The sequence below is a fragment of the Halomonas rhizosphaerae genome (assembly GCF_030012485.1).
GTDB classification, from domain to species: domain Bacteria; phylum Pseudomonadota; class Gammaproteobacteria; order Pseudomonadales; family Halomonadaceae; genus Halomonas; species Halomonas rhizosphaerae.
On the sequence record NZ_JASCQQ010000039.1, the window covers coordinates 228,900 to 327,687 of the forward strand.

General features: G+C 66.8%; 93 protein-coding genes, 1 pseudogene and 2 riboswitches. Of the genes and pseudogenes, 41 read left to right on the forward strand and 53 right to left on the reverse strand.

Going from position 1 to position 98,788, the window contains the following annotated elements; translation table 11 throughout:
* The first annotated feature begins 196 nt into the window (after window positions 1-196).
* Window positions 197-508, forward strand: a complete 312-nt coding sequence (locus tag QLQ86_RS19620; protein ID WP_282818118.1) for an NGG1p interacting factor NIF3 — start codon at window positions 197-199, stop codon at window positions 506-508.
* On the opposite strand, the gene QLQ86_RS19625 is transcribed toward QLQ86_RS19620, so the two are convergent.
* From QLQ86_RS19625 to QLQ86_RS19680, 12 genes are all read right to left on the reverse strand, one after another.
* Entirely contained in the window at window positions 463-1,980 is a 1,518-nt protein-coding gene (locus QLQ86_RS19625; RefSeq protein ID WP_282818119.1) for a mannitol dehydrogenase family protein, read from the reverse strand. The genes QLQ86_RS19620 and QLQ86_RS19625 overlap by 46 nt on opposite strands.
* Window positions 1,981-2,085: 105 nt before the next feature.
* Complete coding sequence (gene tal / locus QLQ86_RS19630) at window positions 2,086-3,036, reverse strand: transaldolase (RefSeq protein WP_282818120.1); 951 nt, start codon at window positions 3,034-3,036, stop codon at window positions 2,086-2,088.
* 50 nt (window positions 3,037-3,086) lie between these two features.
* Window positions 3,087-4,574 (reverse strand): xylulokinase, encoded by a 1,488-nt coding sequence (xylB, locus tag QLQ86_RS19635; protein WP_282818121.1) that lies wholly within the window; start codon window positions 4,572-4,574, stop codon window positions 3,087-3,089.
* Window positions 4,574-6,061 (reverse strand): mannitol dehydrogenase family protein, encoded by a 1,488-nt coding sequence (locus QLQ86_RS19640; protein ID WP_282818122.1) that lies wholly within the window; start codon window positions 6,059-6,061, stop codon window positions 4,574-4,576. Before QLQ86_RS19640 ends, xylB begins: the two co-directional genes overlap by 1 nt.
* Window positions 6,062-6,111: 50 nt before the next feature.
* The gene (locus tag QLQ86_RS19645) at window positions 6,112-6,747 is read right to left on the reverse strand and encodes a nucleoside/nucleotide kinase family protein (protein WP_282818123.1); all 636 of its coding nucleotides are present in this window, start codon (window positions 6,745-6,747) and stop codon (window positions 6,112-6,114) included.
* Between the two features lie 77 nt (window positions 6,748-6,824).
* A complete protein-coding gene (locus tag QLQ86_RS19650; protein WP_282818124.1) occupies window positions 6,825-7,613 on the reverse strand; it encodes an L-iditol 2-dehydrogenase in 789 nt (262 codons plus the stop codon).
* A 38-nt stretch (window positions 7,614-7,651) separates the two neighbouring features.
* The gene (locus QLQ86_RS19655) at window positions 7,652-8,338 is read right to left on the reverse strand and encodes an HAD family hydrolase (protein WP_282818125.1); all 687 of its coding nucleotides are present in this window, start codon (window positions 8,336-8,338) and stop codon (window positions 7,652-7,654) included.
* Window positions 8,339-8,349: 11 nt separating this feature from the next.
* Window positions 8,350-9,495, reverse strand: coding sequence for an ABC transporter ATP-binding protein (locus QLQ86_RS19660; protein WP_282818126.1), 1,146 nt, complete (start codon window positions 9,493-9,495; stop codon window positions 8,350-8,352).
* Window positions 9,496-9,507: 12 nt separating this feature from the next.
* Window positions 9,508-10,398, reverse strand: a complete 891-nt coding sequence (locus tag QLQ86_RS19665; protein WP_282818127.1) for a carbohydrate ABC transporter permease — start codon at window positions 10,396-10,398, stop codon at window positions 9,508-9,510.
* 17 nt (window positions 10,399-10,415) lie between these two features.
* Window positions 10,416-11,306 carry a carbohydrate ABC transporter permease gene (locus tag QLQ86_RS19670; RefSeq protein WP_282818128.1) on the reverse strand — a complete coding sequence of 297 codons (891 nt, stop codon included), beginning with the start codon at window positions 11,304-11,306 and terminating at the stop codon, window positions 10,416-10,418.
* A gap of 72 nt (window positions 11,307-11,378) precedes the next feature.
* Window positions 11,379-12,698: an ABC transporter substrate-binding protein gene (locus QLQ86_RS19675; RefSeq protein WP_282818129.1), complete on the reverse strand. Its 1,320-nt coding sequence runs from the start codon at window positions 12,696-12,698 to the stop codon at window positions 11,379-11,381.
* Between the two features lie 149 nt (window positions 12,699-12,847).
* Window positions 12,848-13,798, reverse strand: a complete 951-nt coding sequence (locus QLQ86_RS19680) for a sugar-binding transcriptional regulator (RefSeq protein WP_282818130.1) — start codon at window positions 13,796-13,798, stop codon at window positions 12,848-12,850.
* A 169-nt stretch (window positions 13,799-13,967) separates the two neighbouring features.
* On the opposite strand from QLQ86_RS19680, the gene QLQ86_RS19685 reads away from it, so the two are divergent.
* Window positions 13,968-14,723, forward strand: coding sequence for an SDR family NAD(P)-dependent oxidoreductase (locus QLQ86_RS19685; protein ID WP_282818131.1), 756 nt, complete (start codon window positions 13,968-13,970; stop codon window positions 14,721-14,723).
* 21 nt (window positions 14,724-14,744) lie between these two features.
* On the opposite strand, the gene QLQ86_RS19690 is transcribed toward QLQ86_RS19685, so the two are convergent.
* The gene (locus QLQ86_RS19690) at window positions 14,745-15,302 is read right to left on the reverse strand and encodes an NUDIX hydrolase (protein ID WP_282735560.1); all 558 of its coding nucleotides are present in this window, start codon (window positions 15,300-15,302) and stop codon (window positions 14,745-14,747) included.
* A 103-nt stretch (window positions 15,303-15,405) separates the two neighbouring features.
* Between QLQ86_RS19690 and QLQ86_RS19695 the strand changes: the two genes are divergently transcribed.
* The 5 genes from QLQ86_RS19695 (at window position 15,406) to QLQ86_RS19715 (ending at window position 20,087) form a co-directional block, all read left to right on the forward strand.
* Window positions 15,406-16,026 (forward strand): CoA pyrophosphatase, encoded by a 621-nt coding sequence (locus QLQ86_RS19695; protein WP_282818132.1) that lies wholly within the window; start codon window positions 15,406-15,408, stop codon window positions 16,024-16,026.
* Window positions 16,023-16,691, forward strand: a complete 669-nt coding sequence (locus tag QLQ86_RS19700; RefSeq protein WP_282818133.1) for a 2OG-Fe(II) oxygenase — start codon at window positions 16,023-16,025, stop codon at window positions 16,689-16,691. The genes QLQ86_RS19695 and QLQ86_RS19700 overlap by 4 nt, the downstream gene beginning before the upstream one ends.
* Window positions 16,691-18,259 carry a PAS domain-containing sensor histidine kinase gene (locus QLQ86_RS19705; protein WP_282818134.1) on the forward strand — a complete coding sequence of 523 codons (1,569 nt, stop codon included), beginning with the start codon at window positions 16,691-16,693 and terminating at the stop codon, window positions 18,257-18,259. Before QLQ86_RS19700 ends, QLQ86_RS19705 begins: the two co-directional genes overlap by 1 nt.
* Before the next feature lie 259 nt (window positions 18,260-18,518).
* The gene (locus QLQ86_RS19710; RefSeq protein WP_282818135.1) at window positions 18,519-19,559 is read left to right on the forward strand and encodes a fatty acid desaturase; all 1,041 of its coding nucleotides are present in this window, start codon (window positions 18,519-18,521) and stop codon (window positions 19,557-19,559) included.
* 189 nt (window positions 19,560-19,748) lie between these two features.
* A complete protein-coding gene (locus tag QLQ86_RS19715; RefSeq protein ID WP_282735565.1) occupies window positions 19,749-20,087 on the forward strand; it encodes a hypothetical protein in 339 nt (112 codons plus the stop codon).
* A gap of 97 nt (window positions 20,088-20,184) precedes the next feature.
* Here the strand turns inward: QLQ86_RS19715 and QLQ86_RS19720 are convergent, their stop codons facing one another.
* From QLQ86_RS19720 to QLQ86_RS19740, 5 genes are read right to left on the reverse strand one after another with little or no spacing between them, the layout of a single operon-like run.
* The gene (locus QLQ86_RS19720; RefSeq protein WP_282818136.1) at window positions 20,185-20,577 is read right to left on the reverse strand and encodes a hypothetical protein; all 393 of its coding nucleotides are present in this window, start codon (window positions 20,575-20,577) and stop codon (window positions 20,185-20,187) included.
* A gap of 26 nt (window positions 20,578-20,603) precedes the next feature.
* Window positions 20,604-22,157, reverse strand: coding sequence for a c-type cytochrome (locus tag QLQ86_RS19725; protein WP_282818137.1), 1,554 nt, complete (start codon window positions 22,155-22,157; stop codon window positions 20,604-20,606).
* A 7-nt stretch (window positions 22,158-22,164) separates the two neighbouring features.
* The gene (locus QLQ86_RS19730) at window positions 22,165-23,520 is read right to left on the reverse strand and encodes an NADH:flavin oxidoreductase (protein WP_282818138.1); all 1,356 of its coding nucleotides are present in this window, start codon (window positions 23,518-23,520) and stop codon (window positions 22,165-22,167) included.
* Window positions 23,517-24,425, reverse strand: a complete 909-nt coding sequence (locus QLQ86_RS19735) for a hypothetical protein (RefSeq protein ID WP_282818139.1) — start codon at window positions 24,423-24,425, stop codon at window positions 23,517-23,519. The genes QLQ86_RS19730 and QLQ86_RS19735 overlap by 4 nt, the downstream gene beginning before the upstream one ends.
* A gap of 9 nt (window positions 24,426-24,434) precedes the next feature.
* Window positions 24,435-26,243, reverse strand: a complete 1,809-nt coding sequence (locus tag QLQ86_RS19740) for a peroxidase family protein (RefSeq protein WP_282818140.1) — start codon at window positions 26,241-26,243, stop codon at window positions 24,435-24,437.
* A gap of 199 nt (window positions 26,244-26,442) precedes the next feature.
* On the opposite strand from QLQ86_RS19740, the gene QLQ86_RS19745 reads away from it, so the two are divergent.
* From QLQ86_RS19745 to QLQ86_RS19760, 4 genes are all read left to right on the forward strand, one after another.
* Window positions 26,443-26,814 (forward strand): hypothetical protein, encoded by a 372-nt coding sequence (locus QLQ86_RS19745; protein ID WP_282818141.1) that lies wholly within the window; start codon window positions 26,443-26,445, stop codon window positions 26,812-26,814.
* Between the two features lie 34 nt (window positions 26,815-26,848).
* Window positions 26,849-28,312 (forward strand): c-type cytochrome, encoded by a 1,464-nt coding sequence (locus QLQ86_RS19750; protein ID WP_282818142.1) that lies wholly within the window; start codon window positions 26,849-26,851, stop codon window positions 28,310-28,312.
* Window positions 28,313-28,443: 131 nt separating this feature from the next.
* The gene (locus tag QLQ86_RS19755; protein WP_282735573.1) at window positions 28,444-29,088 is read left to right on the forward strand and encodes a response regulator transcription factor; all 645 of its coding nucleotides are present in this window, start codon (window positions 28,444-28,446) and stop codon (window positions 29,086-29,088) included.
* A 112-nt stretch (window positions 29,089-29,200) separates the two neighbouring features.
* On the forward strand, window positions 29,201-30,016 hold the full coding sequence (locus tag QLQ86_RS19760; protein ID WP_282818143.1) for a M15 family metallopeptidase: 816 nt from the start codon (window positions 29,201-29,203) through the stop codon (window positions 30,014-30,016).
* A 12-nt stretch (window positions 30,017-30,028) separates the two neighbouring features.
* Here QLQ86_RS19760 and QLQ86_RS19765 read toward each other — a convergent pair whose 3' ends face one another.
* The 3 genes from QLQ86_RS19765 to QLQ86_RS19775 all read right to left on the reverse strand — a co-directional run bounded on the left by QLQ86_RS19765 (window position 30,029) and on the right by QLQ86_RS19775 (window position 31,963).
* A complete protein-coding gene (locus QLQ86_RS19765; protein ID WP_282818144.1) occupies window positions 30,029-31,003 on the reverse strand; it encodes an alpha/beta hydrolase in 975 nt (324 codons plus the stop codon).
* 119 nt (window positions 31,004-31,122) lie between these two features.
* Entirely contained in the window at window positions 31,123-31,473 is a 351-nt protein-coding gene (locus QLQ86_RS19770) for a DUF488 domain-containing protein (RefSeq protein WP_282818145.1), read from the reverse strand.
* Window positions 31,474-31,522: 49 nt separating this feature from the next.
* The gene (locus QLQ86_RS19775) at window positions 31,523-31,963 is read right to left on the reverse strand and encodes a YtoQ family protein (RefSeq protein ID WP_282735577.1); all 441 of its coding nucleotides are present in this window, start codon (window positions 31,961-31,963) and stop codon (window positions 31,523-31,525) included.
* A 179-nt stretch (window positions 31,964-32,142) separates the two neighbouring features.
* On the opposite strand from QLQ86_RS19775, the gene QLQ86_RS19780 reads away from it, so the two are divergent.
* Window positions 32,143-32,589 carry a YHS domain-containing (seleno)protein gene (locus QLQ86_RS19780; RefSeq protein WP_282818146.1) on the forward strand — a complete coding sequence of 149 codons (447 nt, stop codon included), beginning with the start codon at window positions 32,143-32,145 and terminating at the stop codon, window positions 32,587-32,589.
* 461 nt (window positions 32,590-33,050) lie between these two features.
* Here QLQ86_RS19780 and QLQ86_RS19785 read toward each other — a convergent pair whose 3' ends face one another.
* The 6 genes from QLQ86_RS19785 to QLQ86_RS19810 all read right to left on the reverse strand — a co-directional run bounded on the left by QLQ86_RS19785 (window position 33,051) and on the right by QLQ86_RS19810 (window position 37,770).
* Window positions 33,051-33,851 (reverse strand): ADP-ribosylglycohydrolase family protein, encoded by an 801-nt coding sequence (locus QLQ86_RS19785; protein ID WP_282818147.1) that lies wholly within the window; start codon window positions 33,849-33,851, stop codon window positions 33,051-33,053.
* 64 nt (window positions 33,852-33,915) lie between these two features.
* Complete coding sequence (locus tag QLQ86_RS19790; RefSeq protein ID WP_282818148.1) at window positions 33,916-34,719, reverse strand: methyltransferase domain-containing protein; 804 nt, start codon at window positions 34,717-34,719, stop codon at window positions 33,916-33,918.
* A 251-nt stretch (window positions 34,720-34,970) separates the two neighbouring features.
* Window positions 34,971-35,816, reverse strand: coding sequence for an MOSC domain-containing protein (locus QLQ86_RS19795; RefSeq protein WP_282818149.1), 846 nt, complete (start codon window positions 35,814-35,816; stop codon window positions 34,971-34,973).
* Window positions 35,817-35,846: 30 nt separating this feature from the next.
* Entirely contained in the window at window positions 35,847-36,056 is a 210-nt protein-coding gene (locus QLQ86_RS19800) for a GDCCVxC domain-containing (seleno)protein (protein WP_282818150.1), read from the reverse strand.
* A 57-nt stretch (window positions 36,057-36,113) separates the two neighbouring features.
* On the reverse strand, window positions 36,114-36,458 hold the full coding sequence (locus QLQ86_RS19805) for a hypothetical protein (protein ID WP_282818151.1): 345 nt from the start codon (window positions 36,456-36,458) through the stop codon (window positions 36,114-36,116).
* 232 nt (window positions 36,459-36,690) lie between these two features.
* The gene (locus tag QLQ86_RS19810; RefSeq protein ID WP_282735584.1) at window positions 36,691-37,770 is read right to left on the reverse strand and encodes an NAD(P)-dependent alcohol dehydrogenase; all 1,080 of its coding nucleotides are present in this window, start codon (window positions 37,768-37,770) and stop codon (window positions 36,691-36,693) included.
* 195 nt (window positions 37,771-37,965) lie between these two features.
* Here QLQ86_RS19810 and QLQ86_RS19815 point away from each other — a divergent pair, with 195 nt between their 5' ends.
* The 3 genes from QLQ86_RS19815 (at window position 37,966) to thpD (ending at window position 40,776) form a co-directional block, all read left to right on the forward strand.
* Window positions 37,966-38,847 (forward strand): DMT family transporter, encoded by an 882-nt coding sequence (locus QLQ86_RS19815; RefSeq protein ID WP_282735585.1) that lies wholly within the window; start codon window positions 37,966-37,968, stop codon window positions 38,845-38,847.
* Between the two features lie 34 nt (window positions 38,848-38,881).
* A complete protein-coding gene (locus QLQ86_RS19820; RefSeq protein ID WP_282818152.1) occupies window positions 38,882-39,634 on the forward strand; it encodes a Mut7-C RNAse domain-containing protein in 753 nt (250 codons plus the stop codon).
* Window positions 39,635-39,825: 191 nt separating this feature from the next.
* Complete coding sequence (gene thpD, locus QLQ86_RS19825) at window positions 39,826-40,776, forward strand: ectoine hydroxylase (RefSeq protein WP_282818153.1); 951 nt, start codon at window positions 39,826-39,828, stop codon at window positions 40,774-40,776.
* Window positions 40,777-40,867: 91 nt separating this feature from the next.
* On the opposite strand, the gene QLQ86_RS19830 is transcribed toward thpD, so the two are convergent.
* The 6 genes from QLQ86_RS19830 to QLQ86_RS19855 form a co-directional block, all read right to left on the reverse strand.
* Window positions 40,868-41,641 carry an enoyl-CoA hydratase-related protein gene (locus tag QLQ86_RS19830; protein ID WP_282735588.1) on the reverse strand — a complete coding sequence of 258 codons (774 nt, stop codon included), beginning with the start codon at window positions 41,639-41,641 and terminating at the stop codon, window positions 40,868-40,870.
* 87 nt (window positions 41,642-41,728) lie between these two features.
* The gene (locus QLQ86_RS19835; RefSeq protein ID WP_282818154.1) at window positions 41,729-42,577 is read right to left on the reverse strand and encodes a 3-hydroxybutyryl-CoA dehydrogenase; all 849 of its coding nucleotides are present in this window, start codon (window positions 42,575-42,577) and stop codon (window positions 41,729-41,731) included.
* A 200-nt stretch (window positions 42,578-42,777) separates the two neighbouring features.
* Window positions 42,778-44,409: an acyl-CoA synthetase gene (locus tag QLQ86_RS19840; RefSeq protein ID WP_282735590.1), complete on the reverse strand. Its 1,632-nt coding sequence runs from the start codon at window positions 44,407-44,409 to the stop codon at window positions 42,778-42,780.
* A 73-nt stretch (window positions 44,410-44,482) separates the two neighbouring features.
* On the reverse strand, window positions 44,483-46,282 hold the full coding sequence (locus QLQ86_RS19845; RefSeq protein WP_282818155.1) for an acyl-CoA dehydrogenase: 1,800 nt from the start codon (window positions 46,280-46,282) through the stop codon (window positions 44,483-44,485).
* Between the two features lie 126 nt (window positions 46,283-46,408).
* Entirely contained in the window at window positions 46,409-47,803 is a 1,395-nt protein-coding gene (locus tag QLQ86_RS19850) for an MFS transporter (RefSeq protein ID WP_282818156.1), read from the reverse strand.
* A gap of 209 nt (window positions 47,804-48,012) precedes the next feature.
* Window positions 48,013-48,651 (reverse strand): class I SAM-dependent methyltransferase, encoded by a 639-nt coding sequence (locus tag QLQ86_RS19855; RefSeq protein ID WP_282818157.1) that lies wholly within the window; start codon window positions 48,649-48,651, stop codon window positions 48,013-48,015.
* A gap of 72 nt (window positions 48,652-48,723) precedes the next feature.
* Between QLQ86_RS19855 and QLQ86_RS19860 the strand changes: the two genes are divergently transcribed.
* From QLQ86_RS19860 to QLQ86_RS19870, 3 genes are all read left to right on the forward strand, one after another.
* On the forward strand, window positions 48,724-49,113 hold the full coding sequence (locus tag QLQ86_RS19860) for a VOC family protein (protein WP_282818158.1): 390 nt from the start codon (window positions 48,724-48,726) through the stop codon (window positions 49,111-49,113).
* A gap of 68 nt (window positions 49,114-49,181) precedes the next feature.
* Entirely contained in the window at window positions 49,182-49,565 is a 384-nt protein-coding gene (locus QLQ86_RS19865; protein WP_282818159.1) for a DUF4870 family protein, read from the forward strand.
* Window positions 49,566-49,568: 3 nt separating this feature from the next.
* Window positions 49,569-50,498: a lysophospholipid acyltransferase family protein gene (locus QLQ86_RS19870; protein ID WP_282818160.1), complete on the forward strand. Its 930-nt coding sequence runs from the start codon at window positions 49,569-49,571 to the stop codon at window positions 50,496-50,498.
* Window positions 50,499-50,546: 48 nt separating this feature from the next.
* Here the strand turns inward: QLQ86_RS19870 and QLQ86_RS19875 are convergent, their stop codons facing one another.
* Window positions 50,547-51,485, reverse strand: a complete 939-nt coding sequence (locus QLQ86_RS19875; RefSeq protein WP_282818161.1) for a LysR substrate-binding domain-containing protein — start codon at window positions 51,483-51,485, stop codon at window positions 50,547-50,549.
* A 142-nt stretch (window positions 51,486-51,627) separates the two neighbouring features.
* Here QLQ86_RS19875 and QLQ86_RS19880 point away from each other — a divergent pair, with 142 nt between their 5' ends.
* The 7 genes from QLQ86_RS19880 (at window position 51,628) to QLQ86_RS19910 (ending at window position 57,831) form a co-directional block, all read left to right on the forward strand.
* Complete coding sequence (locus tag QLQ86_RS19880) at window positions 51,628-52,194, forward strand: TRAP transporter small permease (RefSeq protein WP_282818162.1); 567 nt, start codon at window positions 51,628-51,630, stop codon at window positions 52,192-52,194.
* A complete protein-coding gene (locus tag QLQ86_RS19885) occupies window positions 52,187-53,485 on the forward strand; it encodes a TRAP transporter large permease (RefSeq protein ID WP_282818163.1) in 1,299 nt (432 codons plus the stop codon). Before QLQ86_RS19880 ends, QLQ86_RS19885 begins: the two co-directional genes overlap by 8 nt.
* 51 nt (window positions 53,486-53,536) lie before the next feature.
* A complete protein-coding gene (gene dctP, locus QLQ86_RS19890) occupies window positions 53,537-54,535 on the forward strand; it encodes a TRAP transporter substrate-binding protein DctP (protein ID WP_282818164.1) in 999 nt (332 codons plus the stop codon).
* Between the two features lie 65 nt (window positions 54,536-54,600).
* Complete coding sequence (locus QLQ86_RS19895; protein ID WP_282818165.1) at window positions 54,601-55,725, forward strand: NAD(P)/FAD-dependent oxidoreductase; 1,125 nt, start codon at window positions 54,601-54,603, stop codon at window positions 55,723-55,725.
* Window positions 55,703-56,035, forward strand: a complete 333-nt coding sequence (locus QLQ86_RS19900) for a (2Fe-2S)-binding protein (RefSeq protein ID WP_282818166.1) — start codon at window positions 55,703-55,705, stop codon at window positions 56,033-56,035. The genes QLQ86_RS19895 and QLQ86_RS19900 overlap by 23 nt, the downstream gene beginning before the upstream one ends.
* Window positions 56,032-57,435 (forward strand): FAD/NAD(P)-dependent oxidoreductase, encoded by a 1,404-nt coding sequence (locus QLQ86_RS19905; protein ID WP_282818167.1) that lies wholly within the window; start codon window positions 56,032-56,034, stop codon window positions 57,433-57,435. Before QLQ86_RS19900 ends, QLQ86_RS19905 begins: the two co-directional genes overlap by 4 nt.
* Before the next feature lie 27 nt (window positions 57,436-57,462).
* A complete protein-coding gene (locus QLQ86_RS19910; RefSeq protein WP_282818168.1) occupies window positions 57,463-57,831 on the forward strand; it encodes a RidA family protein in 369 nt (122 codons plus the stop codon).
* 4 nt (window positions 57,832-57,835) lie between these two features.
* On the opposite strand, the gene QLQ86_RS19915 is transcribed toward QLQ86_RS19910, so the two are convergent.
* The 3 genes from QLQ86_RS19915 to QLQ86_RS19925 are packed head-to-tail and all read right to left on the reverse strand — an operon-like array spanning window position 57,836 to window position 61,538.
* Window positions 57,836-59,242 (reverse strand): mannose-1-phosphate guanylyltransferase/mannose-6-phosphate isomerase, encoded by a 1,407-nt coding sequence (locus tag QLQ86_RS19915; RefSeq protein ID WP_282818169.1) that lies wholly within the window; start codon window positions 59,240-59,242, stop codon window positions 57,836-57,838.
* A 20-nt stretch (window positions 59,243-59,262) separates the two neighbouring features.
* A complete protein-coding gene (locus QLQ86_RS19920) occupies window positions 59,263-59,853 on the reverse strand; it encodes a YceI family protein (RefSeq protein ID WP_282818170.1) in 591 nt (196 codons plus the stop codon).
* A 29-nt stretch (window positions 59,854-59,882) separates the two neighbouring features.
* A complete protein-coding gene (locus tag QLQ86_RS19925) occupies window positions 59,883-61,538 on the reverse strand; it encodes an alkaline phosphatase family protein (RefSeq protein WP_282818171.1) in 1,656 nt (551 codons plus the stop codon).
* Window positions 61,539-61,665: 127 nt separating this feature from the next.
* On the opposite strand from QLQ86_RS19925, the gene QLQ86_RS19930 reads away from it, so the two are divergent.
* Genes QLQ86_RS19930 through QLQ86_RS19945 form a run of 4 tightly spaced genes read left to right on the forward strand, consistent with a single transcriptional unit; the run spans window position 61,666 to window position 66,815 of the window.
* Window positions 61,666-63,216 carry a glucan biosynthesis protein gene (locus QLQ86_RS19930; protein ID WP_282818172.1) on the forward strand — a complete coding sequence of 517 codons (1,551 nt, stop codon included), beginning with the start codon at window positions 61,666-61,668 and terminating at the stop codon, window positions 63,214-63,216.
* A complete protein-coding gene (gene mdoH / locus QLQ86_RS19935; RefSeq protein WP_282818173.1) occupies window positions 63,203-65,182 on the forward strand; it encodes a glucans biosynthesis glucosyltransferase MdoH in 1,980 nt (659 codons plus the stop codon). The genes QLQ86_RS19930 and mdoH overlap by 14 nt, the downstream gene beginning before the upstream one ends.
* Window positions 65,179-66,003: an FkbM family methyltransferase gene (locus QLQ86_RS19940; RefSeq protein WP_282818174.1), complete on the forward strand. Its 825-nt coding sequence runs from the start codon at window positions 65,179-65,181 to the stop codon at window positions 66,001-66,003. Before mdoH ends, QLQ86_RS19940 begins: the two co-directional genes overlap by 4 nt.
* Complete coding sequence (locus QLQ86_RS19945; protein ID WP_282735603.1) at window positions 66,000-66,815, forward strand: creatininase family protein; 816 nt, start codon at window positions 66,000-66,002, stop codon at window positions 66,813-66,815. The genes QLQ86_RS19940 and QLQ86_RS19945 overlap by 4 nt, the downstream gene beginning before the upstream one ends.
* Window positions 66,816-66,825: 10 nt before the next feature.
* On the opposite strand, the gene QLQ86_RS19950 is transcribed toward QLQ86_RS19945, so the two are convergent.
* Window positions 66,826-67,968: a GTP cyclohydrolase II gene (locus tag QLQ86_RS19950; RefSeq protein WP_282818175.1), complete on the reverse strand. Its 1,143-nt coding sequence runs from the start codon at window positions 67,966-67,968 to the stop codon at window positions 66,826-66,828.
* Between the two features lie 274 nt (window positions 67,969-68,242).
* Here QLQ86_RS19950 and QLQ86_RS19955 point away from each other — a divergent pair, with 274 nt between their 5' ends.
* Window positions 68,243-68,896 (forward strand): RibD family protein, encoded by a 654-nt coding sequence (locus QLQ86_RS19955; RefSeq protein ID WP_282818206.1) that lies wholly within the window; start codon window positions 68,243-68,245, stop codon window positions 68,894-68,896.
* A 72-nt stretch (window positions 68,897-68,968) separates the two neighbouring features.
* Here QLQ86_RS19955 and QLQ86_RS19960 read toward each other — a convergent pair.
* The 5 genes and pseudogenes from QLQ86_RS19960 to QLQ86_RS19980 all read right to left on the reverse strand — a co-directional run.
* A pseudogene (locus tag QLQ86_RS19960) lies at window positions 68,969-69,844 on the reverse strand (lysylphosphatidylglycerol synthase transmembrane domain-containing protein); the annotation flags it as partial.
* Window positions 69,841-70,722: a class I SAM-dependent methyltransferase gene (locus QLQ86_RS19965; RefSeq protein WP_282818176.1), complete on the reverse strand. Its 882-nt coding sequence runs from the start codon at window positions 70,720-70,722 to the stop codon at window positions 69,841-69,843. The gene QLQ86_RS19965 and the pseudogene QLQ86_RS19960, both read right to left, overlap by 4 nt.
* Window positions 70,719-71,843 (reverse strand): glycosyltransferase family 4 protein, encoded by a 1,125-nt coding sequence (locus QLQ86_RS19970; RefSeq protein WP_282818177.1) that lies wholly within the window; start codon window positions 71,841-71,843, stop codon window positions 70,719-70,721. Before QLQ86_RS19970 ends, QLQ86_RS19965 begins: the two co-directional genes overlap by 4 nt.
* Window positions 71,843-72,241, reverse strand: coding sequence for a 6-pyruvoyl trahydropterin synthase family protein (locus tag QLQ86_RS19975; RefSeq protein ID WP_282735608.1), 399 nt, complete (start codon window positions 72,239-72,241; stop codon window positions 71,843-71,845). The genes QLQ86_RS19970 and QLQ86_RS19975 overlap by 1 nt, the downstream gene beginning before the upstream one ends.
* Window positions 72,242-72,271: 30 nt before the next feature.
* On the reverse strand, window positions 72,272-73,246 hold the full coding sequence (locus tag QLQ86_RS19980) for a zinc-dependent alcohol dehydrogenase (protein ID WP_282818178.1): 975 nt from the start codon (window positions 73,244-73,246) through the stop codon (window positions 72,272-72,274).
* Window positions 73,247-73,393: 147 nt separating this feature from the next.
* On the opposite strand from QLQ86_RS19980, the gene QLQ86_RS19985 reads away from it, so the two are divergent.
* The 4 genes from QLQ86_RS19985 (at window position 73,394) to thiC (ending at window position 77,918) form a co-directional block, all read left to right on the forward strand.
* Window positions 73,394-74,167, forward strand: a complete 774-nt coding sequence (locus QLQ86_RS19985) for a CDP-alcohol phosphatidyltransferase family protein (RefSeq protein ID WP_282818179.1) — start codon at window positions 73,394-73,396, stop codon at window positions 74,165-74,167.
* A gap of 17 nt (window positions 74,168-74,184) precedes the next feature.
* Window positions 74,185-74,805 (forward strand): YceI family protein, encoded by a 621-nt coding sequence (locus QLQ86_RS19990; RefSeq protein ID WP_282818180.1) that lies wholly within the window; start codon window positions 74,185-74,187, stop codon window positions 74,803-74,805.
* Window positions 74,806-74,861: 56 nt separating this feature from the next.
* Window positions 74,862-74,996, forward strand: a riboswitch (TPP riboswitch).
* A gap of 70 nt (window positions 74,997-75,066) precedes the next feature.
* Window positions 75,067-75,735 carry a thiaminase II gene (gene tenA / locus QLQ86_RS19995; RefSeq protein WP_282818181.1) on the forward strand — a complete coding sequence of 223 codons (669 nt, stop codon included), beginning with the start codon at window positions 75,067-75,069 and terminating at the stop codon, window positions 75,733-75,735.
* 98 nt (window positions 75,736-75,833) lie between these two features.
* Window positions 75,834-75,946: riboswitch (TPP riboswitch) on the forward strand.
* An 82-nt stretch (window positions 75,947-76,028) separates the two neighbouring features.
* Entirely contained in the window at window positions 76,029-77,918 is a 1,890-nt protein-coding gene (thiC, locus tag QLQ86_RS20000; RefSeq protein WP_282818182.1) for a phosphomethylpyrimidine synthase ThiC, read from the forward strand.
* Window positions 77,919-78,012: 94 nt separating this feature from the next.
* On the opposite strand, the gene QLQ86_RS20005 is transcribed toward thiC, so the two are convergent.
* Complete coding sequence (locus tag QLQ86_RS20005; protein ID WP_282818183.1) at window positions 78,013-78,516, reverse strand: porin family protein; 504 nt, start codon at window positions 78,514-78,516, stop codon at window positions 78,013-78,015.
* 242 nt (window positions 78,517-78,758) lie between these two features.
* Between QLQ86_RS20005 and QLQ86_RS20010 the strand changes: the two genes are divergently transcribed.
* On the forward strand, window positions 78,759-79,952 hold the full coding sequence (locus tag QLQ86_RS20010; protein WP_282818184.1) for an acetate/propionate family kinase: 1,194 nt from the start codon (window positions 78,759-78,761) through the stop codon (window positions 79,950-79,952).
* Window positions 79,939-82,155 (forward strand): phosphate acetyltransferase, encoded by a 2,217-nt coding sequence (gene pta, locus QLQ86_RS20015; RefSeq protein ID WP_282818185.1) that lies wholly within the window; start codon window positions 79,939-79,941, stop codon window positions 82,153-82,155. Before QLQ86_RS20010 ends, pta begins: the two co-directional genes overlap by 14 nt.
* A gap of 27 nt (window positions 82,156-82,182) precedes the next feature.
* Here the strand turns inward: pta and QLQ86_RS20020 are convergent, their stop codons facing one another.
* On the reverse strand, window positions 82,183-83,250 hold the full coding sequence (locus QLQ86_RS20020) for a YeiH family protein (protein WP_282818186.1): 1,068 nt from the start codon (window positions 83,248-83,250) through the stop codon (window positions 82,183-82,185).
* 237 nt (window positions 83,251-83,487) lie between these two features.
* The gene (locus QLQ86_RS20025; RefSeq protein ID WP_282818187.1) at window positions 83,488-85,119 is read right to left on the reverse strand and encodes a GMC family oxidoreductase; all 1,632 of its coding nucleotides are present in this window, start codon (window positions 85,117-85,119) and stop codon (window positions 83,488-83,490) included.
* Window positions 85,120-85,344: 225 nt separating this feature from the next.
* Between QLQ86_RS20025 and QLQ86_RS20030 the strand changes: the two genes are divergently transcribed.
* The 4 genes from QLQ86_RS20030 (at window position 85,345) to QLQ86_RS20045 (ending at window position 89,281) form a co-directional block, all read left to right on the forward strand.
* Window positions 85,345-86,571 carry a TRAP transporter substrate-binding protein gene (locus tag QLQ86_RS20030; protein ID WP_282818188.1) on the forward strand — a complete coding sequence of 409 codons (1,227 nt, stop codon included), beginning with the start codon at window positions 85,345-85,347 and terminating at the stop codon, window positions 86,569-86,571.
* 14 nt (window positions 86,572-86,585) lie between these two features.
* Window positions 86,586-87,146, forward strand: a complete 561-nt coding sequence (locus tag QLQ86_RS20035) for a TRAP transporter small permease (protein ID WP_282818189.1) — start codon at window positions 86,586-86,588, stop codon at window positions 87,144-87,146.
* An 11-nt stretch (window positions 87,147-87,157) separates the two neighbouring features.
* A complete protein-coding gene (locus tag QLQ86_RS20040; RefSeq protein ID WP_282818190.1) occupies window positions 87,158-88,435 on the forward strand; it encodes a TRAP transporter large permease in 1,278 nt (425 codons plus the stop codon).
* Between the two features lie 87 nt (window positions 88,436-88,522).
* Entirely contained in the window at window positions 88,523-89,281 is a 759-nt protein-coding gene (locus QLQ86_RS20045; protein ID WP_282818191.1) for an IclR family transcriptional regulator, read from the forward strand.
* On the opposite strand, the gene QLQ86_RS20050 is transcribed toward QLQ86_RS20045, so the two are convergent.
* From QLQ86_RS20050 to QLQ86_RS20065, 4 genes are all read right to left on the reverse strand, one after another.
* Entirely contained in the window at window positions 89,278-89,769 is a 492-nt protein-coding gene (locus QLQ86_RS20050) for a universal stress protein (RefSeq protein ID WP_282818192.1), read from the reverse strand. The genes QLQ86_RS20045 and QLQ86_RS20050 overlap by 4 nt on opposite strands.
* A 65-nt stretch (window positions 89,770-89,834) precedes the next feature.
* Window positions 89,835-91,175, reverse strand: coding sequence for a TRAP transporter large permease (locus QLQ86_RS20055; protein WP_282818193.1), 1,341 nt, complete (start codon window positions 91,173-91,175; stop codon window positions 89,835-89,837).
* 2 nt (window positions 91,176-91,177) lie between these two features.
* Window positions 91,178-91,741 (reverse strand): TRAP transporter small permease, encoded by a 564-nt coding sequence (locus tag QLQ86_RS20060; RefSeq protein ID WP_282818194.1) that lies wholly within the window; start codon window positions 91,739-91,741, stop codon window positions 91,178-91,180.
* A gap of 95 nt (window positions 91,742-91,836) precedes the next feature.
* The gene (locus QLQ86_RS20065; RefSeq protein WP_282818195.1) at window positions 91,837-92,850 is read right to left on the reverse strand and encodes a TRAP transporter substrate-binding protein; all 1,014 of its coding nucleotides are present in this window, start codon (window positions 92,848-92,850) and stop codon (window positions 91,837-91,839) included.
* A gap of 406 nt (window positions 92,851-93,256) precedes the next feature.
* On the opposite strand from QLQ86_RS20065, the gene pdxR reads away from it, so the two are divergent.
* The gene (gene pdxR / locus QLQ86_RS20070) at window positions 93,257-94,729 is read left to right on the forward strand and encodes a MocR-like pyridoxine biosynthesis transcription factor PdxR (protein WP_282818196.1); all 1,473 of its coding nucleotides are present in this window, start codon (window positions 93,257-93,259) and stop codon (window positions 94,727-94,729) included.
* 112 nt (window positions 94,730-94,841) lie between these two features.
* Here the strand turns inward: pdxR and QLQ86_RS20075 are convergent, their stop codons facing one another.
* The 3 genes from QLQ86_RS20075 to xsc all read right to left on the reverse strand — a co-directional run.
* Window positions 94,842-96,284, reverse strand: coding sequence for an NAD(P)/FAD-dependent oxidoreductase (locus QLQ86_RS20075; protein ID WP_282818197.1), 1,443 nt, complete (start codon window positions 96,282-96,284; stop codon window positions 94,842-94,844).
* A 36-nt stretch (window positions 96,285-96,320) separates the two neighbouring features.
* Window positions 96,321-96,704 (reverse strand): nuclear transport factor 2 family protein, encoded by a 384-nt coding sequence (locus tag QLQ86_RS20080; protein ID WP_282818198.1) that lies wholly within the window; start codon window positions 96,702-96,704, stop codon window positions 96,321-96,323.
* 341 nt (window positions 96,705-97,045) lie between these two features.
* On the reverse strand, window positions 97,046-98,788 hold a 1,743-nt coding region (gene xsc, locus QLQ86_RS20085; protein WP_282817709.1), incomplete at its 5' end, for a sulfoacetaldehyde acetyltransferase.

Below are 98,788 nucleotides of genomic sequence, written 5' to 3' on the forward strand. Positions count from 1 at the left end.
GGTCGGTGGCCATCCTCGGCTTCAACCTATACACAACTTAGTCACTGTATAGCTATTGGACAAGTATTATTTTTCCCATCGCCCCAGGGCAACCGACCTCCTGCTCGTGAGCAGGAAGAGGCGCGGCACGGCTGACGCCAGCGCCGTGATATGGCACAAAGGAAGGACATTCATCCAGGCCAGAGGAGTAGAGACCATGTACAAGTTGGCGTTCTTCGTGCCCGTCGCGGACGCCGAGGCTGTCAAGGAAGCCCTCTTCGCCACGGGGGCCGGGCGCATCGGCGACTACGAGGCCTGCTGCTTCCAGACGCAGGGCATGGGACAGTTCCGGCCGCTGGAGGGCGCCGACCCGCACATCGGGCGGGTCGGCGACCTGGAGCAGGTGGAGGAGCTGAAGGTGGAACTGGTCTGCGAGGATGCGCTGATCGGTGAGGCGGTGGCCGCCCTAACGGCAGCCCATCCCTACGAGGAGCCGGCCTTCGACGTCTGGCGGCTGGCGGACTTGTGATCGCCCCGGTCGATATAGCGCCGGATCGCCGCACGCGGCCCCCGGGCCTCGATCACTTCCAGCCAGACGGCGAAGGCCGTCCGCAGCCGGGGCGACTCGGCCAGGTCGTGGAACACCTCCCGGATCCCCAGGAAGGCCCAGGGCGACTTGGCGGATTCCCGTGCCCCCGCCCTCAGGCGTGACGACAGGGGGTCGGCGAGCGGCGACATTCCCGGGGTGTCGTCGGCCACTCGGCAATAGTGGCACCACAGCGACAGCTCGAGGGCCAGGCCCTCCACGGGCAGGCCACGGCCAAGAGCGTCGCGAAGCGCTGGCAGGATGAACTTGGGCTGTCGCGCCGAGCCGCTGGCACAGAGCCGCGAGATGGTGTCGCCAATCTCGGGATTGGCCAGGCGCTCCATGATCCGCGCGCGATAGGCATCATAGTCCAGGCCCTCGACCGGCCTGAGCACGGGCAGGATCTCGCGCTCCTGAAGCGCGCCCAGCCAGTCGCGGATGTCCGGGTCGCCCATGGCAGCGTGCACTTGTCGGTAGCCCAGCAGGGCCGCGACATAGGCGATGCTGGCGTGACCGGCGTTGAGGAGCCTCAGCTTCATCGTCTCGTGACCCGAGACCTCGTGGACGAACTCGACGCCGACTCGCTCCAGCGGTGGGCGACCGGCGCAGAACCGGTCCTCCACCACCCACTGGCGAAAGGGCTCGCATACCACCGGGGCGGCATCCTCGATGCCGAAGCGGCGGCTGACCAGCTCGCGCTCGCGGGCGGTGGTGCGCGGCGTGATGCAGTCGACCATGGCGTTGGGGAAGCTCACCTCGCGCCGAATCCAGGCGGCAAGGTCGCGGTCGACCCGCTCGGCGAGGCCGACCACAACGCTGCGCGTGACCGCGCCGTTGCCGGGCAGGTTGTCGCAGGAGAGCACCGTGAAGGGCCCAAGCCCCCTGGCCCGACGCTCGGCCAGCGCCTTGACCAGCATGCCGAAGAGGGTGCCGGGGCGTCGCAGGTCGGCGGCATCGGCGAGGACCCGCGGATGGGCCGCATCGAACCGCCCGGTGGCAGGATCGAGGAAGTAGCCGCCCTCGGTGATGGTCAGCGAGACGATGCGCACACCGGGGTCGACCAGGGCCCTGACGATGGCCGACGAGGCCACCGGCACGAAATCGACCATGGCGCCAACCACCCGGGCCGAGCTCCCCTCGGGGTCGAGGTCGACCACGGTGGAGAGCCAGTCCTGGGCGCGCAGGCGCCGGCGCATCCGCGCATCGGCCGGCATCACGCCGGCGCCGATCACCGCCCAGTCATGGGCCTCGCCCTGCGCGAAGAGGCGGTCCAGGTAGGTCGCCATGTGCGAGCGATGGAAGTTGCCCAGCCCGATGTGCAGGACCCCGGGGCGCAGTTGGCGACGGTCATAGCTCGGCACCCCGACGTCCTGGCCGAGGGCGGCAAGGGTCTGCTGCGAGAGTGGCAGCGCCATGGGATCTCCTCCTGACCCTGCGGGGGGCCGGGCGACGTCGGTCGCTGTCATTATCCGCATATCGGGCCGACGGCGCACCCCTGCTCGGCGCTTGCCCTTCCGCGCTCACCCGAGCCGGTCGGCGAGGCGCGCCTCCAGGGTGCGCTGGTCCTCGTCGAAGCGGCGGATGCCCTCGGCCAGCTTGTCGTTGGCCATGGCGTCCTGGTTATGGCCCCAGCGGAAGGCGGGCTCGTCGAGGGGCGCAGGTCGCTCGGCGGCGGCGGGGATCGTCACCGCCGGGGCCACCTCGCCCTCCTCCGCCGCCAGTTCCTCGAGCAGCGCGGGGGAGATGGTCAGCCGCGGGCAGCCGGCCAGCGCCAGCACCTGGCCGACGGTGCGGAAGCTCGCCCCCATCACCACGGTGTCATAGCCGCCGCGCCCGACGAGTTCGCAGACGCCGCGCACGAAGCGCACCCCGGGGTCCTCCTCCGGCGCGTACTCCTTGCCGGTCTCCTTCTTGTACCAGTCGGTGACCCGGCCGACGAAGGGCGAGACCAGGAAGACCCCGGCGTCGAAGCAGGCCCGGGCCTGGGCCTCGCTGAACAGCAGGGTCAGGTTGCACTGGATGCCCTCGCGCTCGAGTCGCTCGGCGGCGCGGATGCCCTCCCAGGTGGAGGCCAGCTTGATCAGCACGCGATCGCGGCCCACGCCGCGCCGGTCGTAGCGCTCGATCAGTTCATGGGCCTTGCGCACGCTGGCCTCCTCGTCGAAGGAGAGGCGCGCGGCCACCTCGGTGGAGATCCGCCCAGGGATGTGGCGGGCGATCTCGGCGCCCTTGGCCACGGCCAGACGATCCACCGCCTGCGCAAGGCGCGCCTCGGGGTCGGCGACCTCCGCCTTGACGGCGGCAAGCTCTTCGTCGATCAGGGCCTGGTAGCCCGGCAGGTCGAAGGCCTTGAGCAGCAACGAGGGATTGGTGGTGGCGTCGTGGGGCCGGTAGCGCTTGATGGCGTCCAGGTCGCCGGTGTCGGCAACCACCAGGGAGTGGGTCTTGAGGCTGTCGAGTCGGGTCATCATGGGGATCTCCTCGTATGCGGTAGGGGGAAGTGCGATGCGATGGGTGAGGCTCAGGTCACGGCGTGACGCTCGGCCAGGCACCGGCGATAGCGGGCATGGACCTCATCAAAGGCGGCGACATTCGCCGGGTCGGGCTCGGCCCGCGAGCTCTCGTCGAGATGCACCAGGCGCGTGCAGAGCTCGGACAGCTCGCCGTCCCCGGCCCCCGCACGATGACACCAGGCCGCCTGCAGGGCGGCGCCCAGGGCCGCGGCGTCGGTGACCTCGGGACACACCACCCGGCTGGCGGTGACGTCGGCCAGCATCTGACGCCACACCGGGCTGCGCGCCCCGCCGCCGATCAGGCGGATCTCGCTCACCCCCTCGGTGAGCCGGCCGAACTGCTCCAGACCGTAGCGAAGACCCAGGGTGGCGCCCTCCACCACTGCCCGGCAGAGGTTGGCCGGGGTGGTATTGACGCTGGTCAGGCCGTCCAGGCTGGCACTGGCCTCGGGCAGCATGGGCACCCGCTCGCCGTTGAAGAAGGGCAGCATCGTCACGCCCTCGGCGCCGATGGGCGCGGCCGCCACCCGCTCGCCGAAGGTGGCGAGATCCAGGCCAAACAGCTCGCGGATCCGCGTGGTGGCCGAGGTGACGTTCATGGTGCAGACCAGCGGCAGCCAGCCGCCATGGCTGGCACAGAAGTTGGCCACCAGGGGATTGTCCACCACCGGCTCCGGGGAATGGGCGCAGATGGTGCCCGAGGTGCCGAGGCTCAGGGTCACCAGCCCCGGGCGGATATTGCCCGTGCCGATGGCGCCGAGCATGTTGTCGCCGCCGCCGCTGGCCACCAGGACGTCGTCGGCCAGCCCCAGCTCGCGGGCCAGCGCGGGGCGCACGGTGCCGGCCGGCTCGCGGGAGCCGATCAGTCGCGGCAGCACCCGGCCCGGGTCGAGCTCCGGGGCGATCTCGGCGAGGACGTCGTGCCGCCAGCGCCGGGTGCGGGTATCGAAGTAGCCGGTGCCGGAGGCGTCGCCGGCCTCGGCCACCCGCTCGCCGGTGAGCCAGAAGTTGAGGTAGTCGTGTGGCAGCAGCAGGGTGGCGATGCGCGCATAGGCCTCGGGGTGCACCTCACGCAGCCAGGCGAGCTTGGAGGCGGTGTAGCCGGTCTGCAACACCAGGCCCAGCCTCTCCAGGCAGCCCGCCTCGCCGCCCAGACGCTCGACCAGGGCGGCGTTCCAGGCCGCAGTCTCGGTGTCGCACCACAGCTTGGCGGGGTGCACCGGCTCGCCGGCGGCGTCCAGTGCCACCAGCCCGTGCTGCTGGCCGGAGACGCCCAGGGCACGGATTGCCCGGGCGTCGACACCGGACCGCGCCACGGCCTCCCCGAACGCGCCGCAAAAGGCCGCGACCCAGTCGGCGGGCGCCTGCTCGCGTCGACCGCCCTCCCCCTCGTCCAGGCGGTGGGGACGACTCGCCTCGCCGAGGATCCGCTCGCCTTCGGGGTCCAGCACCACCACCTTGGTGCTCTGGGTCCCGCAGTCCACGCCGACGTACATCAGGACGCCCCTCCTGGCGCTGCCAGCCGTTCCAGGGTGGCACGTGCGCCCCTCTCGTGCAGCGAGGTGAGGACCGCGACGTAGGCCTCGCGGAAGCGCACCTCCTCGGCCAGGTCGCCGAAGAGCTCACGATTCTCGATGAAGGCCGTGGGCCGCTCGCGGTTGCGTGTCGCCAGCGCCATCAGCTCCTCCCTGAGGCGATCCACCACCTCGATGGGCTTGCCCTGCTCGTCGACGCCCTCGGCATAGCGCGCCCAGCTGGCCACCACCGCGGCGCTGCGATGCATCTCGCCGCCACGCGCGATCTGCTCGCGGATCACCGGCACCAGCCACTTGGGGATGCGATCCGAGCTCTCGGCACAGAGCCTGGCCAGGGTGTCTCGTACCTCGGGGTTGGCGAAGCGCTCGATCAGGGTCCGGCGGTACTCCTCGAGGTCGATGCCCGGCACCGAGGCCAGGGTCGGCGAGGCCTCGTGGCGCATGTAGCCGAGCAGGAAGTCGACGAACAGCGGGTCCTGGCACACCTCATGGGCATGGCGGTAGCCGGCGAGATAGCCGAAGTAGGCCAGCGCCTGGTGGCTGGCGTTGAGCAGGCGCAGCTTCATCATCTCGTAGGGCACCACGTCGTCCACCAGCTGCACGCCAACCCGCTCCAGCGGCGGGCGCCCGGCGACGAAGCGGTCCTCCAGCACCCACTGGGTGAAGGGCTCGCAGACCACCGGCCAGGCGTCCTCGATGCCGAAACGCTCGCGAAGCTCGGCGATATCGGCCGCGCTGGTGACCGGAGTGATGCGGTCCACCATGGCGTTGGGGAAGGCCACTTCAGCCTCGATCCACGCGGCCAGCGCCGGGTCCCGGGCACGGGCGTAGGCGGTGAAGGTCTCCTTCGCCACATCGCCGTTGCCCTGGATGTTGTCACAGGACATCAGCGTGAAGGGGGCGATGCCGCGCTCGCGGCGCCTCGCCAGGCCCTCGACCACCAGCCCGAAGGTGGTGCGCGGCGCCTCGGGGTGCGCCAGGTCGTGGCGGATGTCGGGGGCCTCCAGGTCGAACGCCCCGCTCACCGGGTGGAAGTTGTAACCCCCCTCGGTGACGGTCAGTGAGACGATGCGGATCGCCGGGTCGGCGAGGCGCTCCACCACCGCTGACGGGGCGTCGGGGGCGAAGAGGTAGTCGACCATGCTGGCGATGACCCGCGGCTCGCGGCGGCCGTCGGGATGCTTGACCACCAGGGTGTAGAGGTGGTCCTGGGCGGCCAGGGCGTCGCGCATGCGACGATCGCACGGCATCACGCCGACGCCGACGATGCCCCAGTCCAGGGCCTCGCCACGATTCATCAGCGCATCGAGGTACATGGCCTGATGGGCGCGATGGAAGCCACCGACGCCGAAGTGGACGATGCCGGCGGTGATGGCCTTGCGGTCCAGGCATGGCGCGGGGACCTCGGCGGGGAGCCTGGCGAGATTGTCGTTGTTGAGTCGGATCATGCGGGGTCTCCTGCCGAGTCATGCTCGGCGCGACCGACCACGGCACGGCGTCAGCGCCACACCAGGTCGGGCGGGATGGATGTGGTCTTGATCAGTCGGGCGTTGGGCATGTCCTTGTCCAGGGCCTTGCGACGGGCGGCATCGGCGTCGCGGCCCATGGCCAGCCAGCGCTCGATCAGGCGCTGCTCCAGGGTCGCGTCGTCCACCTCGAGCATCACGCTCAGGTCGAAGAGGCCATGCAGGGCGCGCCAGGGCCCCTGGTCGAGCAGCAGGTAGTTGCCCTCGACGATGACGATGCGGTGCTCGCGGGTGACCAGCCGGCCCCCGGCACGGGCCAGGTCCAGGGGCCGGTCGAACACCGGCACCGCCACCGCGGCATCCGCGCGGCGAATGCGTTCCAGGTCGACCCTCAGGCCTTCGGCGTCGAAGGTATGGGGCGCGCCCTTCACCGGCAGCTGCGCCTCGCCGAGCACCGCGTTGTCGAAGTGGTAGCCATCCATGGGGACCACCACCACCTGCCCCGGCAGGGCGTCGTCGATGGCCTGCAGGAGCTGCTCCGAGCGGTAGGACTTGCCGGCGCCGGGCGGCCCGGCCAGGGCCACCAGCAGGCGTTGGCGCCCCTCCGCCGCAGCAAGGATCCGCCGGGTTACCGGGTTGAGGGAGTCGGCGTGGGGAGTGGGTGTCATGGCATCAAACCTCGTCTGTCGCATCGGTCGCGCGGCTCGGCAGTGAACTCGTCGATGGTTGAGATATCGCACATGGCTCAGCTCATCCAGTTGCCGCCGTCGACGTTGAGGGTCTGGGCGACCACGTAGTCGCTGTCGTCGCTGGCCAGGAAGAGCGCGGCGCCGCCGTAGTCGTCGGGCCGACCCATGCGCCCGGCCGGCACCGCCTCGCCCACCAGGCGCTTCTTCTCGCCGAGGGGGCGCTTCTCGTAGCGTGCAAAGAGCGCATCCACCTCCTCCCACATCGGGGTATCCACCACCCCGGGGGCGATGCCGTTGACGTTGATGCCGTGCTCGATCAGCCCCAGCCCGCAGGACTGTGTCAGGCTGATCACCGCCGCCTTGCTGGCGCAGTAGGTGCTCACCAGTGCTTCGCCACGGCGCCCCGCCTGGGAGGCCATGTTGATGATCTTGCCCCCCTGGCCACGCGCCACCATCGCCCTGGCCACGGCCTGGAGGGTGAAGAACAGTCCCTTGACGTTGACGGCGAACTGGCGGTCGTAGCTCGCCTCGGTCACCTCCAGCACCGGCTCCATGCCGAAGACGGCGGCGTTGTTGACCAGGATGTCGATGCCGCCGAAACGGGCGCTGACGCCTTCCACCATGGCGTCGATGGCCTGGCGGTCGCAGACGTCGAGGCGCACGCCCATCAGCCGCTCGTCGCCGTGCCCCTCACCCTTCAACGTGGCCAGGGCCTCGTCGATGGCGGCCGGGTCGATATCGGCGACCACGACATTGGCGCCTTCGGCCAGGTAGCGCTGGGCGATGGCCAGGCCGATGCCTCGGGCCCCGCCGGTGATGACGCTGGTCTTGTTGTCGAGTTTCATCGTGTCGTCCTGTTGTTCTGTCCGTGGGGTCAGTCTTGTCATCGGGTCATGGCACGCAGGCGGCTCTGCCGCCAGTCGTCGACCAGGGACTCGAGCCCGTGCATGTGCTCGAGAATCCGCCAGGCACCCGCGGCCATCAGTCGGCGCTCCTGCCCCGGTTCGACATGACTGGCCCCGGTGAAGCCGATCACCGTCATGCCGGCGGCATGGGCGGCGGTAACGCCCGAGACGCTGTCCTCCACCACCAGGCAGTCCCCGGGGAGACGTGCCAGCTCACCGGCCGCCAGGTGGTAGAGGTCGGGGGCGGGCTTGGGATGGGCCACCTGGTCCGCCGTGAACACCGGCGACTCGCCCAGCAGCCGGTCCAGCCCGGTGGTCGCCAGGGATGCCAGCACCCGCTGCCGGCGGCTGTTGGAGACCACCGCCTTGGGCAGGTCGATGGCGGCGATCGCCTCGGCCACCCCCGGCATGGCCTGGAGCTGCCGAGCCAGCCGCGCCTCGATGGTCTCGTCCACCCGCGCGGTGGCCGCCGGCGGCAGGCGATGTACACTCAGGCCCTCCAGGTGGCGCAGGATATTGGCGGTCGTCATGCCCAGTGCCTGGCTGAGCACGGTGTCGGCGTCCAGGTCCGGCAGCCACTCGCCCAGCAGCTCCACCAGCGTCGCCTCGGCGATCGCCTCGCTGTCAACCAGCACGCCGTCACAGTCGAAGATCAGGGTGTCCATGAGCGCATCCGTCACAGGCTGTCGGCGTCGGAGGCAACGCGGTTGTCCCGGCGCGTCAGGCCTGCCAGGGGGTGCTGGTGCAGGCTGGGCAGGGCCAGTCCGCTGGCATCGAAGAGATGCGCCCGCCCCGGCTCGAAACCGAAGCGCACCGTCTCGTGGACGCAATGCACCACGTCGCCATCGGCCATGATGGTGACCAGCGTCTCGCCCATCTGGACGTAGAGCGAGGTCTGGCCACCCAGCCGCTCGAGGACCTGGATCTCCCCTTCCAGCGGTCCCTGGTCATCGAGCAGCAGGTGCTCGGGACGGATGCCGAGCTCCAGGCTTGAATCGACCGCCAGCTCGCTGCCATCCGCCGGCACGGTGCAGGTTCCGCCGCCGGGCAACCGGATGCCGACGCCCTCGGCATGCGCCCGCTCGAGCCCGACCTCCAGGAAGTTCATCTTCGGCGACCCGATGAAGCCTGCCACGAAGCGGTTGCGAGGGTGGTGATAGAGCTCCATGGGCGAGCCCACCTGCTCCACCTCGCCGTCATGCAGCACCACGATCTTGTCGGCCATGGTCATGGCCTCGATCTGGTCATGGGTGACGTAGATCATGGTGGCGTCGAGCTCCTCGTGGAGCCGCGCCAGCTCGATGCGCATCTGCACGCGCAGGGCCGCGTCGAGGTTGGAGAGCGGCTCGTCGAAGAGGAAGATGCTGGGATTGCGGACGATGGCCCGGCCGATGGCCACGCGCTGGCGCTGGCCACCGGAGAGTGCCTTGGGCTTGCGGTCCAGCAGGGGCTCGAGCTGCAGGATCCTGGCCGCCTCGAGGACCTTCTGGCGGCGCTGCTCCTTGGGCACCCTGGCCAGCCGCATGCTGAAGCCCATGTTGTCCTCGACGGTCATGTGCGGATAGAGCGCGTAGCTCTGGAACACCATGGCCAGCCCGCGATCGGCGGGCCCCACGTCGTTCATGCGCTGGCCATCGATGACGATGTCGCCCGAGGAGGCGCTCTCCAGGCCGGCGATCATGCGCATCAGGGTCGACTTGCCGCAGCCTGAGGGGCCGACGAAGACCACGAATTCCCGGTCGTTGACCTCCAGGTCCACGCCACGGATGACGTCGGTCTCGCCGAAGCGCTTGGTGATCTGCTTGAGTTGTAATGTTGACATCTGAGTATCCCTTTACTTGACGGCGCCGAAGGTCAGGCCGCGCACCATCTGCTTCTGGGTCATCCAACCGAGGACGAGAATCGGGGCAATGGCCATGGTCGAGGCCGCGGAGAGCTTGGCCCAGAACAGCCCCTCGGGGCTGGAGAAGGAGGCGATATAGGCGGTCAGCGGTGCCGCATTCGACGAGGTGAGGTTGAGGCTCCAGAAGGCCTCGTTCCAGCTCAGGATCACCGACAGCAGACCGGTGGAGGCAATGCCCGGCAGGGTCAGCGGCATCAGCAGGAAGAGCACTTCCTGCAGGGTGCTCGCCCCGTCCATGCGCCCCGCCTCGAGGATGTCCTTGGGCATGTCCTTGAAGAAGGTGTAGAGCATCCACACCACGATCGGCAGGTTCATCAGGGTGTAGACGATGATCAGGCCGGTGCGGGTATCGAGCAGGCCCACGTCGCGGAAGATCAGGTAGATCGGCACCAGCACCCCGACCGGCGGCAGCATCTTGGTGGAGAGCATCCACAGCAGGGTGCCCTTGGTGCGCCTGGTGGGCAGGAAGGCCATCGAGTAGGCGGAGGGGATGGCGATCAGCAGTGCCAGCAGGGTCGAGCCGAAAGCCACCACCACGCTGTTGATCGCGAATCGGGCATAGCCCGTCCGGTCATGGACCGCCTGGTAGCTCTCCAGGGTCGGCGAGAAGATCAGGCTGGGGTCGGCGATGGCCGCCGCCTCGGTCTTGAAGCCGGTCAGCACCATCCAGAAGATCGGGAAGAAGATCACGCAGGCGACGGTCCAGCCGAGCACGGCCAGGCCGAGCTTCCTGACGCCGGCCGAGGCCAGCAGGGAGGGCCGGGGCGCCAGCGGGATCGCGGCGCTCTGCGTCCCGAGTTGCTTGGTTCTTGCAGTGGTCATGAGGTGCTCCCGTTGCCCTAGTCTTCCAGGTTCCTGGCCACCATGCGGACCAGGAAGATGGCGACGATGTTGGCGAGGACGATGGCTACCACCCCGCCCGCGGAGGCCATGCCGACGTCGAAGTCGAGCAGGGCACGGATGTAGATCAGGTAGGCCAGGTTGGTGGTGGCGAGCCCCGGGCCTCCCGAGGTGGTGACGAAGATCTCGGCGAAGATGGTTAGCAGAAAGATCATCTCGATCATGATCACCACGCTGATCGCCCGCTTGAGGTGCGGCAGGGTGATGAAGAAGAAGATGGCGACCGGACCGGCACCATCCATGCGCGCCGCTTCCACCTGATCCTCGTCCAGCGACTGCATGGCGGTGAGCAGGATCAGCAGGGCGAAGGGCAGCCACTGCCAGGCCACGATGATGATGATCGAGGTCAGCGGCAGCGAGGAGAACCAGTCGACGGCCGTCAGGCCGAAGGACTCGGCAACCCAGGAGAGGACCCCGTTGGAGGGGTGCATCATCATGTTCTTCCACACCAGGGCGCTGACCGTGGGCATGACGAAGAACGGCGAGATGGCCAGCACCCGGGCGATGCCGCGTCCGGCGAACTCCTGCTGGAAGAGCACCGCCAGCAGGGTGCCGCCCACCACGGTGATCGCCAGCACCCAGCCGACCAGCAGCAGGGTCGTGCCCATGGCCGACCAGAGGGCGGGATCGGTGAACAGGTATTCGTAATTTTCCAGCCCCGCGAAGCCGGTCATGCCCGGCATCAGGAGGTTGTAGCGCTGGAAGGAGAACCAGATCGTCATCCCCAGGGGGACCAGCATCCACATCAAAAGCAGGGTGACGGCCGGCGCCTGCAGCGACAGGGTCCTGAGCCCCCCGACGGTGCGGCCGGAAGCGCGTGTCTTGTTCATGGGAGTACCCGCGAGACCAGGTAGGGAAATGGACCCGGCCGGGAAACCCCGGCCGGGAGCGGCTGGCATCGATCAGTCGAGGTAGCCAGCGCGCTGCATGGTGCGCTCCGTGGCGCGCTGGGCGCTCTGCAGCGCCTGTTCGACCGTCATGTCGCCGGTCAGGGCCGCAGCCACCGTCTGGCCCACCTGGGTGCCGATGGACTGGAACTCGGGAATGCCGACGAACTGCACGCCGGTGTAGGGGCTCGGTTCCAGCGTCGAATCGGTGGGGTCGGCACTCTGCATGGCCTCGAGGGCGAAGTTGGCGAAGGGCGCCGCTTGCTGGTAGTTCTCGTTGGCATAGGTGGACTCACGAGTCCCCGGCGGCACGCTGGTCCAGCCCTCGGTCTCGCCGACCAGTTCGATGTACTCCCGTGAGGTCGCCCAGGTGATGAACGCCCTGGCCGCCTCCTGCTTCTCCGAGGAGGTCGGGATGGCCAGCGCCCAGGACCACAGCCAGTGGGAACCCTTGGGTGTCTTCGCCACCGGCGCCTGGGCGAAGCCCAGACTGTCGGCCACCTGGGATTCCGACGGATTGTAGATGCGCCCCGCTGCCGAGGTCGCATCGACCCAGATGGCACACTTGCCGCTGGAGAACAGCGCCTGGTTCTCGTTGAAGCCGTTGGAACTGGCCCCGGGCGGCCCGTAGTCGTTCAGCAGGTCAACGTAGAAGCCGATCGCCTCCTGCCACTCGGGAGAGTCGAGCTCGGGGTTCCAGTCCATGTCGAACCAGCGCCCGCCGAAGGTATTCACCAGGGTCGAGACGAAGGCCATGTTCTCGCCCCAGCCCGGCTTGCCGCGCAGGCAGATCCCGGCGACTTCGTTGTCGGGGTCGTGGAGCTGGCCGGCCCACTCGCGCACCTGCTCCCAGCTCGGCTGCTCGGGCACCTCGATGCCCGCCTCCTCGAACAGGTCCGTGCGGTAATACATCATCGAACTTTCGCCATAGAACGGCAGCGCATGCAGGGTGCCCTCATGGGAGAGACCATCGCGTACCGTCTGCAGCAGGTCATCGACCTGATAGTCCTCGGGCAGGTCGTCGAGGGGCGTCAGCCAGCCCCGCTCGGCCCAGATGGGCACCTCGTAGGTGCCGATGGTCATGACGTCGAACTGGCCACCCTCGGTGGCGATATCGGTGGTCAGGCGCTGGCGCAGCACGTTCTCCTCGAGCACCACCCAGTCCAGTTCGATGTCGGGATGCGCCTGCTCGAAGGCGTCGGTCAGGCTCTGCATGATCACCATGTCGTTATTGTTGACCGTGGCGACGGTGATCTCGGTCTGCGCCTGGGCCTGGCCGGCGACGGCGATGGCTGCGGTCAAGGTCGTCAGGGGGAGATGGCGGATGACTCTCATAACGGGATCCTCTGGGGACATCTTGGCATTGTTATACTGATCATATTGATCAGACTACGAACAAATGATCGAACACGACGCCAGAAAACGCAAAGATTCGGCCTTAGACTTTGGCCCAATGAATCAGCGGTTACGGATGATGCACGGCGTCACGACGGCTCGATGATGCAGCGAGCGGCCGTCTCGTCGGTGACCAGGCCCTTCAGCCAGCCGCCCCGCAGCGCGGCGAGCAGCGCCGGGGCCTTCTCGCGGCCGCCGGCCAGGGCCACCAGGGGCTGGTCGCGCAGCATCTCCAGCGGCAGGCTGGTGACCCGACGGGTGATGGAGCAGTCGATGACCCGACCCTCGCGGTCCAGTGGCCAGCCCAGCAGCTCGCCGACGGCCTCGAGCCGCAGCAGCTCCTCGAGGTCGCTCTGATCGATGAAATGGTCCTGGAAGAGGGTCGCCTGACGGTCGATGCGCCCCACGCCGATGAAGGCCGCCTCCGCCTGCCTGGCGACCTCCGTGATGGCCTGGAAGAGCCGCTGGCCGAGCATGGCCTGCTTCTCCTCCACCGAGTCGGCCACCACCGGGGTCGGCAGCAGGAAGCGCTCGCCGCCGGTCTTGTCGGCCAGCACCACCACACCGTCATAACGGTTGGCGGAGCCGTCGCGAGCCACATTGCCGACCAGCGAGACGAAGCGGTGCTGCGGGCGGTCATGGCGGCTCATGGCCTCCACGGTGGCGCGCACCGAACGCCCGGTGCCCAGCGACAGGGTCAAGGGTTCGCTGCGTACCACCAGGCGGGAGATGCGCTCCGCACCGGCCGCCGCCAGGTAGTAGGCGGCGCCGTCGGGCGCGTCCGGCTCGGCCGGGACCACATCGCAGTAGTCGAGGCCATAGCGGTCACGGATCGCCGCGGCCAGGGCCATGCAGGCCGAAATCGGATGATCGATACGCACCTTGATCAGCCCCTCCTGGCGCGCCAGGGCAAGCAGGCGCTGGACCCCGGGGCGGGAGACACCCAGCTGCTGGGCGATCTCGTCCTGGGTGATGCCCCCCACATAGGACATCCAGGCGGCGCGTGCGGCCTGGTCCAGCTTGCGTTCGAACTTGTCCATGGCCTTGGTCTCCTGGTTCCGCCCGAGTCCGGCTTCCATGATACCGGGGCCGCCTCCCGGCACAATGCCAGGTGTCAGGTTATGCCCGGGGTGACCGACCACTGGAGACGCCTCGCTGCCCGGCCTATGATGCAGGGTTCGAGACACCATTCTTCGAGGAGGAGTCCCCATGCCCATCGCCATGATCACCGGTGCCACGTCCGGCTTCGGCCGCGCCGCCGCTCGCCGCTTCGCCGCCGCTGGCTGGTCGCTGATCCTCACCGGCCGCCGCAGCGAACGCCTGGCGGCACTCGAGCAAGAGCTCGAGGGAAAGGTCGAGGTGCTGACCCTCACCCTGGACGTGCGGGATGCCGAGGCGGTGGCCCGCGCGGTCGAGGGGCTGCCCGCCGAGTTTCGCGAGGTCACCTGCCTGGTCAATAACGCCGGCCTGGCGCTGGCCCCCCAGCCATCGCAGCAGGTCGACCTCGCCGACTGGCACACCATGATCGACACCAACGTCACCGGCCTGGTCAACGTCACCCATGCCATGCTGCCGCGGCTCATCGCCACCGGCGCCGGGGCGAGCATCATCAACATCGGCTCGGCGGCGGCCAAGTGGCCCTATGCCGGCGGCCACGTCTACGGCGCCACCAAGGCGTTCGTCGAGCAGTTCAGCTACAACCTGCGCTGCGACCTCAAGGGCACTGGCGTGCGGGTCACTGACATCGCCCCGGGCCTGGCCGAGACCGAGTTCACCCTGGTGCGCACCAAGGGCGACCAGGCCGCCTCAGAGGCGCTCTACCAGGACACCACGCCACTGCAGGCCGAGGACATCGCCGAGCAGATCTTCCACGTGGCGACGCTGCCGGACCACATCAATATCAACTTTATGGAGATCATGCCGACCCGGCAAAGTTGGTCGCCGACCCACGTCGAGCGCGACTGAGTCGCTCAGGCGCTGCCCCCGTCAGGCACTGCCAAAGTAGCGCTCGCGATCCTCGGCGGTGATGTCGCTGACATGCAGCGGGAAGGCGGCCTCCCGCCGATCGGCGTAGAAGTGGCGCAGGGTGCGCTCGATGGTGGGAAAGGCGAGCTCGTCCCAGGGGATCTCGTGCTCCTCGAACAGCGCCACCTCGAGACTCTCGGGCCCCGCCTCGAAGCCGCCGGCGAGATCGGCACGGAAGATCATGTAGACCTGGTCGATGTGTGGCAGGTTGATCAGGGTATAGAGCCCATGGATCTCGACCTCGGCACAGGCCTCCTCGCGGGTCTCGCGGGCGGCCGCCTCGACGGTGGTCTCGGCGTTCTCCATGAAGCCCGCCGGCAGGGTCCAGTAGCCCTTGCGCGGGGGAATGGCGCGGCGGCACAGCAGCACCCGGCTGCCGCTCACTGGCAGGGTGCCGGCAACGATGCGCGGGTTCTGGTAGTGGATGGTGCCGCATTCGTCGCAGAAGTAGCGCGGCCGGTCGTCCCCGTCGGGAATCGCGAAGCGCACGGTATGGCCACAGTGACTGCAGAAGTTCATGGCGCTCCCTGGCAGGCTGGCGGGCGGCATGACGGCCACCCGGTCAGGGCTTGACGCCGCTCATGGCGGCCGAGTAGAAGGAATCAAACCCGATGGAAACCCCATGTTAGAGAACCTTCGCGAACGCCTGCAAGCACACCGGCCACGCCGGGTCGGCCTGCGCCTGCCCGAAGCCGCGGTGCTGCTGCCCATCGTCGACCGCCCCGAGCCGACCCTGCTGTTCACCCGCCGCGCCGACCATCTCAATACCCATAGCGGCCAGGTAGCCTTCCCCGGGGGCAAGCGCGAACCACAGGATAGCAACCTGCTGGCCACCGCGCTGCGTGAGTCCTGGGAGGAGATCGCCCTGCCGCCGGAGCGCGTGGAGCTGCTCGGCCGGCTGTCGGACGTGGTCTCGCTGCATGGCCTGCGCGTCACCCCCTGGGTGGGGCTGATCGCGCCCGACCTGCCGCTCGTCCCTGACCCGGGCGAGCTCGACGCCATCTTCGAGGTGCCGCTATCGCACTTTCTCGAGGACCAGCGCACCCACACCGACGTGATCCGGGTGGATGGCCGCGACTACTACGTGCCCAGCTACCGCACCGATGGCCACGTGATCTGGGGGCTCTCCGCGATGATGCTGGTGGAACTGCTCGCCGAGGGCTTCGCCATGCCGATCAATCTCTTCGAGCGCCCGCCGGGCGAGCTGCTCTTCCGCCCCGAGCGCCGGGTCTCAAGCCCATGACGACGACCGTCATCCCCGCCTGCACCGCTCTGCCCCGCGAACGGCTGGCCGAGCTGGTCGACGCCCTGGTGGCGCAAGGCTGGTACGTCGGCGAGGCATTTATCCCCGCCGACCTGTGCGCCGAACTGTACCAGGAGCTCGGCGCCATGGCCGACCGGGAGGCCCTGGACGCCGCCGGCATCGGCCGCGGCCAGGAGCATGCCCTGCGCCGGGACATTCGCGGCGACGCCATCCGCTGGCTGGACCGCGAGAGCCGCGCCCGCCGCCGCTACCTGGAGGCCATGGGCGCGCTGCAGCAGGAGCTCAACCGGGCGCTGTTCCTGGGGCTCTTCGAGTACGAGGCCCACTTCGCCCACTATCCGTCCGGCGCCTTCTACCGGCGGCATCTCGACAGCTTCCGTGGCCGAGCCAACCGGGTGGTCTCCACGGTGGGCTACCTCAACCCCGACTGGCCCGCCGACGGCGGTGGCGAGATGGTGATCTTCGCCGCCGAGGACCCGGAGCGCGAGCTGGTCCGGGTCCGCCCCGAGGCCGGCACCTTCGCCTGTTTCCTCTCCGAGAGCGTGCCCCACGAGGTGCTGCCGACCCGCCTGCCGCGGGCCAGCATCGCCGGCTGGTTCCGGCGCAACGCCTCCCTGGGCGGCCTCGTGGACCCCGCGCGCTGATGACGGATGGGTCCGCGATGGGCGAGGCACAACGACTGCAGGCACGCCTCGCCGAGCTTGAGGCGCACAACGTGGCCCTCGAGGCCGAGAAGGCGCACTACCGCTGGCTCGCCGACAGCACCACCGACCTGATCTCCCGCCACGCCCGGGACGGCACCTTCCTCTACGCCTCCCAGGCGGCCCGGGACCTGCTCGGCTATGAGCCCGAGGCACTGATCGGGGTCTGCGCCTACGACCTCTTCCACCCCGCGGACCTCAGCGACCTGCTCAACAAGTCACCGCGGGTCTACTACCACGACGGCTTCTACCAGCAGACCTACCGCTTCCGCGCCCGGGATGGCCACTACGTCTGGTTCGAGACCACCAGCCGCACGCGCCGCGACCCGGCCACCGGCGAGCTGATCGATATCCTCTGTGTCTCACGGGACGTGAGTCGGCGCATCTGCATCGAGGCCCACCGCGAGCGCCTGGCCCGGGTCGTGGAGTCGACCACCGACTATGTGCTGTTCGTCGACGGCCACGAGCGCATCTTCTATTCCAACGAGGCCGCTCGCCGGCTGCTCTCCCGTCCGTCACGACGCTTCCGGGAAGACAGTGAGGCGCCCCTCGATCAGGCCTACACCCCTGACGCCCTGGCGATATTGCGCGAGATCGTGCTGCCCGCCGTGGCGCGCTACGGATCATGGAGCGGCGAGCTCGAGATGCGCGGCCCACACGGGCCCGTGCCGGTGCTCAGCGTAGTGATGGCCCACTCGGCGCTCGGCGCCGAGCCCGACCACCTCTCGCTGCTCAACCGCGATATCGGCCTGCGCAAGGCCGCCGAGGCCCAGGAGCGCCGCCATCAGGAGCAGATCGCCCATGCCAACCGTCTGGCCACCACCGGCGAGCTCGCCTCCAACATCGCCCACGAGCTGAACCAGCCGCTGGGCGCCATCGCCAACTACGCCAGCGGGGCCCTGATGCATCTCGCCGCCGACCCGCCCCGTTCCGTCGATGAGCTACGCCTGCCCCTCACGCGCATCAACGCGCAGGTCCAGCGCCTGGCCGAGCGGCTGCGCCATATCCGGACCTTCGTGCGCAAGGGGCAGACGCGCCCCCGGCCGGTGATGCTGCACGAGGTCATCGACGCCGCCTGCCGGCTCTGCGAGTGGCAGTACCAGCAGGCCGGCGTGGCGCTGGAGCACGACCTCCAGGACGGCCTGCCCCGGGTGCTGGCCGACCCGGTGGCCCTGGAGCAGGTGCTGGTCAACCTGCTGCTCAACGCCCTGGAGGCGAGCCGCGGCCGGCCCGACGCCGACCGGGTGGTGATCCGCGCCCGGCGCACGGGCCCTCGGGAGGTCGTCCTCACGGTCAGTGACCGCGGCCCCGGTGTACCGGCGTCTGTGCGAGAGCATATCTTCGCCCCCTTCCACACCAGCCGGCCCGAAGGACTGGGGATGGGCCTCGCCATCAGCCACTCGCTGATGGAGGCCATGGGCGGTGACCTGCAGTTGCTGCTCGACGACGGCGCCGACGGTGCCACCTTTGCCGGAACATTGCTCTGCGAACCCGGGACTTCGATACGCTGATGCTTGACGGGGCCATGGCCATGTCCGCGCTGAAGGCCGGTGGGCAAGAGGCGATCATGCGGGGCCATACCGACGAACGTCCCGATATGCGTGCGGTACCGTACAGAAAGCGTGCGTGATGGACGCCAACCTACAGCCTCAGGGCATGCAGATCCGTTGGCCAAGCGGGAGCGGGTCCGCAGCGCCCTTCCCCAAGCCCCGGACACGCGCCCCGCAGTGAGCCCAGAATGGCGTGTCGGGTCCGGTCAGGAGCCTGCACATGGATTCCCAAGCGCCGACTATCGACATCACCGCCGAGCCACGGGCATTGAAGCGCGCCCTGGGCGAGTACCGCACGCCACGCCTGGCGCGCAGCGTCCTGGAACTCACGGTCACGGTGATCCCCTTAGCCGCCCTCTGGCTACTGATGTGGGGCACCCTGAGCGCCGGCTACTGGCTTGGCCTGTTGTTCGCCGTGCCCGCCGCGGGGTTCCTCGTGCGCCTGTTCATGATCCAGCACGACTGCAGCCACGGGTCATTCTTTCGTTCCAGAACTGCCAATGACTGGGTCGGACGAGCCATCGGCGTCTTGACCCTGACGCCCTACGATCTCTGGCGACACAGCCATGCCCTCCATCATGCCAACTCCGGCAATCTCGATCGTCCGCGTGTCGGCGGCATCGACACCCTGACCGTGCGCGAGTTCCGAGGCTTGCCGCGAATGCAGCGGCTCCTCTATCGCTTGTATCGGCACCCGCTGGTGCTGTTCGGTGTCGGCCCGACGTACCTGTTCGTCCTGGACCATCGACTGCCAGTGGGTTTCATGCGCGCGGGCTGGATGCCCTGGCTGAGCACCATGAGCACCAATGCGGCGATCGCCCTGCTCGTCACCACCATGATCTGGCTGGTCGGCATGATCCCCTTCCTGCTCGTGCAACTGCCCATCACGCTGCTCGCCTCATCGATCGGCGTCTGGCTGTTCTATGTCCAGCACCAGTTCGAGGACACCCTGTGGGAGCACGACGACGACTGGACGTTCCACGAGGCGGCACTGCACGGCAGTTCCCACTATGACCTGCCGGCCCCCCTGCGCTGGTTCACGGCCAATATCGGGATCCACCATGTTCATCATCTCTGCAGCCGCATCCCCTCCTACCGGCTGTCCGAAGTGCTGCGCGACCATCCCGCACTCCGCCATATCGGCCGTGTCAGCCTGCGAGAAAGCCTGGCGTCGGTGCGGCTCGTGCTGTGGGACGAGGAGCAGCGTCGCCTGGTCTCCTTCGCCGAGACGCACAGGGCGGCCACCGACCGTTCCCGTTAGACCGTGACCTCGTCGAGGAAGCCGTAGTCACTGTCGACGGGCGGCTCTCGGGATCACGATCGCGGGGTGGAACGGATTTGAGGATGGCGTGTATTCTTCCATTGAGCTTGCCGTCCTGCCTGAGGCAGGATGGAGAACAGGGAAACAGGCCAGTAGGGATGAGCCACGGCATACCTCTGGAGGAGCCACATGCAACCGCTGAGCTACTACTACTACGACGTTCTGGAAGGCCTCGAGAAGCCGAGCGATGTCCCGAGGAGCCACCTGCAGGAGGGTTACGACATCCTGTATCGGCATGGCGGGCGCATCGAGATCGACCTGATGCGCAAGGCCGAGGACGGTAATGCTCAGGGCGAGCCCTTCCACTGGTACGAAGATCTCGATGACGAGCAGCGGGCAAAACTCCACAAGGCCCTGGATGGCAGTGACCCGGCGAAGATCCTCAAGATCATGCAGCGCAACGGCTATGCCGGCGTGCTCTACCACCATGCCTGGGAACACTTCCGGAATGGGGCCGGTGCCGAATAGCGACGCATCGCTCTGCGCCATTCTCCACACCGCCGCATATTGTCCAGGGGCCCGCGAGCCATCGCGGGCCCCGTCTTCCTGTCTGACCGGCAGACGCCTAAGGCTTGGCCATCAGGTCCGCTCGCCAGGCCCGCCAGAAGGTCACGCCCTGCAACACGGCCAGTAGCGCCTCGTAGAACGCCAGCAACCACAACGGCCCAGCCGCGAACAGGAAGAACAGTGCGAAGAGGCCCCGGAACAGGGTCGACAGCAGCGCCACCAGGCGGTTGTGCAGTGGCGCCAGGGCGGCCGGCAGGTAGAGCAGCCCCACCGCCAGCATGGCCAGGCCGGCGTAGCGTGGCCAGGTCAGGGGCGCCGCCAGGTCGGCCCCGATGATCTCGAGGAAACCGGCGGGCCACCACCATAGCCACAGGCCGAGCAGCACGTTAAGCGCAATGCCGGCGCGCATCACCCGTCGAAAGGTCCGGAATGCGTCCTGTGAGGTCTGCATAGCGAGGCTCCCTGGCCGGTCGGCCGCTAGAAGGTGAGCAGATAGTCGAGCAGGGCTGCCCGCTCCTCCGCCGCCAGCCCGGTGCCATAGCCATGGCCCTGATTGCCGTTGCCGGGCAGGCGGGTGTCGAAGCAGAAGCCCTCGTCCAGGGGCTCCCCCGGAGTGCAGTCGGGGGCCACAAAGCCGCCCTTGTCGCCGTCCAGCACGTCCAGGCCACGGACGAAGGCCGTGGGGCGCTCCTCCGGGGGCAGCAGCAGATCGTGCAGGGTCGGCACCGAGCCATTGTGCAGGTAGGGGGCGCGCAGCCAGAGCCCGTCGAGGGGTTGGCTGGCGTAACCGTGGGTCTTGCGGAAGTGGCGGAAGCGATAGCGCTCGTCATCGGCGAACAGGGTGAGCTGGTCGCGACGCAACCTCTCGGTGTAGCTGTCCAGGCGCGCCGGGTCGACATCGAGCGTGGCGTTGGGCACCACCTCGCCAAGCCGCCCACCCTCGAAGACGAAGCGCTCGCCCTCCTGGTAGCCATGGCAATCGGCACACTGGCGCATGAAGAGCGCCTTGCCGGCCGACACACTCTCGGCATCCGGGGCGTGGGGGCTCGGCGGCGGCTCGAGGTCGAGCAGCCAATCGGCCACTCGCTCGATGGCGGCGTGGTCGACGCTCTCCTCGGTGACCCCGGCGCCCAGGGCGGCGCTCAGGTTGCGCTCCTGCAGCGAGGCGTTGTTGCCGTCCCAGTGCAGGTCCATGCCCTGGCGGGGACGCTGCAGGAAGATCGACGGGAAGTCCGCGGTGCCGATCCGCTCGCCCGCCGTCAGGTCGTCGAGGGTCCGATCGAACTGGATCAGCTTGTAGGGGTTGAAGGTGTCGACCCGCCCCGGCCCCCAGGCCGGCTGCGCCGCCAGCAGCGGGGCGAGCCGCGCCCGGGTCGCGAGCAGCCCCTCGCGCACCCGGGGCAGCACCGCATGACGCCACACCAGCCGCTCGATCCACCCCAGATCCTGGCCCTGCTCTTCCATGGCGGCGAGCACGCTATCCGGCGCCAGCCGCGGGTCATCGGCGACCTCCAGCAGGAAGTCGATGAAGCCGTAGAGGTCCAGGTTGTTGGCGGGCATGCCCGAGAGCAGTCGCGGCTGCGCCTCGCGGGACTGGCGCACCGTGCCGGTGTGGCACACCGCACAGTTGAGCCAGCCCAGCTCCACGCCGCGCACCTCGCGGGTGCCCACGCCGATGGGGAGGTCGCCCGCCTCCAGGCTGTCGCCCGGGGCGTAGAGAAAGCCGAAGGCCGCATAGCCCTCCTCGCCCAGCGTCTCGGGGAAGAGCTCGGGCAACACTCGCCACAGGCGCACCGGCAGGCCGCTTTCCGGCTCGCTGCCGATGGAGCCGTGGCGGAAGTGCGCCTCCGGGTCGGCGTAGTGGCGCACCGACTCGCCACTGTAGCGCCACAGGGTGGGCACGCCGATCGCCAGGACCAGCACGCCGGCCACCACCACGCCCAGCACCAGCAGGGTCAACGGCAGGCGTCGCCGGCGACTACGGCTGGCCTCATGCTGCACGGCGGTGACGGGGGGCTCCTGGCGTCTCATGGCGGCCTCACGGGGTGTGGGACGTCGGCACCGGCGGCAACTGCAGCTCGGGGCGAGTCTCGTAGATGGCCATCAGGGACTCGAGCATGCGCTCGTGGTCGCCGCCGAAGCGCTCGAGTTCATAGCAGCCCAGGGGATTCTTGGGCGCATTGAGCAGGCACTTGTTGCAGAAGGTACAGGGGTTCTCCGGCGTGTCGTGGCCGGCCTGCCACTGGCGCGGCAGGTCGGGGTTGGCGATCAGCGCCCGGGCGCTGGAGACCGCGTCGCACGCGCCCGAGGCAATGGCCTCGCGCACCAGCGAGGCGCGCTGGTAGCCGCCGGTGCTGATCACCGGGATGGTCACCGCCGCACGGATGGCGCGCGCCTCGTCCAGGCCGATGCCCTCCACCTCGCGGCCGCGCCGTTGGCGGAACCACAGCCAGCGGAAGATCCAGCGCAGCGCCGGGTAGCGGAACAGCAGGTAGTTGCGGAAGGTGTCGACTCCGGAGGAGAGCATGGCATCGTAGGTGCTGGCGATGGTCTCGAAGGAGAAATCCCCGGGCGGGTTGAGAGGGTGGGGAAAGAGACTGCCCAGCGAGACGTGCAGGGCATCGGCGCCGGCGGTCTCGGCCCACCGGCACACCTGCAGGGTCTCCGCCAGGCTGTTGCCCTTGCCCTCCCAGGGCAGCACGTCGTTGTGGTCGACGGCACTGATCTTCACCTGCAGGTGGAAGTCCGGCCCCACCCGGTCGCGGATCGCCTCGATCACTTCCAGCAGGAAACGCGCCCGGTTCATCAGCGAGCCGCCGTAGCGGTCGCGGCGGTCGTTGATCGCCGAGCTCAGGAACTGGGTAAAGAGATAGCCGTTGGCGGCGTGCAGCTCCACGCCGTCGAGCCCCGCCTCTCGGGCGCGCCAGGCGCCGCGGGCGAAGGCCTCGACGGTGCGTTCGACCTCGTGGCCGGTCATCGCGCGACACAGGAAGCCGTGCAGCGACTCCTTGTGGTCGGTGGCGCTGGGGGCCCGCCGATGCTGGTTGTGCACTCCCGGCAGGTCCATCTGCCGGCCGGAGTGGCTGAGTTGCAGGATGTACTTGCAGTCAAAGCGGTGCACCGCCTCACCGAGACGCTGCCAGAGCGGGATGAAGTCGTCGCGGTGGATGGTGGCGTAGCCGGCGACGATGCGCCCCTCCATCTGCACCGGCACGAAGGAGGAGAGGATGGCCCCCACCCCACCGCGGGCGAAGCGGCACTCCCAGTTGATGCGGGTCTGGGTCAGGCTGCCGTCCTCGTTGTCGAAGCGCCCGGAAACGTTCGAACGCAGCAGGCGGTTCTTGATCTCGATGTTGCGCCACGTCAGCGGCGTGAAGATGACGTCCTCGCTCATGCGCCTCGCCCTCCTTGCCGCACCGCCATGGCCTGCTCCCAGACCGCCGCCAGCAGCGCCAGGATGAAGCCCTGGGCCGGGCAGCGCGCCCAGCTCTGACCCATGAAGGCCAGTTCACGATCACCACTCCCCCGGGCGGCCTGTGCCAGGCGCAGCACCACCAGGTCGCCGGGTTCCAGCCGGCGCGGCGCACAGGGCGTCGACAGCGGCGCCCGTACCCGGCGCAGCAACGTCTCCGGCGCCGCCAGGGTGCGGCCCAGCACCGCCGCCAGGGAGAGACCGTGAGCCTGGGGAGTCGCCGCCAGCTCGCGCATCGCCGTCAGCGACGCCACCAGGTTATGCACGGCGATGCCGGTGGCGTGCAGGGCCAGCGGCTCGCCCCGGGCGCGCGCGGCCAGCAGCCGCCGGGCGCGGCGCAGGCGCCCGGTGAGCCGTTGGCCCAGGGCGCGCAGGACGTTGCCGCGGGGATAGGCATCGAGCAGCCGGGCCGCCGCATAGCTCGCCTCGTCGGCACGATAATCGTCGCGGAACAACCGCCCCAGCAGCCCCTGGGCGGCGGGTCCCAGCGCCTCGGCCTCGGCCTGGCCGGCCACCGCCTCCACCAGGGTCTTGAAGGCTGGGTCCTGGCGCCAGGACGATACCTCGGTGCGCTCCTCAAGGCGCAAGCCCAGCTCGGCATGGCGAGACGCGCGCCCCTCCGCCTCGCGGGCCAGCAGGGCGGGCAGCGGCTCGCCGTCGAACACGAAAGCCTGGCGCAGGCGGGCCAGGCGCAGGCGATTGACCAGCCCGCCGGCGGGTGCCAGGTGGCGGTCGAGGTGCGGCTCGGCATCCAGCCGGCGAATCTCCCGGGCGTCGCTCACCTCCAGCAGGTTGACGAGACCGGGAATGCTCAGTCGCCTGGCCATGACTCCTCCCTATTGGCGAGACCACGGGAAGAAGACGTTGCGCACCCCTTCCATCCGCGGCAGCAGCTCGGGAAAGTGGCGACCGATCACCGTGCGCAGACCGTTGTCGTCGATCCACTGCATGCCCGCCCGGGTGTAGACCTCGGGGGTGTAGTCGTCGGTGAAGAAACGATCGCTCTTGAGGCGCCGGGAGGCCATCAGGATGAAGATGCGAAAGGCGGTGTCGCTGAAGGCGAAGCCGGGTGGCGGGGTCTCAGCGAGGCAGCCGGTGAGCAGGTCGACCTGCTCCACGTCGCCATAGACCGCCTCCAGTTCGCGCTGCCACTCGGGATTGTCGGTGAGCTCGGCGAAGCTCGCCGGCGCCGGCATGTCGATCAGCCTACGGAAGCGGCAGTAGCGCGGCACCCCGCGCTCGCGGTCGCGCAGCACGTCGATGGTAGCCAGGTCGATGGTGCGCTCGTGGGGGGCCTGCTTGTCATGCTGCTGCAGGTGGCGCGGGAAGTTGTGCAGCACCAGCGCCCCGGGATGGCTGGTGCCCAGCGAATAGAGCGCGTCAACCAGCGGCACCTCGTCGTAGAGCGACCGGGTACGCGAGCCGGCCACTTCGGTAAGGCCGCACGCCTTGAGCGGGCCGTCGTCGGCCAGTCGACGGAAATCGAAGTCGTCGGGGACCAGCGGATGCATGCGGTAGACGGCGCTGAACTCCTCGGTAATGGCGTAGGGCGCGGCGTGGTGATCCACCGGGGAACCGACGATGCCGCTGAACAGCTCACGGTCGCTGACCCGGCCCCGGCTGCGGTAGAAGTGCTCGTCGAGGATGCCCCACCAGTTGGCACGCATCCCCAGGCGCAGCTCCGGGGTATCGAGCAGGGCCGGCGTCCACTCCACGGTGTGGATCTTGGCGATAAGCGCGGTGTTGATCAGGCGCGCCTTCTGGAACAGCCATTCGCCGTCGGGGTCCGGGTGGTCGATGCGCAGCCGGTCGACGATGGCGTTGTGCTCGCGGGCGAAGAGGGTATGCATCAGCGACAGCCCCACCCACCAGTTGCCGTTGACCCCCGCCAGCTCGATGCCGTGCTCGTCTTGGGGCAGGTGTCCATCGGGGCGCAGGTAGAGCTTGCCGTCGGGCAGCAACTCGCCACTCTCCGGGTCGCTGCGCACCAGACGCTGGCGCTTGAGGCTACTGCCGTAGATCTGCGAGCCGTCCCACCACTGGGTCTCGGTGTTGAGGAAGGTCTCCGGGTAGCCCTCGTCGGCGGGGCCGCGCGTCGAGTCTCGGCGCGAGCGCAGCACCGTCATGCGCTCCCAGGGCCAGTCGTCGTCCTCGTCGAGAGGGATCTCGTGGGGTGTCGCCTCGGTGTCGTTGCTGCCGTGACTGAACCAGTCGTGGACCATGAACTGCAGCCAGGCGGGCACCAGAACGTTCAGCGTCGTGGCCGGGGTGAAGGTCTCGCGGGTCATCAGCCGGCGGCTTACCACCCGCGGGCTGGGCGTCATCAGCGCCTCGCCGGTCTCGCCGAAGGTCTCGGCGATGGGCACGTTGCGCCCGAAGCGGGTGTAGGCCTTGCCCATGCAGGGGGCCGCCAGATCGTTGTAGCTGCCGTCGGCGGTGCGGCAGTCGCGCACGTCGACGTCGCCCTTGTCGGGGGCCGGCGGTCGCTCGCGCTCGGTATCATGGAGGTTATGCCAGCGCAGGTTGCCACGGAGGGCGACGAGGTTGAGGACGGCAATCGGGAAGGGGAACCGGTACCACTGGCGGCGCCGGTTGATGCGCCGGAAGAGGCGACCGAGCAGACCGCTACCGCGTTGTCCGAACATGGGAATCCTCCCTGGTAGACGCCGTCGCTAAGATCAGGACACGGTCATCACCCCTTGCCGGCCTTTACCTCGTCGAGGCATGAGATACCTCACCCCTACAGGTTGAACGTGACCCTACTGCAAGTGACAACTAACCTTTAGCACATGGTTTCACCCCCCTCAATGTCGCGCCCCGCCTCACGGGGCCCAAGGAGGACGCTTGGCTACGGGTGGCTACGCGACGGCATTCCGTCTCATGGTATCGCTGGGTGTGGTGGCCAACCTGGTCCTGGCGGTACCCGCGGTCTTCGCCCCCAATGCGGTGATCGCCCTGGTGGGCGGGGCGCCGGTGGCCGAGACGGTGTGGCCCGCCTTTGCCGGCTGGCTACTGATCCTGCTCAGCCTGTTCTATCTTCCGGCGGCCGTCGACCCCATCCGCTACAGGATCATCGCCGAGCTGACGGTGCTGGCGCGCTTCGCCGGGGTCGCCTTCTTCACCCTGCTCTATCCACAATTTCTGCTGCTCGCCCTATTCGACCTGTTCTTCGGCGTCACTCAGGGCGCACTGCTGCTGGCGCTCGGCCGACGCTGAGCGGTGTCTTTGGCTCATTCGGGAGGAAGCGATCATGGCCCCCAGGGATCACGCCCACCCCAAGTCCCGCCGCTGGCTCGCCTGGCTGGCCCTGCTGCTGGCCCTGGGCGCCGCGGTGGCGGCGACCGGCTGGTACAAGCTGTTCCGCGAGGAGCCCCAGCACTTCGACAGCGTCGAGGCCTACTACCGCTACGGCTCCATCGGCACCGAGCCGGAGGAGGGCCTGCCCTACTGGGTCTGGCGTGTGCTGCCGGAACTGTTTCCGCAGCACTTTCCGGGCGATGGAGAAGAGACGGGCTATGCCGCACTGGGCGTGGTCTGGGAGGAAGGCGAACCCACGCCGGTGGGGTTCTCGCTGAAGACCATCGGCTTCCCGCGCATCGGCATCAACTGCGCCGCCTGCCATACCGCCACCTACCGCATGGAGCCGGACGGCGAACGCCGCATCGTGCCCGCCGGTCCCCACCAGACCTTCGACCCCCAGGCCTACCTGCGCTTTCTGGGCGACGCCGCCGCGGACCCGGACTTCACCGCCGACAACCTGCTGGCGGCCATCCGGGAAGAGACGGAGCTCTCCTGGCTCGACCGCCTGCTCTACCGCTTCCTGATCATCCCGCGCACTCGCGACGGGCTGCTGGAGCAGGCCGAACGCTTCAGCTGGACCGAGGACCGGCCACGCTGGGGACCGGGGCGCATCGACCCCTTCAACCCGGTGAAGTTCCACCCCGACCTGCTGGCCCTGGACCCCGCCGAGGACGACACCATCGGCAACTCCGACATCATGCCACTGTGGGCCATGGACGAGCAGGAGGGCTACGCCCTGCACTGGGACGGGCTCAACGACTCCCTGACCGAGGTAGTGCTCAGCGGCGCCATCGGCGACGGCGCCCGGCCCGACTCCCTGCCGGTGGAAAGGCTGGGCGAACTGGAAGCCTACCTGCGCGACCTGGCGCCGCCAGCCTACCCCTTCGACGCCCGGGACGACCAGATGGTCTCGCGGGGCGAGGTGCTGTTCGAGGAGACCTGCGCGAACTGCCACGGTCCCGAGGGGGCACGCACCGGCACGGTGATCCCGCAGACGGAGGTGGGCACCGACCGCCACCGCCTGGCAATGTGGACCGCCGAGTCCGTGGAGCGCTACAACGCCTATGCCGAGGACTACCCCTGGGACTTCGACGCCTTCGTCAAGACCGACGGCTACGTGGCCAAGCCGCTCACCGGCATCTGGTTGCGCGCGCCCTACCTGCACAATGGCTCGGTGCCCACCATAGAAGACCTGCTGCGCCCCGCCGAGGAGCGCCCCGAGGTGTTCCATCGTGGCTACGATGTCTATGACCCCGAACGCCTGGGCTTCATCCACGAGGGCGAGGCAGCCGAGCGGTACGGCTTTCGCTACGATACCCGTGACCCCGGAAACGGCAACACCGGCCACGAGTACGGCACCGAGCTGCCGGCAGAGGACCGCGATGCGCTGGTCGAATACCTCAAGACCCTCTAGCCAGGTTCGGCCAGGCCGGGCCGCGTCATCGAACCGGAAGCCGGTGACGGTTCCGACCGCACCACCTTTGCCGCTACACTGCGGGCAGAATCCACTTGGCCACCCCACTTCGGCCATACCCCGAGGCGCCCGTGACCGAGCCCCCCACCTCCTGCATCGCCATCGTCGACGACGACCAGGCCCTGCGCGATTCCCTGACCTGGCTGCTCGATTCCGTGGGCCTGACCACCCGCGCCTATGCCGACGGCGAGACCTTCCTCGCCGCCGACGCGGCGAGTCATGACGCGATCCTGCTCGACGTGCGCATGCCGGGGCTCTCGGGGCTACAGGTGCAGCAGCGCCTGATCGCGCGGGACGACGACACCCCGGTGATCTTCATGACCGGCCATGGTGACGTGCCCATGGCGGTCTCGGCGCTGAAGGCAGGCGCCTTCGACTTCATCGAGAAGCCCTTCAACCCCCAGCAGCTGATCGACACCATCCAGCAGGCCCTCGCCGAGCACCAGCGCCGCCGGGAGGCCAGGCAGCGCCTGGCCGGGTTGCAGGCACGCTACGCAGCCCTGCGCCCCAAGGAGCGGCGGATCCTGGTCCACGTGGCGGAAGGGATGACCAGTCGACAGATCGCCGAACAGCTGGGCATCAGCGCCAAGACGGTGGAGGTCTACCGGCTGCGTGCCATGAAGGCCCTGGGGGCCGCCAACCTCGCCGAACTGGTGCGGCTGTGCGTGGCGCTGGACCTGGTGGAGACGCTGCCCGATGGGCCCTCCCCAACCTGATCGTTGCCCGCCACCGGGCGCCTGGCAGTGACCTCCTGACCCTCTAGACTGCAGATGAGGGATGCGGCCGCGACGGCCGCCGGCCAGCAACCTGTCCAGGGGAGATCACGACATGAACAAGACCGCCGTCCGGACCCTCCAGCAGTTCCTTGCGGACAATGACAGCTACCGTGCCAGGGTCGACGGTATTCGCGGTCCGAAGACCCTCACCGCCGTGAATGCCACCCTCCAGACCCATGCCGGCCGGCTGCCGGATGGCGCCGACCGCTGGAGCGACCGACGGCGCGCCGTCGCCTGCCTGCAGATCGCCTGCCAGCAGCACAAGATCGAGGTCGGCCCCATCGACGGCCTGTGGGGCCCCCAGACCGAGCATGCGGCGGACATCCTGGCCACGTTCCAGGAGACCGGCAGCAAGCCTGCCCCCTGGCGCGATCAGCAACCGCTGGACGCGAACCCCAACGGCTGGTATCGGGAGGCAGAACTCGAACAGGCGCTGGGCTCACCGACCCGCAAGCCGCCGATGGTGGTGGTCCCCTGCCCCTGGAAGCTGGCGCTGGCCTGGGACCTCAACACCTGCCCCAGCGGCATCGGCTGCCATGAGCAGGTCGCCGACAGCCTGGCCCGCGTCCTGGACCGGGTGCATGGCCACTACGGGCCACAACGCCTCAGGGAACTGGGCCTTCACCGGTTCGGCGGCTGCTACAACAAGCGGCGCAAGCGTGGCGGCACCCGCTGGTCGACCCATGCATGGGGCCTGGCCGTCGATTGGGACCCGGCCCACAACAAGCTCAAGTGGGGGCGCGACCGGGCACGGCTGGCCCGGCCGGAATACGACACCTGGTGGCGTCTCTGGGAGGAGGAAGGATGGGTCAGCCTGGGGCGCACGCGAAACTTCGACTGGATGCACGTGCAGGCAGCCAAGCTCTGACGCCAGGCCATTTCAGTCACGCAGGATGGTCATGCGGCGCGTCTCGTCCTCGGGGAAGACGCGCCCGCTGCGCAGGGCGGCGAACAGGTGAAGGAACACCACGCCGGGCTCGCCGAAGATGTCGCCGGAGCGAAAATACGAGTGTCCCTTCGGGTAGTCATAGCGGGTGTTGACGTCGTCGCAGTCCACGGCGAAGACGTTGCGCGCCACTCGGCTCATGTCCTCCGGGCCGGAGTGACCGAGACGCCTCGAGGCGATGCGGTTCTTCAGGTTAGAGGCCTTGCTGGCGCGCAACGCCAGGTCATCCGAGGCGAAGTAGACCGTGACGTTGCGTGAGGCATGGACGATCAGCTCGCCGCTGTGCCCCTCTTCAAGCGACTCGTTGACGATGTCGGCGGCGATCAGGAAGGTATTGCGGAACAGCATCGGCACCCCGCCCGGCAGAGAGTACTTGCGCCACACGCGCAGCGTCTCGCGCAGCACCCGGTTGCCCATGGAGTGGGCCAGCACATTGATGCGCTTGAGGCAGGGTGTGGGGGCCTGCTCGAACTGATCCTTCTCTCGCCACTCCAGGAAGCGCTGCAGCACACGGGCGAAGGAGAAGGCACTGAGATCCGCCGACTCCTGGTCATCCCAGTAGTCCTTTACGATGCCCATGTCGTTGTCACAGGGCCAGACCAGGGGCACCACCAGCACCTCGCCGGGCTGGCCGGCATCGCAGAGCTCCTGGAACTCCCGCGCCGCCGAGAAGACGTCCGTCGGCAGGTTGGAGAAACCATGGATGTAGATCACCACCTGGTGAACATTGGACTCCTTCAGACGCCTCAGGAAGGCCGCGCTGCCGAGTTCCTGGTACTGCCCCGCCGCCACCTCCTCGCAGTAGAAGACCGAGTTGCTGGCGGCGTTGTTCTTGAGGTCGAAGTCGAAGGCTCGGTTCGCCCGGGTGCGGATGCTCTGGGTGGGGAACCGGTTGGTGATGAACAGCATGATGGGCCACCTCGAGGAGCGGACGGCAGGACACTGCCATTCCTCCTGAAGCTAGCACAGCCTCTACGGGCAGCCAGCACACGGCCGCACAGGCACCAGTGTGCAGGTCACCAGGCTCATTACCGCAGCCTCTCCAGGTACTGCCGGAGAACCACGGCATTGTTATGGCGTGGGTCCCTGGAGGCGAAGACCAGGGTGACAGTGTCGCTGCTGGCGCGCTCGGCCAGCGGGCGCAGCGTCTCGCGATGCGTCTTCAGCTCGGCCAGGTAACGGCGGCGAAACTCCCCCCAGCCGAGTTCTCCGTCATGGAACGCCTTGCGCAGGGCGTCGCTGGGGGCGACCTCCTTCGGCCACTCGTCGATGCGCGCATCGGCCTTCGCCACCCCGCGTGGCCAGAGGCGATCGACCAGCACGCGGTGGCCATCCCCGCGCTTCGGCGCCTCGAAGGCACGCTTCAGCTCGATGCTCATGGCAGACCTCCTGGCGGCGGATACGCCCCCAGTGTAGCCAAGCGCCGGCTCAGGCCTCGAGCACGTGGCGCAGGATCTCCACGACCTGATCGGTAGTCGTGCACCAGGCCTGGGCCTCGGCGTCGACCTCCTTGAGCGGGTGGACGATCTCCTCGCTGTGCAGGGTCACGTAGGGCGTGCCCAGGGCGGCACAGTAGCCAGCGTCGAAGGCGGCGTTCCACTGCTTGTACTTGTCGCCAAAGCGCACCACCACCAGATCGCTCTGCTCGATCAGGGTGCGGGTGCGGATGGCATTGATCTTCGAGGACTGGTGGTCGCGCCAGAACGGGCTGGGCGTCTCGCCCAGGTGGTCGCCGGCCGCGTCGCTGGCGGCGTGGTCGGTGACCGGCGCGGTGAAGACCACGTCGAGGCCGGCGGCCTCGGCGCCGCGCCGGATCTCGTCGCGCCAGTCGGTGTGGATCTCGCCGGAGAGGTAGACGGTAAAGCTCATGGAGGGCTCCAGGACAGGGAATCGAGCCACATGATAGCCTAGAAGGCCATTTATTGGAAATATATTCCATTTTGCATAGGCACCCTCTCGTGCCCCCGCGAGGACGGCCAGAGGCCTGTAAGGCCGGTGGCCGTTGCCCGACAGAGCCCTGTGACCGCAGAGTCGAATGGAGGCAGATCATGAAACGCGCGCATGGGTGGAGGGCTGCCGTCCTGGTGGCCGGTCTGGCCTGGTCGCTGGGGGCGGCGGCCGACGGGCGCATCTTCACGCGCGACGGCCTGGCCATCGGCGGCACGGACCCGGTGGCCTACTTCACCGAGGGCCGGCCGGTGACGGGCACGCCCGACTATCAACTGGAGTGGCACGAGGCCACCTGGCAGTTCGCCTCGGCCGAGCATCGCGACCGCTTCGAGGCCGACCCCGAGGCCTACGCCCCGCAGTACGGCGGCTGGTGCGCCTGGGCGGCGGCCCGCGGTGAGGCCGCCTCGACCGTGCCCGAGGCGTGGAAGATCGTCGACGACAAGCTCTACCTGAACTACAGCCGCTTCATCCAATGGCGCTGGGAGCGCGACATTCCCGGCTACATCAAGGCCGCCGATGCCCACTGGCCGAATATCTTCGAGTGACGACTCCGTCTGACGGAGCGCCATCATGCGGACGGCACTGAATAGGACGCTCACGCCAACCCAACGAAAAGGGCCCGCGAGAGATAGCGGGCCATGTTGTGTGTTGGAGGGTTCCTCGACTCGATGAGGTGGCGGGTAGCCCCATGATCGTCGGGCAACGTTCCAACATGTCGTTATCGAAGGAACGCAGATGTCGTCGTGGGGGGAGGACAGCAACCGCCCGGAAGGCGCGCAAGGGACTGCCATCCTGGCCGTTGCGGAATATCCGCGTCGCGATCCCTGCGAACATCGAATCACTTCACAGTAGCAAAGCATCCTTCGGGTTGTATCACCGGAGTCTGATGAAAAGGTCGTAGGATTCTGTTGCCAATGGATGGCCGGCCTAAGCCGCTGGCGGGGTCTCGATGCGAAGCCACAGAGGGCATGGGGAGATGGCCTGCTTCACGGCAGGCCCTTTGCGTCTATCGGCATCGGGGCCCGGGAAGGGTTCGGTCGAGGCCGTGGTGCGCCCGGAAGGCCTCGACGACGGTGCGCAGCTCGGGGGCTAGCCTGGCCAGGGCCTCCTCGGCGATCGGGGCCGGTACGCCGCCGTGGAAGGCTTCCGCCATGCCGCCCGCCATGCAAGCCAGGGTGTCGGCATCGCCGCCCAGGGAAACGGCATTGCGGATGGCCTCCTCGACGCCGTCCGCCTCCAGAAAGGCGATGATGGCCTGGGGCACCGAGCCCCGGCAGGTCACGTCGAAGCGATAGCCGGGACGGATATCGTCGAGGCGCGGCGCGAGGTCGTAATCGAAGCGCTCCTCGATCTCGGTGAGGATCTCGAGCCGCGAGGCGCCGTGTCGGGCCAGGAAGATGACGGCCGCCACGGCCTGGGCGCCGCGGATGCCCTCGGGGTGGTCGTGAGTAACCTCGGCGCTGCGTCGGGCCAGCGTCAGCGCCTCGTCCAGGGAGCCGGCCGCGAACCCCACCGGGCTGACCCGCATGGCCGAGCCATTGCCGAGGCTGTGATAGGGGCGACGGTCGCCGCTCATCGCCCACTGGCGGAAATGCGCACCGAAGCCAGCCTCCGGGTAGCGGTGGTAGTAGTCGTGGAAGGCCTCGGCGAAGTCGCCTCCCTCGAGCAACACCTCGGCCACCGCCACGCTCAGCACGGTATCGTCGGTGAAGGTGCTCCCGGGCGTGAACAGCGGGAAGTCGCGGGTCTTGGTCCCCGCTTGCTCGTGGACCGAGCCGATGATGTCGCCGGCGATGGCTCCCAGCATGCCTCACCTCCGTCGTCCAGTGCCTCCAATCCCCGGCGGGGGCGCGTCGTCCCGACGCGAGCCCTCAGCCGCGACGGCCGCTGACCAGGTGGACCGACACCTCGAACACCGCCCGGCCGCGCGGGTCGATGACGTCGGCCAGTTCCACCTGGGCCCGGGCGAGCACGTCCTGGATGGTGGCCTCGTCGAGGTTCACCCCCATGACCGGCAGCCAGCCGCGCAGGTCCGCCTCGAGCAGGTTGCCGATGCCGGGAAAGTCGGCCGTCCCCGTCAGCGTAGTCACCTCGACCGCCTCCATGCCTGCCTCACGGGTCATGCGCGCCAGCGCTTCCGCATCGCCGAGGACGAAGGGGGCCCTGAGCGCCTCCGCCGCGGCCTCGCCGGCGATTCGCGCCAGCAGGGCCACCTCGCGGGCGTAGGTGGGGTTGCGTTCCAGACCGTCGAACACCGCCACCGCCAGTCGCCCCGAAGGCACCAGCACGCGATGCATCTCGCGCAGCGCTCCCGGCTTGTCCGGGAAGAACATCAGGCCGAACTGGCTCACCACCACATCGAACGCCTGCGAATCGAAGGGCAAGTGCTGGGCGTCGCCCTGGCGCCAGACCACCGCCGGCGCGAGTTCCCGGGCCACCTCGAGCATGCCCGCCATCGCGTCCAGGCCGACCACCTGGCCGGCGGGCTGAACCCGGGGCAGCGCCTCGCGGGCGAGCACCCCCGTGCCGCAGGCCACGTCGAGCACTCGGTCCCCGGTCGCGACTTTCGCCTCGTCGAGCAACTGCGGCGCCCACTGCCGGAACAGCGATGGCACGAAGAGCGCCTCGTAGGCGCGGGCCGCCTCGACCTCCTGGACCATCCGATCGTCGTTCATCACACACCTCCCCTGCCGTCGACCCACCTCAGGCGACCCATGCGGTACGGCGACGACAATAGCGGCGGGGCATGGGGTGAGAGGGTTCACCCGAGGAGAGCAGGATGAGGCGGGCCATGGCGCTGAGGGGAGCGTGCGGGAGAGCGTGTCGACAGGTCAGCGCCCCCGTTTCCCGCCCTCTCCCGCAGTATAGTCCGGCACGGAGCCGGGGGCAGCATGCGGGGCGTGGCCGGAGCCGGAGAATCAGAGGATCAGCGCGGTCTCGGCGCCAGGGCCTCGCCGACGGCGATCGTCCGGCCCTCGCCCGCCAGCAGGATGGCGTTCTGGCCGAAGTAGCCGCCCGGCGCCAGGCGGGTGTTCATCTCCACCAGGGTGCGCAGTGGCTCGCCGGGGACGGCGATCTCGCCCGAGGCCTGGTCCACGGTGGTGATCTTGCAGCGCTGGCAGGGCTTGCGCAGCCCCAGCCGGATCGCGCCCCCGTGGAGGGAAAGCTCGCCCCAGCCGTTCTCGGCGAAGGGCTCAGCGGCGTCCACCACGATGCTGGGCCGGAAGCGCGCCATCGGCACCGGGGCGAGCCCCTTGGTCTCGAGCACCCGGTTGACCTCGGCCAGCGACGCCTCGGAGACCACCAGGAAAGGATAGCCATCGGCGAAGGCCGTGTGGGCCTGCTCGCCGGGCGCCAGGAAGTGGGGCTCGACGTTACGACGCTGGTCCGGTGCGAAGCGCACCAGCCGCAGGCCACTGCCCTTGAAGTCGCCCAGCGCGGCGCCGAGCCAGACGGCGGCGTCGGCCCCCTCGTCCAGTGCCTGGCACTGGTCGTCCCAGACATACACCGGCAGCCTGGGCTGGTCGTCACGTTCAAGCGGAATGCGCAGGGGGGCCGACTCTGGGTGCGCCAGCACCAGGGCCTCGTCGTCGAGGCGCACGGCGATCTGCGCCATGTGCGGCAGCTGGCGCTGGGTGATGAAGCGGCCGATGTCGTCGACCACCATCCATTGGCGGTCATGGGCCAGGCCGCGAACGCCCAGTTCGACCTGGTCGAGCGCGATGCCGCCCAGCGACTTCACCGGGTAGATGTTGAGCTGGGTGATCTTCAAGGGACTCTCCTGTCGTCGGCGCGGGTGGCCTCAGCCGCACCCCTGCCCCTGCTGGACCGGCGGGCAGGGCACGCTCCCGTACGAGCAGAACACGCAGCAGTCGCCGGGCCTGGGCTTGAGCAGGCGATGGCACGCCTCGCACTCGTGGAAGTACTGGCAGGCATCGGTGGGCATCGTCTCGGTCGTCATGTGCCCGCACTCGGGGCAGGTGAGGATCGATTCCCGGATGATCTCGGCCATCGTCTCTCTCCTCTCACTGGCCGCGGACCGACGGCCGGGGCGCGGACATGGGCAGTCTTACAGCCGGCGGGTCTCGACCACGTAGCCGATGATCGGATACCCCGCCTTGCGAGCGGCCTTCTCGGCTTCCAGCTGGGCCTCGACCTTGGAGATGCTGGAGGAGACGTGCTCGAAGACGCTATCCAACTCCAGCGGCTTGGTGCGCACCGCCAGCTTCACCAGGTGGCCGGTCTTCGGCGCGCCGGACGGCTTGCTGCGCTCGGCCTTGGGGGCAGGGGCCTCGTTGGCGGGCCATTCGGGAGGCGAAGTCGCCGCCTTGCGCCGGGTCTCCTGCTCATTATCCATGAAGGCGCTGATCTCGCGACGCATCTGCTGCTCGAATTCGCTCAGTTCCGTTTCCATCGTGTCTCCGTCAGCCAATGGGTCGAGCCGAGTGTACCAGAACTCTCACCGAGGCCATGCCTCCGCAAACACCCGCCCCATGGAGCATGCGGGGCTGGCAGCCCCTCGCCGGCAGGGCAGCAGTTCGCGCAGCAGGCGCAGTCGGCCTGCCTCCTCGTCATCGCGACTGGCGTTCAGGGCATGGGGCAGCAGCCGCCCACGGCGGCCAGCATCTACTCGCGGTCGGTGACCCTCACGAGACCTCGAGGGCGATCTTGAGCACGCCATCGCGCTGGTGAGAGAAGAGGTCGTAGGCATCGACGATCTTCTCCAGCGGGTAGCGGTGGGTGACCATGGGGCCGAGGTCCAGGCGGCCGCTGTCGATGATCTGCATCAGCCGGCGCATGCGCTCCTTGCCGCCGGGGCACAGCGAGGTGACGATGCGGTGGTCGCCCAGGCCCGCGCTGAAGGCGTCGAGCGGGATGGTGAGATTCTCGGAATAGACGCCGAGGCTCGACAGGGTACCGCCGGGCTTGATGACGCGCAGCGCCTGTTCGAAGGTCTGCTGCAGCCCCAACGCCTCGATGGAGGCATCCACGCCGCGCCCGCCGGTGAGCTTGAGGATCTCGGAGACCACGTCCACCTGACGGAAGTTGAGGGTCACGTCGGCGCCCATCTTGCGGGCCATCTCGAGGCGCTCGTCGACGCCGTCCACGGCGATGATCAGCCCGGCGCCGCGCAGCCGGGCGCCGGCGGTGGCGCACAGGCCGATGGGCCCCTGGGCGAATACCGCCACGCTGTCGCCGATCTTGATGTTGGCCGACTCGGCGCCGGCGAAGCCGGTGGACATGATATCCGGGCACATCAGCACCTGGTCGTCGGTGAGGCCGTCGGGCACCGGCGAGAGGTTGGCCTGGGCGTCCGGCACGCACAGGTACTCGGCCTGGGCGCCGTCGATGGTGTTGCCGAAGCGCCAGCCGCCCATGGGCTTGTAGCCGTGGGCATGGTGGCCACCATCCTGGGAGCTGCAGCCATCCTGGCAGGCGTAGGAGGTGAAGCTCGGGCAGATCGCCCCGGCGATCACCCGCTGCCCTTCACGATAGCCTTGCACGTTGGCGCCGAGCTTCTCGATCACCCCCACCGGCTCGTGGCCCACGATCAGCCCCTTCTCCACCGGGTACTCGCCCTTGAGGATATGCACGTCGGTGCCGCAGATGGTGGTGGTGGTCACCCGGAGCAGGGCATCGTTGGGGCCGATGTCGGGAATCGGGCGGTCGTCGATCTCGATGCGGCCGGGTTCGACGAAGACGGCGGCTTTCATCATGGCGGGCATGGCAGGCTCCTGGCGCGTGAAGGAAAAGTGCCCTTCAGCTATAGCAGGCATTGAGCGCTCCTGCCCTTGATGCACATCAATGTCTTGCTGCAGTGCCGCGAAAACTGACCCACCGCCACGCCACTTCCCAGCGCATCGCGACCGCCGTAACCTGGCGGCTCATTCACCATCGACTCGCCATCCAAAGGAACGGGAATGTCACCCGCCGATACTCTGCGCCTGCTGCTCCTCTCCTCGCTGTGGGGCCTGTCGTTCATCTTCATGCGGGTGGCCTCCCCCGAGTTCGGGCCGGTGCCGCTGGTCCTGGTGCGAATGGGCGTGGGCGCGCTCTTGCTGGTACCGCTGCTGCTCAGCGTTCGCTACCTCAGACTGGTGCGCGAGAATGCGGGCAGGCTCTTCGTGCTGGGGTTGATCAACCATGTGCTGCCCTTCTCGCTGTTGGCACTCGCCACCACCCGCCTGGAGGCGGGCTTCACCTCGCTGATCAACGCCACCACGCCGATCTTCACGGCATTGCTGGGGGCGCTGTTCTTCGCCACTCCTATCCAGCGCCAGCAGTACCTGGGACTGGCCCTGGCCCTGTTCGGGGTCTATGTGCTCTCGGCCGACCGGCTGGACTTCGCCCTGGGCGGCGATGGCTGGTTCATCCTCGCCGTGCTGGGGGCGACCTTCTGCTACGGGGTGGCGGGCAACTACTCGAAAACCTATCTCGCTCACCTGCCGGTTCGGGTGCTGGCCGCCGGCAGCACCGCCATGTCGGCGCTGATCCTGCTCGTCCCCGGGCTGATGCTCTGGCCCGCGGAGCCGATCAGTGGCCTGGCCTGGGCCAACGGCCTGGCGCTCGCGGTGCTCAGTACCACGGTGGCCTTCCTGCTCTACTTCGGGCTGATCGCCAGCGCCGGGGCCACGGCCACCTCCACGGTGACCTTCCTGGTGCCGGTCAGCGCCCTGCTGTGGGGCTACCTGCTGCTGGGCGAGCGCCTCAGCCTGCAGATACTGGCCGGGATGGCGATCACCCTGGCCGGCACCGCCATCGCCACCCGCATGATCCGGCTACGTCATGGCCGGGTAGCCTAGACTGATGCCGGCCATGCCCTCGAGGGGAAACGCCATGCCCCATGCCGACTTCCGATTCCATGACCGGCTGCACGACTTCCTGCCGCCGGCGTCCTGCGCCGGGAGCTTCTCGTGTGACGTGTCGCGCCGGGCCGCCATCAAGGACATGATCGAGTCGCTGGGGGTACCCCATACAGAGGTGGACGTCATCCTGGTCGACGGCGTCTCGGTGGGGTTCGGGCACATTCTTGCCGGCGGTGAGCAGGTGGAGATCTACCCCTGGACGACTGCCCCGAAGGTGGCCCGCCACCTGCGCCCTCGCCCGCCGTCCTGCCCGCGCTTCCTGCTGGATGCCCAACTGGGCCGGCTGGCCCGCTACCTGCGCCTGCTCGGCTTCGATTGCCACTACCGCAACGACATCGGCGATGCCGAGCTGGCTGCAAGGGCCGAGGAGACGCAACGCGTGGTACTGACCCGCGATCGCCTGCTGCTCAAGCGCAAGCGCATCCATCTCGCCCACTACGTGCGCGCCGACGAGCCGTGGAAGCAGGTCGAGGAGGTGTGCCGGGAATTCGACCTCGCCAAGGCCTTCGCGCCCTTCACCCGCTGCACGCACTGCAACGGCCGCCTGGCCGTCGTCGACAAGGCGTCGGTGATCGACCGGCTCGAGCCCCTGACGCGACAGTACGTGGACGACTTCCTGCAGTGCGAGGCCTGCGGCCAGCTCTACTGGCACGGCAGCCATGTCGCGCGAATGAAGGAACGGGTGGAGCGCCTTCGACAGACGCTGGTGCAGCCTCCGGGATAAGGCCGTCCCGCCCGGCCATTCGGGCATAGGGGTTGAACTCCGGCGGACTCGACCAAACGGTACTGGTTAGTGGAACGCATGCCGAGGGCCCTTCCCGCTGGTGATCCAGCGGACCGCCACGGCACTGTGCACCCCGTTTCCCCTTGGGACATTCGGGATTCGCGTTACCGGAATCACGAGGAGGTTTCCCCATGGTAGATCATCTCGACCCCTATCCCACTCGCCTGACCGAATACCGTGCGCCCCTGCAACGCAGGGATCCAGTGGTGCATGCCCGCAACCAGCGTCGCTGGGAGGGCCCGCTGGACGAGGTGGCCCTCTCGCGCTACGAGCGGGACGGCTTCCTGTGGTTCGACGGCTTCTTCTCCCGGGACCGCATCGAGCCGTTCTTCGAGGAGCTCAAGGAGATGGCCAACGACGAGTCGCTGATGCGCTCCGAGCAGGTCATCCAGGACCCCAACAGCGGCGCCATCCGTTCCGTGTTCGGCATGCACCAGCTCTCGGAGCACTTCGACCGCCTGACCCGCGACCCGCGCATCCTGGGCATGGTGCGGCAGCTGCTGGGCAGCGAGGTCTATATTCATCAGTCGCGCATCAACGACAAGTACGGCTTTCAGGGCAGCGGCTTCGACTGGCATTCCGACTTCGAGACCTGGCATGCCGAGGACGGCATGCCACGCATGCGGGCGGTGAGCGCCTCGCTGATGCTGACCGACAACAGCGAGTTCAATGGTCCGCTGATGCTGATCCCCGGCTCCCACCGCCAGTTCGTCCCCTGCATGGGCGAGACGCCCGAGGCGAACTGGCTGGAGTCGCTCAAGGCCCAGAAAGTAGGCGTGCCCGACCAACAGGCACTGGCCAGCCTGGCCGAGCACGGCGGCATCCAGGCGCCCAAGGGACCGGCGGGCTCGCTGCTGCTGTTCGAGTGCAACACGCTGCACGCCTCGAACGAGAACATGTCGCCCTGGCCGCGCTCCAACCTGTTCTTCGTCTACAACAGCGTGGACAACGCCCTGGAGGAGCCCTATGCGGCCCCATCGCGGCGTCCCGAGTTCCTGGCCACGCGCGGCGACATCGAGCCGCTGACGATGCATGACGACTTCCCGGAGCTCTCCGGCCAGGGTGTCGACCCGCTGCGCTGACTCGCGCCGGGCGTCATGCCCTTTCTCAAGCGCGCACGACAACGGCCGTGGCGTCACCGCCACGGCCGTTGTCACGGGTCTCCCGCCAGGATCAGAAGTCGGGCTTGCGCTTCTCGACGAAGGCGCTCATGCCCTCCGTCTGCTCGTCGCCGGCGAAACAGAACGCGAACAGGGCGTTCTCCAGCGCCAGGGCGCTGTCCAGCTCCTGGTCCATGCCATCGTGGATCGCCTGCTTGGCGGCACGCACCGACTGGGGGCCGTTGCCGCCGAGCTGCTTGGCCAGCTCCTCGACGTAGCCCTCGAGCTCGGCCTGGGGCATCACCCGGTTGACCAGGCCGATGCGCAGCGCCTCGCTGGCGTCGATCTTGCGCCCGGTGGTGCACAGGTCCAGGGCCATCGCCGGGCCGACCCGGCGCGGCAGGCGCTGGGTGCCACCGAAGCCGGGAATCACGCCGAGCAGTACCTCGGGCTGGCCGAAGATGGCGTTGTCGCTGGCCACCGCCCAGTCGCAGGCCAGCGCCAGCTCACAGCCGCCACCCAGACAGAAGCCGTTGACCAGCGCCACGGTGGGCACCGGCAGGGTCTCCAGGCGCTTGAAGGTCGCCAGCGCCTGTCTGGCGAAGTCGCGCGCCTCCTCCGGGGTCTTGTCGCGCATCTCGGCGATATCGGCGCCGGCCACGAAGGACTTCTCGCCGGCGCCGGTGATCAGCACCGCGCGCAGGTCGGCGCGGCCTTCCAGGCCGGCCAGCACGCGCTCCAGCTCCGCGAGTACGTCGCTGTTCAGGGCGTTCAGCGCCTTGGGACGGCTGATGGTCAGACGCACGATACCGGCGTTCTCGACCACCTCGATCAGGGTCTCGCTCATAGGGGGCTCCTGGTGTTGTTCTCGAAGGGCAGACCGCCCAACCCTAGCGAACGCTTGGTTGGGCGGCAATCCCCTCTTTTGTCGGGATCAGTTGTAGACGTGGAAACCGCGGCCACTCTTCCGTCCCAGGTAGCCGGCATCGACCATGCGCTTGAGCAGTGGGCAGGGGCGGTACTTGGGATCGCCGAAGCCCTCCTGCAGCACCTCCATGATCGCCAGGCAGACATCCAGGCCGATCAGGTCGGCCAGCGCCAGCGGGCCCATGGGATGAGCGGCGCCCAGCTTCATGGCCTCGTCTACCGCCTCGGGGGTGGCGGCGCCCTCCTGCACCAGGAAGGCCGCCTCGTTGATCATCGGCACCAGCAGGCGGTTGACCGCGAAGCCGGGCGAGTCGCCCACCGGCACGGCCGTCTTGCCGAGGTCGGCGGCCAGCTGCTCGATGCGCGCCACGGTGGCGTCACTGGTCTGCTCGGCACGGATCACTTCGACCAGCTTGAGCACCGGCACCGGGTTGAAGAAGTGCATGCCCACCACCCGCTCGGGGCGCTCGCAAACGGCGGCGAGCCGGGTCAGCGACAGCGAGGAGGTGTTGGAGGCCAGGATCGCCTCATGGGTCAGACGGCTCAGGTCGCGGAACAGCTTCTCCTTGAGCGCCGGCTGCTCGGGGGCGGCCTCGATGATCACCTCGCAGTCGCGCAGGGCGTCCAGCGCGGTGGTGGTATCCAGGCGCACCAGGGCCGCCTCCAGGTCGGCATCACTGAGCTTCTCCTTGGCCACCAGCTTGCCCAGGCCCTTGTCGATGGCCGCCCGGGCACGCCCGAGCTGTTCGTCGGCCACGTCATAGAGCTTGACGGCGAAGCCGCTGGTGGCCAGGACCTGGGCGATGCCCTGGCCCATGGTGCCGGCACCCACCACGCCGATCGGTTGCTCACTCATTGCACTCTCCTGATGATTTGTCTTGATCTGCCATGGACTGTCGCTCGAAGCTTTTTCCGACGACAAGTCTGCGGGGAGGCGCTGTGACCCCCTCCCTGGGCGCTACCGACGCCATCCCTGGCGTAGGACCTCCCCTTCGACTTGCCCCCGGACGCATCTCGCTTGAGTCACAGACGATTGGCTTTTGTGATCTGCTACTACTACTGCTTGCGCGCTTCTTCGCGCAGCACGAACTTCTGGATCTTGCCGGTGGAGGTCTTGGGCAGCTCGCTGAAGATCACCGTCTTCGGCGCCTTGAAGTGCGCCAGGTGCGCCCGGCAGTGGTCGATGATCTCCTGCTCGGTGACCTCGCCGTAGCCGACCTTGAGCTTGACGAAGGCGCAGGGGGTCTCGCCCCACTTCTCGTCGGGCTTGGCCACCACCGCGGCCTCCTCCACCGCCGGATGCGAATAGATGGCGTCTTCCACCTCGATGGTGGAGATGTTCTCGCCGCCGGAGATGATTATGTCCTTGGAGCGGTCCTTGATCTCGATGTAGCCGTCCGGATGCCACACGGCGAGGTCGCCGGTATGGTACCAGCCGCCCTCCAGGGCCTGCTCGGTGGCCGCCTCGTTCTTGAGGTAGCCCTTCATCACGTTGTTGCCGCGCATCAGGATCTCGCCGATGGTCTGGCCGTCCTTGGGTACCGGCTCCAGGGTGTTGGGGTCGGCCACACAGAGCGCCTCCAGCATGGGGTAGCGCACGCCCTGGCGGGACTTGATCCTGGCCCGCTCCTCGATGGGCAGCTCGTTCCACGCCTCGCGCCAGGCGCAGGAGGTCACCGGGCCATAGACCTCGGTGAGGCCGTAGACGTGGGTCACGTCGATACCGAGCTTCTCCACGCCGGCGATCACCGAAGCGGGCGGTGCCGCCCCCGCGGTGGTGACCTTCACCGGGTGGTCGAAGGCGCGCTTGTCCTCGGCGGGTAGGTTGACCAGGCCGTTGAGCACGATGGGCGCGCCGCTGAAGTGGCTCACCTGCTCGTCGGCGATCAGGTCCATCACCTTCTTTGGCTCCACCTTGCGCAGGCAGACGTTGGTGCCGGCCGCGGCGGCGATGGTCCAGGGGAAGCACCAGCCGTTGCAGTGGAACATCGGCAGGGTCCAGAGGTAGACCGGATGATGGGGCATCGCCCATACGAGGATGTTGCTGGTGGCGTTCAGGTAGGCGCCGCGGTGGTGATAGACCACCCCCTTGGGCTTGCCGGTGGTGCCGGAGGTGTAGTTGAGCGAGATCGCCTGCCACTCGTCCTCGGGCAGCCGGTAGGGATGGGCCGGATCACCCTCGGCCAGCAGCGCCTCGTACTCCACCTCGCCAATGGCGCGGCCCTCGGCCATGAACTGCGCGTCCGCCACGTCGATGATCAGCGGCTTGTTCGCGAGCCTGCTCACCGCCTCTTCGATGACATCACTGAATTCCGGGTCGACCAGGATCGCCCTGGCCTCGCCGTGTTCCAGCATGTAGGCGATGGCCTCGGCGTCCAGGCGGATGTTCAGGGTGTTGAGCACGCAGCCGGCCAGCGGCACGCCGAAGTGGGCCTCGAACATCGCCGGCACGTTGGGCAGCATGGCCGCCACCGTCTCGCCGGGCCGGACGCCGCGTTTCTCCAGCGCCGAGGCGAGCCGACGACAGCGCTCCCAGGTGGTGCCCCAGTCGCGGCGGATCCCGCCGTAGACTACCGCCGGATAGTCCGGGTAGACCGAGGCGGTGCGCTCGATGAAGGTCAGCGGCGAGAGCGCCACAAAGTTGGCGGGGGTCTTGGGCAGGCCCTGTTCGAAGATGCTCTGGCTCATGATGGGCTCCATGGAGTGACTGGGACTGTTGTTCGCAAAAGGCGCCGCCGGCACGGGGCCGGCGGCGAATCGATCAGTGGGCCGAGGCGTCGAAGGCGGCGAGGCTCGCCATGCCGGCCTCGATCACCGCGCGCTGGGCACGGCCCACCGGCAGCCACTGACGGATAGCGTAGTCGGCGCTCTGCTGCTTGGCCCGATAGAAGGGGTCGTCGCTGCCGGCGGCCATGGCCGCGCTGGCCTTGAGGGCCGCCTCGCCCATCTGCCAGGCGCACAGCACGTGGCCGGCCAGGCTGAGGAAGGGGGTGGCGTAGGCCTGGACCGCATCGGCACCCTGCTCGGAGTCGGCGCCCGCCTTCAGCACCGCGACCATGGCGGCGCGCAGGTCGGCCGCCCCACCGGCCAGGCTCTTGCCCAGGTCGGCCAGCTCGCCCTGAGCCTCGAGCGCCTGGGCAGTGGCCTCCACCTCACCGATCAGGCCCTCGAGGGCCGCTCCGCCGTCGCGCTGCAGTTTGCGCCCGGCCAGGTCCAGGGCCTGGATGCCGTTGGTGCCCTCGTAGATGGGGGCGATACGCGCATCGCGCAGCAGCTGGGCGGCGCCGGTCTCCTCGATGAAGCCCATGCCGCCGTGCACCTGGATGCCCAGCGAGGCGATCTCCACGGCCTGGTCGGTGGAGAAGCTCTTGACCACCGGGATCAGCACGTCGACCCGCGCCTGGGCGGCGGCGCGCTCACCCTCGTCGGCGGCGTGGCGGGCCTGGTCGAGCTGGGCGGCACAGAAGAGGGCCAGCGCGCGCAGGGCGTCGGTGCGGGCGCGCATGGAGAGCAGCATGCGACGCACGTCCAGGTGGTCGCTGATGGTGCAGTCGCTGCGGCCGGAGCGCGGGCTGCGGCCCTGGACGCGGTCCAGGGCGTAGGCGAAGGCGTGCTGGCAGGCCCGCTCGGCCACGCCGATGCCCTGGATTCCCACCTTGTGGCGGGCCTCGTTCATCATGGTGAACATGTGGTTGAGGCCGCGCCCCTCCTCGCCCACCCGATAGCCGATGGCGCCCGCCCCTTCGCCGAAGCTCAGGGTGCAGGTGGGCGAGCCGTGGATGCCCAGCTTGTGCTCGATGGAGGCGCAGGTGACGTCGTTGCGCTCGCCCAGCGAGCCGTCGGCGTTGACCAGGAACTTGGGCACCAGGAACAGCGAGATGCCCTTGTTGCCCTCCGGGGCGTCCGGCTTGCGCGCTAGCACCAGGTGGATGATGTTCTCGGCGGCGTCGTGCTCGCCCCAGGTGATGTAGATCTTCTGGCCGAACAGGCGGTAATGGTCGCCCTCTTCATCGGGGCAGGGCACGGCGCGGGTGCGCACCTTGGAAAGATCCGAGCCCGCCTGGGGCTCGGTGAGGTTCATGGTGCCGGTCCAGGTGCCCTCCACCAGCTTCGGCAGGTAGATGGCCTGCTGCGCCTCGCTGCCATGGTGGGCCAGCGCCTCGATGGCACCGGCGGTGAGCATCGGACACAGGCCCAGCGCCATGTTGGCGCCGTGGAGCATTTCCTGCACGGCACTGGCCACCACCTCGGGCAGCCCCTGGCCGCCCAGCGATTCGGAGACGCCGATGCCGTTCCAGCCGCCCTCGGCGTAGGCGCGATAGGCCTCGATAAAGCCGTCCGGCACCCTGACCTGGCCATCATGCAGCCGGCAGCCCTGGCGGTCGCCGCTGGCGTTGAGCGGCGCCCACACCTCGCCGGCCAGCCTGGCGGCCTCCTCCAGCACGGCCTCCACCAGGTCGGGACTGGCCTCCTCGAAGCCAGGAAGGGCGAGCGAGCCGTGCTCGAGCATCTCCTCCAGCACGAAGCGGACGTCGCGGACGGGAGCGGCATAGGGAGTCATGGGTCACCTCGGGGAAAAATGATGGCAACGATAGTAGATTCACTACTTTTCGTTAACCATTAGCCCTAAGTCGACCCCGAGGGCCCGCGGCAGGGCCGCAGGCGCGCATGGCCTCGACGACGGGCGTCAGAGACGCGAGATGTTGCCCAAGGCGGCCTCCTCGGGCGTCTGCTCGTCGTCGTAGTAGGCGATGTGCGCCTCGTCGGGCGCTGGCGGGCCGACGAGGGGCTCGGCCACCGCCACCTCGGGCACGGCCCCGGAGAGGTCCTCGACGTGCTCGTGCTCCAGGGCCCCCTGCACCAGCTCCTGAGTCACGGCGAGCTCGGCCCCCGCCGCCGACATGGGCGTGCTGGGCGAGAAGGGAGCCACCGGCACCGGCGCGGGACGCACGCTGCGTCGCCAGCCGAAGAAGGCCACCAGGAAGAGGCCCAGGAAACCGAAGGCCCAGAACAGGCCGGCATCGCCCATCAGGCTCATCACCGGCGAGACCAGCGGCGGGCTGAGCGCCGAGCCGATGGCGTTGATCAGCAGCAGGCCCTGGCTCATGCGTACCAGGGCACCGGCCGGGGCGCGGTCGGCGGCGTGGCCCACCGCCACCGGGTAGAGCGAGAAGACGCCACCGCCCAGCAGGAACAGCAGCCCGGCCAGGATCCATGACGTCATCGGCAGCCAGAGCACCGCCGCGGAGATCAGGGTACAGAAGGCCCCGATCAGGATCAGCACCAGCTGCCGATCATGACGGTCCGACCAGCGCCCCACCGGGTACTGCAGCAGCATGGCACCGAGCACCACCACCGCCATCATCTGGCCGATCCGGTCGACCGGGAGGCCGGTGCGCTGCAGGTAGAGCGGCAGCAGGGAGTAGACCGCCGCCACGGCCAGCCCCGAGCCGAAGCTGCCCATCACCCCGGTGGGGGTCAGGGTGATCAGTCGCAGCGGCGAGAGCGGCTCGGCCTTCTCGATCAGCGGCGAGACCCGCGGGATCATCGCCATGGGCAGCACCGAGAGCGAGGCCAGCATGCCGATCACCATGAATGACGCCGCCCCGCCCATGGCCTCGGTGACGCCCAGCAGCAGCTGGCCAAGCACGCCGGCGGCGTAGAGCGAGATCATGTAGAGCGCCAGCAGGCGGCCACGCACCCTGGCATCGCCGGAAGCCAGCAGCCAGCTCTCGATCACCAGGTAGACGCCCACCGTGGCCCAGCCGCCGATCAGGCGCAGGGCGAACCAGGCCCAGGGCTCGGCCACCAGCCCCTGCAGCAGCACGGTCACCGCCACCAGCGAAGCGAAGCTGCCGTAGGCGCGGATATGGCCGATGCGCAGCAGCAGGCGGTCGTTGAGCATGGCGCCCAGCGCCAGGCCGATGAAGTAGGCCGAGGAGACCCAGCCGATCACCACCGGCGACTCGCCGGCGGCATCCAGGCGCAGGGTGATCACCGTGGCCAGAAAGCCGTTGCCGATCCCGAGGATGAAGAGCCCCAGCAGGGGGGCCAGGGCCATGGCCAGCAGTTGCCGCGACATGAAGGGCCTCACAGCAGCAGGTGAAAACGAGAAGGGTGGCAGAAAGTGCCGGAGAGCGCCTGTGCGGCGCGTCGGGGAGCGATTCCGGGCGCGCGAATCATACTCCCGGCCGGCAGCGAGTCAAACGTTTTGTTGCCCCGGGACTCACGTGCCGACACGATCGGTCACCAGCCCCCAGGATCCCGGGCGCTCTTCCTGGAAATGCCCTCTCAGCGCTTCTGCAGCAGCGCCACGTCCGTCGCGGGAAACTCGACCCGCATGCCCAGGTGGCCGGCCAGCCACACGAAGCTCGCCTCGCTGAAGAAGACCACGTGGGTGGGATCGAGGATGTAGTGCCAGCGCGTGAAGGCCGCCTGATCGGTGACGCGCTTGGTCATCAGCCCGAGCCAGCCACCGGAGGGGAGCATGTCGGCCAGCTTCGCCAGCTCCCGGCCAGGGGCGAACAGGTGCTCCGCGACCTCGCTGGCGGTGATGAAGTCGTAGGACTGTTCGAGCACAGACGCGTCAGGCGCATAGAAGGGGTCGTAGATCGCCATGGGGTGGCCCGCCTCCTCGAACATCACCGACAGGGTCGGTCCGGGGCCGGCGCCGAAGTCGAGCCCTCGCGCGCCGGGCGGGAGCCGCTCGCGCAAGGGGTCGAAGAGCCGCGACAGGAAGCGGCGATAGCCGGGGTCGTCCAGGGCGTTCTGGTGCTGGTCGTAGACCGCCTTCTCCTCTACCGGCCCGAGCCGCTGGTCGGGAGGCACGAACACCAGCGCGCAGCGCCGGCAGCGGTGGTAGTCACGCCGGCCATCCCGGTGAAAATGCCCGTTGTCGGTGGACGCACATAGCGGACAGGTCAGCATCATCGTATCCTCTGTGCCGGAACAAGTTCCCCCTGGATTCCCCTGCTCTCTCCAGAACCCCGCAAGGAGACCCGAATGCTGTCAGGTCTGGACCACCTGGTCATCACCGTGACCGACATTTCCCGTGCCGTGGACTTCTACTCACGGGTGTTGGGACTGGAAGTGCGCTATCGCGACCGCGAGCGCGTCGACCTGATGCTGGGCGACATCGCCCTGCGCCTGCACTGGACCGCCACCGACGTCACCCCCCGGGCCGCCACGCCGACACCCGGCAGCCTCGACCTCTGCCTGCGCAGCCTGCTGCCGCTCGACGAGGTCCAGCGCCACCTGGAGGCGCTGGGGGTCGAGGTGGAACTCGGTCCGGTGACCCGACAGGGCGCCACCGGCGAGATCACCTCCCTCTACCTGCGCGACCCGGACGGCAACCTGCTGGAGCTCAGCCGTCCCGTGAAACGGGCCGACTGAGGCCCGGTGGCATTGTCGTCTTCGACCGGTATGATTGGCCCCAACCACTCGATCTTCAGGGACGCGCAATGAACGACCAGCTGCCACAGGATGACGACCGAGCCATCGCCGAACGGGGCACCGCGCCCGACACGACCCTTCCCATCGTGGTGTACGTGCTGCACCTGGCCGGCATGGTCACCGGCGGCCTCACCTCGCTGGTCGGCGTGGTGATCGCCTATGTCTACCGCGGCAACGGGCCGGCGTGGCTCGATGAGCACTATCGCTACCAGATCCGGACCTTCTGGATCGCCCTGCTCTACTTCGGCATTTCCGGCCTGCTGACACTGGTCCTGATCGGCTTTCTCACCTGGCTGGCCGCGGTAGTGTGGCTGGTGATCCGCTGCGTGAAGGGGCTCAAGGCGCTGAACGAGCACCGCGCACCGGACAACGTGGACACCTGGTGGGTCTGATCCATGGCTAGACCCGAAGCCCGCTCGAGCGCCTTTCAGGCCCGCGCCATCGCCACCCTGTGGCGCAGCCTCGCCGGCCGCCGCCTCGCCACCCTGTGGAGGCTGGCTCGCCTGATCGGTCCGATGGTGGAACGGCTGAGCCGCCGGGAGCGCCGGGTCACCCGGGCCAACCTGGCCGAGGTCTATCCTTCCCGCAGTCCGGCCGAGCGCCAGCATCTGGCCAGGCAGAGCCTGACCCACTCCACTGCCACCATGCTCGAACTGGGCCTCGCCTGGATGGGTGACCCCGAGCGGGTCGAGGCCTCGATCCTCGAGGTCCACGGCCGCGAGCTGCTCGACGAGGCCCGGGCCGAGGGGCGCGGCGTCATCGTGCTGGCCCCCCACTTCGGCAACTGGGAAGTACTCAACTTCTGGCTCTCCGGCCACTTCCCCTTCACCGCCATGTACGAGCCGCCCAAGCTCGCCCCGCTCGACCCGGTAATCCGCCAGGGCCGCGAACGCCGGGGGGCGCGCCTGGTGCCCACCAACCCCCGGGGCGTCGCCGCCCTGCTCAAGGCCCTCAAGCGCACCGAGGCCGTGGGCATCCTGCCCGACCAGGTCCCCAGCTGGGGCAGCGGAGTCTTCGCCCCCTTCTTCGGCCGCCCCGCCTACACCGCCACCCTGCTGCCCAAGCTGGTGGCGCGCACCGAGGCAAGAGTCGTCACCGGGGTGGCGCTGCGCCTGCCCGGCAAGGGCTTCGCCCTGCATTTCCTGGCCGCCGACGAGCGAGTCTACGACCCTGACGAGGTCACCTCGGCGACCGGCGTCAATGCCAGCGTGGAGGCCGCCATCGCCCTGGACCCGGCCCAGTACCAGTGGGAATACAAGCGCTACCGCAAGACGCCCGAGGAGGCCGAGGGCCGCCCGGACTTCAAGCGTTTCCGGCTCTACTGAATCCTCAGTAAGTACTACCCATCGCCGGCCCCCATTTGCTCCTGGCTCTCAAGGCAGCAGCTTCCTCTCGAACAGGCCAGCGGATTCTTGCTCGAGTTCCCTCAGGGAGGTGTCCAGCAGTTCCAGGAAGGACTTAGTGAGGCCGGACTGCCCCCTCTGCTTGGGGAAGATCATGCTGTATCGGTAGGGCACCCTCGGCTCGAAGCGCTTCACGATCAGGCCGAGTCGACGGTAGTGCCAAGCCGTGATGGGATCGACCAGTGAGACACCGCTGCCGGCGAGCACGAAGGCGCAAGCGGCATAGTGCAGTTGTGTCTCGATCATCAACTGCCGGCTAACGCCCTCGCGCTCGAAGACGCTGTCGATCTTGTGGCGAATGCTCTGCTCCGAGCCCAGTGACACGAAGATCTCCCCCTCCAGGTCTCGCGGTCGAATGACGTCGCAGTCGGCCAGCCGATGATCAGGCGGCAGGACGCAGACCAGACGACTGTCGGCGAGGGTCCTTGCCTCGATACCTGGATCGCTGAGTTCTATGCCCGAGATCACCCCCAGATCGAAGTGCTGACTGGCCACCAGGTCGGCTACCTGCTGCGTGCTGCGCACCTGAAGGGTGACTGACACACCGGGATGCGCTTGACAGAACTGATCGGTCAAGGCCGGGAGAAACTCTACCGACACGGCAGGCATGGAGGCGATGCGCAACGACCCCAGGTGAAACTCCCTGAGCTCCTCCGCAGCACGAGAGAGCTTCTCTAGCGAGACGAAGGCTCGCTCCACTTCTTCATAGAAGAAACGAGCCTCCGGTGTGGGAATCAGCCGGCGCCGTCGGCGCTCGAACATTTTTACGCCAACCGTCTCCTCGAAGTCAGCCAGCAAGCGGCTGACGGCCGGCTGGGAGACATAGAGCATCTCAGCCGCGCCACTGGTGGTCCCACTGATCATGACGGCCCGGAAGGCTTCGATCTGCCGGTAAGTCAGCTTGGCCATGCGAGCTCTCCAGAGAACTTGAAAACACTATGTTATCAACAGATGCAAACAAACGATTTGATGTTATACATGGCGACTCCCAAGATGTCGATGAAGCTACTTCACGGCCCTGGCAGACAAACACAACACGCGAGAAGGCCTTATGGAACGATTCTTTCGCTATACCTTGACCTTGCTGATCATCCTGGTGGCGGGTAGTCAGTTCATCCAGGTCATCACCCGCTATCTCCTCGAGATGCCCGTCATGGGGCTCGAGGAAGCCACGCTGATCCCCACCCTCTGGCTCTACATGTTGGGGAGTGTCAACGCCTCCCGCGAGGACACTCAGATCAGAGCCAATGTCCTTGACATCTTCCTAAAGACAGAAAGGGCAAGAGCCTTTCTGCAGGCATTGGCCGACACCATCAGCGTGGTGGTTTCGATCTGGCTAGCCACCTGGGCATGGGACTATTTCAGCTATGCCTCAAGAGTCGGCAAGAGCACCCCCACCCTCTACATTCCGACCATCATCTATGAGTCCGCCCTGATGGTCGGTCTGTCCCTGATGATCATCTTTACCCTGTGGCACTTGCTGCGCAATCTCGCCTACCTGTTCGGCATGCGTCAGGCTCCAGACCATCCCGGCGCCGATCCCGATTACCCCGAAACCGCCGAGGTTCAGGAGTTCAAGGTGCTCACTGACAACAAGAAGGACAGGAAAAATGATTGAGATAGCGCTGCTGGCGTTCGCCGTACTGATCCTGATGCTGACGCTTGGCGTTCCCCTCCCCTACTGTTTTGGTGCAGCACTCATGGTCATGACCATGATGGGCGAGTCCTCCATGCGAGGCATGATGATGTGGGGGTTCAGTCAGCTTACCAACCCGATCCTGCTGGCGATCCCTCTCTTCGTCTTTGCCGGGACGCTGATGAGTGTCAGCGGCATCGCCTCGAGCCTCCTCAAGTTCGTCAATGTCTTCGTGGGACGGGTTCGCGGCGGTCTCGGCGTGATGGCATCGATCAGCTGCGCCATCATAGGCGCCATTTCCGGCAGTGGCCTGACCGGTATTGCCGCCATCGGCCCCATCCTCATTCCCGAGATGGAACGCAAGGGATATCCCCGCGCCTATTCCACTGCCTTGATCGCAAACTCCTCGATCCTCGGCCTGCTGATTCCCCCCAGCGTCACGATGATCGTCTATGGCTGGGTGACGGACACCTCTATCCTGGCGAGTTTCCTGGCCACCCTAGGCCCGGGGCTGCTGATCATGCTCAATTTCTGCATCGTCAACATGGTCATGTCGCGCAAGTTTGACCTGATACTGGACGAGCCCATGGCGTTCGATGAGCGAGTCCGCGATGCCGGACGACGCACCTTCCGTGCACTCCCTGCCCTGCTTATGCCGGTAATCATTCTGGGGGGGATCTACGGTGGCATCATGACGCCTACCGAAGCAGCGGCAGTTGCCGTCATCTACGCGCTACCCGTTGGCTTCATGATCTACCGAGGCCTGACCTGGAACACCCTTCTCGAATCGGGCAAGGAGTCCGCGACCTCCATCGGCGCGATCCTGATCATGATCCTGTTCAGCCTGATCCTGAGCCAGCTGTTCGTGCGCGAAGGCATTCCTCAGGCCCTGGTCGAGATGATCTTTCAGATTACCGACAACAAGTTTCTCCTGCTGCTGATGATCAACCTCATGCTGTTCGGTATCGGCATGGTGGTTAACGATATCACCGCCATCATCCTGACCGGTCCCTTGCTGCTTCCCTTGATGGAGGCGCTCGGAGTCAGCCCGGTACAGTTCGCCGCCATCATGGGCGTCAATACCGCCATGGGCGGCGTGACACCGCCCTACGCAAGCATCCTCTACCTCGGCGCCCGGATCGGCAAGGTCAAGTTCACCGAGGTGGTCAAGCCGGCCATGACCCTGATCCTGTTCGGCTACATTCCGGTCGTGATTCTGGTTTCAGCCTGGCCCGACCTGTCCGAATTCCTTCCCGGACTGTTCGGCTACTGATCGATCGCATCCTGCGATCACAAAACCCGCAACGCAAGAGTGGAGACAACAATGAAAATGCCTGCAATGAAGATCCTGACGGCCGCAGTTGCCGTGTCAGCCTCCATCGCCACCGTGGCCGAGGCCACCACCTTTCAGTTGTCGCATGTGCGTCCCGAGGGGACCGCGATCGACCAGGACGCCCGCGCGTTCGCCGAGGAGGTTTCAAGTGCTACTGACGGCGAGGTAAACGTACGGCTCTACCCGGCCAGTGCCCTGGGTGACTACACCACGGTTCAGGAGGGGCTCAGCATCGGCTCGGTGGACATGGCGGTTCAGCCGCCCTCATCAGAAGTCGACCGGCGTTTCCAGCTGGCCTACCTCCCCTACCTCGTCCAGAGCTGGGAAGATGCCGAACGCGCATTCACGGACGGGGCTCCCCTGCGTGAGGCAGTCGAGGAGCTCTACGCGGAACAGGACATTCATGTCCTGGGGGCCTGGCCAGTCTATTTCGGCGGCGTGGCGCTGAACGCCGAGGTGGAAAATGCCGCCGATCCGACTGCGGACAAGGGTGCCCGGCTTCGCGTTCCGCCGATGAAATCTTTCCAGCTGATGGCAGACAACATCGGATATATCGGCTCCCCTCTGCCGTTCTCTGATGCCTTTACCGCCATCCAGACCGGCGTGGTCGATGGCATCATGGGGTCGGGTGCCGAAGGGTATTATGCCTCCTTCCGGGACGTGACGGAGTATTACCTTCCCCTCAATACCCATTTCGAAATGTGGTACCTGCTGATCAATCAACCCAGCTACGAGAGCTTGACTGACGCGCAGAAGGCGGCCTTGTCGGAAGCCGCAACACGCTTCGAGGAAAGCCGCTGGGAGAGTGCCGAGGCCGATCAGGCGCGCAACGAGAAGCTTCTCGAGGAGTCGGGGGCCACCATCATTTCGGTCTCCGATGAACAGATCGCCGAGCACACGGAAATCGTCCGCGAGACAGTATGGCCCGTCATTCTCGACGATATCGGCGCCGACTGGGCCAACGATGTGCTGGACCGCGCCCTTCGCTGATCCGCTCCATTGTCCGGCCAAACGGCCGGGCCATTGCTCCCACCGGAACAACGCAAGGACTCACCATGATGCAACCCGCAACGCAAGGGGCGCATACCTCGGACGTCTGCCTGATAGGCGGCGGCCTGGTCGGACTGGCGGTGGCACTGGGGCTTCAACGCAATGGGCTTCGCGTCGCCGTGCTCGATGAAGGCGATGTGGCGTTGCGCGCCTCCAGGGGCAATTTTGGCCTGGTATGGGTACAGGGGAAAGGAGACACCCTGCCCGAATATGCCGATACCACACGGCTCTCTGCACGGTTGTGGCCTACCTTCGCTGCCCAGCTTCAGGACGCCACGGGTATCGATGTGCAACTGCAACAACGTGGCGGCCTGTACCTCTGCCTGACCGCGCAGGAACTCGAGGCCCGCGACCGCATGCTGGCCGGCATGCGCGAGGCGGCAGGGGGAGATTATCCCTACGAGACGCTCGACCTGAAGCAGGTGAGGGAGAAGATTCCCGAGGTAGGAGACACCGTGGCCGGTGCCACCTGGTGTCCCGAAGATGGTCACGTGAATCCGCTATTGTTGCTGCGTGCCTTGACGGAACGCTTCAAGGCGCTCGGCGGGACCATCGAAAATGCCGGCAGGGTCAAGAGCATCGAGCCCCTGTCGGAGGGATTCCGGTTGCACGCACCTAATGGCGACTGGACCTGCGCAAAGGTCGTGCTTGCCGCCGGCCTCGGCAACCGTGAACTGGCCCCACAGGTTGGCCTGACGGCACCGTTGTCCCCTAACCGGGGGCAGGTGCTCGTAGGGGAAAGGGTTCGCCCCTTCCTGGAATATCCCACCGGGCATGTGCGTCAGACCGGCGAGGGCACCGTCCAAGTCGGCGACTCCAAGGAGGACGTAGGCTTCGACAGTGGGACTACCACCGAGGTCATGGCCAAGATCGCCCAACGGGCTATCAGGCTTTTCCCCTTGCTGCGCGATGTGAAGCTGGTCCGCGCCTGGGGGGCATTGCGTGTCATGACACCGGATGGCTACCCGATCTACCAAGCATCGACCAAGTGTCCCGGTGCATACCTGGTCACCTGCCATAGCGGGGTGACCCTGGCGGCCTTCCATGAAGGTCCGCTGGCCGACTGGATTGCCGGCGATCGACACGACCCTTCAATGGAGGTTTTTCATGCCGAACGCTTCACGCTTTGAACGCTTGCCCACCCGGTCATTTGACCCAGTAACGGTTTTCGTGGAGGGGCATGCCATCGAGGTCGACAGCCACGATACTGCAGCCGCAGCCGTGCTGGCAGCCGGCCTGATGCCGTCCCGCACTACGCCGGCCAGCGGAAGCAAGCGGGCACCCTACTGCCTGATGGGCGCATGCTTCGAATGCCTCCTGGTCATCGACGGCGTGGCCAACCAGCAGGGCTGCCTGGTGAAGGTCCAGGACAGGATGCAGATTCACCGCCAGGTTGGCGCCCGCGATATCCATGAGCCTCCCCGGGAGGCAACGACATGAGCGACCAAGACAAGACAAAACACCGTTATGACCTCGCCATTATCGGGGCAGGTCCCGCCGGCATGGCCGCCGCCGCCGAGGCGGAGAGACTCGGACTGAACACTGCGCTTCTTGATGAGCAGGAAGAGGCGGGTGGGCAGATCTATCGAGCCATCGGACGAGCGCCGTTAGCCGACGAGGGTGTGCTGGGTGACGACTACTACCAGGGTCGCCTGCTCCTCGATGCCATGCAGGCCGCACGCATCGACTACCTGCCTGGCACCACGGTGTGGGGTGTCGATGACGACCTGACGCTCAACGTCTCACATCGTGGTCGCAGCCGGCAGGTCCATGCTCGCAGACTGCTGGTGGCGACCGGAGCCCAGGAAAGGCCCGTGCCCTTTCCGGGCTGGACACTGCCCGGCGTCTTGACCTGCGGCGCCGCCCAGGTGCTGCTCAAGACGAGCGCCCTCGTGCCGCCGGCACCGCTGGTGCTGGCCGGTAGCGGCCCGCTTCTGCTGCTGGTCGCCAGCCAGCTGACTCATGCTGGCGTGCCCATCGAAGCCGTGCTGGATACCACGCCTCGGGCCAACTATCGTCGTGCGGCACGTCACAGCATCGGTGCTCTGCGCAATCCCAAGCTGCTATTCAAGGGCCTTGGCCTGCTACGGGCCCTCAAGCGGTCGGGGGTTCCGCACATCACCGGTGTGGAGGAGTTGCGTGCCGAGTCAGGCCCCGATGGCCAGCTCGGCAAGGTGCGCTATCGCCGGAAAGGGATGGATCACGCGCTCGACTGTCGCACCCTTCTGGTCCACCAGGGCGTCGTGCCCAATGTGCAGCTCACCCGAGCGCTGGAGATCGAACATTACTGGCATGAGCACCAGCAGTGCTGGGCACCCTGTGTCGATGCCTGGGGCGAAACCTCCAAAGCAGGCATCTTCGTGGCAGGAGACTCCAGCGGCATTGCCGGCGCCCAGGCAGCCGAGGAAGCCGGGCGACTGTCGGTGTTGCAGATCGCCAAGCAGTTCGATCGGCTTGAAGAGGCCGCAAGCGAAACAAGATCCGCAACGATTCGCCGGCGCCTAGGCCCCCAACACGCCATTCGACCCTTCCTGGATGTGCTGTATCAGCCTGCCCGGCCATTCCTGGTCCCCGAGGATGACACCATCGTGTGCCGATGTGAGGAGGTCACGGCGGGAGAGCTTCGCCACATCGCCGATGCTGGGTGCCGGGGGCCCAACCAGGCGAAGGCCTTCTGCAGGGCCGGCATGGGCCCATGTCAGGGGCGCCTTTGCGGTCTGACTGTTTCTCAAGTGCTGGCCGAACATAACAACCAGCCCGTCAGTGCTGTCGGTTACTACCACATCCGCCCACCGATCAAGCCGCTCACCCTGGGCGAACTCGCGGATATCGCTAACTGACCCAACATTTATCATCTGAGACTTGCGATGCATATTGAACGCCACGACGTTGGGACTCGCATGAGCCGAGCCGTCATCCACAATGACACCATCTACCTTTGCGGCCAGGTCGCAGAAGACAGGAAGGCCGACATCACAGGCCAGACCGAAACCATGCTGGCCAAGGTCGATGCACTGCTTGAATCCCTGGGCAGCAATCGCCAGCACCTGCTCTCAGCCACCCTCTACCTGAAGCACATGTCGCTTTTCGAGGAAATGAACCGTGTATGGGATGCCTGGGTACCCGAAGGATGTTCGCCTGCGCGTGCCTGTGTGGAGGCACGGATGGCCAGCCCGGCGCTGTTGGTGGAAATCTCCGTGATGGCAGCTCTTCCCGCCATTCCCCAAGTGACGTGAGCCCTTACGTCCGCCCATAGCAATCATCCAGGCGCACGATGTCGTCTTCGCCCAGGTAGGTGCCGGACTGCACCTCGATCAGTTCCAGCGGAATCAGGCCGGGGTTCTCCAGGCAGTGTACCCGCCCCACCGGAATGAAGGTCGAGGCATTTTCACCCACCAGAAAGGCCTCATCGTCCAGGGTGACCCGGGCCGTGCCGCTGACCACCACCCAGTGCTCGGCCCGGTGGTGGTGGAGCTGCAGGGAGAGCCGTGCACCGGGGCGCACGGTGATGCGCTTGACCTGGTGACGCGGTCCCGCATCGACGGCCAGGTAATGGCCCCAGGGGCGATGCACGGTGGTCGTGAAGCGGGTTTCTCTGCGTCCCTGGGCCTCCAGACGCTCGACCAGGCCCCGCAGTTGCTGGCTGCGGGCACGCTCCGCCACCAGTACGGCATCATCGGTCTCGACGATCACCAGGTCCTGAACCCCCAGAGTGGCGACCAGCCGCGAATCGGCATGCACCAGCAGCCCACGGCTCTCCTCGCAGACCACGTCACCGCGCAGGGCGTTGTCGTCGGCATCACGGGGCAGTGCTTCCCAGAGGGCCTGCCACGAGCCGATATCGCTCCAGCCGGCGGCGAGCGGCACCATGGCCGCTCGGTCGGTACGCTCCATCACCGCCACATCAATGGAATCGGCGGGACTCTCCAGGAAGGCCCGCGCATCCGGCCGCAGGAAATCGAGATCGGTCACCGCCCCGTCCATGGCGCCCCGACAGGCGGCCAGGATGGCAGGTGCGAAGGCCTCCAGGGCGTCCAGGTAGTCATCGGGACGCAGCACGAACATACCGCTGTTCCAGAAATGGTCTTCGGCCGCCAGGAAGCGCTCGGCGGTGGCGAGGTCGGGCTTCTCCACGAAACGCGCCACCGCATGGCCCCCTTCGCCCAGCGCCTCACCGGCCTGGAGATAGCCATAGCCGGTCTCGGCGCGGGTCGGCACCACCCCGAAGGTCACCAGGTGGCCCGCCTCGGCCAGCCGTGCCGCCGCTCCCAGGGCTACGCGGAAGGCCGCATCATCCGCCAGGTGGTGGTCTGACGGCAGCACCAGTAGCGGCTCCCTGCGCTCCTGGCTGCGAGCCAACAGGGCAGCCAGTGCGATGGCCGGGGCCGTGCCACGCCCCTCGGGCTCGAGCAGCAGGCTGGCATCCTCGACACCCGCCTGGCGGAGCTGCTCGGCGGCGAGGAAGCGATGCTCCTCGTGACAGATGACGATGGGCGCGCCCATGCCGAGCCCCTCGAGACGGGAGAGGGTGTTGGCCAGCAGGCTGCCCTCGCCTTCCAGCGAGAGGAACTGCTTGGGCCGCTGCCGGCGCGACAGCGGCCAGAGCCGCACGCCATTTCCGCCAGCCAGGATCACGGGGGTGAACAAGGGGACGTCTCCTTCAGGGATCAGGAACGCGATGGCGCCAGCAGTTCGAGGGTGAAGTCGACATGGACCTCATGCTTCACCGTGCCCTCGGAGCGCCAGGCACCGCGCCCCATATCGAAATCGGTTCGGTCCAGCGTCAGGCGGCCGTCCACGCTGACCCGCTCGCCCTGCCGCGTCCAGCTCACCGGGACCGTCAACATATGGGTATCGCCCCGCAGCTCGAGTTCACCCTCGATGCGCAGTTCTCCCTCGGCCGGTGCCTGGATGTCGGTGCTGCGAAAGACGATCTCGGGATAGGCCTCGACGTCGAACCAGTTATGCCCGTGCAACATGCCGTCAACGATGTCGTTGCCGCCCGTGATGCTGTCCGACTGGAGGGTCAGCACCAGCGTCCCCCCGGCTGGCTGGTCCAGGTCTCCTTCAAGGTCGACCTCGAACTCCTCGACACGGGTCACCGCCTCGCGGCCGTCGGCGGTGCCGATCAGCTCGATACGGCTCGCCTCCCGATCCAGTTCCCAGGCGCCGGCCGTGGAAACGGCCATCAGCCCGACAACACCCGACAGCAGGACTGCCGTTACGGTTCGTGCAGTTCTCAGGGTAGGTCGTGGCATCTTGCCTCCCGGGCCATCCGGCCCTGCGGTCAGGGGGTCGTGACAGAGGCGTCCGTCGCGTCCTCGGCGCCGAAGGCCTCATGAAGCCAGCCGCGCAGCGCCTCCTGGCCAGGAACCTCGCCATCGGGGTAGCCGTCGGGCCGTGGGGGCCGGGTGCCGGACACGAAGCCCCGCGCAATGAAGGGATCGAGCAGGCTGGCATCGCCGCTGATCACATGGACCGGGACACCGCCGCTGGCGTTATCGCCGGTGATCAGGGGAGCCGCCTGGTGATCCCCCAGCAGAATCACCAGGGTCTGTTCGTCCACGAACTCCTCGGCCCAGCGGGTGCTGGCCCCCAGAGCATAGTCCAGTGACCTGGCATAGTGGTCGCGTACCCGTTCCAGGTCCTGCCAGAGTTCGTCGGGCGACTCGCCGGCCTCTTCCCAGCGCGCGAAGACGCTGCCATCGCCGACGCTATCCCAGTCATCGAGCACCGGGAGGATCGGTGTCCAGGGCGCGTGGCTGCTGATCAGCGCGATCTGCGCGAAGAGCGGCGACGCCTCGGTATCCCGACGAGATGCCGCCTCCTTTCGAATCCGCGTCTGGAAATGGTGCAGGGTATACTGGTCCGGCATGGTGACCCAGTGCAGGGGCGGGCCGGCATAACCGAGGTCCGCGGCGGCGTGGATCTCGTCGAACCCGTAGGCGCGACCCTCCGGCCAGGCCATGGTGATGGCCGGCATCACGGTGAGGGTGCGATGGCCCGTGGCGCGGAAGTCATCCACCAGGGTGGTGCGCTCGCTGCCCAGCATCAACCGGTACCAGAGCGAATTGTCGAGCCGCAGGCCACTCAGCACCGTGGCATGGGCCAGCCATGACTGGCCGCCACGGATCGGCGAGTCGAGGAGCCCGGACGCCACCGACAGGCCGGCGGCGTCGAACCGCTCGGCCATGTCATCGAGGCGCGGGCCGAGCACCTCGGCATAGCGGTCATCGAACAGCGCCGATATGCCGTAGGACTCCACGAAGACCAGCAACACATCGCGTCCGGCAAGCCCCGGCAAGGCGGTGACCGGATCGGGCGCCGCCGCCATCCGCTCGGCAAAGTCACGGTGGGCGAGGCGCGTCTCGACCAGTTGCCGCCCCTGGAAATGCAGGGTGCCCAGCAAGGGCGTGCGGGCCACCGGTAGCGGTCGGAGCTGCTGGAACTCGGCGGCGATCAGCACACCGCTCGCCACCAGCATCCCCAGGGCGCCAGTCACCGCCAGGCTGCCGCGTGCCTTGCCCTGCAGGCTCGCGACCATCTTCGCCAGCAGCCAGGCCGCGAATGCCAGCAGGACCATGGCCAGCAGGATAACCAGGCCGGCCATCGGAAATCCCAGATTACCCTCGAGCAGGTGGAAGACGGAGCGCAGCAGGGGAAGGTCCAGGTAGAGGTTCAGGGAACGCCCGAACGCCATATGGGTGGCCACATCCCCCAGGCCGACCAGCAGAAACGCCAGGATCAGTGCCACCAGCAGCCAACGCAGCCCGGCAAGCAGGCCAGCCGACGGCAACAGCGCCAGCAACCCCGCCAGCAGGGTGGCCTCCAGGGCGATCAATCTGTGTGCCAGATCCCCGTGCAACAGCCATACTGGTGTCAGCAATACGCTGTTGAGCAGCACGAGGCTCAAGGACCAGCGGACTCGAGATGGTAACGGCATGGGCAATCACCGGGCAGATGAACAACGACACCCTCAGTGTATAATTTTTGTATAGATGAATCCCGGCAACTTGCCGCCAAACCCGTTGCCAGCCCGTCGGGAGAAAGTGTTCAAGGAGGATCAACCCATGCACCCAATTCGGTGGCTGGCCGCCAGCCTGCTCATTGCGGGAATCACGCCGGCCATCTGGGCCGCCCCCGATCCGGACCTGCCCGGCGTCTTCGAGCAGGTCACCGAGCGCGCTCGCCAGCTCGCGTCCTCCCCCTTCGAGGCGCCGGATGGCGACCTGCCCGAAGCGTTGCGCGATATCGACTACGATGTCTACCGCTCGATCCGCTTTCGCCCGGAAGCCGCCCTATGGCGAGACGAGGCGCTGTTCTCGGTACAACTCTTCCATTCCGGCTTCCTGTTCGAGCGACCGATCCGCCTGCACCTGGTCGAGAAGGGCGAGCAGCACCACCTGCCCTTCCAGTCGTCCTTCTTTCGCTACGACGACGCAGCCGCCCCGCTGAAGGAAGAGGACCTGAGTGGCGCCGGTTACGCCGGCTTTCGCCTGCATTACCCCCTCAATCGAGAGGACTACCACGACGAGTTCCTGGTCTTCCAGGGGGCAAGCTACTTGCGCCTGTTGGGTCGCGACCAGGGCTATGGCCTATCGGCTCGCGGCCTGGCCATCGATACGGCCTCCCCCGACGGGGAAGAGTTTCCGGCCTTCAGGGCGTTCTGGCTGTTCCAGCCCGGCCCGGCGGCGACCCGCATCGACATCCTCGCGCTGCTCGACAGTCCCTCGCTCGCCGGGGCCTACCATTTCCGGGTGCATACCGGCGAGCAGGTCGACGTGGAAATTGAAGCCCGGCTGTTCGCCCGCCACGATGTGGAGAAGCTGGGCATCGCCCCGCTGACCAGCATGTACCTGCATGGTGACGTCAGCCCCTACCCTGCCGACGACTTCCGGCCACAGGTGCATGATTCCCAGGGGCTGCTGATGCAGACCCATGCCGGTGAGTGGATCTGGCGTCCCCTGAACAACCCGCGAGAGCTGCGCATCACCCGCCTGCAGGACGAAAGCCCGGCAGGCTTCGGCCTGGCCCAGCGCGACCGGGACTTCGACAGCTACCTGGACATGGAGTCGCGCTACGAGCGGCGCCCCAGCCACTGGGTCACCCCGCTCGACGACTGGGGGCCGGGCAACGTGGAACTGGTCGAGATACCCAGCGACTCGGAGACCAACGACAACATCGTCGTCTACTGGGTCCCCGAACAACCGCTCCAGGCCGATGAGTCGCGCACCTATCGCTATCGGCTTTCCACCTTCGAGGCTCACCGTCCCGAGCAGACCCTGGCCAGCGTGGTGCGCACCCGACAGGGATGGGGGGCCGTCCCGGGCCAAAGCGACCCACCGCCGCGCAGCCTTCGCCAGTTCGTGATCGATTTCCGGGGGGGTGAGCTCTCGAGCCTGGATGTCAGTCACCCGGTCGAGGCCGAGCTCGAGGTCTCGAGCGGGGAGACCCGGGAGTTACGGGTACAACGCCTTCCCGACGGTGACACCTGGCGCGCGTCCTTCAGGGCGCAACCCGAGGGGGCGAACCCCATGGACATGCGTCTCCATCTCATGCTGCGCGACACCCCCATGAGTGAAACCTGGAACTATGTCTGGAACCCCGATGAACTGCGCTGATCGCTCGGCCCGGGTGCCATGGCTGGCCGCACGACAGACGGGAGTCGCCCTGCTGGTATTCGCCACGACCGCCCTGGGTGGCTGGGCCATGTTCGAGATCCTGCGCGTCAACGGCATCACGGCGCTGCAGGGCATCGTGCTGGGCCTGTTCGTGATCACCTTCGGCTGGATCACCATCGCCTTCTGGACGGCCATCATCGGCTTCCTGCTGCAGTTGACTCGCCGCGATCCCCTGACCCTGTCCCGCCTCGATCGCCAGCCACCAACGACCGATCCGGGCGAGCATCATACGGCTCTGGTGATGCCCATCTACAACGAGGACCCCGAACGCGTCGCGGCGGGCCTGGAAAGCACCTGCCATTCGCTTCTCGAACAACCCCATGCCCGGGGATTCGAGGTGTTCGTGCTGAGCGATACCCAGGACAAGGAGATCGCCCGCCGGGAGGAAACCGCCATCGCCGGGTTGCAACAGCGGCTGGCCCCCCGGCTCGTGGTTCACTACCGTCGCCGCGAGGACAACCAGGGTCGCAAGGCCGGCAATCTGGCGGAGTTCTGTCGCCGCTGGGGCAATCGCTACGACTACCTGGTCGTGCTGGACGCGGACAGCCTCATGGGAGGGGGGACCCTGGTGTCGCTGGTGGCCTCCATGCAGGCCAACCCCAGGATCGGCCTGATCCAGACGGTACCGATCCCGGTTCGCTCGGCAAGCGTGTTCGGGCGCTTCACCCAGTTCGCCGCCGCGCTGCACAGCCCCCTGCTCGCCACCGGGCAATGTTTCTGGCAAGGGCATGCCGTGAACTTCTGGGGACACAACGCCATCCTGCGCACCCGGGCCTACATGGCCAATTGCGGCTTGCCGGACCTTCCCGGCAAGCCGCCGCTGGGCGGCGAGATCCTTAGCCACGACTTCGTCGAGGCGGCGCTGATGCGCCGGGCCGGCTGGGAGGTCCATCTGGACGTCCGTCTGGGCGAAAGCTATGAGGAAGTGCCCAGCAATATCATCGAGTTCGCCAAGCGCGACAGGCGCTGGATACAGGGCAACCTGCAGCACCTGCGGCTGCTCGCCGCCGCCGGCCTGCACCCCATGAATCGCCTCCACTTCCTGTTCGGGGCGCTGGCCTACCTGACCTCACTGCTGTGGGGGCTGATGCTGGTGGTCAGTACCGTGGACGCCATCGGCCGGGCCCAGGGGCGCCATGACTTCTTCAGTGCCGGCTACCAGCTCTTCCCCGACTGGCCCATTGCCACGCCCGAGCTGATCATGCCCCTGCTCCTCAGCACGGCGGTGGTACTGCTGCTGCCGAAGGTGCTGGGGTTCCTGCTGGCCTTCATTCAGCGACCCGCCGCCTTCGGGGGCAGGGCACCACTGCTGGCGAGCACCCTGCTGGAGGTCGCCATCGCCATCCTGATCGCCCCCCTCATGATGCTGCTCCACAGCTGGTTCATCCTGAGCGTGCTCAGTGGCCAGAAGGTGAGCTGGGACGCCCAGGTCCGCGAAGGGCGATCGGTGCCCTGGATGGATGCCTTCCATCACACCTGGCTCGCGACCCTGATCGGCGTGGTCTGGGCCGGGGCGACCTACCTGTTTGCCCCGGTCTTCTTCTGGTGGCTCTCACCGGTCTGGTTGGGCCTGCTGATGGCGGCGCCCCTGGTCAAGATGACCAGCAGCCTCACCCATGGCCGCAGGCTCCACCGCGCCGGCCTGCTGAGAGTGCCGGCGGAGGTGATGCCCACCACGGTTCTGCAAGCGCTGGCAACGGGCTCATCGAGCCCGCCTGCGACCCGCCTGGCCCCCCCACCCCCGGAATATCCCGGCGACATGCCGGTACAGTCGTTCTCCACCTGGCCACCGGTGGCAGCGGCGGCACTGGATGACGGCGAGTCACCACGGCGAACGGCCTCCTCGAGGCCTGCCGAGTCGCCGCAGGCCCAGGCGGGCCCCGACCCCGGGGCGAAACACGAATGAGGCCCTCCGGCACCCCCGTCATGCCGACCCGGCTCGTCGCCGCGACCCGCCGATTGGCCCGTGGCCTGGGGCTGGTTCGCTCGCTGGTGATCTACTGGCGGCCGGGCCGCCAGCGGGGTCTTAAGCGGCTCTATGCCGACTTCGTAGGGCCCGGCGACCTGGCGTTCGATATCGGCGCCCATCTGGGTGATCGCACTGCGGCCTTCCAGGGACTGGGCGCCCGAGTGGTCGCGCTGGAACCCCAGCCGACCCTCTTTCTCTGGCTGAAGCGCCTGGTGGGTCGTTGCCAGGATGTCACCCTGCTGCCCTGCGCCGCGGGGGCGGAGCCCGGCGAGGCCGAGCTGGCGGTGAGCGAGGCGACGCCGACGGTCTCCACCCTGGCCCATGAATGGCGCCGGGGCATCGGCGAACGCAACCCCGGCTTTCGTAAGGTACGCTGGGAAGGGCGCCTGCGAGTCCCTGTGACCACCCTGGATACGCTGATCGCCGACCATGGGCTGCCGCGCTTCTGCAAGATCGACGTGGAGGGCTTCGAGGCCGAGGTACTGGCCGGACTGACCCGGCCCATCGCCGGGGTCTCGGTGGAATTCGTCGCCGGCGCCCTGGACGTGGCCGACCGCTGCGTGGCGCGATTGGCCGAGCTGGGCGATTATCGCTTCAACGCCATCGCCGGCGAGGGTCGGCGATTCGAGTGGGCGACGTGGCGCTCACCTTCGGCCACGCGAGACTGGCTGGCCGGAGGTGCCGACGGCCTGTCCTCGGGCGACCTCTATGCACGGCATCTCGATGATCGACAAGACACGGAGCGCACCCGCCCATGAGTGACCATTTCCCCTGCCCCCGTTGGCTGGATCTGACCAGTCGCGAGATCTCGTTCCTGCAGAGCAGTGCCGTGGCGGTGATGGTGGTGGGCGCCATCGAGCAGCACGGTGCCCACCTGCCGCTCTCCACCGACCTCGACATCGGTGAAGGGCTACTGGAGGAGGCACTGACCCACCTGCCCGTGCGCTTCCCGCTGGTGATCCTGCCGCCCATGGCGGTGGGGGCCAGCGACGAGCACCTGAGCTTTCCCGGGACCCTCAGCCTGCCACCGGAGCTGGCCATCGCCACCCTGGAGGCCCATGGCGACGCCGTGGCCCGGGCCGGCCTGCACCGGCTGGTGCTGATCAACAGCCACGGCGGCAACAAGGCAGTGATGGACCTGGCCGCCCTGCGACTGCGCCGCCGGCACGGCATGATGGTGGTCAAGGTCAACTACACCCGAATGCCGCCGCCGGGCACCCTGCCCGCCGGCGGCCTGCCCGCCGAGGAATTGCGCCACGGGCTCCATGGGGGGGCGCTGGAAACCGCCATGATGCGCCACCTCGCCCCGGACAAGGTGCGCCTCGACCAGCTGGATCACCCGCACTCGCGGGGAGAGGCCATGGCAGAGAAAGGGCTGCTGCTGAGCCCGGAGGGAGAGGCCGCCTTCGCCTGGCTGGCCGAGGATCTGCATCCCGCGGGGGTGGTGGGCAATGCCCGCCTCGGCACGGCCGAGCTCGGCGAGCGCCTGGTGGCCCACTACGGCAAGCGCATCGCCCGCATCCTGCGCGAGACCCAGAGCATGGACACCGGCCACACCCGCCGTCGATAGCGCTCACCCATCACGGCCGAGCGGCCGGGTCCTGACCGCCGTTGAACACGGCATCGAGCAGATGGCCGGCGCGTTCCGACTTGGCGCTGAGGTAGCGCCGGTTATGGTCATTGAGGCTGCCGTAGAGCGCCTGGCGTTCGACCACCTCGATACCGCCCTCGGCGAGGGCCGCGACCTTGTCCGGGTTGTTGGTCAGCAGCTGCACGCGACGAATGCCCAGGGCATCCAGGATGTCCACCGCCACCCCATAGCGGCGCTCGTCCTCACCGAAACCCAGGACCTGGTCGGCATCCAGGGTGTCCAGGCCGGTGTCCTGGAAGGTATAGGCCCGCAGCTTGTTGGCCAGCCCGATGCCGCGGCCCTCCTGGGCCAGGTAGAGCAGCACGCCGCCGCCCAGCGCCTGGATGTCGGCCACGGCATTGCGCAGTTGCTCGCCGCAGTCGCAGCGCAGGCTGCCGAAGAGGTCGCCGGTCAGGCAGGCCGAATGCAGGCGCAGCGGCACCGCGTCTTCCCCGTTGCCGGGCTCGCCGATCACCACCGCCACGTGCTCGCGCAGGCCGTCGGGTTCGCGAAACAGGATGAAGCGACAGTCGAAGGCATCCGCCAGGGGGATCTGCGCCTCGCTGACGCGCTTGAGCATGCCGACATCCCCCTCCAGGCAATGCTCGGCCTGCTCCGCCCGGACCGCGAGCCAGGTGCCTTCCTCCAGCCGGGCTTCCACGGCGGGCCGCTGCGCCTCGCTGACCCGGGCCACCAGCGCCGCCGGGATCAACAGCGCCCGGCGCATCAGCGCCAGGGCCGCCCGGTCGGCTGCCTCTGCGGGCGCCAGTGACCGACGCCAGTCGGCCAGCTCGTCGCGTCCCACCGCCAGCTCCGGCCTGATGCCGAAGGCCAGGTCGACCAGCCGCTGGCGACCGGTTCCCTCCGTCAATGGGAGACGGGCCAACCGTCGGGCATCCGGCTCGCCCAGCACCGCCAGGCGGTGGCGGCTCAGGACCAGCGAGGGCGTGTCGCCCGCGTGACCGGCCAGTCGTGACACCGTGTCCTCGCCCGCCCCCTCGATGGCCTGGACCAGCACGCGAGTGTCACCGGCGACGACGACCACCGGCAGCCCACGTCGCAGATCGAAGATGGCCCGTTCAACCTGATGCATGGTGCCCTCCTTGCACGCCTTGTTCCGCCGAGGCGGACTGCGCATGATGAATGCTTTCCCCTGGCCCGGAGCCCCCATGAGCCCGACCCTGCCCGACACCCTGGACCGAGAGACGGCCTGGCAGGCCCTCTGCCGAGCGCGTGAGGGCCTGACCAGCACCGCGGCGTCGGTGCAAAGCGACGGCCCCTTGCGCCTGACGGCCAGCGGATGGACGTCGGACATTCCGCCCAGCGCGGCTGCCCGGGAACTGCTCGATAACCTGGCCCCGCTGGCGATGCATCCCGGCCGGCTGGCCCTGGCCCAGCTCGGCCAGAGCCTGGATGGCCGCATTGCCACCGAGAGCGGTCATTCCCATTACATCAACGGCCTCGAGAGCCGGATGCACCTGCACCGGCTGAGGGCGCTGGTAGATGCCGTGGTGATCGGTGCCGGCACCGCCTGCGAGGACGACCCCCTGCTCACGGTGCGCCATGTCAGCGGGCGCCAACCGGTGCGGGTGATCCTCGACCCTCGGGGCCGAGTGCCAACGACGCTCCGCCTGCTGCGCGAGGCCCCGGCACCGACCCTCCACCTGGTCGGCGAGCAGGTCAATATCGCCCCGCCGGCGGCCGATCACGTCACCCGCCTGCGGCTGCCGCTGGGCACCGACGGCTTCGACCCCGCGGCGGTGCTCGAGGCGCTTGCCGCACGGGGGCTCAAGCGCGTGCTGGTCGAGGGCGGCGGCATCACGGTGTCGAGGTTCCTGGAGGCCGGTGTACTCGATCGCCTGCACCTGCTGGTGGCACCGCTGCTGATCGGTTCCGGCCGGCCGGGCCTCGCCATGACGCCGATTGCCACCCTGGACCAGGCGCGTCGCCCCGTCGCCCGGACCTTCCGCTGCGGTGACGACACCCTCTTCGACCTGGACCTCACCCTGACCCGGCCCTGACCCCTCGGGGCCCGCGTCCGATGGTGCAGCAGTCACGCCCGGCAGAAACAGCGCGCCAGGCAGGCTCGCCAGCAACACCAGCAGACCATAGGCCATCGACACCGCCACCCCCTCGGCCGGCGGCAAGCCGGCCAGCCCCCAGACCAGCGCCGCCGCACCCTCGCGCAGACCCCAGCCCGCCAGTGAAAGCGGGATCAGCATCGCCATCAGAACCGGGGGCACCAACGCCAGCAGGGTACCCAGGGAGAGCGTGACCCCGATCGCCCGGGCCGCGCAGAAGAACACCAGAGCATAGCTCAAGACCACCAGCAGGGATCCGGCGAGCTGTCGTGGCCAGACCGAGGAGGCCAGCAGGCTGCGACGCAGGTCTCCCCCCAGCCCGGCCAGAGCCACCGGCGGCTGACGCAGCAGACGGCGCGCCATCGGCACACCCATCGCGACCAGCAGCGCAGCGACGACAGGCCAGCCCGGCGAGGATAGCTTCGCCAGCGCCTCGCCGAGCAGCCCCTGCCACATCGGCGACATGGCCACGACCAGCAGTGTCAGCAGCAGCAGGGCCAACTGGCCGGAGGCGCGTTCGATGATCACCGCCCGCCAGGCGCTGCCCCCCCGACCGCTGGCCCGGGCGTGTCGCCAGGCCCGGGCGGCATCCCCCGCCACCCCGCCGGGCAGCACCTGGTTGAGGAACATCGCCAGGTAGTATTCCCGCAGCGCACGCCGCCAGCCCAGCGACAGACCGAGACGACACGCGGTCAGCCGCCAGCGCCAGGCGGAGAGCAGCATCTGCGGCAGGGTCAGGGCCAAGGCCAGCAGGATCCAGCCCGGCGCCAGGGGACCGACCGCATCGAGCACTGCCCCCGGCTCGAGCCAGACCCAGAGCCCGCCCAGCAGCAGCAGGCTGGCCAGTGGCCGCCACAGGCGCGAGGCTCGGACCAGGCGCAGGGTCACGTTCGCTCCACCGACGGCGTCGGCCAGGCGAAGAGATCACGATGCCCCACCGTCACCCCCAGTTCCCCGGCGAGGATGGCCGCCAGGCGGCGATCTCGCCAGGCGCCGAGGCGAGTCGCCTGGGACGGGGTCTGCTCGATGGCCGCATCGTGCCAGCCGCTGACCAGCGCCTCGGCTAGAGATCGCTGCGTGGCGTCCCCCGCCACCAGGTGCCAGGGCGTGGCGGCGCTCTCCACCCGGAAACCGGCGCCGGCCAGGGTGCTGGCCAGCACCGCGGGCGCCTCGCCGCCCAGCGCGGGCCCCAGGCCCTTGTCGCGATACTGATGGGCCTGGAAGAGGGTCCGCACGGCGATGTCCTCGCCGTCTTCGACGCGCGCTCCCTGGCGGTCCAGGAAGGCCCAGTCGCCGTCCACGCTGAGGGTGAGCAGCAGCGCCTGGCCATGGGCCGCACAGGCGGCCACCAGCGACGCCACCCAGGACCGGGGCATCAGGTCGAACAGGGCCGAGGCGACCACCAGGTCAGCACCGGCGAGCAGCTCCCGATCGACCGGGGACAGGCCGCGGCAAGAGGTCTCCAGGGCGACCGGGGTACCCGCACTGTCGCGCAGCCGGGCTCCAAGCCGGAGGGCATGGGTCAGCAGCTGGGCATCATGATCGACCAGTCGCCAGCGCTGGGGACCAGGCAGGCGTGAGGCCAGGAAGCGCAGGTTGCTGCCGCTGCCGCTACCCAGATCAACGATGCCATGGGGGCCGGCACGCGCGTTCAGCCATTCCATGGCCAGCCCGGTCAGACGATGGCTGCGCGATCGGGCATCCAGCCCCTCACGCAGCGCGAGCCACTCCGCCGAGAACACATCATGGGAGGTGGAAACACTCATGACGGCAGCCCTCGCCCGGGGCGACCCACGGCGCCTATCGGCGCCTCGGGGATGGCGTCCAGGGCGGCCATGAAGCGTTGCCCCGCCTGTTGCCAGTCAGCCAGCCCCTTCCTGGCCTGACAGGCACCGCGACGCAGGCGACGCCTGACCTCGGCATCGTCCATCCAGCGCGACAGCGCCGCACGCAGGGCGCTGATATCGCCGGGTGGCACGGCGATGCCCGCCTCGGGCGGCAGGGTATCGGCCAGGGCGCCGCCGGTGGTGGTGATCACCGGCAGCCCCCGGGCCAGCGCCTCGGTCACGACCATGCCGTAGCCCTCGTAGAAGGAGGGCAACACGAAGAGATCGGCCTGGCGGTAGGCCGCGGCCAGGCCATGGGCATCCCGCTCGCCGGCGAAGCACAGCCGTTCGGCAAGGCCAAGGCGTTGCGCCTCGGCCAACAGGGAGGCGGCGTGCTCGGGGTCACGCCGGTGACTGCCGACGATCTCGCAGACCCAGGGGCGGTCGGTGAGGCCGGCCAGCGCCTCGACCAGCAGGCCGAGCCCCTTGCGGGGCGTCAGGGTCGCCACGCAGAGCAGCCGCCGGGGACGCATCGCATCCTCATGGTCCAGGGCTCCGCTGGCCAGGGAGGCCTTGTCGACGCCGGGTTCGGCCACCCGGAGTCGGCCGTCGGGGACGCCGTAATCCCGCAGGGCACGTGCGGTGTGGTGGCTGGTGACAACCACCCGGCGGGCCGCGGCCAGCGCCCGTGCCTCGCTGTCGCGAAACGCCCTCTGCTGGGCGGGGTCGAGTCCAGTCTCGTCGGCCAGGGGGTGATGGACGAGGGCGATGATCCGCAGACGCTCGGCATGCCGCTCGACCTCTTCGGGCAGTCCGCCCATGGCCAGGCCATCGATGACCACGCGGGCATTGTCGGGCAGCCTCGCCAGGACCTGTACCAGGCTGTGGCGTGCCCGCCGATCGGCCAGCGGGAAACGCCCCTCGAGCCCCACCACCTCGACCCGCCACGCCTGGCTGCGCAGTTCCGCCACCATGCGGGCATCGTAGATATAGCCTCCGGTCCACTGGTCGGGATCACCGGCGACGATCAGGGTCAGCTCGGGCATCGCGTCCCGAGACATCAAAGCTCGCCCTCATAGCTGGCCCAGGCGACATGCGATTCATGCAGGGTTACGCAGAGGGACTCGAGCCCCATGGCGGCCTCGCCGAGGTGACCGAGCTGTATGGCCGTGGCGAGTCGCTCGAAGACCACCCGTGCCATGAACTCGGTGGTGGTGTTACGGCCCTGAAACTCCTCCACCTCGTCGAGGTTCTGAAAATTGAACTCGGCGAGCACCCTCTTGAGGGCCTCGCCGGCCAGGCCGATGTCGACGACCAGGCCGTCGTCATCGAGTTCGCGGCGCTGGAAGGTCACGTCGACCACATAGGTGGCACCGTGCGTGCGCTGGGCGGGGCCGAAGACGTCGCCGCGGAAGCTGTGGGCGATCATGAAATGGTCACGAACGTTCAAGCGGTACATGAGGCAAGATCCTCGTATCCAGGAAAGGGGCTAGTAGCGGATTCGGTGGCAGAGCACCTCGCCCGAGGCGGCGGCGAGCCGAGGCATCAGGAGGGGCAACTCGTGGAAATCGCTCTCGCCGCTGATCAAGACGTCGAGGCAGGGAGCGCGCAGGAGGTCCAGGGCCAGCGCGAGGCGGCGGCGATGGTCCCAACGCGGAGTGCGTTCGACGGGCAGGCGGCCGACCTGGCTCGCGACCAGGCGCAGTCGCCGGGAGTGGAAGGCCTCGCCCAGGGGCAGGCTCGCTTCGCGGTCACCGTACCAGCTCATCTCGACCACCCGGGCCTCGTCGCCGGCCAGGGTCAAGCCAAGACGCAGCCCATCGGGATTGCCGCTGGCGTTGACCACCAGGTCATTGTCGGCGGGCGCCTGATCGGCCAGGCAGAAATCGACGCCCAGGGCGTCGGCGAGTTCGGCCCGCCGCGGCGACACGTCCACCAGGCACACCCGGGTACCGGGAATCGCCGCGCAGAGCCAGGCCACCAGGGCCCCGATCACACCGGCGCCGACCACGGTGATACGGTCTCCCACGCCGGGAGCGGCGTCCCAGACCCCGTTGATGGCCGTCTCCATGTTGGCCGCCAGCACGGCCCGCGCTGCCGGCAGGCCTTCCGGTAACGGCGCCACGGCGTCCATCGGCACCACATAGCGGTCCTGGTGCGGGTACAGGCAGAACACCTCTCGTCCGAGCAGCAAGGGCTCACCGGCCTCGACGACGCCGACGCTGACATAGCCATACTTGACCGGCCCGGGGAAGTCACCCTGTTGGAAGGGGGCACGCATGCGTTGCCACTCGCTTTCCGGCACCCTGCCCTCGAAGACCAGCGATTCGGTACCGCGACTGATGCCGCTGAAGAGGGCTCGAACGGCCACCTCGCCGGGGCCAGGCATGGACACCTGTTCCTGTCGCAGGGCTCCCTGGCCCGGTGCCAGGGTCCAGAAGGCGGTAGCGCTAGCATGTCGCATGGCAACATCCGTAGTGGGGACGTCAGGGGTATGAACAGACGCTAACGAAGCCGTGAGCGACATCGATGCAACCGGCCCAGTCGTACAACACTGTTGGCTGCACGCCTATTCTTCTACAATAATGATACGCCAATATTGGAATGCACAATGCAATACTGTCAATCGACCCGCGACCATGCCAGGGGGCCGGCCATCCCGATCGTCCGTGACCTTGGCGTCGGCGCCCTGATCCTGCTGGCCGCGACGACACTGCTGTGGTCGTGGGTCGGGGCGAGCTTCCGGGTACCCCTCCTGGCGATGATCACCTACCTGATCATGGCCGGACTCGTCGTGGCCTCGGCGCCCTCCCACTGGCGAAGACTGGGCTGGGCCAATCGCATCACCCTGTGGCGGGGGGCCCTGATTGCTCTGCTGGCCGGCACCCTGGCCGACCCCGACCTGCTGGCCCGAGACGCTGTCCCCCTTGCCGCCCTGGCCCTGCTGGTCCTGCTGCTGGATGGTGTGGATGGCTGGGTCGCGCGCCGCACATCCACGCAGAGCGACTTCGGGGCGCGCTTCGACATGGAACTCGATGCCTTCCTGATCCTGCTGCTGTGCCTGGCATTGCTGTTGCTCGACAAGGCAGGCCCCTGGGTGTTGGCCATCGGCGCCATGCGCTACGCTTTCGTTATCGCCGGACGCAAGCTCTCCTGGCTGACCGCGACCCTGCCGCAGAGTCGTCGCCGCAAGATCGTCTGCGTGTGGCAGGTTGCTGCCTTGATGATCGCCCTGCTGCCCGTCGCCGGCGCCACGACCACGAATTGGCTGGCCGGAAGCGCTCTGGCCGGCCTGATCTGGTCCTTCGGCGTCGATATCCGCTGGCTGTATCGCCATGCCCCGGCAAGGCGGGTGGAGGACTGTCGCGCCAGCAGTCACTCGTGAATCGAAAGGAAACCCTCATGCCTTTGCCCCTCAGTCATATCTCCCCTCCCGCATTGCCCATCGCCACAGGGCTCGTCCTGGCGCTGGGCGCATTCTCGATGCAGCCGGCCAGTGCCGAGCCACGCACCTACGAGATAGATCCAGAGCACTTCTCCATCGGCTTCCTGACCGAACACGTCGGCTACGCGGACACGCTCGGCATGTTCCTGGAAGGCCAGGGCGAATTCGTCTATGACGAGCAGACTCGAGAACTGCACTCCGGGAGAGTCGAGATCGCCACCGACAGCGTCTTCACCAACCACGAGGAGCGTGACAACCACCTGCGCAGCGACGATTTCCTCGACGCTCGCCGCTACTCGACGATCGTCTTCGAGGTGACCGACTTCGAGGCACGCAGTGACAGCGAAGGCACACTGGAAGGCGAACTGACCCTGCTCGGCGAGACCCGCCCCCTGACCCTGGACGTCACGCTCAACAAGGCCGACGTGTACCCCTTCGGCCACGGACAGCACACCCTGGGACTGTCGGCACGCACCACCATCGCCCGCAGCGACTGGGGGATGACCTACGGGGTCGACAACGGCATGGTCGGCGACGAAGTGGAACTGATCCTCGAACTGGAGGCGATCAGGCAATAGCCGATCCCGACAGATAGACGGGCTGGCAAGTCATGACCAGCCTGCTAGACTAACTCACTCGCTTGACGGGGTGCCGGTGAATCCGGCTGAGATAGCGCAGGGGTCTCTCCAGGAATGGACAGCACCCGAGCGCTGGTCCCGTGGAACCTGATCCGGCTCGTACCGGCGTAGGAATCAAGCGGTGAGCCAGTGCCTCTCCGGCAGCCCCATGGCCACCCTCCCCTCGCCCGACTCCGGATCGACACCGCTACCGGAGGCAAGATGGGCTCCCGCTTCAGTGACCTCACCGCCGCCTGCCAGGCCGACTGGCGCGCCTATATCGAACACCCATTCGTGCGCGGCCTGGGCGACGCCACCCTCGACGAGGGCGCCTTTCGCCACTACCTGCAGCAGGACTACCTCTTCCTGATCCACTTCGCCCGGGCCTATGCGCTGGCCGCCTACAAGAGTCGAACCCTGGCCGACCTGCGCCAGGCCCATGAGGGGCTCAAGGCGATCCTCGACGTGGAACTCGGCCTGCACGTGGACTACTGCCGCGACTGGGGCATCGCCGAGGAGGACCTCGCCGCCCTGCCCGAGGCCCGCGCGACACTCGCCTACACCCGCTACGTGCTCGACACCGGCCACCGCGGCGACCTGCTCGACCTGCACGTGGCATTGGCACCTTGCCTGGTGGGCTATGGCGAGATTGCCCGGTGGCTCACAACCCGGCCCTCCACCGTGCGCGGCCAGGCCAATCCCTATGACGCCTGGATCGGCATGTACGAAAGCGACGAGTTCCAGGATGCCATGCACGCCGAGCTTGAGTGGCTCGATGCGCGCCTGGCCGAGGTCACCCCGGGGCGCTTCCAGGAGCTGTCGGAGGTGTTTCGCGACGCCACGCGACTCGAGATCGACTTCTGGCAGATGGGGCTGGACCGCACCGACTGATGGCCTGGTGCCATCGCTGGCCCTATGGAAAGACCCGCGCTGGCTCTGGTCAGGCCAAACGCGGCGGGCAAGATACGTCTTGCCCGGGTAGTTGACCACCACGCTTGACGGGGTGCCGTTGAAGACGGCTGAGATCATGCAGCACCCGAGCATGGATCCCGTTGAACCTGAACTGGCTAGGACCAGCGTAGGGATCAAGCGACACGCCGCCACGGCGCTCCATGCCTGGCGGCCCCTGTCCTCCCCAGCTTGTCCTCCCTGACAACCCCATGAAACCCAAGGGAGAACACCGCATGAGCAAGACCGCCCACTTTCTCGCCGAGACCGCCCGCGTCGACGAGGCCGCTATCCGGCCGTTGCCCGGCTCGCGCAAGCGCTACGTCGAGGGCTCGCGCCCGGACATCCGCGTGCCCTTCCGCGAGATCTCGCTGTCGCCCACCCGCACCTCGGGGGCCGACGAGGAGAACCCTCCGCTGCTGGTCTACGACACCTCCGGCCCCTACACCGACCCGGACGCCGAGATCGACCTGCGCCGCGGCTTGCCCGAGCTGCGTCGCGCCTGGATCGAGCAGCGCGACGATACGGAACGGCTCGACGGCCCCACCTCCGAGTACGGCCGTCGCCGTGCCAACGATCCCACGCTCGCCCCGCTGCGCTTCGACCTGACCCGTACCCCGCGGCGGGCCAAGGAAGGCAGGAACGTCACCCAGCTGCACTATGCGCGCCAGGGCATCATCACCCCGGAGATGGAATTCATCGCCATTCGCGAGAACCAGCGGCGCCAAGCCCTGGGAACCGAGGAAGTCGAGCGCATCCTCGGCCAGCAGCATCCGGGCCAGGGCTTCGGTGCGCGGCTGCCGGAGGAGATCACCTCGGAGTTCGTGCGCCAGGAAGTGGCGGTGGGCCGCGCCATCATCCCCAACAACATCAACCACCCCGAGTCCGAGCCGATGATCATCGGCCGCAACTTCCTGGTGAAGATCAACGGAAACCTAGGCAACTCGGCGGTGACCTCCTCCATCGAGGCGGAGGTCGACAAGATGACCTGGGGCATCCGCTGGGGCGCCGACACCATCATGGACCTCTCCACCGGGCAGAACATCCACGAGACCCGCGAGTGGATCATCCGCAACGCCCCGGTGCCCATCGGCACCGTGCCCATCTACCAGGCGCTGGAGAAGGTCAATGGGGTGGCCGAAGACCTCACCTGGGAGGTATTCCGCGACACCCTGATCGAGCAGGCCGAGCAGGGCGTGGACTACTTCACCATCCACGCCGGGGTGCTGCTGCGCTATGTGCCGCTGACCGCCAAGCGCGTGACCGGTATCGTCTCGCGGGGCGGCTCGATCATGGCCAAGTGGTGCCTGTTCCATCACCGGGAGAGCTTCCTCTACACCCACTTCGAGGAGATCTGCGAGATCTGCAAGCAGTACGATGTCGCCTTCTCGCTGGGTGATGGCCTGCGCCCCGGCTCGGTGGCCGACGCCAACGACGAGGCCCAGATGGCCGAGCTCGAGACCCTCGGCGAGCTGACCCACATCGCCTGGAAGCACGACGTGCAGGTGATGATCGAGGGCCCCGGCCATGTGCCCATGCACCTGGTCAAGGAGAACATGGACAAGCAGCTCGAGGTCTGCGACGAGGCGCCCTTCTACACCCTGGGCCCGCTGGTCACCGACATCGCGCCGGGCTACGACCACATCACCTCGGGCATCGGCGCGGCGATGATCGGCTGGTTCGGCTGCGCCATGCTCTGCTACGTGACCCCCAAGGAGCACCTCGGCCTGCCCAACAAGGACGACGTCAAGACCGGCATCATCACCTACAAGATCGCCGCCCACGCCGCCGACCTCGCCAAGGGCCACCCGGCCGCCCAACGTCGCGACAACGCCCTGTCCAAGGCGCGCTTCGAGTTCCGCTGGGAGGACCAGTTCAACCTCGGCCTCGACCCGGACACGGCCCGCGAGTACCACGACGAGACCCTGCCCAAGGACTCGGCCAAGGTCGCCCACTTCTGCTCCATGTGCGGGCCCAAGTTCTGCTCCATGAAGATCAGCCAGGAGGTGCGTGACTATGCCAGGGATAACGGCCTCGACGGCGACCAGGAAGCCGTCATGAAGGGCATGGAGGAGCAGGCGGAGAAGTTCCGCCGCAAGGGAGGTGAGCTCTACTCGGAGGTCTGACCGCCGACGGCCCCGCCAAGCAGAGCGCCCTCGCCGGTTTCCCGGCGAGGGCGCCTTTCATTTCATGGCATGGCGGTGTGGGGCCGCCGGGAGATCAGAAGCGGAACGTCACCCCGACACTGGCGGCATCGAAGGTGTAGTTCGACTCGTCCAGGTAGCGCATGTAGTCGGCCCCCACGGCGAGGTTGTGCGTCACGTCGAACTCGGCGCCAGCACCGTAGGAGAAGCCACTCTCGTCATCCACGTCAGCATCCACCTCGGTGAAGCCCGCCAGGCCGTAGAGGCGGAATTCCGGAGCGATCGGCAGGATACCCTTGGCATAGGCGCCGGCCAGGTAATCCAGCTCAACGTTGCCATCCGAGCCGCCGGTGCCGAGGTGGCCTTCCAGGGCGAAGTAGTCGTTGAACGCCACACCAGCCCGCAGGCGCAGGCCGGTGCTGTCGAAGTTGCCACGCCCTTCCGGGTCGAGCTCCCAGAACAGGACATCGCCACCGATGTAGGGGGTCGGCTGATAGTTCATCGGGCTGCCCTGGGCATGGGCGGTGGCTCCGGCCAGCAGCAGGGCAGCGGAGACGGTGGAAATCGTGATGGTCTTCATGGTGAGCCTCCCAGTTAGGAAACAGCGTTTCCTTTCGCAGATTTCATTCTGGTACAGCCTCGACCAAAGTGCAACATGTTCCGCAGCGCCCTGCGATGGGAGAGGGAGACGGCAGGACGCGCGCCGTCAGGTCACTGCATCCCGCACTGCAACATGATAGATTCGCCCTGCCCGGGAGCCGTTTGCCAGGCACACCCTGGCCGCATCATCCGCGCCCCCGACATCCCTGAACAGGACGCGCCATGAACGACCCGGTACTGGTAATCAACTGCGGCTCTTCGTCCATCAAGTATGCCCTCGTTCCCGCCTCTCCAGACCATCCTCGCCTGGCCGGCCTGGCCGAGCGCCTGGGCGGCGAGGATGCGCGCCTCACGGGCGTCGACGGCGCCGGACGGGAATTCTCATGCCCCCTGCACGGCGCCGACCACGCCGAGGCCATGACGGCCATCCATGAGCGCCTGGAGGGGCTGCATCCCGTGGCGGTAGGACATCGCATCGTCCACGGCGGCGAGCGCTTCACCCGCGCGACCCGCATCGATGCCGGCGTGAGGCGGGCCATCGAGGCCACCGAGGCCCTAGCGCCGCTGCACAACCCGGCCAACCTGACGGGGGTCAAGACGACGCTTGAGCTGTTCCCCGACCTGCCCCAGGTGGCGGTGTTCGATACGGCCTTCCACCAGACCCTGCCGCCTCGTGCCTACCGCTATGCGCTGCCGGAAGGGCTCTATCGCAACCACGGCATCCGCCGCTACGGCTTCCATGGCAGCAGCCACGCCTATGTGAGTGCCCGGCTCGATGCCCTCGGCGGTCGCCCCCATGGCGGCTGGCTGATCGCCCACCTGGGCAACGGCTGCTCCACCTGCGCGGTCTGGCAGGGACGCAGCGTCGACACCAGCATGGGGCTCACCCCGCTGGAGGGGCTGGTGATGGGCACCCGCAGCGGCGACGTGGACCCGGGCCTGCATGCCCACCTGGCCCGTCAGCTGGGCTGGTCGATCGCGCGTATCGACACCCTGCTCAACAAGGAGAGCGGCCTGCTGGGACTCTCCGGCCTCTCCAACGACATGCGCCGCCTCGAGCAGGCCGCCGCCGAGCATCACGCGGGCGCCGAGCTGGCCATCGAGGTATTCTGCTACCGCATTGCCAAGTCGCTGGCGGCCCTCTCCTGCGGCCTGCCCCGCCTGGATGGCATCGCCTTCACCGGGGGGATCGGCGAGAATGCCAGCGCCGTGCGCGCCCGGGTGATCGAACAGCTGCCCCACTTCGGCCTGCGGCTGGATGCCGTGGCCAACGCCGTCACCTTCGGTGGCCACGAGGGTCGCATCGATCTCGACGCGGGTGGTCCCGAGCTGTGGGTCATCCCCACCGACGAGGAGGGGCGCATTGCCGAAGAAACCCGCCAGCTGCTGCAAGAGAGCCACCATGACGCCACTTGATCACCGTCCCGAACCCCGCAACCTGCTGCTGGTGCCAACCGACAGCGGCGTGGGCCTGACCTCGGCCTGCCTCGGCCTGATCCGCGCCCTGGATACCCTCGGGCTCAAGGCCGGCTTTCTCAAGCCGTTTCGACAGGACGAACTCAACGGCAACGGGCCGGACCGCTCCTGTGCCCTGGCGGCCAGCACCCTGGGCCTGGCGCCTCCGGCACCGCTCCCCCAGGCACGGCTGGAGCGCCTGCTGCGCGAGGACCGCAGCGACGAGCTGATGGAGGAGGCCGTGGAGCGCCATGCCCGGGTCGCCACTCCGGACGCGGGCGAGGCCCCCGAGCTGGTGGTGATCGAGGGACTGGCACCCAGCCAGCACAGCAGCTATGCGACCCGGCTCAACGCCCAGCTGGCCCATGCCCTCAATGCGCGCACCATCCTGGTGGCCGATGGTGACCTGAGCGCCCCCCAGGACCTGGCGGAACGGCTCGACATGCATGCCCAGGCCTTCGATGGCGTCGACTCGCCGCGCACCCTGGGCTGTATCCTGATGCGGCTGCGCCCGCTGCCGGACGGCGATGCTCCCACGCCCCTGGCGGCCCCCGAACTCACCGCCCAGCGTGACGAGCAACTGGTCGACCGCCTGCGCCGCTACCTGCCGGCCCTGGGCGGCGAGCGCTTCCAGCTGATCGGCGCCGTGCCCTGGCATGCGGCCCTCTCGGCACCCCGGGTGCTGGACGTCGCCCGTGCCCTGGAGGCGCGCTTCCTCCACGAGGGCGAGGCCGCCAGCCGCCGCGTGCTGGGCACCAGCCTGTGTGCACGCAGCGCCTCCCACGCCCTGCACGTGTTCCGCCCCGGCCGCCTGCTGGTCACTCCCGGCGACCGCGACGACATCCTGCTCGCCGCGGCACTCTCGACCATGAACGGCGTGCCTCTGGCAGGCATCCTGCTGACCCACGACGAGCTGCCGGATGAAGCCATGATCGAGTTCTGCCGACCGGCACTGCGCAGCGGGCTGCCGGTGATGGCGGTGGACTCCGACAGCTTCGCCACGGCTCAGCGCCTCGATCGCATGACCAACGATATCCCCATCGACGACCCGGAGCGGGCCGAACAAGTGACCCGCTTCGTTGCCGGCCACCTCGACCTGGCGTGGCTGAAGGAGAACCTCAGCCGCGGCTATCCGAGCCGGCTCTCCCCCGCCGCCTTTCGCCACCAGCTGGTCAAGCTGGCCCAGCAGGCCAGCAAGCGCATCGTGCTGCCCGAGGGCAGCGAGCCGCGCACCGTGGAAGCCGCGGTGATCTGTCAGCAGCGCGGCATCGCCCGCTGCGTGCTGCTGGCCAGGCGCGAGGAAGTCGAGGAGGTGGCCCGCCAGCGCGGCATCGAACTGCCCGAGGAGCTCGAGATCCTCGACCCCGCCGGCATCCGAAGGGACTACGTGGGGCCGATGGTCGAACGACGCCCCGACAAGCTCAACGCGCTGACGGCCGCAGACCAGCTCCAGGACAACGTGGTGCTCGGCACCATGATGCTGGCCGTGGACGAGGTGGATGGCCTCGTCTCCGGGGCGATCCACACCACCGCCAACACCGTGCGCCCGGCCTTCCAGCTGATCCGGACGGCGGCCGGCTATCGGCAGGTGTCGTCGATCTTCTTCATGCTGCTGCCCGAGCAGGTGGTGGTCTATGGCGACTGCGCCGTGAACCCCGACCCGGACGCCGAGGCCCTGGCCGAGATCGCCATCCAGAGCGCCCGCTCAGCCGCGGCCTTCGGCATCGAGCCCCGGGTGGCCATGATCAGCTACTCCACCGGCGAGTCCGGCAGCGGCGCCGACGTGGAGAAGGTGCGCCAGGCCACCCGCATTGCCCGGGAACGCGAGCCCTCCCTGTGCATCGACGGCCCGCTGCAGTATGACGCCGCCGCCATCGAGAGCGTCGGCCGCCAGAAGGCGCCCGACTCCCCGGTGGCGGGTCGCGCCACCGTCTTCGTCTTCCCCGACCTCAACACCGGCAACACCACCTACAAGGCGGTCCAGCGCAGCGCCGGGGTGGTCAGCGTCGGCCCCATGCTGCAGGGCCTCAACAAGCCGGTGAACGACCTCTCCCGTGGCGCCCTGGTCGACGATATCGTCTATACCATCGCCCTGACCGCCATCCAGGCCGCCCAGGGGACACCCGTGACAGAACACCTAGAACAACAACCGGCACCCCGCTAGAGGCTTCTTGATGCGGGGCTCACCATATCAGAGGGTCACAAGGCCGAACTGAATGAAGGCCAGCACCAGCAGCAGCAGGAAGAGGGTCTCCGCCACCATCAGGATCACCGGTTTCCAGCCGACCACGGCCAGTTTCTGAAAGGAGGTCTTGATGCCTAAGGCAGCGATGGCCGTGACCAAGCACCAGCGCGACAAGTCGGTGAAGCCCTCGGTGATCACCGGGGGGATCCAGCCGATGCTGTTGACGATAACCAGGGCGACGAAGGCGACCAGGAAGGTCGGCAGCATCGGCACCTTGCCGCTCCCTTCCTCTTTGCGATTGCGCCGGAAAAGGATCATGAAGACCATCACCGCCGGCACCAGCATCGCCACCCGCAGCAGTTTGACGAAGGTCGACACATCGCCAGTATTCTCGGAAATCATGTAGCCGGCACCGACCACTTGGGCCACGTCATGAATGGTACCACCGAGGAAGATACCCGCCTCGGTATCGCTCAGCCCCAGCACCCCCACGATCAGCGGGTAGGTCACCATCGCCATGGTGGACAGCGTCGTGACCCCCACGACGGTCATGATAGTGTTGCGCTCATGGGTAGCATTGCGCGGCATCACCGCCGACAAGGCCAGCGCCGCCGAGGCGCCACAGATCGCCACCGACCCGCCCGTTAGCAACCCCATGTCCCGGTCGAGGCGAAGCAGCCGCGCCATCAAGGCCCCGAAGGCGATGGTGAAGGCGACACCACAGACCACGGTAAGTACCGGTCCGATGCCTAGCTCAGCGACCTGCTCGATGGTAATGCGCACCCCAAGCAGGGCGACACCGAGTCTCAGCACCCGCTTAGCAGCAAACTCCACGCCGGCTAGGCAACGGCCCTCCTCTGAGAGGAAGTGCAGGGTCATGCCGAACAGCAGCGCATAGAGCAGCGTCGGTCCCCCGTAGTGGTCGGCGATAAAGGTCGTCGCCAGGGCGATGGTGATGCATATCATCAAACCCGGCATGATGCGTTGGAGGGGCTCCAGGCTACGGGGTAAGTCCCGTTTATGGTCCTGGAGAGTCGACATCTCGGTGCCGCCATCGGCGTCTCGACGAGTCATATCGCCACCTTGTCAGCAAGGGGGTCGATCATCGCGTCCTGAGACGCAGGGTCGACCCTTCGTTGTTTGGAATAGGGATCCCGGTAAGGGAACGCCGTGGACGCTTCCCCTGGACAACGGGGCCGGGCGAGGAAGCGCCCATTACCGGCGCCGCGGGCATCACAATGGTGCATGGGAACTGGAACGTCAGTTAGGACCAGTTACTGGCCGCCCTTGAGGCCAATTTGCTCGCCGCCGTCAAGAGGCCCGCGCATCCTGAGCATGCGCCATCTTGATCATGTCGGCCGCCTTCTCGGCGATCATGATCGTCGGTGCATTGGTATTTCCGGAGACGATCAATGGCATGATCGAGGCGTCCACCACGCGCACTCCCTCCAGGCCATGCACGCGTAGCTGGTCATCCACCACCGACAGCGGATCATGTCCCATCTTGCAGGTTCCGGCCGGGTGATAGATCGTCTGGCTGAACTGGCGCGCGGCCTCGAGGAGTTCCTCGTCGCTCTGATACTGCGCTCCGGGCACGTACTCCTCGGTGATCACCGAGGCCAGAGGTGCCTGCTCGGCAATGCGCCGCGCCACCTTGATGGCATCCACCGCAACCCGGCAATCCTCGTCAGTGCTCAGGTAGTTCGGCTGGATCGAGGGATAGACGGCGGGGTCAGGACTGGTGATACGAATGGAGCCACGGCTGGTGGGGCGCAACTGACAGACCGAGGAGGTGAAGGCGGAGAAGGGGTGAACGCCCTCGGCCGGCTTGTCGGCAGAAAGCGGCTGCATATGAAACTGGATATCAGGGCGCGTCAGGCCGGCTCGCGACTGGGTGAACACACACACCTGGCTGGCAGCGAGGGTCAGGGGCCCGGTACGAGTCAACAGATACTGGGTACCAACGGCGAGTTTCCTCAGTGGATGTCGCACCTCGTCGTTAAGTGTTCGACAGCGGGTCTTGAAGACCAAGCGGATCTGCAGGTGATCCTGAAGGTTCTCACCTACCCCCGGAAGCTCGTGGAGGCACTCGACACCCACCTCCTTAAGGTGCTCGGGGTGCCCGATGCCCGAACACTGCAGGATCTGCGGCGATCCAATGGCACCGCTGGCGAGCAGGACCTCGAGGTTGGCCCGTACTTGCTCCAGACGCTCACCGTGACGATACTCGACTCCCACCACACGCTTGCCCTCGAGCAGCAACCGCTGGCAGTGCGCTCGCTTTACGACGGTCAGGTTGCCTCGCTTCAGGACTGGCCTCAGAAACGCCTTGGCCGTCGAGCAACGAAAGCCTTTGTAGGAGGTCTGCTGGAAGTAGCCCACCCCTTCTTGAGTCGCTCCGTTGACATCGCGATTCTCGGGAATCCCGGCGGCCTTCGCGGCCTCGATGAACCGCTCGGCGATCTCACGTCGCAGCCGAAGGTCAGACACCTTCAACGGCCCCTCCGTGCCGTGATACGGGTCGGCACCGCGCTCCTGACACTCGGACTTCTTGAAGTACGGCAGTACGGAGTCGTAGTCCCAGCCCGCGTTTCCCTCCGCGGCCCAGTCATCGTAGTCCTCGCGCTGACCTCGGATATACAGCAGTCCATTGAGAGAACTTGACCCTCCAAGCACCTTGCCGCGAGGCCACTGCAGGCGACGTCCGTTGATTCCGGAATCCGGATCGGTGACGTAACACCAGTCCGTCGCAGGATTGTGCATGGTCTTGAAATAGCCCACTGGGACATGGATCCAAGGGTTCCAGTCGGCTCCACCCGCTTCGAGCAACAAGACCTTCGCAGTGGGGTCCTCACTGAGCCGATTGGCAAGCACACAGCCTGCCGAGCCGGCCCCGACGATGATGTAGTCAAAGGCTTCTTGCTTGGATGTTGTTGAATTCATTGCAATGATACCTTATTGAGACTTTTTGTATCATTTATAATGACCTCTAAGGAAAGAGGTGTCAATAATGAGATTTTTTGTACCGAAAACTCTTGCAAGATCGTGAAGCTTCGCCTAGTTTGAGATCGTGCTCCTCATCTTGACTGCATAGAGAGGCGAGGAGTCTGGCACACGCCACACAACATCCCTTGAAAAATCCAATCACAAAATGCGGGAGCCCTACTCATGAAATCACCAATAGCTAATGTATCTCGCCGGGATTTTCTGAACATCTCGGGTCGCTTCGGCCTGACATCCACCCTGATTGCGGCCTCCGGGTTAGGCGCCAGCCTCACCGCCAGCAGCCTCGCCCGCGCTGCGGATGAGGAACAGCAGCGTCGTTATCAGACCGAACCGAAATTCAAGCTCCGCTTCGGTGCTTCGGGCTTCAACGAGCGCAATCTCGACATTCAGAAGTCGGGCCAGCTGTTCTTTGCACGCGACCTTGAGGAACGCACCAATGGTGCAATCCGTGTGGAGTTCATGGGAAGCAATGAGGTCTGCAACCAGCTCGACTGCGTCAGCAAGACACAGCAGGGGATCGTCGACATATTCTCGGCTTCAACCCAGAACTCCGCGGGAGGCGCGCCCTACCTCAACGTCCTAGACTTCGCCTACATGTTCCCAAGCGTCGCCTCGATGTTTCACTTCTTCTACGACAAGCGGAGTGAGACGCTACTACGCGAGCCGCTTCGACAGCGACACAACCTGCAGTTCCTGTTCACGCACTGTGACCTGCGGGGCATCATGCTTGGCCTGAAGTGGGAAGACGAGCCTCTGGTGACCAGCCTTGAACAGCTTCAGGGCACCAAGAACCGTGTTACAGGGACACAGCTCGGACGCATCGCCATGGAGCAGTTGGGGCTCAACCCAGTGCCCGTGGCCTGGGAGGAGACGCTAGACGGGCTCCGCCAGGGCTTGCTCGATGGCGCCGAGACCTGGATGAGCGCCGTGGCCTATGCGGGCATGGCCCCCGTGGTATCCCAGGCAGTCGACCTCAGGTTCTTTGCGGGTACCGAGCATACGGCCATGAGTCTTCCCAAGTTCGACAGCCTGGGCAGCGAGCTTCAGGAACAGGTCATGGAATCGGCCTACTGTGCGCAGATCTTCACACAGGGCATGAACGAGGCTGGTCGATACCAGATCGTGGGCGCCACCGAGCATCCTGCGGAGAATACCGTCTTCGCTCAGAACAACGTCCGGGTCGCGCCCCTTTCGGATGCCGAGCGCGAAAAGGCCGAGCAGCTGTGCTCACCGGAATTCAACCCGGAGCCCTGGGAGCAATGGCGTGAACGCCTCAATGGCTGGGCCGGTGGAGTGGATATCTACAAAGAAATTCACGGCATTGCCCGTGAGATACCGAGAGACACTGCCGCGGTCAATGTCAAGCCTCAGCGCTGGTGGAAAGGCTGAACCGGGAGTTCACTATGGCAAACCACAACTACCAAAACACTCAACCAGCCACAAGGTGGCTGGTTCCCCTTCGGTGGCTAGATGATAACCTGGAGAAGTGCATTATTCTCCTATCGTATGCCGGCATGTCGGGCATCATATTCGTGGAGGTCATTCGCCGATTCTTTTTCAACCTGCAGGCGCCTTGGAGCACCAGCATTCCCATACTGCTGTTTCTCTGGCTGACCTGGTTCGGCGCCTCGCTCAATGTAAAGAACCGTACGCACCTGTCACTCAATGAGATCCGCATGCGGCTGCCCTACACCGGCCAGTTCCTGTGTCTCATACTGGATGCCGTACTGTGGATCGGTTTCGGGATCATGGTGATCAACTTCACCATCGACCAGGTACAGTTAGCCTACAACAACTTCGCCATCGTGCCGGGCACCGACAACATCATGCAATGGTGGTTCTATCTGGCCACACCGGCTGCCTGGGTGCTGATCATCTACCGCGTACTCCAGAACCTCTTCGCTGACTGGCAACGCTTCCGGTTGCGTGAACCTTTCAACCTCCAACCCTCGATAATGGATTAGGAGGACAGATCATGACAGACGGACTTCTTATCGGCCTGATCACCACAGGCGTGACACTCTTCTTCCTGCTCGGCGTGCCCATCTTCCTGGTCATCGGTCTATGGGTAGTTGGCACCAGCCTGGTCATCGATTTCACCTTGGCCAATATCGGCGTAACGCTTTTCCAAGGTCTGAGCTTCTTCGGTCTTCTTGCGCTTCCCCTCTTCATCCTGACGGGCGACCTGATCAACGCGGCGGGGATCGCCAAAAGGCTATCCGACTTTGCCTACTCGGTGCTCGGCTGGCTGCGAGGCGGCATGGGAATGTCAACGCTTGGAGCCTGCGGCCTGTTCGCGGCGATTTCGGGCTCCAATGCCGGCACCACGGCAACCATCGGCTCGATCATGCACCCCGAGATGAAGAATAACGGCTATGATGAACGCTTCTCGGCAGCCACCGCGGCATGCGGGGGCACCGTAGGCATCATCATTCCGCCGAGTATCATCTTCATAGTCTATGGCTTCATGATGAATCTCTCGATCAGCGACCTGTTCATCGCCGGCATGATTCCTGGGGCCATGATGGTACTGGGAATGATGATGGCCTGCCACCTGGTCGCACGGCGCCATGGCTGGGGGACCCTGATCCCCTTCAAGGTCAAGGAAAGTGCCGGCTTCGCACGTAAGGCCTACCTGGGCTTTGCCACCATCGGGGTCGTGCTGTATGGAATCTACTCCGGCAAGTTTTCCCCGACGGAAGCCGCCGCCATCACGGTAGGCTTTACCTTGATTGCTGGGCTGCTGATCACCCGGGAGATCAGCATCTTTCGACTGCCTGCCATCATGCTACGTTCTGGGCAGATCGCCGGCATGCTGGCCCCTTTGATCGCCATCTCGGTGGTGATGCAGCAGCTGCTGTCCGTACTAGGTGCCGGTCAGATCCTGCAAGGGATCTTGAATGATCTTGGCAACTACTACGCCATTCTTGGCGCCTGCATGGTGATGATCCTGCTCGCTGGCATGATCCTGGAGAGTCTTCCTGTCACCATCATCCTGGCACCCATCCTGGCACCGATCGCCCAGAGTGCCGGCGTTGACCCCATCCACTTCTCGGTGATCTTCCTGGTGGGAGCGGCCATCGGCTTCGTCACGCCGCCTTTCGGCCTCAACCTCTATGTTGCGAGCAGCATTACCGGCATTCCCTACCTCAGGCTAGTACGCTATGTGATACCCTACTTCATTGCGCTCATAACCGCCTGGATCGCGATCGCCCTGTGGCCACCATTGTCCATGTTCCTAGTCAACCTATGACACTGCAGCAAGGTAGCAGGCCCATACGGGCCTGCTGCGCTATGATCATGGCAGGCGCCACCAGGCAGCTTACCGAAAGGAAAGCCCATGTCCAAAGACACCGCCACCAATACCACACTTCTGCGAGCAATCAGCCTGCTCGAAGAGGTCGCCACGGCCGAGTACAGCATCAGTGCCGCAGATCTCGACAAGCGTCTGGACATTCCCAAGCCGACGATCCACCGTCTGCTCAAGCAGCTCGAGGAACAACAGCTGATCACACGGGACCTAGATGGCCGGCACCTGCTACCGGGCCAACGCCTGCATCGCATGGCAATGGGCACGCTGGCTAATGAGAGCGTGAAGGCTCCCCGCCGGCTATTACTGGAGCGTCTGGCCAAGGAGACAGGCGAGACCTGCAACCTTACATTGCTCGATGGCCATGAGCTTCTCTACTACGATCGGGTGGAAACCAACTGGCCGGTTCGCATCCAGCTGGCTCCTGGGTCTCGGCTGCCACTGCACTGCACGTCCAGCGGCAAACTGTTTCTCGCCCTGATGCCTCCCCACCGGCGTCGCGCTCTGCTGTCAAGCCTGACGCTGGAGGCCCATACACCCTATACCCTTACTTCGTCCTCGGCCCTTGAAGAGCACCTCGTTCAGATCGCCCGTGACAGGCTGAGCACTGATAACGAGGAATTCATCCAGGGCATGGTAGCCATTGCAGTGCCTATCTACGATCAGGTGGGCCATATGCAAGCCACCTTGGCGATCCATGCCCCCCGACTGCGGCATTCGATCGAGTCGCTGCTGGAGTGGGCACCGCTGATGCGTCAAATCGCCTCGGAGTTGGAGGAAACGCTCTAGCAACGGGTTGGTACCACCACCACCACCGGCACCCTGGCCCGCTTGATCACACCCTTGGTAATCTTGCCCGCGTAGGTGGCCGTGAAGCTGCGCTTGTTGGCCGCCATCACGATCATGTCGCTGCCGGAGCGAGTGGCGAAGTGAGTGATCACCGCCGCCGGGTAGCCCTCGAGCACGCTGTGCGTCAATTCCCTGTCACCATAGGCGTCATATAGCTCGGGATGACGTCGCCAGAAGGTGTCGATTCGTTGGTTAAGTTCCTCACGGGCCTGATCGAGGCGTTGCGCCATCAGGGCCTCGAGCATCTTCCGATCGCGGATATTCACCTTGAGGGTGTTGACCACATCGTCTGACAGGGACTTGACCGCGTGCAGGACGTGGAGCTTGGCACTGGTGGCCAGCGCCAGGCCCACTGCCTGGGTCAGCACCAGATCGCAGTCGCCTCTCAGCCCCACGCAACACAGAATACGACGGAGACCTTGACTCATGATTCCTCCTACATTGGCGCGGAAGCGGGTAGCGCCGCGCCGGTGTCACCAACGAATCTCGACTACTAGTAGCCCATCACGCTAGGCAACCAGAGCGAGATTTGTGGAAAGTAGGCGATGATGAACAGCGCTACGATGGAGCCACCCGCAAAGGGCAGCGCCTTCAAGGATATCTCCTCGATCGACGAGCCCCCAATCCCCGAGGCCACGAACAGGTTTTCCCCGAGCGGTGGCGTCTGGAAGCCGATGGCCAGGGCGCAGACCACCACGATGCCCACATGCACCGGATCCATGCCCAGCATGTACATGATCGGTAGCAGCACCGGCGTGAGGATCATGATCGCCGCCAAGGTCTCCATGAACATGCCCACGAACAGCAGGAAGAAGATGATCATCGCCCAGATCGCATAGGTGTTGTCGGTGACCCCCAGCATCACCTCGGCAATGTAGGCAGGAACGCGCTGCTCCACCAGCAGGCGTCCGAACACGGTGGCCGTGAACAGGATCAATAGCACCCGCCCGGTGATCCAGGTGGTGGTTTCCAGCGTTTTCAGGGTCGGCTTCCAGGCCAGCTCCCTGTGCAGGAAGATCCCCACGATCAGCGTGTAGAAGATCGCCACGATGGCCGATTCGGTGGGCGTGAACAGCCCGCTGTAGATCCCGCCGAGGATGATGATCGGCGCCAGCATCGACCAGATGCCCTTGCGCAGGGAGCCGCGGATCTGCGGGAAGGACCAGTGATCGGTCAGGCCACGGTAGCCGCGCTTGCGCGAGATGATGTAGTTGATGGTCAGCAGGCATCCGGCGATGACGACTCCCGGCATGATGCCGGCGATGAACAGCTTGGGAATCGACAGAGTCTGGAAGGCCCCGTGCTCGACGACGGCTTCCGGCGGCGGTTGCAACCCCATGCCGGAGATACCGAAGATGACCATCGGAATCGAGGGTGGAATCACTACCCCAAGCCCGCCCGAAGAGGCGGTGATGGCAGAACCATAGGCGCGATCATAGCCACGGTTGGCCATGGCCGGGATCATCAGCATGCCCACCGCTGCCGTGGTCGCAGGACCGGAGCCAGAGATCGCCCCGAAGAACATGCAGGCAAACACCGTCGCCGCAGCGAGGCCACCAGTGGCGGGACCAGCAAAGGCCTCGGCGATATCGACCAAGCGCTTGGAGATACCGGCGGCCTCCATCAGCGCCCCGGCGAGGATGAACGCCGGCAATGCCATCAAGGGGAAAGATCCTACCGAGGTAAAGGCGATCTGCACGAACGCCATGGGATTCTCGCCCAGGCTAAGGTAAGTGGCCAGCGCCGCCACCCCCAGCGAAACGGTAATCGGCGCCCCGAGGATTAGCAGCAGAAAGAAGGCACCAAATAGGATATAGACAATCGTGGGATCCATACTCATTTCTCCCGCTGGTCCGGGCCACTACCCATTGCGTCGTCGTGGTACTTAAGTTTCTCTACCTCCTGTGACTCGGGGTCGGCGAGATCCACCTTCTTGACGAACTTGAGGTAGTTATTCTGGAGGATACGCAGCGTCATGGCGACGAAAGCGATCGGCAGAATCAGGTAAACATACTTCATCGGAAGTCCCAGGGTCTGGGACTTCCAGAAGAGGTTCATCTTGTTGAAGACGAAGTCATAGCTCAGGTAGATGAAGACGGCATTGAATCCAATCCAGATCAAGTCGGTAAGCACGGTGCATAACGTCTCGACCCTACGGGGAAAGAACTTGAACTGGAAGGTTACCCGGTTGTGGGCAGACATCTTGGTGGCATAGACGGCCCCCAAGTAGGCGAACCACACGAAGGCATAGATCGCTAACTCGTCGCCCCAAGGAAGCGAGTAGCTGAACAGGTTCCTGAGCACAATCTGGGCAAACAACAGGACAACGAATGATACAAGGAGGAGCTGACAGATGATGCCCTCCAAGTTATCGATGATCTTTATGAGTAGCGTTTTCATGAGACTGGCCCTTGACGATCAGGCTCCCGAGAGGTACATCCCCACATCGGCCCCAGGGCCGATATGGGGGTGAGTGTATGCCGTGCTGGCTGGGTTCACTCTGCTGGCGCGGGATCGCGGCCCAGGGAGGCAAGTACCTCGTCGAGCTTCTCCTTGCCACCGATGCTGTCGTAGAACTCGGGCCAGATACCGGTCGCCAGTTCGATCCACTCCTGCTCGTCATTGGCGGGCTGGGTGATCTCCATACCGTGCTCCTCTACCAGGCGTTCCTTGATGGAGGCCTCGGTCTCGAGCAGGTACTCATAGCTGTGGTCGGTGGCTTCCTGTCCGGCTTCCAGCACCAGCTCCTGCATCTCGGGGCTCAGACTCTGGAACTTTCCCTCGCTGATGATCAGCGGTTCCATCGAGAATACGTAACAGCTATCGGTGACGTAATCCTGAACCTCGTAGAACTTCATCGCATCGATAGTGATATAGGGGTTGTCCTGACCATCGACCACTCCCTGCTGCAACGCCGTGAAGGTCTCGGACCAGGCCAGCGGATTGGGATTGATGCCCCATGCCTGATAGGCGGCGATCATGATCTCGTTCTTGGGCACCCGGATCACCAGGCCCTCCAGGTCGGCGGGTGTGGCCACTGGCTTGGCGGAGTTCGTGAGGCGACGACAGCCGGAATAGGCCCAGCCCAGGATGCGTACGCCGGCATCACGGATGGTGTTCTGAGTGAGCTCCGCACCGATGCCCCCCTGGGTAAGGGTGCGTGCATCCTCGGGCCCTTGGATTACATAGGGCAGGGTCATCACGCCCACGGTTGGAGAGAAAGGAGTGATGTTGTTGATGGCCAGGACCGACAGGTCCAGCAAGCCCATGCTGGCATTGTTGATAGTGTCCTGCTCGCTGCCTAGCTGGCCGTTCGGAAACAGGTCGATTGTGACCTCCCCCTCGGTTTTCTCCTCGACGAGATTGGCAAAGGTCGTGCCCAGCTCGTACTGGGTGCCCCCGGCAGCATCGCCCAGGGCCATCTTCCAGGTCTCGGCCATGACGTTGCCGCTCAGGGCCAGGCTTGCGGCGGATACTGCCATGGGGATGATCAGTTTCTGGATACGCATTATGATCTCCAAACCTTGTTATTGTCGGAAAGACAGGATGTAAGCGTGATGCGACGACTTCCTCAATGACCGGCGGGCCAAGAGGCCAGTCGATGGCGACTCGCGGTGACGATCCGGGATGATTTATTGTGAGTATCACCTCCTCCGCGCCGAATCGCGACTTCGCCCTTCTCCAATCATCGGATACGTGCTATTCGCCATATCCTGACTGTCACGTTCTACGCACTCGTGCGTAGTGCCACTAGAACCAGTGGGACACCGTCGATTGGTCCAGCTCTAAAAAGGGGGGTGGGGTCACAGACAGCCGGCAAGCCTCCATGTGGTGCAACGCTCCAGGCCTCTGCCCGTCGAGGTATGTCATACTCGAGGATTGCCTATTCATCAGCAGTGGTGAGACACAATTTCAATGAGCCAGTTTCTCTTCCATCTCGATCCCGATCTGCCGGAGAGCCTCCAACGCCAGCTACGCGAGCAGATCGCCCGGGCCATTCTGGACGGCCACCTGCCCCTGGACGAGGCGCTTCCCTCCAGTCGCAAGCTGGCCAAGGAACTGCACGTGGCCCGCAACACAGTGATGCTGGCGTACGAACAACTGCTCGATGATGGCTACCTGATTGCCAAGAAGCGCAGTGGCTACTTCGTCAACCCCGAGATCCTCGAGGGTCGTGCCGAGAAGCCCGTGCGCCTGAACGACATCGATGCCGAGCGCCTGCCTTGGGAAGACCTGCTGACAATGCATCCCTCTCGACAGTCCACCATCAACAAACCCAGTGACTGGCAACGCTACGACTTTCCGTTCATCTACGGACAGATCGATCCCGAACTGTTCCCCACTCAGCATTGGCGGGAATGCAGCCGCGATTCCATGAGCGTGCCGGCGATTCGCAGCTGGGCGGTCGACCACCTCAATGACGACGACCCCCTACTGATCAAGCAGATCCACCAGCGGCTGTTGCCGAGGCGGGGGGTGTGGGCGAATCCCGAAGAGATCCTGGTGACAGTCGGCGCGCAGCAGGCCCTGTGGATGACCTGCATGCTGCTGCTCAAGGCCGGGCGCCGGTTCGGCATGGAAAACCCCGGCTACGTGGACATGTACAACATCGCAAGCACCTTTACCGATGACATCCGTCTGCTGCCGGTCGACGACCGAGGCATGCGCCTGGAAGCCGACATCAACGGCTGCCAGTTGCTCTACGTCACGCCCAGCCATCAGGCGCCTACCACGGTCACCATGCCCCTGGAGCGCCGTCGCGAGCTGCTGGATATGGCGGAGAACGACAACTTCCTGATCATCGAGGACGACTACGAGAGCGAGACCAACTACCTGGACAACCCCACCCCGGCCCTGAAGAGCCTGGACCGCCACAACCGTGTGATCTATGTGGGCAGCCTCTCCAAGACCCTGGCGCCGGGTCTGCGCCTGGGCTACATGGTTGGCCCCCCGGCGCTGATCCGCGAGGCCCGCGCGCTACGTCGCCTGATGCTGCGCCACCCTCCCACCAATAACCAGCGCGCCGTGGCGCTGTTTCTCGACCGCGGTTACCACGATGCCCTGCTGCGTCAGATCCACCTGGTATTTCATAGCCGTTGGCAGCAGTTGGGCGAGGCCCTGGCTCGCCACATGCCCCATGCTTCGGTGCCTTCCACCTATGGAGGATCCAGTTTCTGGGTGAAGGGTCCCGACGGCCTCGACTGCCATAAACTGCAGCGCCTGGCAGCCGAGCAGAGCATCCTGATTGAATGCGGCGACATCCACTTCTTCGATACCCCTCGCCTCGAGTACTTCCGGCTGGGGTTCTCGGCGATTCCCGAGTCGCGCATCGAGGCCGGCATCGAACGACTGGCGACGCTGATTCCTCAGGCGATCCCCCCTTCCTGAATACCCCCCTTCGCGCGCTATAAGAAAACCGCTTACTTGAAAGTCGTCTCGAAAAGATCGCTCTCACAAGAAAGCCGCCTCTGAGGCGGCTTCACGCGTGGGCCAGGTGCTATCAGAGCACCTCGTCCTTCAGGTGGTACCAGCGATAGAGGAAGCGCTGGCCGAAGCGCCGGAAGGGCGCGAAGGCCTGGGACTCGACCATCTCCCGAATGTTCGGGTACGGCAGCTTGGAGGTGAAGATCGGCAGGTCCAGCTCCTTGCCGTGACCGGCGATCCACTGCGCGAGGCGCCGGCCGGCCTGGGCCGAATACATCACGCCGTTGCCGCCGTAGCCAAGGGCGTAATAGACCGTCTCCTTGGCATCGGGCTGATGGATGCGCGGCATCATGTCGTGGCTGACATCCACCCAGCCCCACCAGGAGTAGTCGATATCGATGCCCTGGAGCGCCGGAAACTTGCGGTGCATGTCGCCGATCAGCATCGACTCGTACTTCTTCTGGGGCGCATCACGGCCGGTGATCGCGCTGCGGCTGCCGATCTGCACGCGGTTGTCCGGCAGCAGGCGATAGTAGTGGCGCAGGATCCGGGTGTCGGTGATCACCTGGCGCGTGCGCAGGCTGCAGGCCTCGATCTCGTCATCGGTCAGCCGACGCGTGACGATGGAATTCGAGAGGATCGGCAGCAGCCTGTTCTTGAGCTCGCGATGCAGGCTCTGGGAGGTGTAGCCGCCGGTGGCGATGCCAACCGCACGCGCCTTGACCACCCCGCCCGGGGTCTGCAGGTAGTGCACCCCGCCGCGGGTCTCGAAGCCCTGCACCGGGCTTGCCGGATGGATCTTCACCCCCAGCGCCCGCGCCTTGCGGTGATAGCCGAAGGCCAGCTTGCCGGCATGGATGCCAATGCCCTCAGGCTCGTGCATGGCGCCAGCCGCCTCCTGGTCGCCGAGCCACTCGCGCTTCACCGTGTCGGCGTCGAGGATCCGGGCGTCGTAGTCGAAGGTCTCGCGCAGCAGCTTCGCCTCTTTTTCGAGGGTCGGCATCACCTTGTCGCGGTGGGCCACGTAGAGATGACCGCCCGGCTGTGGCTCACAGTCGATGTCCTTGATCAGCTCCTTGAAGGTCGCCATGCCGTCAAGGCATTCGCGATGCAGCTTCATGGCGGTATCAAGGCCGTAGCGCTGGATCCACTGAGAGCGCTTGAGGCGACCGGAGGCGCACTGAGCCTGGCCGCCGTTGCGGGTCGAGCAGCCCCAACTGGTGCGATTGGCCTCGAGCACCGTGGCCTTGATGCCGTACTCCTGGGCCAGGAAGATAGCGGCGGTCAGTCCCGTGAAGCCGGAGCCGATGATGACCACATCGGCATCCGTATCCTGGGTGATCGGCCCATCATCGGCCGGCGGCTCGCCTGCGGTGCCGATCCAGTAGGTCGGCGCATAGTCACGACCCGCCCCCGGGGTGGCGCTCTTCAGGGGGTCATAGGCCGGATCATATGGCTGGGAGGGTGAGGTCTTGGTCACCTCGGTCTCCACCCCGCTTCTTGGCGTTGTTGTCTCCATGATCGGACTCCTTGCACTCGGTTGCCGTGACTCGGCTCAGCCATTGACCGGCGGACGGTTCTTGCGAAAGGCGTTCTTAACCGCGATCTTGCCGTCGCGGAAAGTGAAGGCGTCAATCATGCGAGCCTCGGAGCGTACGCCGTCGGTGGTGGTGCCCTGATAGGTGGACTCGGTGAAGCCCTTGTCGCCGATCACGTGATGCTCGGCGTCGGTCCAGCTGGCATCGGGGGCGGCCTTCCAGGCGTTCTCGAGGCCCTGGCGCACCTCGGCCTGGCCGACGAAACTCTTGCCCTGCAGCTCCGGGCCCGCGATGGCGTGGAAGACGCAGTCGTCGGTCATCATGCTCATGAGGGCATCGATGTCGTGACGGTTCAGGGCATCGCTAAAGGCTTCGAGAAGTTTGGTGGTCGGTTGGCTCATGACGGGCTCCTGACGGTTGTCGTTGTTAGGACGGTCGCTAGAGGACTGTCGTTACTGAACGGGTGACACATCGAGGCGGCACATCGGCCGCGAACGAATCCAGACTACTGACAAAGCCGAGGGAGCATTAGCGCCAGATATGCACCGGCGGTTGGACCAGGGGAATCGGCGGGGTCGGGGAGGCGCGTCGCGCCACTTGCACTCGGATCAGAACGCAAGAAACCCCGGCCCAGCGGCGACAGTCGTCGTCGGGACAGGGCTTTCGTTGAGCACATCTCGGTCGGCCGTCAGACAAAAAAGCCCCCGGCAGCGCCGGGGGAACCACGTTGCAGCACCTTCGATCAGACGTAGTCCTGGTACTTCTCGAGCAGGCGCACCGGCTTCTTCAACGCGTCGCGGCGGAAGGGGTCGCCCAGCTCACGGGTGCACATGATCTCGATGATGCAGGTCTTGCCCTCGTTCATCTGCATGTCCACCGCCTTCTTCAGCGCCGGGCCCACGTCCTCGAGGCGATCCACGGTGATGCCCTCGGCGCCCATCGCCCTGCCGATCTCGGCGAAGCTCTGGTTGTCCAGCTCGCCGGCCACGAAGCGGCGGTTGTAGAACTCGACCTGGTTCTTCTTCTCGGCGCCCCACTGGCGGTTGTGGAACACCACCGCGGTCACCGGGATGTCGTGACGCACCGCGGTCATGGTCTCCATCAGGCTCATGCCCCAGGCGCCGTCGCCGGCGTAGGCGATCCCCGGACGCTCCGGCGCGGCCACCTTGGCCCCGATCATGGTGGGAAAGGCGTAGCCGCAGTTGCCGAAGCTCATCGGCGCGAAGAAGCTGCGCGGCTTCTCGAAGCGCAGGTAGCTGTGCGCTACGGCGTTGATATTGCCGATGTCGGTGGAGACCATCGCGTCCTCGGGCATGGCCTTCTCGAGCTCGCGCAACACCTGGCGCGGGTGCAGGTACTCGCCGCCGGAGAACGGCGTCTCGCCCTGGGCCTCATCGATGGCGTCGAGGCTGAAGGGGTCCTTCTCGTGGGTCCACTCGTCCAGTTCGCGCTCCCAGGCGGCCTTCTCGCTGGCGATCAGCTCGGCGCGCTTGGCCTGGGTAGCGTCGCAGGCCAGGTCGCGGCCCGCCAGGCGCTCGGTGATCGCCTCGGCGGCTTCCTTGGCATCGCCGCAGATGCCCACGGCGATCTTCTTCACCAGGCCGAGCATCTTGTGGTCGGCGTCGATCTGGATGATCTTGGCGTCCTTCGGCCAGTAGTCCAGGCCGTGCTGCGGCAGGGTGCCGAACGGCCCCAGGCGGGTGCCCAGCGCCACCACCACGTCAGCCTGGGCGATCAGCTTCATGCCAGCCTTGGAGCCCTGGTAGCCCAGCGGGCCGCACCACAGCGGGTGACTGGCCGGGAAGGAGTCGTTGTGCTGGTAGCTGTTGACCACCGGCGCGCCCAGCCGCTCGGCCAGCGCCTGGCAGGCCTCCACGCCGTCGGCCATGACCACACCGCCGCCGGAGACGATCACCGGGAACTCGGCCTTGGCCAGCAGCTCGGCCGCCTCACTGAGGGTGCGGGTGCCACCCGGCCCGCGGTCGAGGCGCGCCGGCTCGGGGATCTCGCATTCAATCTCGCCGTAGAAGTAGTCCCGCGGGATGTTCAGCTGGGTCGGCCCCATCTCGGACATCGCCCGGTCGAAGCAGCGAGCGGTGTACTCGGCCATCCGCGCGGGGTGGGTCACGTGCCCCTGGTACTTGGTGAACTCCTGGAACATCGGCAGCTGCTTGCACTCCTGGAAGCCGCCCAGGCCGATGCCGGTGGTGCCCGCTTCGGGGGTGACGATGACCACCGGGCTGTGCGCCCAGTAGGCCGCAGCGATGCCGGTCACGGCGTTGGAAATGCCCGGGCCGTTCTGGCCGATCACCGTGCCGTGGCGGCCGGAGACGCGAGCATAGCCGTCGGCCATGTGCGCCGCGCCCTGCTCGTGGACCACCGGGATCAGGCGGATGCCGGCCGGCGCGAAGATGTCCATGGCGTCCATGAAGGCCGAACCCATGATGCCGAACATGTCGGTCACCCCGTTGGCGACCAGGGTCTC

Coding starts and splice junctions, on each gene's coding strand:
- QLQ86_RS19740 (WP_282818140.1), bottom strand. CDS start 26,243: ATGTTCGGACAACGCGGTAGCGGTCTGCTCGGTCGCCTCTTCCGGCGC.
- QLQ86_RS20065 (WP_282818195.1), bottom strand. CDS start 92,850: ATGCGTATCCAGAAACTGATCATCCCCATGGCAGTATCCGCCGCAAGC.
- QLQ86_RS19990 (WP_282818180.1), top strand. CDS start 74,185: ATGCCTTTGCCCCTCAGTCATATCTCCCCTCCCGCATTGCCCATCGCC.
- QLQ86_RS19655 (WP_282818125.1), bottom strand. CDS start 8,338: ATGGACACCCTGATCTTCGACTGTGACGGCGTGCTGGTTGACAGCGAG.
- QLQ86_RS20025 (WP_282818187.1), bottom strand. CDS start 85,119: ATGAATTCAACAACATCCAAGCAAGAAGCCTTTGACTACATCATCGTC.
- QLQ86_RS19805 (WP_282818151.1), bottom strand. CDS start 36,458: ATGGAAACGGAACTGAGCGAATTCGAGCAGCAGATGCGTCGCGAGATC.
- QLQ86_RS19830 (WP_282735588.1), bottom strand. CDS start 41,641: ATGAGCGAGACCCTGATCGAGGTGGTCGAGAACGCCGGTATCGTGCGT.
- QLQ86_RS19650 (WP_282818124.1), bottom strand. CDS start 7,613: ATGAAACTCGACAACAAGACCAGCGTCATCACCGGCGGGGCCCGAGGC.
- QLQ86_RS19700 (WP_282818133.1), top strand. CDS start 16,023: ATGACGACGACCGTCATCCCCGCCTGCACCGCTCTGCCCCGCGAACGG.
- QLQ86_RS19680 (WP_282818130.1), bottom strand. CDS start 13,798: ATGGACAAGTTCGAACGCAAGCTGGACCAGGCCGCACGCGCCGCCTGG.
- QLQ86_RS19860 (WP_282818158.1), top strand. CDS start 48,724: ATGCTGTCAGGTCTGGACCACCTGGTCATCACCGTGACCGACATTTCC.
- QLQ86_RS19750 (WP_282818142.1), top strand. CDS start 26,849: ATGGCCCCCAGGGATCACGCCCACCCCAAGTCCCGCCGCTGGCTCGCC.
- QLQ86_RS19760 (WP_282818143.1), top strand. CDS start 29,201: ATGAACAAGACCGCCGTCCGGACCCTCCAGCAGTTCCTTGCGGACAAT.
- QLQ86_RS19640 (WP_282818122.1), bottom strand. CDS start 6,061: ATGATCCGACTCAACAACGACAATCTCGCCAGGCTCCCCGCCGAGGTC.
- QLQ86_RS20080 (WP_282818198.1), bottom strand. CDS start 96,704: ATGAGCCAACCGACCACCAAACTTCTCGAAGCCTTTAGCGATGCCCTG.
- QLQ86_RS19770 (WP_282818145.1), bottom strand. CDS start 31,473: ATGAGCATCGAGCTGAAGCGTGCCTTCGAGGCGCCGAAGCGCGGGGAT.
- thiC (WP_282818182.1), top strand. CDS start 76,029: ATGAGCAAGACCGCCCACTTTCTCGCCGAGACCGCCCGCGTCGACGAG.
- QLQ86_RS19620 (WP_282818118.1), top strand. CDS start 197: ATGTACAAGTTGGCGTTCTTCGTGCCCGTCGCGGACGCCGAGGCTGTC.
- QLQ86_RS19705 (WP_282818134.1), top strand. CDS start 16,691: ATGACGGATGGGTCCGCGATGGGCGAGGCACAACGACTGCAGGCACGC.
- QLQ86_RS19950 (WP_282818175.1), bottom strand. CDS start 67,968: ATGCATCAGGTTGAACGGGCCATCTTCGATCTGCGACGTGGGCTGCCG.
- QLQ86_RS19920 (WP_282818170.1), bottom strand. CDS start 59,853: ATGCCACGACCTACCCTGAGAACTGCACGAACCGTAACGGCAGTCCTG.
- QLQ86_RS20050 (WP_282818192.1), bottom strand. CDS start 89,769: ATGAGTCAAGGTCTCCGTCGTATTCTGTGTTGCGTGGGGCTGAGAGGC.
- QLQ86_RS19875 (WP_282818161.1), bottom strand. CDS start 51,485: ATGGCCAAGCTGACTTACCGGCAGATCGAAGCCTTCCGGGCCGTCATG.
- dctP (WP_282818164.1), top strand. CDS start 53,537: ATGAAAATGCCTGCAATGAAGATCCTGACGGCCGCAGTTGCCGTGTCA.
- QLQ86_RS19675 (WP_282818129.1), bottom strand. CDS start 12,698: ATGAGAGTCATCCGCCATCTCCCCCTGACGACCTTGACCGCAGCCATC.
- QLQ86_RS19870 (WP_282818160.1), top strand. CDS start 49,569: ATGGCTAGACCCGAAGCCCGCTCGAGCGCCTTTCAGGCCCGCGCCATC.
- QLQ86_RS19925 (WP_282818171.1), bottom strand. CDS start 61,538: ATGCCGTTACCATCTCGAGTCCGCTGGTCCTTGAGCCTCGTGCTGCTC.
- QLQ86_RS19790 (WP_282818148.1), bottom strand. CDS start 34,719: ATGAACGACGATCGGATGGTCCAGGAGGTCGAGGCGGCCCGCGCCTAC.
- QLQ86_RS20060 (WP_282818194.1), bottom strand. CDS start 91,741: ATGAAAACGCTACTCATAAAGATCATCGATAACTTGGAGGGCATCATC.
- QLQ86_RS19735 (WP_282818139.1), bottom strand. CDS start 24,425: ATGGCCAGGCGACTGAGCATTCCCGGTCTCGTCAACCTGCTGGAGGTG.
- tenA (WP_282818181.1), top strand. CDS start 75,067: ATGGGCTCCCGCTTCAGTGACCTCACCGCCGCCTGCCAGGCCGACTGG.
- QLQ86_RS20055 (WP_282818193.1), bottom strand. CDS start 91,175: ATGGATCCCACGATTGTCTATATCCTATTTGGTGCCTTCTTTCTGCTG.
- mdoH (WP_282818173.1), top strand. CDS start 63,203: ATGAACTGCGCTGATCGCTCGGCCCGGGTGCCATGGCTGGCCGCACGA.
- QLQ86_RS19810 (WP_282735584.1), bottom strand. CDS start 37,770: ATGCCCGCCATGATGAAAGCCGCCGTCTTCGTCGAACCCGGCCGCATC.
- QLQ86_RS19820 (WP_282818152.1), top strand. CDS start 38,882: ATGCCCCATGCCGACTTCCGATTCCATGACCGGCTGCACGACTTCCTG.
- QLQ86_RS19835 (WP_282818154.1), bottom strand. CDS start 42,577: ATGAGTGAGCAACCGATCGGCGTGGTGGGTGCCGGCACCATGGGCCAG.
- QLQ86_RS19710 (WP_282818135.1), top strand. CDS start 18,519: ATGGATTCCCAAGCGCCGACTATCGACATCACCGCCGAGCCACGGGCA.
- QLQ86_RS19670 (WP_282818128.1), bottom strand. CDS start 11,306: ATGAACAAGACACGCGCTTCCGGCCGCACCGTCGGGGGGCTCAGGACC.
- QLQ86_RS19645 (WP_282818123.1), bottom strand. CDS start 6,747: ATGACACCCACTCCCCACGCCGACTCCCTCAACCCGGTAACCCGGCGG.
- QLQ86_RS19815 (WP_282735585.1), top strand. CDS start 37,966: ATGTCACCCGCCGATACTCTGCGCCTGCTGCTCCTCTCCTCGCTGTGG.
- QLQ86_RS19665 (WP_282818127.1), bottom strand. CDS start 10,398: ATGACCACTGCAAGAACCAAGCAACTCGGGACGCAGAGCGCCGCGATC.
- QLQ86_RS19765 (WP_282818144.1), bottom strand. CDS start 31,003: ATGCTGTTCATCACCAACCGGTTCCCCACCCAGAGCATCCGCACCCGG.
- QLQ86_RS19695 (WP_282818132.1), top strand. CDS start 15,406: ATGTTAGAGAACCTTCGCGAACGCCTGCAAGCACACCGGCCACGCCGG.
- QLQ86_RS19800 (WP_282818150.1), bottom strand. CDS start 36,056: ATGGCCGAGATCATCCGGGAATCGATCCTCACCTGCCCCGAGTGCGGG.
- QLQ86_RS19885 (WP_282818163.1), top strand. CDS start 52,187: ATGATTGAGATAGCGCTGCTGGCGTTCGCCGTACTGATCCTGATGCTG.
- QLQ86_RS19900 (WP_282818166.1), top strand. CDS start 55,703: ATGCCGAACGCTTCACGCTTTGAACGCTTGCCCACCCGGTCATTTGAC.
- QLQ86_RS19715 (WP_282735565.1), top strand. CDS start 19,749: ATGCAACCGCTGAGCTACTACTACTACGACGTTCTGGAAGGCCTCGAG.
- QLQ86_RS19965 (WP_282818176.1), bottom strand. CDS start 70,722: ATGAGTGTTTCCACCTCCCATGATGTGTTCTCGGCGGAGTGGCTCGCG.
- QLQ86_RS19730 (WP_282818138.1), bottom strand. CDS start 23,520: ATGAGCGAGGACGTCATCTTCACGCCGCTGACGTGGCGCAACATCGAG.
- QLQ86_RS20075 (WP_282818197.1), bottom strand. CDS start 96,284: ATGGAGACAACAACGCCAAGAAGCGGGGTGGAGACCGAGGTGACCAAG.
- QLQ86_RS20030 (WP_282818188.1), top strand. CDS start 85,345: ATGAAATCACCAATAGCTAATGTATCTCGCCGGGATTTTCTGAACATC.
- QLQ86_RS19845 (WP_282818155.1), bottom strand. CDS start 46,282: ATGACTCCCTATGCCGCTCCCGTCCGCGACGTCCGCTTCGTGCTGGAG.
- QLQ86_RS19945 (WP_282735603.1), top strand. CDS start 66,000: ATGAGTGACCATTTCCCCTGCCCCCGTTGGCTGGATCTGACCAGTCGC.
- QLQ86_RS19880 (WP_282818162.1), top strand. CDS start 51,628: ATGGAACGATTCTTTCGCTATACCTTGACCTTGCTGATCATCCTGGTG.
- QLQ86_RS19955 (WP_282818206.1), top strand. CDS start 68,243: ATGCATCCCGGCCGGCTGGCCCTGGCCCAGCTCGGCCAGAGCCTGGAT.
- QLQ86_RS19775 (WP_282735577.1), bottom strand. CDS start 31,963: ATGAGCTTTACCGTCTACCTCTCCGGCGAGATCCACACCGACTGGCGC.
- QLQ86_RS19850 (WP_282818156.1), bottom strand. CDS start 47,803: ATGTCGCGGCAACTGCTGGCCATGGCCCTGGCCCCCCTGCTGGGGCTC.
- QLQ86_RS19720 (WP_282818136.1), bottom strand. CDS start 20,577: ATGCAGACCTCACAGGACGCATTCCGGACCTTTCGACGGGTGATGCGC.
- QLQ86_RS19685 (WP_282818131.1), top strand. CDS start 13,968: ATGCCCATCGCCATGATCACCGGTGCCACGTCCGGCTTCGGCCGCGCC.
- QLQ86_RS19840 (WP_282735590.1), bottom strand. CDS start 44,409: ATGAGCCAGAGCATCTTCGAACAGGGCCTGCCCAAGACCCCCGCCAAC.
- QLQ86_RS19980 (WP_282818178.1), bottom strand. CDS start 73,246: ATGCGACATGCTAGCGCTACCGCCTTCTGGACCCTGGCACCGGGCCAG.
- QLQ86_RS20040 (WP_282818190.1), top strand. CDS start 87,158: ATGACAGACGGACTTCTTATCGGCCTGATCACCACAGGCGTGACACTC.
- QLQ86_RS19725 (WP_282818137.1), bottom strand. CDS start 22,157: ATGAGACGCCAGGAGCCCCCCGTCACCGCCGTGCAGCATGAGGCCAGC.
- QLQ86_RS19905 (WP_282818167.1), top strand. CDS start 56,032: ATGAGCGACCAAGACAAGACAAAACACCGTTATGACCTCGCCATTATC.
- QLQ86_RS19985 (WP_282818179.1), top strand. CDS start 73,394: ATGCAATACTGTCAATCGACCCGCGACCATGCCAGGGGGCCGGCCATC.
- QLQ86_RS20005 (WP_282818183.1), bottom strand. CDS start 78,516: ATGAAGACCATCACGATTTCCACCGTCTCCGCTGCCCTGCTGCTGGCC.
- QLQ86_RS19975 (WP_282735608.1), bottom strand. CDS start 72,241: ATGTACCGCTTGAACGTTCGTGACCATTTCATGATCGCCCACAGCTTC.
- QLQ86_RS19780 (WP_282818146.1), top strand. CDS start 32,143: ATGAAACGCGCGCATGGGTGGAGGGCTGCCGTCCTGGTGGCCGGTCTG.
- QLQ86_RS19910 (WP_282818168.1), top strand. CDS start 57,463: ATGCATATTGAACGCCACGACGTTGGGACTCGCATGAGCCGAGCCGTC.
- tal (WP_282818120.1), bottom strand. CDS start 3,036: ATGATGACCCGACTCGACAGCCTCAAGACCCACTCCCTGGTGGTTGCC.
- QLQ86_RS19690 (WP_282735560.1), bottom strand. CDS start 15,302: ATGAACTTCTGCAGTCACTGTGGCCATACCGTGCGCTTCGCGATTCCC.
- QLQ86_RS19940 (WP_282818174.1), top strand. CDS start 65,179: ATGAGGCCCTCCGGCACCCCCGTCATGCCGACCCGGCTCGTCGCCGCG.
- QLQ86_RS20010 (WP_282818184.1), top strand. CDS start 78,759: ATGAACGACCCGGTACTGGTAATCAACTGCGGCTCTTCGTCCATCAAG.
- QLQ86_RS20020 (WP_282818186.1), bottom strand. CDS start 83,250: ATGACTCGTCGAGACGCCGATGGCGGCACCGAGATGTCGACTCTCCAG.
- thpD (WP_282818153.1), top strand. CDS start 39,826: ATGGTAGATCATCTCGACCCCTATCCCACTCGCCTGACCGAATACCGT.
- QLQ86_RS19930 (WP_282818172.1), top strand. CDS start 61,666: ATGCACCCAATTCGGTGGCTGGCCGCCAGCCTGCTCATTGCGGGAATC.
- pta (WP_282818185.1), top strand. CDS start 79,939: ATGACGCCACTTGATCACCGTCCCGAACCCCGCAACCTGCTGCTGGTG.
- QLQ86_RS20035 (WP_282818189.1), top strand. CDS start 86,586: ATGGCAAACCACAACTACCAAAACACTCAACCAGCCACAAGGTGGCTG.
- xylB (WP_282818121.1), bottom strand. CDS start 4,574: ATGTACGTCGGCGTGGACTGCGGGACCCAGAGCACCAAGGTGGTGGTG.
- QLQ86_RS19895 (WP_282818165.1), top strand. CDS start 54,601: ATGATGCAACCCGCAACGCAAGGGGCGCATACCTCGGACGTCTGCCTG.
- QLQ86_RS19865 (WP_282818159.1), top strand. CDS start 49,182: ATGAACGACCAGCTGCCACAGGATGACGACCGAGCCATCGCCGAACGG.
- QLQ86_RS20045 (WP_282818191.1), top strand. CDS start 88,523: ATGTCCAAAGACACCGCCACCAATACCACACTTCTGCGAGCAATCAGC.
- pdxR (WP_282818196.1), top strand. CDS start 93,257: ATGAGCCAGTTTCTCTTCCATCTCGATCCCGATCTGCCGGAGAGCCTC.
- QLQ86_RS19785 (WP_282818147.1), bottom strand. CDS start 33,851: ATGCTGGGAGCCATCGCCGGCGACATCATCGGCTCGGTCCACGAGCAA.
- QLQ86_RS19970 (WP_282818177.1), bottom strand. CDS start 71,843: ATGTCTCGGGACGCGATGCCCGAGCTGACCCTGATCGTCGCCGGTGAT.
- QLQ86_RS19660 (WP_282818126.1), bottom strand. CDS start 9,495: ATGTCAACATTACAACTCAAGCAGATCACCAAGCGCTTCGGCGAGACC.
- QLQ86_RS19625 (WP_282818119.1), bottom strand. CDS start 1,980: ATGGCGCTGCCACTCTCGCAGCAGACCCTTGCCGCCCTCGGCCAGGAC.
- QLQ86_RS19855 (WP_282818157.1), bottom strand. CDS start 48,651: ATGATGCTGACCTGTCCGCTATGTGCGTCCACCGACAACGGGCATTTT.